Annotated in this window: 89 protein-coding genes, 1 tRNA gene and 2 pseudogenes (1 of these 92 running past the window's edge); 44 read left to right on the forward strand and 48 right to left on the reverse strand. The window is 53.6% G+C overall.

Translation table 11 applies throughout. The features are described from left to right. The 7 genes and pseudogenes from Q7C21_RS14700 to Q7C21_RS14730 all read right to left on the reverse strand — a co-directional run. Positions 1-936, reverse strand: the 5' portion of a protein-coding gene (locus Q7C21_RS14700) for a phage minor head protein (protein ID WP_375150830.1). The gene continues 42 nt to the left of window position 1, outside the view; only the first 936 of its 978 coding nucleotides appear in the window; it begins with the start codon at positions 934-936; its stop codon lies beyond the left edge, outside the window. Beyond that, positions 884-2,332, reverse strand: coding sequence for a DUF1073 domain-containing protein (locus Q7C21_RS14705; RefSeq protein WP_375150831.1), 1,449 nt, complete (start codon positions 2,330-2,332; stop codon positions 884-886). The genes Q7C21_RS14700 and Q7C21_RS14705 overlap by 53 nt, the downstream gene beginning before the upstream one ends. Before the next feature lie 10 nt (positions 2,333-2,342). Continuing rightward, a pseudogene (locus tag Q7C21_RS14710) lies at positions 2,343-3,686 on the reverse strand (terminase); the annotation flags it as partial. Further along, positions 3,677-3,889 (reverse strand): annotated as a pseudogene (locus Q7C21_RS14715) (replication protein); the annotation flags it as partial. The pseudogenes Q7C21_RS14715 and Q7C21_RS14710, both read right to left, overlap by 10 nt. Continuing rightward, positions 3,886-4,491, reverse strand: coding sequence for a GIY-YIG nuclease family protein (locus Q7C21_RS14720; protein ID WP_375150832.1), 606 nt, complete (start codon positions 4,489-4,491; stop codon positions 3,886-3,888). The pseudogene Q7C21_RS14715 and the gene Q7C21_RS14720, both read right to left, overlap by 4 nt. 34 nt (positions 4,492-4,525) lie before the next feature. After that, a complete protein-coding gene (locus tag Q7C21_RS14725) occupies positions 4,526-4,828 on the reverse strand; it encodes a CII family transcriptional regulator (protein ID WP_255527149.1) in 303 nt (100 codons plus the stop codon). A 112-nt stretch (positions 4,829-4,940) separates the two neighbouring features. Next, complete coding sequence (locus Q7C21_RS14730; RefSeq protein WP_187513213.1) at positions 4,941-5,174, reverse strand: transcriptional regulator; 234 nt, start codon at positions 5,172-5,174, stop codon at positions 4,941-4,943. 114 nt (positions 5,175-5,288) lie between these two features. On the opposite strand from Q7C21_RS14730, the gene Q7C21_RS14735 reads away from it, so the two are divergent. From Q7C21_RS14735 to Q7C21_RS14750, 4 genes are all read left to right on the forward strand, one after another. After that, positions 5,289-5,969: a LexA family protein gene (locus tag Q7C21_RS14735; protein WP_375150833.1), complete on the forward strand. Its 681-nt coding sequence runs from the start codon at positions 5,289-5,291 to the stop codon at positions 5,967-5,969. Positions 5,970-6,019: 50 nt separating this feature from the next. Then, entirely contained in the window at positions 6,020-6,328 is a 309-nt protein-coding gene (locus Q7C21_RS14740; protein WP_337036411.1) for a hypothetical protein, read from the forward strand. After that, complete coding sequence (locus Q7C21_RS14745; protein ID WP_337036410.1) at positions 6,325-6,795, forward strand: hypothetical protein; 471 nt, start codon at positions 6,325-6,327, stop codon at positions 6,793-6,795. The genes Q7C21_RS14740 and Q7C21_RS14745 overlap by 4 nt, the downstream gene beginning before the upstream one ends. 1,067 nt (positions 6,796-7,862) lie before the next feature. Beyond that, positions 7,863-8,123 (forward strand): hypothetical protein, encoded by a 261-nt coding sequence (locus tag Q7C21_RS14750; protein WP_375150834.1) that lies wholly within the window; start codon positions 7,863-7,865, stop codon positions 8,121-8,123. 108 nt (positions 8,124-8,231) lie between these two features. On the opposite strand, the gene Q7C21_RS14755 is transcribed toward Q7C21_RS14750, so the two are convergent. Continuing rightward, positions 8,232-8,756, reverse strand: a complete 525-nt coding sequence (locus Q7C21_RS14755) for a hypothetical protein (RefSeq protein WP_375150835.1) — start codon at positions 8,754-8,756, stop codon at positions 8,232-8,234. A 290-nt stretch (positions 8,757-9,046) separates the two neighbouring features. Between Q7C21_RS14755 and Q7C21_RS14760 the strand changes: the two genes are divergently transcribed. The 9 genes from Q7C21_RS14760 to Q7C21_RS14800 all read left to right on the forward strand — a co-directional run bounded on the left by Q7C21_RS14760 (position 9,047) and on the right by Q7C21_RS14800 (position 13,271). After that, positions 9,047-9,169, forward strand: a complete 123-nt coding sequence (locus Q7C21_RS14760) for a protease FtsH-inhibitory lysogeny factor CIII (RefSeq protein WP_375150836.1) — start codon at positions 9,047-9,049, stop codon at positions 9,167-9,169. A gap of 11 nt (positions 9,170-9,180) precedes the next feature. After that, complete coding sequence (locus Q7C21_RS14765) at positions 9,181-9,321, forward strand: hypothetical protein (protein WP_375150837.1); 141 nt, start codon at positions 9,181-9,183, stop codon at positions 9,319-9,321. Next, a complete protein-coding gene (locus Q7C21_RS14770) occupies positions 9,318-9,629 on the forward strand; it encodes a hypothetical protein (RefSeq protein WP_375150838.1) in 312 nt (103 codons plus the stop codon). Before Q7C21_RS14765 ends, Q7C21_RS14770 begins: the two co-directional genes overlap by 4 nt. Then, on the forward strand, positions 9,629-10,441 hold the full coding sequence (locus tag Q7C21_RS14775; protein WP_375150839.1) for a PD-(D/E)XK nuclease-like domain-containing protein: 813 nt from the start codon (positions 9,629-9,631) through the stop codon (positions 10,439-10,441). The genes Q7C21_RS14770 and Q7C21_RS14775 overlap by 1 nt, the downstream gene beginning before the upstream one ends. 2 nt (positions 10,442-10,443) lie before the next feature. Next, on the forward strand, positions 10,444-11,346 hold the full coding sequence (locus Q7C21_RS14780) for a RecT family recombinase (protein WP_375150840.1): 903 nt from the start codon (positions 10,444-10,446) through the stop codon (positions 11,344-11,346). An 11-nt stretch (positions 11,347-11,357) separates the two neighbouring features. After that, positions 11,358-11,588, forward strand: coding sequence for a hypothetical protein (locus tag Q7C21_RS14785; protein WP_312055813.1), 231 nt, complete (start codon positions 11,358-11,360; stop codon positions 11,586-11,588). A 112-nt stretch (positions 11,589-11,700) separates the two neighbouring features. Then, positions 11,701-11,982 (forward strand): hypothetical protein, encoded by a 282-nt coding sequence (locus Q7C21_RS14790; protein WP_375150841.1) that lies wholly within the window; start codon positions 11,701-11,703, stop codon positions 11,980-11,982. 156 nt (positions 11,983-12,138) lie between these two features. After that, positions 12,139-13,017 (forward strand): hypothetical protein, encoded by an 879-nt coding sequence (locus Q7C21_RS14795; protein WP_375150842.1) that lies wholly within the window; start codon positions 12,139-12,141, stop codon positions 13,015-13,017. Between the two features lie 107 nt (positions 13,018-13,124). After that, positions 13,125-13,271: a hypothetical protein gene (locus Q7C21_RS14800; protein WP_375150843.1), complete on the forward strand. Its 147-nt coding sequence runs from the start codon at positions 13,125-13,127 to the stop codon at positions 13,269-13,271. Between the two features lie 9 nt (positions 13,272-13,280). Here the strand turns inward: Q7C21_RS14800 and Q7C21_RS14805 are convergent, their stop codons facing one another. Together Q7C21_RS14805 and Q7C21_RS14810 are read right to left on the reverse strand one after the other, a co-directional pair. Then, positions 13,281-13,559 (reverse strand): YrhK family protein, encoded by a 279-nt coding sequence (locus Q7C21_RS14805; RefSeq protein ID WP_375150844.1) that lies wholly within the window; start codon positions 13,557-13,559, stop codon positions 13,281-13,283. Continuing rightward, positions 13,556-14,230 (reverse strand): SOS response-associated peptidase family protein, encoded by a 675-nt coding sequence (locus tag Q7C21_RS14810; protein ID WP_375150845.1) that lies wholly within the window; start codon positions 14,228-14,230, stop codon positions 13,556-13,558. Before Q7C21_RS14810 ends, Q7C21_RS14805 begins: the two co-directional genes overlap by 4 nt. A 55-nt stretch (positions 14,231-14,285) precedes the next feature. On the opposite strand from Q7C21_RS14810, the gene Q7C21_RS14815 reads away from it, so the two are divergent. From Q7C21_RS14815 to Q7C21_RS14845, 7 genes are all read left to right on the forward strand, one after another. Continuing rightward, a complete protein-coding gene (locus tag Q7C21_RS14815; RefSeq protein ID WP_375150846.1) occupies positions 14,286-14,528 on the forward strand; it encodes a DNA polymerase III subunit theta in 243 nt (80 codons plus the stop codon). Then, entirely contained in the window at positions 14,525-14,809 is a 285-nt protein-coding gene (locus tag Q7C21_RS14820; RefSeq protein WP_375150847.1) for a hypothetical protein, read from the forward strand. The genes Q7C21_RS14815 and Q7C21_RS14820 overlap by 4 nt, the downstream gene beginning before the upstream one ends. 63 nt (positions 14,810-14,872) lie before the next feature. Then, positions 14,873-15,112, forward strand: coding sequence for a hypothetical protein (locus Q7C21_RS14825; RefSeq protein WP_375150848.1), 240 nt, complete (start codon positions 14,873-14,875; stop codon positions 15,110-15,112). Between the two features lie 5 nt (positions 15,113-15,117). Then, complete coding sequence (locus Q7C21_RS14830; protein WP_375150849.1) at positions 15,118-15,330, forward strand: hypothetical protein; 213 nt, start codon at positions 15,118-15,120, stop codon at positions 15,328-15,330. Positions 15,331-15,566: 236 nt separating this feature from the next. Further along, on the forward strand, positions 15,567-16,316 hold the full coding sequence (locus Q7C21_RS14835) for a DNA cytosine methyltransferase (RefSeq protein WP_375150850.1): 750 nt from the start codon (positions 15,567-15,569) through the stop codon (positions 16,314-16,316). A gap of 162 nt (positions 16,317-16,478) precedes the next feature. Beyond that, positions 16,479-16,751: an excisionase gene (locus Q7C21_RS14840; protein ID WP_095707051.1), complete on the forward strand. Its 273-nt coding sequence runs from the start codon at positions 16,479-16,481 to the stop codon at positions 16,749-16,751. Next, a complete protein-coding gene (locus Q7C21_RS14845; RefSeq protein WP_375150851.1) occupies positions 16,720-17,805 on the forward strand; it encodes a tyrosine-type recombinase/integrase in 1,086 nt (361 codons plus the stop codon). The genes Q7C21_RS14840 and Q7C21_RS14845 overlap by 32 nt, the downstream gene beginning before the upstream one ends. 308 nt (positions 17,806-18,113) lie before the next feature. Here Q7C21_RS14845 and Q7C21_RS14850 read toward each other — a convergent pair whose 3' ends face one another. The 3 genes from Q7C21_RS14850 to copC are packed head-to-tail and all read right to left on the reverse strand — an operon-like array spanning position 18,114 to position 19,747. Next, positions 18,114-18,461 (reverse strand): YebY family protein, encoded by a 348-nt coding sequence (locus Q7C21_RS14850; protein ID WP_003849240.1) that lies wholly within the window; start codon positions 18,459-18,461, stop codon positions 18,114-18,116. Positions 18,462-18,489: 28 nt separating this feature from the next. Beyond that, the gene (gene copD / locus Q7C21_RS14855) at positions 18,490-19,365 is read right to left on the reverse strand and encodes a copper homeostasis membrane protein CopD (protein ID WP_154926357.1); all 876 of its coding nucleotides are present in this window, start codon (positions 19,363-19,365) and stop codon (positions 18,490-18,492) included. Between the two features lie 4 nt (positions 19,366-19,369). Then, the gene (copC, locus tag Q7C21_RS14860; RefSeq protein WP_375150852.1) at positions 19,370-19,747 is read right to left on the reverse strand and encodes a copper homeostasis periplasmic binding protein CopC; all 378 of its coding nucleotides are present in this window, start codon (positions 19,745-19,747) and stop codon (positions 19,370-19,372) included. A 151-nt stretch (positions 19,748-19,898) separates the two neighbouring features. Here copC and Q7C21_RS14865 point away from each other — a divergent pair, with 151 nt between their 5' ends. Both Q7C21_RS14865 and exoX read left to right on the forward strand, forming a co-directional pair. Continuing rightward, positions 19,899-20,132, forward strand: a complete 234-nt coding sequence (locus tag Q7C21_RS14865; protein WP_008925353.1) for a DNA polymerase III subunit theta — start codon at positions 19,899-19,901, stop codon at positions 20,130-20,132. Continuing rightward, positions 20,129-20,800 carry an exodeoxyribonuclease X gene (gene exoX, locus Q7C21_RS14870; protein WP_375150853.1) on the forward strand — a complete coding sequence of 224 codons (672 nt, stop codon included), beginning with the start codon at positions 20,129-20,131 and terminating at the stop codon, positions 20,798-20,800. Before Q7C21_RS14865 ends, exoX begins: the two co-directional genes overlap by 4 nt. On the opposite strand, the gene Q7C21_RS14875 is transcribed toward exoX, so the two are convergent. Beyond that, positions 20,794-22,857, reverse strand: a complete 2,064-nt coding sequence (locus Q7C21_RS14875; protein WP_375150854.1) for a prolyl oligopeptidase family serine peptidase — start codon at positions 22,855-22,857, stop codon at positions 20,794-20,796. The two genes, exoX and Q7C21_RS14875, sit on opposite strands and share 7 nt — an antisense overlap. Before the next feature lie 125 nt (positions 22,858-22,982). Further along, positions 22,983-23,639, reverse strand: a complete 657-nt coding sequence (locus Q7C21_RS14880; protein WP_140915483.1) for a tellurite resistance TerB family protein — start codon at positions 23,637-23,639, stop codon at positions 22,983-22,985. 165 nt (positions 23,640-23,804) lie between these two features. Between Q7C21_RS14880 and purT the strand changes: the two genes are divergently transcribed. Beyond that, a complete protein-coding gene (purT, locus tag Q7C21_RS14885) occupies positions 23,805-24,983 on the forward strand; it encodes a formate-dependent phosphoribosylglycinamide formyltransferase (RefSeq protein WP_033761624.1) in 1,179 nt (392 codons plus the stop codon). A gap of 34 nt (positions 24,984-25,017) precedes the next feature. Here purT and Q7C21_RS14890 read toward each other — a convergent pair whose 3' ends face one another. Both Q7C21_RS14890 and zwf read right to left on the reverse strand, forming a co-directional pair. Further along, positions 25,018-25,656 (reverse strand): bifunctional 4-hydroxy-2-oxoglutarate aldolase/2-dehydro-3-deoxy-phosphogluconate aldolase, encoded by a 639-nt coding sequence (locus Q7C21_RS14890; protein WP_008925358.1) that lies wholly within the window; start codon positions 25,654-25,656, stop codon positions 25,018-25,020. Between the two features lie 214 nt (positions 25,657-25,870). After that, positions 25,871-27,346 carry a glucose-6-phosphate dehydrogenase gene (zwf, locus tag Q7C21_RS14895; RefSeq protein ID WP_003849222.1) on the reverse strand — a complete coding sequence of 492 codons (1,476 nt, stop codon included), beginning with the start codon at positions 27,344-27,346 and terminating at the stop codon, positions 25,871-25,873. A 363-nt stretch (positions 27,347-27,709) separates the two neighbouring features. Between zwf and Q7C21_RS14900 the strand changes: the two genes are divergently transcribed. The 3 genes from Q7C21_RS14900 (at position 27,710) to Q7C21_RS14910 (ending at position 31,455) form a co-directional block, all read left to right on the forward strand. Next, positions 27,710-28,588 (forward strand): MurR/RpiR family transcriptional regulator, encoded by an 879-nt coding sequence (locus tag Q7C21_RS14900; RefSeq protein WP_003849221.1) that lies wholly within the window; start codon positions 27,710-27,712, stop codon positions 28,586-28,588. 107 nt (positions 28,589-28,695) lie between these two features. Further along, positions 28,696-30,138, forward strand: coding sequence for a pyruvate kinase (pyk, locus tag Q7C21_RS14905; RefSeq protein WP_003849220.1), 1,443 nt, complete (start codon positions 28,696-28,698; stop codon positions 30,136-30,138). A gap of 84 nt (positions 30,139-30,222) precedes the next feature. Further along, positions 30,223-31,455 carry an MFS transporter gene (locus Q7C21_RS14910; RefSeq protein WP_275769484.1) on the forward strand — a complete coding sequence of 411 codons (1,233 nt, stop codon included), beginning with the start codon at positions 30,223-30,225 and terminating at the stop codon, positions 31,453-31,455. A 125-nt stretch (positions 31,456-31,580) separates the two neighbouring features. On the opposite strand, the gene lpxM is transcribed toward Q7C21_RS14910, so the two are convergent. The 3 genes from lpxM to znuA all read right to left on the reverse strand — a co-directional run bounded on the left by lpxM (position 31,581) and on the right by znuA (position 34,973). Continuing rightward, entirely contained in the window at positions 31,581-32,555 is a 975-nt protein-coding gene (lpxM, locus tag Q7C21_RS14915) for a lauroyl-Kdo(2)-lipid IV(A) myristoyltransferase (RefSeq protein ID WP_008925360.1), read from the reverse strand. A gap of 125 nt (positions 32,556-32,680) precedes the next feature. Further along, positions 32,681-34,012 (reverse strand): murein DD-endopeptidase MepM, encoded by a 1,332-nt coding sequence (gene mepM / locus Q7C21_RS14920; RefSeq protein ID WP_003849215.1) that lies wholly within the window; start codon positions 34,010-34,012, stop codon positions 32,681-32,683. Between the two features lie 13 nt (positions 34,013-34,025). Then, positions 34,026-34,973: a zinc ABC transporter substrate-binding protein ZnuA gene (gene znuA, locus Q7C21_RS14925; protein WP_003849214.1), complete on the reverse strand. Its 948-nt coding sequence runs from the start codon at positions 34,971-34,973 to the stop codon at positions 34,026-34,028. Positions 34,974-35,050: 77 nt separating this feature from the next. Here znuA and znuC point away from each other — a divergent pair, with 77 nt between their 5' ends. Together znuC and znuB are read left to right on the forward strand one after the other, a co-directional pair. Beyond that, positions 35,051-35,806 (forward strand): zinc ABC transporter ATP-binding protein ZnuC, encoded by a 756-nt coding sequence (gene znuC, locus Q7C21_RS14930; RefSeq protein WP_110411337.1) that lies wholly within the window; start codon positions 35,051-35,053, stop codon positions 35,804-35,806. Continuing rightward, on the forward strand, positions 35,803-36,588 hold the full coding sequence (gene znuB, locus Q7C21_RS14935; RefSeq protein ID WP_003849211.1) for a zinc ABC transporter permease subunit ZnuB: 786 nt from the start codon (positions 35,803-35,805) through the stop codon (positions 36,586-36,588). The genes znuC and znuB overlap by 4 nt, the downstream gene beginning before the upstream one ends. On the opposite strand, the gene ruvB is transcribed toward znuB, so the two are convergent. From ruvB to aspS, 6 genes are all read right to left on the reverse strand, one after another. Continuing rightward, positions 36,589-37,593 carry a Holliday junction branch migration DNA helicase RuvB gene (gene ruvB / locus Q7C21_RS14940; protein ID WP_003849208.1) on the reverse strand — a complete coding sequence of 335 codons (1,005 nt, stop codon included), beginning with the start codon at positions 37,591-37,593 and terminating at the stop codon, positions 36,589-36,591. 8 nt (positions 37,594-37,601) lie between these two features. Beyond that, positions 37,602-38,216, reverse strand: a complete 615-nt coding sequence (gene ruvA, locus Q7C21_RS14945) for a Holliday junction branch migration protein RuvA (RefSeq protein WP_003849207.1) — start codon at positions 38,214-38,216, stop codon at positions 37,602-37,604. 96 nt (positions 38,217-38,312) lie between these two features. Further along, complete coding sequence (gene ruvC / locus Q7C21_RS14950) at positions 38,313-38,840, reverse strand: crossover junction endodeoxyribonuclease RuvC (protein WP_003849205.1); 528 nt, start codon at positions 38,838-38,840, stop codon at positions 38,313-38,315. Between the two features lie 34 nt (positions 38,841-38,874). Continuing rightward, entirely contained in the window at positions 38,875-39,618 is a 744-nt protein-coding gene (locus Q7C21_RS14955; protein WP_003849201.1) for a YebC/PmpR family DNA-binding transcriptional regulator, read from the reverse strand. A gap of 285 nt (positions 39,619-39,903) precedes the next feature. Next, positions 39,904-40,335 carry a dihydroneopterin triphosphate diphosphatase gene (gene nudB, locus Q7C21_RS14960; protein ID WP_003849197.1) on the reverse strand — a complete coding sequence of 144 codons (432 nt, stop codon included), beginning with the start codon at positions 40,333-40,335 and terminating at the stop codon, positions 39,904-39,906. After that, positions 40,335-42,113 carry an aspartate--tRNA ligase gene (aspS, locus tag Q7C21_RS14965; protein WP_105099098.1) on the reverse strand — a complete coding sequence of 593 codons (1,779 nt, stop codon included), beginning with the start codon at positions 42,111-42,113 and terminating at the stop codon, positions 40,335-40,337. The genes nudB and aspS overlap by 1 nt, the downstream gene beginning before the upstream one ends. A 211-nt stretch (positions 42,114-42,324) precedes the next feature. Between aspS and Q7C21_RS14970 the strand changes: the two genes are divergently transcribed. The 4 genes from Q7C21_RS14970 (at position 42,325) to cmoB (ending at position 45,386) form a co-directional block, all read left to right on the forward strand. Continuing rightward, a complete protein-coding gene (locus tag Q7C21_RS14970) occupies positions 42,325-43,146 on the forward strand; it encodes a DUF72 domain-containing protein (protein ID WP_003849190.1) in 822 nt (273 codons plus the stop codon). Between the two features lie 69 nt (positions 43,147-43,215). Continuing rightward, on the forward strand, positions 43,216-43,611 hold the full coding sequence (locus tag Q7C21_RS14975; protein WP_039660043.1) for an MAPEG family protein: 396 nt from the start codon (positions 43,216-43,218) through the stop codon (positions 43,609-43,611). 81 nt (positions 43,612-43,692) lie between these two features. Beyond that, positions 43,693-44,421, forward strand: coding sequence for a carboxy-S-adenosyl-L-methionine synthase CmoA (cmoA, locus tag Q7C21_RS14980; protein WP_003849187.1), 729 nt, complete (start codon positions 43,693-43,695; stop codon positions 44,419-44,421). Then, positions 44,418-45,386 carry a tRNA 5-methoxyuridine(34)/uridine 5-oxyacetic acid(34) synthase CmoB gene (cmoB, locus tag Q7C21_RS14985; RefSeq protein WP_039660042.1) on the forward strand — a complete coding sequence of 323 codons (969 nt, stop codon included), beginning with the start codon at positions 44,418-44,420 and terminating at the stop codon, positions 45,384-45,386. Before cmoA ends, cmoB begins: the two co-directional genes overlap by 4 nt. A 3-nt stretch (positions 45,387-45,389) precedes the next feature. On the opposite strand, the gene Q7C21_RS14990 is transcribed toward cmoB, so the two are convergent. Then, entirely contained in the window at positions 45,390-46,013 is a 624-nt protein-coding gene (locus tag Q7C21_RS14990; RefSeq protein WP_003849184.1) for a LysE family translocator, read from the reverse strand. A 137-nt stretch (positions 46,014-46,150) separates the two neighbouring features. On the opposite strand from Q7C21_RS14990, the gene Q7C21_RS14995 reads away from it, so the two are divergent. Further along, the gene (locus Q7C21_RS14995) at positions 46,151-47,248 is read left to right on the forward strand and encodes a glycerol dehydrogenase (protein ID WP_286863175.1); all 1,098 of its coding nucleotides are present in this window, start codon (positions 46,151-46,153) and stop codon (positions 47,246-47,248) included. Positions 47,249-47,278: 30 nt separating this feature from the next. On the opposite strand, the gene Q7C21_RS15000 is transcribed toward Q7C21_RS14995, so the two are convergent. Beyond that, complete coding sequence (locus Q7C21_RS15000) at positions 47,279-48,124, reverse strand: hypothetical protein (protein WP_105099095.1); 846 nt, start codon at positions 48,122-48,124, stop codon at positions 47,279-47,281. Positions 48,125-48,413: 289 nt separating this feature from the next. Beyond that, positions 48,414-49,166 carry a copper homeostasis protein CutC gene (cutC, locus tag Q7C21_RS15005; RefSeq protein ID WP_286863174.1) on the reverse strand — a complete coding sequence of 251 codons (753 nt, stop codon included), beginning with the start codon at positions 49,164-49,166 and terminating at the stop codon, positions 48,414-48,416. 85 nt (positions 49,167-49,251) lie between these two features. Here cutC and Q7C21_RS15010 point away from each other — a divergent pair, with 85 nt between their 5' ends. Next, positions 49,252-50,397: a MalY/PatB family protein gene (locus tag Q7C21_RS15010; protein WP_003849179.1), complete on the forward strand. Its 1,146-nt coding sequence runs from the start codon at positions 49,252-49,254 to the stop codon at positions 50,395-50,397. Here the strand turns inward: Q7C21_RS15010 and Q7C21_RS15015 are convergent. Further along, entirely contained in the window at positions 50,394-50,984 is a 591-nt protein-coding gene (locus Q7C21_RS15015; protein ID WP_050540834.1) for a VOC family protein, read from the reverse strand. The genes Q7C21_RS15010 and Q7C21_RS15015 overlap by 4 nt on opposite strands. Positions 50,985-51,268: 284 nt before the next feature. Between Q7C21_RS15015 and Q7C21_RS15020 the strand changes: the two genes are divergently transcribed. The 4 genes from Q7C21_RS15020 (at position 51,269) to Q7C21_RS15035 (ending at position 55,534) form a co-directional block, all read left to right on the forward strand. After that, positions 51,269-51,391, forward strand: coding sequence for a hypothetical protein (locus Q7C21_RS15020; protein ID WP_003849175.1), 123 nt, complete (start codon positions 51,269-51,271; stop codon positions 51,389-51,391). A gap of 211 nt (positions 51,392-51,602) precedes the next feature. Next, a complete protein-coding gene (gene argS / locus Q7C21_RS15025) occupies positions 51,603-53,333 on the forward strand; it encodes an arginine--tRNA ligase (RefSeq protein ID WP_375150855.1) in 1,731 nt (576 codons plus the stop codon). A gap of 90 nt (positions 53,334-53,423) precedes the next feature. Continuing rightward, positions 53,424-54,365 (forward strand): LysR family transcriptional regulator, encoded by a 942-nt coding sequence (locus Q7C21_RS15030; RefSeq protein WP_105099093.1) that lies wholly within the window; start codon positions 53,424-53,426, stop codon positions 54,363-54,365. 170 nt (positions 54,366-54,535) lie between these two features. Beyond that, complete coding sequence (locus Q7C21_RS15035; RefSeq protein ID WP_105099092.1) at positions 54,536-55,534, forward strand: aldo/keto reductase; 999 nt, start codon at positions 54,536-54,538, stop codon at positions 55,532-55,534. A gap of 140 nt (positions 55,535-55,674) precedes the next feature. Here the strand turns inward: Q7C21_RS15035 and Q7C21_RS15040 are convergent, their stop codons facing one another. From Q7C21_RS15040 to otsB, 18 genes are all read right to left on the reverse strand, one after another. Beyond that, a complete protein-coding gene (locus tag Q7C21_RS15040) occupies positions 55,675-56,067 on the reverse strand; it encodes a flagellar protein FlhE (protein WP_105099091.1) in 393 nt (130 codons plus the stop codon). Beyond that, positions 56,067-58,160 (reverse strand): flagellar biosynthesis protein FlhA, encoded by a 2,094-nt coding sequence (gene flhA, locus Q7C21_RS15045; protein WP_003849166.1) that lies wholly within the window; start codon positions 58,158-58,160, stop codon positions 56,067-56,069. The genes Q7C21_RS15040 and flhA overlap by 1 nt, the downstream gene beginning before the upstream one ends. After that, entirely contained in the window at positions 58,153-59,301 is a 1,149-nt protein-coding gene (gene flhB / locus Q7C21_RS15050; protein ID WP_003849164.1) for a flagellar biosynthesis protein FlhB, read from the reverse strand. Before flhB ends, flhA begins: the two co-directional genes overlap by 8 nt. 188 nt (positions 59,302-59,489) lie before the next feature. Continuing rightward, entirely contained in the window at positions 59,490-60,131 is a 642-nt protein-coding gene (gene cheZ, locus Q7C21_RS15055) for a protein phosphatase CheZ (RefSeq protein WP_003849160.1), read from the reverse strand. Between the two features lie 9 nt (positions 60,132-60,140). Continuing rightward, entirely contained in the window at positions 60,141-60,530 is a 390-nt protein-coding gene (cheY, locus tag Q7C21_RS15060; protein ID WP_003849158.1) for a chemotaxis response regulator CheY, read from the reverse strand. A 39-nt stretch (positions 60,531-60,569) separates the two neighbouring features. Continuing rightward, the gene (locus tag Q7C21_RS15065) at positions 60,570-61,619 is read right to left on the reverse strand and encodes a chemotaxis response regulator protein-glutamate methylesterase (protein WP_003849155.1); all 1,050 of its coding nucleotides are present in this window, start codon (positions 61,617-61,619) and stop codon (positions 60,570-60,572) included. Further along, the gene (cheR, locus tag Q7C21_RS15070) at positions 61,619-62,491 is read right to left on the reverse strand and encodes a protein-glutamate O-methyltransferase CheR (RefSeq protein WP_003849153.1); all 873 of its coding nucleotides are present in this window, start codon (positions 62,489-62,491) and stop codon (positions 61,619-61,621) included. The genes Q7C21_RS15065 and cheR overlap by 1 nt, the downstream gene beginning before the upstream one ends. Before the next feature lie 80 nt (positions 62,492-62,571). Continuing rightward, positions 62,572-64,248, reverse strand: a complete 1,677-nt coding sequence (locus Q7C21_RS15075; protein WP_154926369.1) for a methyl-accepting chemotaxis protein — start codon at positions 64,246-64,248, stop codon at positions 62,572-62,574. A gap of 105 nt (positions 64,249-64,353) precedes the next feature. After that, on the reverse strand, positions 64,354-65,916 hold the full coding sequence (locus Q7C21_RS15080) for a methyl-accepting chemotaxis protein (protein ID WP_039660023.1): 1,563 nt from the start codon (positions 65,914-65,916) through the stop codon (positions 64,354-64,356). 193 nt (positions 65,917-66,109) lie between these two features. Next, positions 66,110-67,783, reverse strand: a complete 1,674-nt coding sequence (locus Q7C21_RS15085) for a methyl-accepting chemotaxis protein (protein ID WP_375150856.1) — start codon at positions 67,781-67,783, stop codon at positions 66,110-66,112. A 162-nt stretch (positions 67,784-67,945) separates the two neighbouring features. Then, the gene (gene cheW, locus Q7C21_RS15090; RefSeq protein ID WP_003849145.1) at positions 67,946-68,443 is read right to left on the reverse strand and encodes a chemotaxis protein CheW; all 498 of its coding nucleotides are present in this window, start codon (positions 68,441-68,443) and stop codon (positions 67,946-67,948) included. 23 nt (positions 68,444-68,466) lie between these two features. Continuing rightward, positions 68,467-70,449: a chemotaxis protein CheA gene (gene cheA / locus Q7C21_RS15095; RefSeq protein WP_003849143.1), complete on the reverse strand. Its 1,983-nt coding sequence runs from the start codon at positions 70,447-70,449 to the stop codon at positions 68,467-68,469. 11 nt (positions 70,450-70,460) lie between these two features. Then, positions 70,461-71,402, reverse strand: coding sequence for a flagellar motor protein MotB (motB, locus tag Q7C21_RS15100; protein WP_003849141.1), 942 nt, complete (start codon positions 71,400-71,402; stop codon positions 70,461-70,463). Beyond that, positions 71,399-72,286 carry a flagellar motor stator protein MotA gene (motA, locus tag Q7C21_RS15105; RefSeq protein WP_003849139.1) on the reverse strand — a complete coding sequence of 296 codons (888 nt, stop codon included), beginning with the start codon at positions 72,284-72,286 and terminating at the stop codon, positions 71,399-71,401. Before motA ends, motB begins: the two co-directional genes overlap by 4 nt. Positions 72,287-72,418: 132 nt before the next feature. Further along, positions 72,419-72,997 (reverse strand): flagellar transcriptional regulator FlhC, encoded by a 579-nt coding sequence (flhC, locus tag Q7C21_RS15110; protein WP_375150857.1) that lies wholly within the window; start codon positions 72,995-72,997, stop codon positions 72,419-72,421. Next, positions 72,994-73,347 (reverse strand): flagellar transcriptional regulator FlhD, encoded by a 354-nt coding sequence (gene flhD, locus Q7C21_RS15115; RefSeq protein WP_003849135.1) that lies wholly within the window; start codon positions 73,345-73,347, stop codon positions 72,994-72,996. Before flhD ends, flhC begins: the two co-directional genes overlap by 4 nt. A gap of 1,029 nt (positions 73,348-74,376) precedes the next feature. Then, positions 74,377-75,813 (reverse strand): alpha,alpha-trehalose-phosphate synthase, encoded by a 1,437-nt coding sequence (gene otsA / locus Q7C21_RS15120; RefSeq protein WP_003849133.1) that lies wholly within the window; start codon positions 75,811-75,813, stop codon positions 74,377-74,379. Beyond that, positions 75,810-76,598 carry a trehalose-phosphatase gene (otsB, locus tag Q7C21_RS15125; protein WP_003849131.1) on the reverse strand — a complete coding sequence of 263 codons (789 nt, stop codon included), beginning with the start codon at positions 76,596-76,598 and terminating at the stop codon, positions 75,810-75,812. Before otsB ends, otsA begins: the two co-directional genes overlap by 4 nt. 453 nt (positions 76,599-77,051) lie before the next feature. Between otsB and eptA the strand changes: the two genes are divergently transcribed. The 6 genes from eptA to Q7C21_RS15155 all read left to right on the forward strand — a co-directional run bounded on the left by eptA (position 77,052) and on the right by Q7C21_RS15155 (position 82,146). Beyond that, entirely contained in the window at positions 77,052-78,680 is a 1,629-nt protein-coding gene (gene eptA, locus Q7C21_RS15130) for a phosphoethanolamine transferase EptA (RefSeq protein ID WP_375150858.1), read from the forward strand. Then, positions 78,680-79,360, forward strand: coding sequence for a two-component system response regulator PmrA (pmrA, locus tag Q7C21_RS15135; protein WP_154926377.1), 681 nt, complete (start codon positions 78,680-78,682; stop codon positions 79,358-79,360). The genes eptA and pmrA overlap by 1 nt, the downstream gene beginning before the upstream one ends. Continuing rightward, positions 79,357-80,415: a two-component system sensor histidine kinase PmrB gene (gene pmrB, locus Q7C21_RS15140; protein WP_008925381.1), complete on the forward strand. Its 1,059-nt coding sequence runs from the start codon at positions 79,357-79,359 to the stop codon at positions 80,413-80,415. The genes pmrA and pmrB overlap by 4 nt, the downstream gene beginning before the upstream one ends. Before the next feature lie 307 nt (positions 80,416-80,722). Beyond that, positions 80,723-81,289, forward strand: coding sequence for a flavin reductase family protein (locus tag Q7C21_RS15145; RefSeq protein ID WP_375150859.1), 567 nt, complete (start codon positions 80,723-80,725; stop codon positions 81,287-81,289). Positions 81,290-81,348: 59 nt separating this feature from the next. Further along, entirely contained in the window at positions 81,349-81,882 is a 534-nt protein-coding gene (gene msrA, locus Q7C21_RS15150) for a peptide-methionine (S)-S-oxide reductase MsrA (protein WP_003849120.1), read from the forward strand. A 176-nt stretch (positions 81,883-82,058) separates the two neighbouring features. Further along, positions 82,059-82,146: transfer RNA gene (locus Q7C21_RS15155), tRNA-Ser, on the forward strand. Positions 82,147-82,258: the final 112 nt, after the last annotated feature.

The following is an 82,258-nucleotide window of genomic DNA, read 5'->3' on the forward strand; positions in this document are numbered from 1 at the left end:
ACCTATATTTACGACCTTTTCACTATCATCAAGGATGACCGGTACCTGGCTGCAATAGCAGTTAAAGCGGTTGCCGTTGACGGCATAGAAGGCCTGAACTTCTTCCGTAGTGTACGTGCGTCCATGCCGTGCTGCGTGCCACGATCGCGTTGTTGGCTTGAGCGCGGACAGCCAGAGCAATGCAGCATTCAGTCCTAACCGTTCACGCGCCCAGTCAGTTTCCTGCCATTGAGCCTTACGGAGCGCCCCGACCTGCTCGGTCTGCGCAATGTTCTTTGCCTGCGCCATACTGACATCCAGGCGCTTACTTATAATTTGTGCCGTCTCGCGTGGGTTGATTCCCCGGCCAATCGCATCAGATATCACATTAGCCAGGTCAGCACGGGCTGCATCGCTGATGCCCTTCCATTCGCTGTATGTGGAGACATAAGCGGCTACGATCTGGTTCTGGTATGCAGGACTACTAAACAATTGCGCCAGGGTGGTTTGCTGTTCGTAAATTGGCGACTGCACGGACAGATTCGTGAATGCCTGATGTGTGCCGCGCTCATACTCTGCAGCGACATATTCCAGTGCCCACAGGTTTTGGCTACCTCCATCAAGCAGGACATCATCCAGAATCAATTGCACTCGCTGTAACAGGTCGGCTAATTGCGTCGCTGTCATGTCGTAGATGTAGGTTCCCGCGTTGACCTGATACAGCGTTGCGGGGCCATCTTCGTTATTACAGAGGATGAATCCATGCTCGCTGTTAGCCTCATGCTCACGGCCGGTTAGACGCTCGTCGAATAGCAGTCTCAGGCTGCGCTTGATGTCCAGATACCGCGACTCGATATCGCGATACATCCGTCCAACCTGACGTGAGGATTGCGTGGGGTCTGCTTTATTGCGCGGTACGATTGGTGTCCCGATTCGGGTTATCGCTGTTGTTGTCATCTGTCAGCGGGTCCTTATCGGTTTGTGCTTCAGGGTCTGGCGTTGCTGGTTCTTTAATTGGCTCAAGCTCACCCGCAGCGCGTATCTCATTAGGCTCAACAGATGAGGTGCCGAATGCCTGCTGAGTCTTCTGCGCAACATCAGCCAGCGCCTGCATGTTGGCGATCTTCTGTTTCTCACTTGGCGCGAGAAGGTCAGACCATGCCAGTGTGACCTCACCGGTTGAAGGTGGGTCGATGATGCCGATCGCCCAAAAGCGCTCAATGACTCGCGTCACCAGATTAGTCATGAATCCCCAGCGGCGGCCATTGCAACGTGTTGCCCATGCTGTCTTGTCTTCTTCAGAGGCAAGGTTGCCAGTCTGCTTGCCAAAGAGGATGTTGAACGGGCATTGAATCGTTGCGCAGAACTGGTTAGCCGATACTGTCCAACTCGGTGTCGGGTCAGCTGCTGCAACGGAGAGCACTGAAGTTTTACCTGATTGTGTTACTAGCGCCGAATCGGTACCGCTATTAAGTTTGCGAACCTTGTCATTCATTGCGTCGCCAAGCGTTGCATATCCAGCCTCTTTTGCCGATTTAGCAATGGCAGCCATATCTGTTTGCGCATCGAATTCTGTAGCAAGCTGACGGCTGGCATTCTTCAGGAACCCTTCGGCGCTACCGCCCTTCGTCTTCTCGATGTCCAACAGGTCGTTATATCCGGGTTCAAGAAGGGGAATGCCCGAGAGAATATTCTCGTCTTCAGAGCCTTCACAGATCATGATGATCCGATCAGGATGCACCTGAACCGCGCGCGGGCTGCCAGTCGCTTTATCATCACCAACAGGCTGCTCATTAAAGTGATAGCTGACCGGCTGGCCGTATGTATCTGAATGGGTGTCTACATCGGTGTTGCCCGGCGTAATCTGAGCCTCCCATGCAGGAATTAGCTTAACCAGCGCCTTGGGTCCAATCCGCTTAACCACTGAAGTATCTACCGGCTCTTTCCAGTCCCGATTATCTTTCACCTGAATGAGCAAGGCTGAGTAACGGCCAACCATATTGCGGCGATCGGCGTCTTTAATCTTCGCCCATTGCTTTTTCATCAGCTTGGTGACTGACTTTTCCCATTCCGTTGTTTTGGTGGACTCTCGGTCTTCATCGCCGTCAATAATGGTTGGGTTGTCAGTCCAGCAGGAGTCCAGAAGCTTATGCACAGCCGCGAATCCAGTAGAGCCACGACGGTACTGCCGATAAAAGTTATCAAAGGTTAGCTGCTCAGGATAGCCAAATTCATCCCATAGTTTCGTGCGCTTGGTATTGCCATTCATGCCGCCGTAAAGCATGCGCTGCCGCCCTAAAGCATCAGCAAGGGCATTCACGAGGAACTGTTCCCCGCTATTTAATTCACTCACTGAGAGCTCCTTAGAAGAAGATTGCGCCGGTCTGCTTGTGGTTGGTCTTCGCTACGGCAAAATAGCGAAAGGCATCAGCGCCATGCGATGTGAAATCATGTAATGGCTTGTCTTTCCAGCAGCCGCGTTTGTCGTCCCACTCTTTTCGGTACCCCTCAAGGTGAGAGATACCCAACTCGCATTTAGCTGAGTCAAAGGCGCATTTTGTAAGGATTTCACGGACCGAGTCGATGCCGGTATCAACTCCAAGCTTTGGAGCGACCTTGAAGCGAATTGAATAAACCTGTCCTTCGATTTCAAAGCCTTCTGCAGCTATCTGCTTGCGGCTCTTGCCGTCTCCGGCGAACTCACGGTTATCGATATCGTGCGGTGCCCAATGGTCGCCATACTCATAGCCACGGTCTTTCAGCACCTTCATGTAGTGTCGCAGGCCTTCACCGCTGTTCTCGTAGTAGTCGATGACATGGAATTCATCACCAACCTCACGTATGAACCAGATGGCGGTGGAGTCACCTACGCCGATATCCCAGAAGGTGTGAACCAGCTGATGAGAGTTGTCAGGCAGCGTGCCAATACGCTTCTGCTCGTAAAGCTTGCGGAACTGCTTGGCATAATAAGCTCCTTCGACTGACTGCTGAAAAGCCTCCGCTGGTATTGACGGATATTCGCGCTTCATGTCATCGCCGAGCGTTTTCTCTTTGGCGTAATACCAGGCTCTCTGGCGCTCGTTGGTTACCACACTATGCTTCGCCTCGATGTCAGCGAAATAATCGCTCAGGCGCTGCGGGATTGGCTCTACGGGGTCGATTGCATACAGGGGATTCTTCCACCATGAGAAGAAAAAGAATTTCCAGTCTAACTGTGAGAGCTGCTTGCCCTGAATGAGCGCCTTTTCTGCCGACTGGCAGTAATCGAAGAAGTAACCAGCCCTGCCTTCCGCAGTGCTTTCAATAGTAGTGAAACAGTCGCCTGATACTGCTTCAAAAGCACCGGTAACAATCTCGCGGGCCTTGTCCGGGAACTTAGCGCATATCTTGCCGAACTCGGAAACATGCAGATAACGAAGCGTGCCACCACGGAAAGACGTGCTGATATAGAGCGAACCACCTTTGCTGAATACCAGCTCGCCCGCTGCATCATTGCTTGCAGGGTTAGCGGCCTTAATCTCATCCGGAAGGCGGTCATAGGCATATTTTATCTTCTCGCGGAATAGGCGCTTTGCGTCGTTCAGAGTGTGGGCTATCAATGCGCATTTGGCTGCTTCGAACAAAGCTGCGTCGAGCTGGATGATGCAGACCTCAGTCGTGAACCCTAACTGGCGAGCCTTCAGGATGATGTTGCGGGTATCCTGTCCTCTTTTTTCGACCATCCGTATGTCAGGCGGATAATTGAGTTCAGAACGCGAAATTCGCGGCCTGATAGCTCAACCTTGCATAGTGCATCCTGAATCTGATTAGCCAGTCGCAGAAAGCCGTTATCAAGGTCGGCCACATGACCTCCTGGCTTATCTGGTATGAGTTGTTTATTGATGAAGTCAACACGCTTCAGGTTGCTCATTCTGGCACCTCCTCGTCAGCACCAACGAGACGAATACCGTTGCTATGAACAACTAGAGCGCCGCCATTCTCTGTCATTTTCTTAATCACAAGGCAACCAAGGCAGAGGACAATATCAACTACTTCTTCTCTGCCCCCGTAAGCACTAACACCTAGAGACTCAAGTGCTTCGTATGGGTCAGGCGTGTTAAAAGTGTCGAGAGAAACGAGGTTGTAGTAGCTGGATATTTGTTCAACATCTATCGCGCCGCCGTGAGGTATGACCTGATCACAAACCTCGTCAATCACATCAATACTCGCTTTAAAAAACTCTCGGCCTTGATTAACCCGGTAGCGAGACAGGAGCTGGTGAATCTGTTTTTCATGCTCCCAAGGGTTATTTGTTCTAAACCTACTGATAACGATGAATGGAGTTGGCACGCCAGTAGATCCGGATAACTCTTTGGCGCGCTTTTCCGGAGAAGTGTTTGTCATGCCGACTTTATAAACACCTGGCATGCTTTCATTAGCTAATACGTAAACCCATCCGCAAGGGGTAAATCCCTCAGGAATAGGCATTGATTCATGGGATGTTAGTTTGAGAATGTCATTAAAATCTGCCATAATTACTCCTGTGAATTGATCCAGTCATTTCGCATCAGGCCTCGAAGCTGTTAGCGCAGCTCGGGGCTTTTTCTTTGGTCAGTAGCTGCTCTATGCGCATCAACCGGCGCGCCATTTCAGACTCAGGTGAAACCACATCCAGATAAGCCAGCGCCAGACTCATCATCTGGAAGAAGCTGTGACGCTGCTTTCCTGATGGTCGCTTCATGCGGCTTACAGCTGCGTCATCCAGACCGAGTACCTTCGCTAATTCTCCCTGTCCACGTTCAGCCAGCTTGTTCAGTAGCTGACTTTCAATCTCTCTCGCTTTTTTGCGATATGTTGCAAGTTCCATCATGTAATATTCCTTTTGTTCAATTAGTTGCGTGACATTGCGGTGAGCAAGTCACTTGGGTTTTGCTCCGACATTTCGGTGGGAGCGGCTTCAGAGTTTTAAAGAGCGGTGTTGCTTAAGCGGCCGTAGCGCGCTGTGGTGCAAAGACTAAGCTTTCCTTCTTCACCGGCATGTAATCGGTGAATTTCTTTGTGGCTTCCTCAATTGCCTGGGCTTTACCTGGTGATGCTCGGCGGAATCCATATGCAATTTGATCGAGGTAGCCAACAGATGTTTTCGCTAGTACAGCAAGGCTGACCCAGTCTTCAGCTGAAGACTCCTTGCGCCAGCGGAGCAGTTCATTACCCATTGGTGCCTCCTGTTTAACTTCAAAGCTAAGTTTAGCGTTATGCTAAATAACTAACAAGCAGTATTTAGCAAAATGCATATTTATCACATTGCTAAATAGTGTGAGAATCAGGCCATGGAAAATAAAAGCGTCAGAAAAACCAATCTCAATAACCTCCTGAAGAGGCATCTTGAGAACGATGGCAATACAAAGGCTGGATTCGCAGAGCTTTTGGGCATCAGTGCGTCCCAATTTAGTCAGCTGCTTGGGGAGAATAGCGTTAGGAACATCGGGGATAAGATGGCTAGGAAAATTGAAGTGGCTTTAAAGCTGCCCAATGCCTGGCTTGACTCCATCCACGAAGATCAGCCGCAGGTTGATGCCAACGTCTCAAGCCCCCGGGACTACAAGCCAACTGCGCGCTACCCCGTTTTAAGCAAGGTTCAGGCTGGCTCATGGGATGAAGCCTGCGAACCCTATACGATAAAGGATGTCGATATGTGGCTTGAATCTGACGCACATACGCAGGGAGATGCTTTCTGGTTACAGGTGGAAGGTGATTCGATGACGGCTCCTATTGGGTTGAGCATACCAGCAGGAACGTACGTTCTGTTCGATACTGGCCGTGAGGCGGTGAATGGCAGCCTGGTCGTGGCAAAGCTGACCGACGACAACGAAGCTACGTTTAAGAAGCTCATCATTGACGGCAGCCAGAAGTATCTGAAAGGCCTGAACCCTCAGTGGCCTATGGTGCCGGTGAACGGTAACTGTAAGGTGCTGGGCGTTGCGATCGAGACGAAGATGAAGCTGGTTTAGGGTTAAGTGGCCGGAAGAGACGTTCGGGTTAGATTTTACGAGGATGCTTTATGGAAGATGTTGATAAAATAAATATAGCGGAAATTGTTCTTTCAACAACTATTGAAGATTTGACGAATTTCCTCAAAAGCTTTGAGAAGGATGATCACGATCTAAAATGCTCATGCTGCAAAGGTACCAGGTGGGAAATTAACAGCAATCCAAACGATAAGAGCAAGCCAGTTATAGTTACTATGCCTCTTCCTCTAATCAACGGGTCGGGGGTATGGGCTTTCTACGTTGTGTGCTACACATGTGGAGAAATTAAGCTGTTCCATACGAGCAAAGTAGCCACTTGGCTGCATGAGAAAAGACAATGATTACACCATGCTTTGATGATGATTTCTTCGTCCGTGAAGCACATTTTAATCTACAGCAACTTAACTCTGCAGCTGATATACTTGAAAACCAAGATGGCAGCCATATGCTGGTTGCCGAAAGCATAACTATCGATTTAGAGGAGGATGCCATGTCAAACAATAACTCATACGGGCAGGAGCTCCTTCACGCCCTGAAAATTAGTTGGCCTATTCTCGTCATCGTTGTTGCTTGTGTTTTTGGCTTTTTCCAGTTAACACAAAGTAGGATTGACAGCCAAATGGCTGAAGTGCGAGCCCAAATTACAGCAAACCAAAAGTCTGCATCTGAAGACAATGCCGCGCTCCGTACTGATACGAATCAAGGGCTTGATCGTATAGCTGATAAGCTGGACGACATTGGGAAAACACTTACGGCCATTCAAGTTGAACAAGCCACCCAAAAAGCCAAATCTGACAAAGCAAACTAACCCGGCCACCGAGCCGGGTTTTTAATGCCTGTAGCCGATAGCCCGCCACTGAGCGGGCTTTTTTATGCCTGCTAAACCTCGCAATCAAGCCTCCTGATGGCTAAAGTTTCTGCAGTAATTGACGATGAACTGATTGAGCACCAGAGATGCTCAAGTACTTATCTTATGAATGCAATGTAACGATTTGCCCGCGCTATGCGGGCTTTTTTTTACATGACAAATTGAGAGTGAAATTTTTTACCGCTTACGCTTGTCATCTATGCGATAAGCCCTACCCTTTAGCCTGTTGTGAGAAAGCTGGCGCTCCTACCGCCAAGTGATGTGATGCACGGTTGGCTTGCCATGCATCATGTTCACAACATTAGAAGCCACTTAAGAGTTTCATAATCTTCACCGCGATTTATGCCTGCTACCCGCCTCGGGTGCAGGTATTTTTTTACCCAAAATACACATCGTGCTTTCTCTAAAATATTGTTTATTCCTTCACTATTAATCACCGCCTGAAGCTGTATTGTGTGCCTGTCAGCCGAAGCTGAAGCTGAAGCTGAAGCTACGATTTTCCTTTCTTGTCACAATTCATGCCTGCGTAACGCGGGCTTTTTTGTGCCTGCAGATCCCACTTCGCAAAAATAAATCCCTTTCTAAATCATTCAGCTAAATCCACCGCCTAAATTATTTAGCATTTTGCTATTGCCATTCATTTAGCATAACGCTAAATTAAATCCCATCAGCAGGACGCACTAACCAACAGGATGTTGGGTCGCTCTTTAACATTGATGGGGTTTGTCTCCGCCGAAATGCGGGGAACCAAAGTGAAGTTGGCTTTGGGATTGGATGAATACCTGCGCCAACAGGTTCACGTACGGGAAATAGCTACCTGGGCAACACAGGCGGCCGTATCGAAAGCGAATAGCCGTAAAGGCTAACGGCCAGACCCGCTTGATGCTGGTGAATTAACACCCTACCCCGATCATCGGGATGTCGTAAAACGTAGGCTGGTTTGAGTCCAGCTAAGCCGGAGAAGGCACCGGTCATCCAATCACCTAAGCCAATTACCGGAGGTACACATGACAATCGTAATGACCATTCTGGCCTCTGATAACTCCAGAAATCGCCGCAGGGCAAAACGTGCAGCTGAGCGTGAGCATGTTGCAGGTCAGAAGCACATCAGCCGCATCGAGAAAGCAGTATCCTCCCCTTCTCTGCGTGACAGGAAGCAGCTAGGAATCAACCTGACTAATACGAAATACCAGAGCGTCGAGAACGAAGCTGGTCGTCAGATTCATGCAGTCCAGAAGATGCGCGGCAAGAGCATCCCGCTAATTTAGAATTTCGGCAATTCGGGGAAAGTGGACTTATCAAGCCTCCTGCGGGGCGCTTCAATAACACAGCTGAGAGGCGTGAACTGCCGTACCGGCTTCAGCATCACCACACAATCATCTGGCGGGGCGCAACGGCACAGGGATTGCACTACTTAACTCCGTATTTCTAGGAAATTTATATTCAGCGGAGCATCTGTGGCACTTGAGAATTTTATAAGCAATGTTGGCAGTAACAAACTGAAGAATGGACTTCACTCCAGACTCATAGCATGTAGGGCAGAGATAATGAGGCTTGAACTCTGGATCATCCGTCGGCTTCAGTACATAAACCACAGTGTTAGTAATCGGGTGATAAATTTCATAGTTCAGCTTCTCGTTATCCCAATTCTGTTTCTTTTCCAGAAGGTATTCGAGCTCAACGATACGCTGTTTAGCTTCGCCCAGAAGCTCCGTTAATGCGTACTGCCCAGTACGGGCATCGATAAGCTTATCAAGCAGGTCAATAGTCTTGCTTTTAACGTTATAATCTACCTGTAATGCATTAACTTCTTTCGCTAAGTCAACAGCACCTTTCAGCGCACCGCCAGCACTGGTGGCGGCTTCAGTAATACGCCGAACCAGTCCTTTTTCTTCAGGCATATCAATCACTCTCAAACTGTAGGGGTGATTTGATTTTATCCGATTTCTCGCTGTAGAGGTATAGCGTGAACCACCTCGCCTGATGTGGATAAAAGCAGGCATCCAATCATCATGAGGACGCTTTAGCGACACTCTTTATTATAATTGAGTGACACCTTCAGCCGTATTCACCAAGTGCGGCTGAAGGTGCTACGCACCATGCCCCTTAGAGATAATCGTTTCATCCTTCTGGCCTGCTCATCGCGGGCCATTTTTTTGACCCCAACCTAACCAATAGCAAGGAACCCACGATGAACTATGCCATCGCGGGCGGCGCCATCGTGGGCGCTGCTCAGCTAAATGAATCACTGCTCGACACTATTACCCGCCGCCTCCGCACTGGCTGGCGCAATCTTATCAACACTCTGAATTAAAGAGGCCAACCATGAACGCGCCGGCATCAGCACAGCAGTATAAGAAGCAGCAGAGCGAGCTGGAGCGCCAGCGCGAAATGCTAGAGAAGACGAAAGATTTCACCTTTATCAACCTGATGCTTAAAAGCCTTGGCATGGGAGAGAAGAAATGAGACTGAGCAGAACGGCACGGAATGAGGTGCAGTATATCGCCGACAGCCTGCCTGATAGTGAGCTGGAGCGCATCGCTGCTGAAGTCGATTCGCAGATGAATCGGCATAAAACAAACCCGCTGATGCCTGCCCTGTGCGCCTTCCTGACGAAGCACTACGACTACCCTGCCATTGAAATGTTTGATGAAGACGATGAGCAGCATGAGATGGCTGAGGCGTTTTTACGTGAAGCAATGGTTCGGATTGCGCGGCGTGAAGTGGCGCTCGGGATTTACAGCGGCAAACACGGAAATCAGGAGGCAGCGTAATGCAGCCTGGAATCTACTACGACATCAGCAATGAGGACTATCACGGCGGCCCGGGCATCAGCAAATCACAGCTTGATGATATCGCCATTAACCCGGCCATATTCCAGTGGCGCAAAGAAGCGCCCGAAGACGCAGAGAAGAAAGCAGCTCTGGATATGGGAACGGCGCTGCACTGCCTGTTGCTGGAGCCTGATGAGTTTGACAGGCGTTTCATTGTTGCTCCTGAATTCAACCGCCGCACGACAGCTGGCAAGGAGGATGAAAAGCAGTTCCTGAAGGATTGTGCAAACAGCGGCATGACAGTAATGGATGCTGAACAGGGACGAAAGCTGCAACTGATGCGCGCCAGTGCCCTCGCCCATCCAGCGGCCCGCTGGTTGCTTGAGGCGGAGGGCCATCAGGAAGCATCAATCTACTGGAACGACGAGCAGACCGGCGAACTTTGCCGGATACGGCCAGATAAATTCCTTTCGGGACAGCCCGTCATCGTCGACGTAAAAAAAGTGGCCGATATGTCCCGCTTCGCCCGCCACGCCGAAGAGTTCCGCTATCACGTTCAGGACGCCTATTACCAGGAGGGATTCAGTAAACACTTCGGCGAGTATCCGCTATTCGTTTTCATTGCCGTCAGTGAGTCGATCGACTGCGGCCGCTACCCGGTGCGCACATTCCAGTTGCAGGAAGACGATGTTGCCGTGGGTTACGACCTGTTCCGCCGCAACCTTGATACCTATCACGAATGCATGCTGTCCGGTAACTGGGGTGGCATTGAAGAAATTACACGCCCGGACTGGGCTAAGAGAAAGGATTAAGCATGAGCAACGACATCATCACCGCGCCGGTCAATGAGGCTGACACGAAAGCGGCAATTTTCAGCCCAAGCGGCCTGCAGAAGTTACAGGCGTTTGCTGAAGTCATGGCGCAGGGCAAAGCAACGGTTCCCGCACACCTATCCGGCAAGCCTGCTGACTGTCTGGCTATCGCATTACAGGCCGCTCAGTGGGGAATGAACCCTTACGCTGTGGCGCAGAAAACACACTTGGTAAACGGGGCGCTTGGCTATGAGGCTCAACTGGTCAATGCGGTAATCACCAGCTCTACCGCAGTGCAGGGTCGCTTCAAGTACGAATACGGCGGCGACTGGGAGAAGTTTAAGCCAGGTGCGGCCAATGCATCGAATGAGCGTGGACTGTCTGTGCGTGTCGGCGCAGTACTGAAGGGTGAAGCGGAAATCACCTGGGGTGAGTGGCTTTATATGGAATACGTCACCACTCGCAATTCCCCGCTCTGGAAGACGGCACCAAAGCAGCAGCTGGCGTATCTGGCAGTTAAATACTGGGCGCGCCTCTACTGCCCTGACGTAATTCTCGGCGTCTATACGCCTGACGAGTTTGAGCCAGCGCAGCGAGCGGAACGCGACGTGACGCCAGCCCGCAGCCGTGCCGACCTGAACAACCTGATTAACAGCAAGCCTGAAACAAAGCAGCCCGAGCGCGAAATTAACCCGGCGACGAATACCAGTGCAGCAGCGCGCACGCCGAATGAGCTGCTTGCAGATTTCACTGAAGCTTCTGCTAACGCTGATTCCGTTTCAAGCCTGGATCGCTTCTATAAGTACGCGGTGCGCATGCTGGCAAGCGAAGCTGAAACGTTAGAAAAGGCCACCGATGTTTACCTGCTTCGCAAGGCGGAGATTGAAGAGGCATTCAGCAAATAACAGGAGACAACATGGAATCACCTGAATACCGGCGTCGCGGCAATCAGTTAACTCTTGGCCGCCGATGGTCACCCGATGAGATAGGCCTTCTGAAAGAACTCGCAGCAACCATCCCACCCAAACTTATAGCCCGGCAACTCAACCGCTCATATGAATCTGTTCGACAGCGGGCCAGTCGCAGCCGGATACGCTTTCTGGAAGAGCGCAGCAAAGCTAACGATGGTACTAAGCCAAATTTATGACACAAATTTACTGTACATAAACACAGTATTTTGCTGGTCTTCATCAGATGGTGAAAGTAAGGTTGCTGAGTGAATTCACAGCCTAACTCACTAAACTGAAAGAGGATTTATCATGGAATATACCGACCAGGAAATTGAAGAACTGCAAAACCTGAACGCGCTGTATCGCTCTGCGATTCTGGATACCACTGAAGTTGTCGGCCTGGGTATCGAGATTCTGACCAAAGTGGTAGCAGCAAGTGAAGCCGGCACGCCGGGCTCACTCACTCCGGCTGACCAGTATCAGGCTAAGCGGACCCTGATGTATCTGAAAGAACGAAAAAACGACAACGCCATGTTCCGTAAGCCTGGCGACCCGGTGCCGCGTACTTTCCAGCAGTACGAACACCCGTAAAGGGTTGTGCATCAATTAAAGAGCCGCCTTCGGGCGGTTTTTTATTGTTATGCGTTTGATAATGTAATTGAAAATTTAAAAATAATTGAACTTATTTTTAGAAGCGCCGATTATACTTAGGTATTAACTCGTTTTTTTTCAAAAGGGAACTCTGGAATGACTAAACCTACCAAAGAAACCGATACAAAAGAAGAAGATAGTGGTGAGTTTAACAACACCCCTGTTTGCGGAATTATCATGCCCATAGCTGATACCGATGGTTATCCTATTGGCCATTGGCAAGATGTTTATTCTATACTAAAAGAATCTGCAATTAATGCAGGGTACCACCCGAACCTTGTTAGCTTTGACAACGACATCGGAGTTATTCAAAAGCGCATTATTCAAAACATATACTCGAATCCAATTGTTATTTGTGACATAAGCAGCAGGAACGCAAATGTAATGTTTGAGTTGGGCATGAGACTAGCATTCGATAAGCCCACTATAATTGTTAAGGATGAAGGAACTCCTTACAGCTTCGATATTTCTTCAATTGAACATTTAAATTACCCTGCAGATCTTAGATATAAATCCATTAACGATTTTAAAGAAAAGCTTACGGAAAAAATAAAAACAACTCACCAAAAATCAATTGATGACCCGAACTACTCGACATTCCTAAGAAGTTACGGCTCGTTTGAGGTTGTTGATATCAAAGAAGTTGAGGTTACTGAGTCAAAATTCATTCTCTCTCAGCTCAATGAGATAAAATCGCTAATTTCTAATAACTCCGCATTGCCTAGAGTGTTAAGCTCTGCTAAGAACATCACTACCAACATTAGAGAATATAGAATCGAGCTCAATAAGCATGGTAAAGATTACCTGAAGGACATCTCGCAACTCACTAACTTGCTCAGGGAGTATAATCTTACCATTATTTCATTACGAATAATCGATGACATTGCTGAAATTGAATTGTCATCTGAAATCGGAAGATTGCTTCCACCAACATCATGGCTAAATTCTCGGATAAACGTCGATACAATAAATTAACTTATTGTTCATGACACCCCTGCCGCCTCCGGGCGGTTTTTCATTGCCTGCTATCTGACTATTTTCGCCGCTGCATTGAGCCAGACAGCGGCATAAGGGGTAAGAGAATGAGTGAAGTTGCGAGTTATAAAGGCCCGCATCTTAGCGACGAAAAATATTATGTCCGACTGGATTTTTACAATGAGCTCAAAGTACAGCGTGACACGCTGGAGGCGGCGATCTTGCCAATCATTAAGTGCGTGGATAGTGAATGATGGTTACATTCAAGCCTGGCTCCTGCCATATGCCTTCTTTACGTGTATTAGCTCAGCAAGCGTTATCACTGGGCGTAAAACTAACTGGAGACTTCCAGCAACAAACAACCATGTACCATCAGTCATTAGTGAATCGTAAAAGAAAAAAATGCTGCCAATCAAAAACCATACAGCTATCAGTAAATCGTTCAGAGCACCCAGAGCGCGATATCTGCGCTCAATTACGATGTGATCTGCGCCAAAGCGAATTACAGCTTCATGTTTTCTCTTTGAATCTTCCATGCTCATGAGGGGTCGCTCTCCTTAATCATGTCTTTACCTTGGTTATGGATGTTGCCGACCTTGCTGGTCACTGGGTGCCAAGAGAAGTCTTTTTCTGGGAGAGCGGCTTCGTGTGCGATTTTCTGAGCGCGTTCGGGACTGGTTTCAGAACTAAGCCACTCCCGAACTGCGTCAGGGGTGAGTACCAGTGGTCGACGGTCATGGATATCAACCATGCCTTTGTTACTTTCAGCAGTGACAATGACAAAGCCTTCATGTCCATGATCTTTGTCGTAAGGCGATTTGCCGATGGCAGCAAAGAACAATGGGTGCTTTTTCTTATGGTAGATGAAGTAGGGTTGCTTCTTCTCACCGCCCTTCTTCCATTCAAACCAGCCATCTGCAGGCACGATTGCACGCCCGTGCTCCCAGAGAGGCTTAAACATACGTCCACTGGCAGCAGTTTCGCCGCGAGCGTTGATGAGTGGCTGCTTGTTCCACCATTCAGGGCCATAGCCCCAGTAAACAGGGTCAAGGTGCAATTCATCCTCACGTTCGTTAAGCAGCAAAACCTTTGTACCGGGAGCCACGTTAAAGCGCCCTATCGGCTCAGGGTCATAGATAATTTCGTCAGGCTTCACGCCGAGTGCTTCGAAATATTCATCTCTGCTGCTGTACTGCGCAAAACGTCCACACATAAACACCTCCTGCTTTAAGGATAGCGCTATATACTCGCTTGAGGAGGACATCGCGATGTCACACAACTTAGCAGCTCGTAGCAGAGAAGAGCGCGACAGGATTAACGTGGATTTAGCCGCATCAGGAGTCGCATACAAGGAGCGTATGAATCAGCCTGTTATCCCGCATGAAGTGGAGATGCAGCAGCCTGAAGCGATGAGGGAGTATTTCAGGGAGAGATTGCAGCATTACAGGAACGTTTCGCTGCAGTTCCCTCGAGGCACTGACCCGGTCTATTTCAAAGAGGAAGGGAAATGATTGTTGAATATTTAGTTTATGGCGCAGGCCATCATGGCGCAAAAAGGTCGGCGGAGTTGCACGAAGACTTAGTTAAGTTGTCCCCGCTACCTATGGGCCGATTTATTGAGCCCGGAGAGAGTATTCCTGTCAATGATGACACTCCAGTGGAGTTTAATGTTAGCAGGCACACATCAAATATTGACGGTAAAACATATCTGATAGCCACTCGCAACCACGATGTACCTTCTCACATAGTCGATGTGCATATACAACTCACGGAACTGAAACCCGCTCCGTAATACATCAATTTATTAACGACAGCCCGCCAAGTGCGGGTTTTTTATTGCCCATAGGAAACAGAAATGATCAACACAGGCTATCCGAACGAGCTTCGCGCCAATCTAATCGCTGCAGTGAAAGGATGCTTCGCGGATTGCGCCGACCAGCAGGAGCTTTACATAGCAGGCAACTGCATCGTTGAAATTCTTTCAGCACTTTCCATTAGCGATGAAGAGCTGGTTTCTTTGCTTCAGGATGCGTCAGGTGACGCTGCTGAAATTGATGATTACATCGATAAGATGATTGCCAATATCAAGGAGTAAAACTCATGACACATCCAGACCCAGTTGATGAGGCTGCAGAACGCGATCAGCAGATGATTGAGATTGCCCTGGCTAACCGCAAGCATCCAGAAATGACGTTTACGGGCGCCTGCTATTACTGCGAAGAGGCTGTGCCTTTCGGGTGCTTCTGCGACGAGGATTGCCGCAGCGATTACGAGCGCATTGAGCGAGCCAAGCAGCATCGTAGGGTGGCGTGACGCCTGTAGCAGAGAATGCGCTAAGGGCCGTAGCGCGTAAGCGCAGGAGCGAAATCATGAGCGCCATAGACGGCAGGCCCAAGAAAGAACACGACCGCATCACCACCACACTTCTCGATAAACACACAATCAATCACCGCCCTGCCGCCAGATACGTTTCCAGCCAAGCTGTGGCTGAGCTATTACGTGCGCCAGGTAGATAGGGAGATAGGGAGATAAGACAATGAGAGGAATAAATGAATGAGCTGGCTCTTTTCGCAGGCGCTGGCGGAGGAATACTCGGCGGGCACCTCCTTGGATGGCGAACAGTTTGCGCCGTTGAGCGTGACGCATACGCAGCACAAGTTCTGGCGCAACGACAAAACGATGGAGTTCTCCGATCTTTCCCGATTTGGTCTGACGTGTGCAGTTTTGACGGAAAACCGTGGAGAGGAATTGTTGATGTCGTTTCTGGCGGATTTCCATGCCAGGACATTTCAGCAGCAGGCTCCGGAGCAGGAATATCAGGAGAGCGATCCGGACTTTGGAAGCAAATGGCAAGAATCGTCGATGAGGTTCGACCTCAGTACGTCCTGCTGGAAAACTCACCTTTGCTTATGGGAAGAGGACTTGCCGTGGTCCTTGGTGATATTGCCTCGCTGGGGTTCGATGCGGAATGGTGTTGTATTTCAGCATCAGAGTGCGGAGCGGCCCATAACCGCGACCGAATCTGGCTTGTTGCCTACCCCAAGGGCCAGCATGGGCGGGCATGGAATAGCATGGTGTCGGGCGAGGACTGGCGATCACAGGCACAACCTCGAGGATTATCTAGCCTGGCAGCACCTGGAGGCTGGCGGGGAAGAAACGCCTGGCCTGAACGCCTGCCCCGATTATGTCGAGTGGCTGATGATGTGGCCTATGGGGTGGACAGACTTAAAGCCCTTGGCAATGGACAAGTTCCACGAGTGGCAGCAACTGCATTCAACATCCTGAGCAGCAAGACATGAACACCATCCCCGACATCACCCCCGGCGAGTTCACTCTGTGGCTCGCCTTTTTTATTTGCATCGTGCTGGTCTGGAACTGGCCGTATAAGGGGTAGAAGTCGCTCCACATGAAGACTTGCGTTAATTTGCGATCAAGTTCTGTTAAAAAGTGCAGGAGAAATTATGGCTAAGCTAATGAACCTTCAGGAGTGGGCGTCGGCAACATATTCGCAGCCGCCCTCTTTATCCACCCTGCGCCGCTGGGTCAGGGAGGGCAGGATTTACCCATGCCCGGAGCTTCACGGAAAAGAATACAAACTCGAACCGGATTCGGTATACGTTGACCCGCGCAAGAAGATGATGAAGCGCAGGCCGGAATACGTAGCACCGCCGAAAAAGGGATCGCTGATGGAGAAACTGAAACATGTCGAACAGGCCAAAGCGGTACGACGCTAATCTGCCAAGGAACCTGACGTTTCGTAAAACGAAGCAGATATACTCCTGGCGAAATCCTGTGACCGGTCAGGAGATTTCACTGGGTAAGATACCCCGCAAGGATGCGGTGGCCCAGGCTATCGAAGCGAACAGCTACATCGAGCAAAACTACCTACCATCCGCCCTTCTCGATCGGCTTAAAGAGACGCCTGATTTCACAGTGAGTAAATGGCTTGAACGGTACGACGTCATCCTGGGGCGGCGCAGTTTGAAGCCAAGCACAATGAAGATACGTAGCAACCAGCTGTTAACCATTCAGGCTGAGTTTGGTCGGCTGCCAATTACCGCGATCAGTACGCGTGATATTGCAGTTTTCCTTGAATCGTATGTCCAATGTGGGAAGCACAGCATGGCGGTTGCATTGCGATCGCTGCTGATGGATGTTTTCCGCGAGGCTGTTGTTGAAGGCATTATCGACAGGAATCCAGTAGAGCCAACCAGAACCCCATCACCTGAAGTCAGGCGAGAGCGCTTATCACTTGAGCAATTTCTGGCTATCCGTAAGGCCGCTGAAAGCATGGGAGGTTGGCTGCAAAATGCGATGAACATCGGCCTGCTCACCGGGCAGCGCCGGGAGGATCTAACGCGTATGACCTTCAGCGCGATCAGAGATGGGCGGCTTTTTGTGACACAAAGCAAGACTGGCCATAAGCTGGCGATGCCACTGGATTTAGAGCTGAAAGAACTGGGAATGTCACTGGAGGGGATCGTAGAGGAATGCCGGAAGGATAACCCATCGGATAGCCTGATTTATTCTGCAGTCCGTCGCGGGGGCAGAAAACCGGGGCCGGTTTCACCAGATGCGCTTACAGGTGCTTTTGCAGAAGCGCGTGAAATAAGCGGAATTAAATTTGGCCCTAACCCGCCGACATTTCATGAAATCAGAAGTCTTGCCAGCCGACTGTATGAAGTGGAAAATGGAGAGGATTTTGCGCAACGATTACTCGGCCATAAAAACCTTTCTATGACTAAAAAGTATCTAGATTCGCGCGGTCAGGAATATGTCATGGTATAGATTGGATATAGTGATTTCGGGATATTTTCGGGAAATTTCGTAACCACCCTCAAAAATACCATATAAATCATAGCACTAAAAAAAGACCGAATACGATTCCTATATTCGGTCCAGGGAAATGGCTCTCAAGGAGCCGTGCGCTAAAAGTTGGCATTTATGAAGGCGGTGTCGCCTTGCCATTTAAGATTAGAACAGCGCGGTGGAAATGCCAGCAAACGCGGGAATCAGGGCCATAAACTGGATCAGATTGTGATCGCAACGGCAAAATTTCGGAGAGTGGGCGCAGCGCGAGGCTGCACCCGAAAGGCCTATTTTCCGCACAGCGCCTGAGTGCGTTCGATAATCGGCTGCAGGCTCATCATCTGGCCCGGATGGGCTTTGTCTTCGGCCTGAATCACGCTGATCGGCTGGGCTTTCACCTGCTTGTTTTTAAACAGTGTGTCTGCGATGTCGTTCAGCGGGTATGTCATCAGCGTACTCGGATTGATGGCAAACATCGCACCATCTTTCTCGCAGGTCAGCATCACCTCTTCACGATTAAAGGGCCACTTATCTTTACCGATCTCAAAGCGGCTGACGGTAATGATTTGCGCCGCCAGCGCCTGGCCGCATACGGATAACAACAGGATTGCGGGAATCACTTTCTTCAGCAACATAACTACCCTTTTCTCTCTTAAACTACATTCAGGCTGGCGACAGCGTGGCAAATACGCTGACCAGCCCAACCACGCCGCATGCCAGCAGTAGTTCAAGCTGCGTCATGCGAATAAATTTTTGCTGCGCCCCGCTGCCCGCCAGGCGGAATCGCGGCACCAGCCAGTATCGATTAATCAGCGCCACCAGAACCATCAGAGCAACCAGCAGCACTTTGCACAGCAGCAATATAACGTAGCGTGAATCGTGCCACATCAGCGGCCAGCCCGCGATCATTACGCTGTTTATCACCCCGCTGAGCAGCGTTAACGCCACCGCCAGATGACCATAGCGTGAGAAACGCATCATAGTGCGAATCGCATCGGTGCGGCGATCAATCTGCCGTGCCTCGCGCATCAACAGCAACAGTGGCAGTAATCCACCTGCCCAGAACGTCGCCGCAATCAGATGCAGTGCATGGTTAATCTGCTGAAGAACGCCGGGCCAGCTATCGCGCATCGCAGCATGGCCTATCAGCGCCATGCAGGACAGTTGCAGAACGCCAGCCAGCAGTAACACCTGCTGACGCAGGCGTCCGGTCAGTAATAGCGCGCCAACAGCCAGCACGCCGAAAATGATTTCCCACTGCCACACTTCACCAAAATGCGTGCCCAACACTGCCAGCCAGATATCGATGTCGGTCAGGTTAGTGCTGGTGCCGCTCATTAACACATTCTGGCAGGCCAGCATCGCCACCGCACTGAGCAGCGCCAGCCAGGCACTCCCCTTCACCAGCGGATTTAACTGAATCGCCAGCAGGGATCGGTAGCGTTTGGGCGCCAGCAGCGCACTGTAACAGGCGCTGCCTGTAAGCAACATCACGGCAGTAAAATGCAGCGCGCGCAGCAGGATCCACAGGGTTGTCACCGGGTTACTTCACACTAAAGCGATAGCTTCCAGCGGTTTTATGGCCATCCACCGACAGCACATGCCAGTTGACCTGATAATTACCCGCTTTTAGCGGCTGCGGCAGGCCGACAATCAGGCGTTTTTTCTGGTCAGACTCAACACGGGCTTTGGCGGTCTCGACGGGCTTCTGTGCACTATCCAGCAGCGTCACGCCACTGAACGCCGCTTCAATATCTTCACTGAAGTTCAGCGTCAGCGCATCGGGGGATGTCGTGACCTGCGCTTTAGCCGCCGGGAGAGAAGACTGAAGGTGTGCATGCGCCCCCGCCAGCGAGCTGAAGGCCATCATGCCCGCTGCCGTCACTGCTATAATCATGCGGGAAATGTTTTTTTTCTGCATAAGATCATCCTTTTAACCGCCGCCAGGGCGATAAATGTGGCAAAAGGATACGCTGCTGGTTTTACACTGTCGAGGCCAGCGATGCGATCCTTTATCCTTGATTCAGACCGACGAAAACATTACTTTTGCCGGCTATCGTCAGGAGATAATTATGAGCCGTAACCTTGCATTGCTGTCCCAGGAAGAGAAAGACAAGATAAATGTCGATTTGGCGGCCGCGGGCGTGGCGTTTAAAGAGCGCTATAACATGCCGGTCGTCGCCGAGATGGTGGCGCAGGAGCAGCCTGAAGCGCTGCGTGACTGGTTTCGTCAGCGTCTGATGCAATACCGTCAGGCATCACTCAGCCTGTCGCGCCTTCCTTATGAACCGAAGATGAAGCAATGATGTTCCGCGTTATTGATACCGAAACCTGCGGCCTGCAGGGCGGCGTAGTTGAAGTTGCGTCCGTGGATGTGGTCGACGGTAGAATTGTGAATCCGATGAGTGATTTGACCCTACCGGACCGCCCGATCAGCCGTCAGGCAATGGCTGTACATCGCATCACCGAAGCAATGGTCGCCGGTAAACCCACGATTGAAGAGGCGATTCCACGCTATTACGGCAGCGCTTTTTATGTCGCGCACAACGCCAGTTTTGATCGGCGGATGCTGCCTGAAATGTACGGCGAATGGATCTGCACCATGCAGCTGGCGCGCCAGCTCTGGCCGGGCATTAAATATGGCAACCAGGCGTTACGTCATTCGCTGAAGCTGGATGTCACGCCACCCGCTGAGCTTCATGCGCATCGCGCACTCTATGACTGCTATGTCACGGCGGCGCTGCTGATCCGTATCATGGAGACCTCCGGCTGGAGTGCCTCCGAAATGATTGTGCGTTCGCAACCGGCGGCCCAGCGCGATGATATTCTGCCGTTCGGCAAATATCACGGCCAGGCGATTGCCGTAATTGCCAGAAAAGATCCTGGCTACCTGAAGTGGGTACTGAATAATGTCAGTGATTTGCGCCCGCCATTGCGGCAGGCGCTGATTAAATACCTCTCTGAATCTCAGTAATCCTGGGCTGGCGGCAAGGTACCCTGCGCCAGTCCGAGCAGGAAGGTGTACTCCATCGCGATCCCTTCGTAGGCTTTGTAGCGTCCGGACTTGCCGCCGTGACCGGCATCCATGTCGGTGCAGAGCAGCAGAAGATTATTGTCGGTTTTCATCGACCTTAGCTTCGCCACCCACTTGGCCGGTTCCCAGTACTGCACCTGTGAGTCGTGCAGGCCAGTCGTGACCAGCAGATGGGGATAATCCTTCGCCTCGATATTGTCATAGGGGCTGTACTGGCGGATATAACGGTAATATTCAGGATCATTGGGGTTGCCCCACTCGTCATACTCACCGGTAGTCAGCGGGATCGATTCATCCAGCATCGTGGTAACCACATCCACAAATGGCACCTGAGCCACCACGCCGTGGAACCGTTCTGGTGCCAGGTTAATCACCCCGCCCATCAACAGCCCGCCTGCGCTACCGCCCATGGCATAAAGCCGCTCCGGGTGGCCGATGCCGCGTGCCACCAGCGCATCCGTCACCTCAATAAAATCAGTAAAGCTGTTCATTTTGTTCAGCAGACGACCACCGTCATACCATTGCTGTCCCAGCTCACCGCCACCGCGTACCTGAATCAGGGCATAGACAAAGCCGCGATCCAGCAGGCTCAGACGGCTGACGCTGAAATCGGCATCCATGCTGCTGCCATAAGCGCCGTAGCCATAGACCAGCATCGGGTTCTGACCGGGCTGATAATGCTTGCGGTGATAAACCAGCGAGACCGGCACTTCGGTGCCATCGCTGACTTTGATCCAGTGGTGCTCGCTTTTGTAATCTTCCGCGTTAAAGCCTTTCACCGCGCTCTGTTTCAGAATGCGACGTTCACCCGTATCCATATCCAGTTCAAACAGCGTGGTCGGCGTGGTCATGGACGAGTAGCCATAACGCAGTTTGCTAGTGCGGGGCGTGGGATTATAAGCAAGCCACGTCACATAGGTCGGATCGTCAAAGGCGATGCCGCTGGTCTCGCCGCTGGCCCAGTTGATCTGACGCAGACTGGTTAAGCCGCGCTGACGCTCTTCCACTACCAGCCAGTCGCGGAACAGCTGAAAATCTTCCATCACCACCTGTTCCCGCGCAGGAATCAGCGTTTCCCAGCGTGACTCATCCAGATAGCGACTGCGGTAGAGCCCGAAGTTTTTCCCGTCACGGTTTGATCGAATGAAAAACTGATGATCGTAATGATCGATGCTGTATTCGTGATCGCGACGGCGGGGCAAAAACACATGCGGCTGCGCATCAGGGAAGTTCGCATCGATTAACTGGATTTCGCTGGTGTTAGTGCTGTAGAGCGCAATCATGATGAACTGCTTGGAGGTGCTCTTGTGCACGCTGAGATGATAGGTGTCATCGCGTTCTTCATAGACCAGCTTATCATCAGACTGCGGCGAACCGAGTTCGTGTCGCCAGACCTGATAAGAGAGCAGCGTCTGCGGGTGCTTGCGCACATAGTAAAGGGTGCGTGAGTCATTGCCCCAGGCGAAGCTGGATGAGGCGTTGCTCAGCACTTCGGGATACCAGCTGCCACTCTCCAGGTTACGGAACCGGATGCCATATTGCCGCCGCGACAGGAAATCTTCCGCCAGCGCCATGACCCGGTTATCCGGGCTGATATGCAGCGCGCCCATGGTGTAGAAATCGCTGTGCGAGGCGCGCTGATTGGCATCCAGCAGCAGGCTCCACTCGCCCGATTCATCGCTTGCTGCGGGCTGACGGTAGTAGGCCGGGTATTCGTTACCGCTCTGATAACGACTCTGATAGCGGTAGCCGTTTTTGACATAAGGCACGGAGTGATCTTCCGGCGGCAGCCGATCGATAATCTCTTTTAACACTCGGTCCTGCAGCGGTTGCTGCGACGACATGATTTTTTTGCCGTAATTATTTTCGGCTCGGAGGTAATCAAGAACCTCGCTGTTTTCGCGTTTGTCGTCGCGCAGCCAGTAATAATTGTCAACGCGGGTCTCGCCATGCAGCGTCATCTCGTAGGGTATTTTTTTTGCGATGGGTGCTTTCATCCATCCGTCTCCATCAACGTAATGATCTGTAAGCGTAACACTTCAGCAGCGGGAAGCCAGACATAGGGTGAGAAGCTGCCGCCAGCGGAACATCTTCAGTGACCCGCTGGCGGAGAATCGAAGGTTTAACTGGCAGGCAGACGGGCTTTTTCGGCCTCGAGGTCCTGCTGAATGCCATCACGAACATCCTGAGGAATCTTCAGCGCGTCGCCCAGGGCGGAGAGATAGCTGCGCTCCATAAAGTGGTCGACGTCGATAGCGGCACAACTCAGGAAATAAAGCTCCAGCGCCTCCTCTTCATTTTTCACATCAGCCGCCAGCCACTGCGGATCCAGTGGGCGATTCATCGCTTTCTGAATCAGCAGCTCTGCATCCTGACCATAACCGGATTGATGAATGTTCTGCTCAATCGCGGCTCGCTCCTGATCGTCGATATGCCCGTCACTTTTAGCAGCAAACACCAGCGCAGTGACCAGGCGCTCAGCGCGCAGGTCAACGGGCGTCTGTGCCACACCAAAGTCAGGCTCATTCTGGTGCGCTTCGCTAACCCGCTGCTTGTATTTGTTCCACAGTACCGCGCCTGCTGCCGCACCCCCTCCCACAATCAGGGCTTTGCCGCCATATTTGGTCAGCAGTTTGCGCGACGACTTACTGGAGATCAGCATCGCAGCCAGACCGCCCAGCGCGCCGGGTGCCAGCATGTCACTTAAGCCGCCGCCCGGTTTGCTCTCACCGCTCTTCTTTGTCAGCACCGACTGAATCTGTTGCAACCAGTTATTCATCATTCACTCCTTTCAGGATGTCAGCCGTTATCCTGACCAAAAGGATGTCAGGAAACGTCAGAGCGGGAAAAGTACGGCAAAAAGCGGTGTCACATGGATGAAAGATGAGAACGCAAACGTTTTCGTTTATACTTGCGCGCGAATTTTGACTGCTTAGGGGAATGTATGACAACTCTCGGAACAGCGCTGCGTCCGGCGGCGACGCGTGTAATGCTATTGGGTTCAGGTGAACTGGGTAAAGAGGTGGCGCTGGAGTGTCAGCGTCTGGGGGTGGAAGTGATCGCGGTTGATCGTTACGCCGATGCCCCGGCGATGCATGTCGCCCATCGCAGCCATGTGATTAACATGCTGGATGGCGCGGCCCTGGCTGCGCTGATAGCGGAAGAGCAGCCGGATTTTGTGGTACCGGAAATTGAAGCCATCGCCACGGATACCCTGGTTGAACTGGAGCAGCAAGGCCAGCGCGTGGTTCCGACTGCCCGTGCCGCACGCCTCACGATGAATCGCGAAGGCATTCGTCGCCTGGCGGCTGAAGAGTTGTCACTGCCAACTTCCTGTTATCGCTTTGCCGACAGCAAGGCGCGCTTCGACGAAGCCGCTGCAGAGATTGGCTTTCCCTGCATTGTGAAGCCGGTGATGAGTTCATCGGGTAAAGGCCAGAGCTTTATCCGCGACGCCAGCCAGCTTGATAAAGCCTGGGACTACGCACAACAGGGCGGTCGCGCCGGAGCCGGTCGCGTCATTGTTGAAGGCGTCGTCAACTTCGATTTTGAGATCACCCTGCTCACTATCAGTGCCGTCGATGGCATTCACTTCTGTGCACCGATTGGTCATCGTCAGGAAGATGGCGATTACCGTGAATCATGGCAGCCGCAGCAGATGAGTGAGCTGGCGCTGCAGCGGGCACAGGATGTTGCCGCAGAGGTCGTTAAGGCGCTTGGCGGCTATGGTCTGTTTGGCGTTGAGCTGTTTGTCTGCGGAGATGAGGTGGTGTTCAGTGAAGTATCACCGCGCCCACACGACACCGGCATGGTGACGCTGATCTCGCAGGATCTGTCTGAGTTTGCGCTGCACGTGCGGGCGTTTCTGGGTCTGCCTGTTGGCGGGATTCGTCAGTATGGTCCCTCTGCTTCCGCCGTTATCCTGCCGCAACTGACCAGCCAGAACGTACAGTTTGTGAATGTCGAAGCAGCACTGGGGGCAGGGCTGCAACTGCGACTGTTCGGCAAGCCGGAGATCAGCGGTCAGCGTCGTCTTGGTGTGGCGCTCGCCAGCGGTGATAGCACCGAACAGGCGATTGCGCGTGCGGTTGCCAGCGCAGCCGCGGTCACGGTTCAGGGTTGACGTTATGCGGTGAGCAAATGCTCACCGCCATTACTTACTTCGCGCCTTCCACAGCTTCGCGTGCCAGGCGGGTAATGCGATCCCAGTCGCCCGCTTCCAGCGCATCGTTAGGCACAAGCCATGAACCCCCGATGCAGAGCACGCTTTTCAGCGCCAGATAGTCACGATAGTTGGCCGGGGAGATACCGCCGGTCGGACAGAAACGCACCTGCGGGAAAGGTCCGCCAATCGCCTGCAGCGCTTTAACGCCACCATTCGCTTCTGCCGGGAAGAACTTAAACTCGCGCAGACCGTAGTCCATACCCGTCATTAACTCAGAAACGGTGCTGATACCCGGAATCAACGGAACCGGCCCGTCAACCGCCGCTTTCAACAGCGATTCGGTGACGCCGGGGCTGATAACAAACTGCGCACCGGCATCGGTCACTTCCTGTAACTGCTGCGGGTTAATTACGGTTCCCGCACCAACGATCGCATCCGGCACTTCTTTGATCATCGCCCGTAAGGCATCCATCGCCACCGGTGTGCGCAGCGTCACTTCCAGCACTCTGACACCGCCCGCCACCAGTGCTTTCGCCATCGGCACCGCGTGTTCGAGTTTGTTCACCACGATGACCGGCACCACAGGTCCGGTGGTCAGAATCTGTTCAGCACTCGTTTTCCAGTTTTTCATCAGTTCCCCTTGCTTGATAACACCGGGATTATGACCCGGTCATGGAGCATCGGCTCCTGCCCTGTAAATTGCGTCACTACCATACATGATCCGCTTCCTGAGCGTCTATCACCCTGCGACCATTTTGAAACAGCAGTTCAATTTTATCTGCATGCTCTGGCCCGGTTTAACGGCGAAAAAAAAGCCCGCGTTGCGGGCTTTATCATCACTTTAGTTATTCAAATTCGTTCCACGACCGGCCATCGCGGGTGATCATCGCGACCGAAGCCACCGGACCCCAGGTGCCCGCCTGATACGGTTTGGAGGAATCGCCATCCGCAGCCCATGCTTCGATAATAGAATCGACATAGGTCCATGCGGCTTCCACTTCATCACGGCGCACAAACAGCGCCTGGATACCGCGCATGCTCTCCAGCAGAAGACGCTCATAAGCATCAGCGAGGTGCGACTGGTTAAATGTCTCGGAGTAACTCAGATCGAGCTTGGTGGTCTGCAGTTTGTGCTTGTGATCGAGGCCTGGCACTTTATTCAGGATCTCGATATCCACACCTTCGTCCGGCTGCAGACGAATCGTCAGCTTGTTCTGTGGCAGTTCTGAGTAGGAATCCTTAAACAGGTTCATCTCAGGGTTTTTGAAGTAAACCACAACTTCAGAGCACTTGGTCGGTAAGCGCTTACCGGTACGCAGGTAGAACGGCACGCCTGCCCAGCGCCAGTTATCGATATCGACACGAATCGCCACGAACGTCTCTGTTGCGCTCGTTTTATTGGCGCCCTCTTCTTCCAGGTAGCCCGGCACTTTTTTGCCCTGCACAAAGCCAGCGGTGTACTGACCGCGCACGGTTTTCTCACGTACGTTGGTCTGATCGATGCGGCGCAGCGAGCGCAGCACTTTCACTTTTTCGTCACGGATGCTGTCGGCGCTGAGATCGGACGGCGGCGACATCGCAATCATGGTCAGAATCTGCAACAAATGGTTCTGGATCATGTCGCGCATCTGGCCCGCTTTATCGAAGTAACCCCAGCGGCCTTCAATGCCCACTTCTTCGGCCACGGTGATCTGCACATGGTCGATGGTGCGGTTATCCCAGTTGTTGACGAAGATGGAGTTAGCAAAGCGCAACGCCAGCAGGTTAAGCACGGTCTCTTTGCCGAGATAGTGGTCAATACGGAACACCTGGCTCTCTTCAAAGTATTCGCCAACGCTGTCGTTGATCTCCTGAGAGGTTTCCAGTGAGGTGCCCAGCGGCTTCTCCATTACCACGCGCGCCGGTTTGGCATTCAGCTTCGCCGTGCCCAGGCCCTGACAGATCGCGCCAAAGGTGCTGGGTGGCATCGCAAAATAGTTGATGGTGGTGCGGTTTTTCTGATCCAGCATCTTGCCCAGTTTCGGGAAGTGCGTGGTGTCATTAACATCGAGGTTGCAGAAGTCGAGACGGTTGCTGAGTTTATCCCACAGCGCTTCGTCAATCTTCTCCTTCATGAAGGTTTCCAGCGCTTCACGTACCACTTTGGTGTATTCCGCTTTATCCCACTCAGCACGGCCGACACCAATAATGCGGGTTTCTTCATGGATCTGACCCGCTTTCTCTAACTGGTACAGTGAAGGCAACAGTTTACGGCGTGCAAGATCGCCTTTGGCACCGAAAATCACCAGATCGCATGCCTGGGCTATTTGTGTTACCGCCATTTTCCTCTCCTCGTTGCAGGATAATCCGGTGGTGATGCATCTTCTGCCACCGGGTCCAGGTTATTATTTTCTTTCAGCACAATGTACTTTTTTCCCTGCGCCAGGTAAACCGACTCGCCGGGTCAACCGCATTAACTCTGTACCGGATGTGCTAAACACGTGTGATGACACGTGCGGATTGCCGTTTTTTTCTGTTTCTGTTGGTGTCAGGAAAATCTGGCACCGGTCAAAGTATCCCAAAAAAAAGAGCAATCAACTTGTCAGCCGTTGCGCTTGCCAGGTGCTGGCGCGATATAGTCTCTGTTAATCGGCTCCTGCGACAGTGATAATTGAAATGATAAAAGTGATTATGGTCATCAGCTTATGAATATGCTGGAAAAAATTGAGGCGCAGTATGCAGCGCTGAGCAAAGCGGAAATGAAAGTCGCCCGGCAGATTCTGGCTGAACCGCAGGCGGCGATGCACTCCAGCATCGCAACACTCGCCGGCATTGCCGGCGTCAGTGAACCCACCGTGAACCGCTTTTGCCACCGACTGGGTGCACGGGGCTTTCCCGACTTTAAACTGCATTTGGCGCAGAGCCTGGTGAAGGGCAGCAACTGGGTCAGCCGGGGCGTTGAAGACGACGACACAGCAGAGAACTACAGCCACAAAATCTTCGACTCAGCGCTTGCAGGACTGCAGCGGGTGCGCGATCAGCTGAACAGCGCGCATCTGCAACAGGCGGTAACCCTGCTCGCGCAGGCCGATAAACTCGCCTTTTTCGGGCTCGGTGCGTCCGCTGTAGTGGCGCATGACGCTTTCACCAAATTTCTGCGTTTTAATCTGCCGGTCATCTGGTCGGACGATATTGTGATCCAGCGCATGAGTTGCATAAATAGTCGAGCCGGTGACGTATTTGTTCTTATTTCGCATACTGGACGCACAAAAAATATGGTAGAACTGGCTCGCCTGGCCCGTGTAAACGGTTCCACCGTTATTGCCATCACCTCTCCCGATTCACCCCTTGCTCATGAAGCAGCGATAGCTTTAGTGCTTGATGTACCGGAAGATACTGATGTCTATTTGCCGATGGTGTCGCGCCTGGCGCAGTTGACCGTGATTGATGTGCTGGCGACTGGTTTTACTCTGGAACGGGGTGCGCCCTTCCGGGAAAACCTGAAACGCGTGAAAGAGGCGTTGAAAGCGTCGCGTTACGAAAAGAACACCCTTCGGGAAAAGGATGATCAGCAAAAAAATTAACATCACATTTACAATGTGAGTCGTATCACAACCCATCGATCATATAGAATAGATAACCTTGCTGTGTCCACTGTCCATGACACGCTTAAATGTTTACGGAGTCCTCGATGTCAAGACGTCTCAGAAGAACCAAAATCGTTACAACCCTCGGCCCGGCTACCGATCGTGATAATAACCTGGAAAAAATCATCGCTGCCGGCGCGAACGTTGTACGACTCAACTTCTCTCACGGCACGCCAGAAGACCACCAGCTGCGTGCTGATAAAGTGCGCGAAATCGCGGCAAAACTGGGTCGCCATGTGGCTATCCTCGGTGACCTTCAGGGCCCAAAAATTCGCGTTTCAACCTTCAAAGAAGGCAAAGTTTTCCTGAATATCGGCGACCGTTTCCTGCTGGATGCCAATCTGGGTAAAGGCGAAGGCGATAAAGAGCGTGTCGGAATCGACTACAAAGGCCTGCCTGCAGATGTGGTGCCAGGCGATATTCTGCTGCTGGATGATGGTCGCGTGCAGCTGAAAGTGCTGGAAGTTCAGGAGATGAAAGTGTTCACCGAAGTTACTGTCGGTGGCCCACTGTCGAACAACAAAGGCATTAACAAGCTGGGCGGCGGCCTGTCGGCTGAAGCGCTGACCGAAAAAGATAAAGCGGATATCATCACCGCCGCTAAAATCCGTGTTGATTACCTGGCTGTCTCCTTCCCCCGCTGTGGTGAAGATATGAACCTGGCACGTCGCCTGGCGCGTGAAGCCGGTTGTGACGCCAAACTGGTGGCTAAAGTGGAACGTGCCGAAGCGGTTGCCAGCCAGGAAGCGATGGATGACATCATTCTGGCCTCTGACGTGGTGATGGTTGCGCGTGGCGACCTGGGCGTTGAGATTGGCGATCCGGAACTGGTCGGCATTCAGAAAGCGTTAATTCGCCGTGCCCGCCAGCTTAACCGCACTATCATTACCGCGACCCAGATGATGGAGTCGATGATCACTAACCCGATGCCGACCCGTGCAGAAGTTATGGACGTGGCAAACGCCGTGCTGGATGGTACCGATGCCGTGATGCTGTCTGCGGAAACCGCCGCAGGTCAGTATCCGGCTGAAACCGTTTCAGCGATGGCGAAGGTCTGCCTGGGTGCAGAGAAGATTCCAAGCGTTAACGTCTCCAAACACCGTCTGGATGTGCAGTTCGACAACGTCGAAGAAGCGATCGCTATGTCTTCTATGTATGCTGCGAACCATCTGCAGGGCGTGACCGCCATCATCACCATGACCGAGTCTGGCCGTACGCCGCTGATGACCTCGCGTATCACTTCAGGCCTGCCGATTTTTGCGATGTCGCGCCATGAACGCACCCTGAACCTTACCGCACTCTATCGCGGTGTCACGCCGGTGTTCTTCGACAGCAACAACGACGGCGTCGCTGCTGCACACGACGCGGTTAACCTGCTGCGTGATAAAGGCTTCCTGGTCTCCGGCGATCTGGTCATCGTGACGCAGGGTGATGTGATGGGCGCCACCGGCACCACCAACACCACCCGTGTGCTTCGCGTGGATTAATTGAGTCTGGGTTGACATTGTCGGTGTAGAATCAATGACGCGACTGCCAGGCAGTCGCGTTTTCTTTTCTGACAAGGAGGCAAGATGCCCCGTTTCCAGCCTATCAGCCAGCTTACCGGCCGAATTTTACTTTTTCCTCTGGCGTTAGTGCTATTCGAGTTTGCTACCTATATTGCTCACGACATGATCCAGCCTGGTATGCTGATCGTCACCAGTGAGTTCTCTGTTGGCCCTGAGTGGGTCTCTACTTCGCTAACCGCCTACCTGATTGGTGGTGTAGTGCTGCAATGGCTGCTGGGTCCGCTCTCTGATAAGTTTGGCCGGCGACCGGTGATGCTGTCTGGCATCCTGTTTTTTGCTGTCGCCTGCATGCTGACGCACTGGGTCAGCTCGATTGAGGAATTTGTCAGCCTGCGCTTCATTCAGGGCATCAGCCTCTGCTTTATCGGCGCAGTTGGCTATGCCGCGATCCAGGAAGCCTTTGATGAGGCGCTGGCGGTGCGGATGATGGCGCTGATGGCTAACGTAGCGTTACTGGCTCCGCTGGCAGGCCCACTGGCTGGTGCCGCCTGGCTCACTGTTGGCAGCTGGCGCAGCATGTTCTGGCTGTTTGCCGCCTGCAGCCTGGTCGCTTTTGTGGTGCTGTGGCGTGTGATGCCCGAAACTGCAGGCGACCGCAGTCATTCTATCGCCCTGCCCAATCTGGCGCGCAACTATGGCCGGTTAATGAAAGACCGTCTGGTGGTGTCTGGCTCTTTTGCGATCGGGCTGGTGTTTATTCCAATCCTCACCTGGGTTGCCCTTTCGCCGGTGATCCTGATGCATGATGAAGGTCTGTCACGCATGCAGTACGCCCTGCTGCAGCTGCCGGTGTTTCTGGCGATGATCGCCGGTAACCTGACGCTGAGTAAGCTGGCGGGACGGGTGCCGATTGAACAGCCTGTGAAGTTCGCCGCCTGGCCCATTCTGATTGGCCTGAGTCTTGCGCTGGTCGCAAGCCTGCTCAACAGTCATAGTTATCTGCTGATTACCGCCGGCCTGAGTCTCTACGCTTTTGGTGCCGGAATGGTAAATGCCGGGCTGTATCGCCTGACGCTTTACGCCAGTAATGAAGGTAAAGGTAGCGTAGCCGCGATGCTGGGTATGATCAGTATTCTGACGCTGGCGGTGGGAATTGAACTGGCGAAAAGTGGCTATTTCAGTGGCGGCACGCTGTGGTTCTGTCTGATTAACTTTATCAGCGGCGTGCTGTGGTTTGGGCTGGTTATTCTGTTTATGCGTGAGCGTAAACGCCGCAGCCGGCTCGAGGCGTTATAACAAGCTGCGCAGTCCTTTTTCTCAGACGTCGACCCTGGCCAAAGCAATGGAGCATAGGCCTAGTGCAAAGCATGCTCCGTAGCGCAAACTTCATGATCAAAAAAGGCCGCGAGAGCGGCCTTTTTCTATTTGCGCGGATAAAGCTCTTTGCGCGAATAAGGTTCGATGTCACCCTCTTTGCGGGTTTTCAGCAGCTTGAGGATCCAGGTGTACTGCTCGGGATGCGGACGGACAAACACTTCCACCTCTTCATTCATCCGGCGCGCCAGCTGACGATCGTCTGCTTCCAGCAGGTCATCCATCGGTGGACGCACATAAATCTCAAGCTTGTGCGTGTCGCTGTTATAAACCGGGAACAGTGGCACCACGCGGGCACGACACACCTTCATCAGTCGACCGACTGCAGGCAATGTTGCTTTGTACGTGGCAAAGAAATCGACGAACTCGCTGTGCTCCGGGCCATGATCCTGATCGGGCAGATAGTAGCCCCAGTACCCCTGCCGAATCGAACTGATAAACGGCTTAATCCCGTCATTGCGGGCATGCAACCGGCCTCCATAACGGCGACGTGCCGTATTCCAGGCATAATCCATCAGCGGGTCGCTCTGATTATGGAACATCGCCGCCATCTTCTGCCCTTCTGACGCCAGCAACATCGCGGGGATATCCACCGCCCAGCCGTGTGGCACCAGGAAAATCACATTCTGCTGGTCAGCCATCATCTGATCGATAATGTCACGGCCGTGCCACTCAACACGCTCACGGATACTCGCCGGATCGCGCAGCACCAGCTCGGTCATCATTGCCATTGCCTGCGGTGCGGTCGCAAACATCTCATCGACCAGCGTTGCCCGCTGCGCTTCACTCAGTTCCGGCAGACAATAATAGAGGTTAATCAGTGCACGGCGACGTGCACCCTTTGCCAGCTTACCGGCAAAACGGCCTAAACGGCCCAGCAGCGGATCGCGCACTTTCGGCGGTAAATAAGCCAGACCCGCCAGCGCACCAATTGCCAGCCAGCTGCCCCAGTACTTAGGTTTGAGAAAAGAACGTTCAAAAACGGGAATAAATTCAGTGTTATTTTTTTTACGGGTTTCCATGCACTCGCCTCAAGCAATGACCGGCTTATGATAGTGACGACCTGAAAATTTGCAATCATCCTGCGCCAGATAGCAAAAAACCGACGGAGATGCCGTCGGTTTTTGTGCGATTTGACGAAATTCGCTTACTTCAGACCCAGTTGAGGCAACCAGGCTTTCACCTGCGCCATATAATCACTGCGATCTTTGCCGGTCAGACCTTCCATGCGCGGCAGTTTCGCCGTTAATGGGTTAACCGCCTGATTGTTGATCCAGATTTCGAAATGCAGATGCGGGCCGGTAGAGCGTCCGGTATTACCTGACAGCCCGATACGGTCGCCACGCTTCACTTTCTCACCGGGTTTCACCAGCACTTTCTTCATGTGCATATAGCGGGTCATATACTGACGGCCATGACGGATAGCCACATAGTTACCCGCAGCGCCGCCGTTCTTCGCCACGACAACCTCACCATCCCCGACTGCCAGCACGGGCGTACCGATTGGCAGCGCAAAGTCGACGCCTTTATGCGGCGCAATGCGACCGGTCACCGGATTAAGACGACGCGGATTAAAGTTCGATGAGACACGATACTGCTTAACCGTCGGGAAACGCATAAAGCCGCGCGCCAGACCGGAGCCGTTGCGATCGTAGAACTTGCCATCTTCAGCGCGGAAGGCGTAATAGTCTTTCCCGCCGCTACGCAGGCGCACACCCAGCAACTGGCTCTGTGCACTCTTACCCTCCAGCATTTCGCGTGACATCAGAACGCTGAACTGGTCTCCCGCACGCAGTTTGCGGAAGTCCATCTGCCACTGCATCGCTTTAATGACGGCGCTGGCTTCGGCACTGCTCAATCCCGCCCGCATGGCGCTGGCGGCAAAACTGCCGCGCACTTCACCCTGCATTACGCTGTTGCGCCATTCACCCTTCTGCATCTCCGCTTCCATCTTAAAGCCACCCGATGGGGTGCGCTCATAGGTGCGGGTTTCGCGGCGGGAAATTTCCCAGCTCAGGGTTTTCAGGCCGCCATCATCATCCAGCGTCCAGCTCAGTTGCTGACCCACCTGCAGATTACGCAGATCCCGGTCGCTTACCACCAGCGCGTTAATGTCGCTGATGTCGATGCCATACTGATTCAGTGCGCTGCTCAGGGTATCGCCGGATGAGACGGTGTAGTCGTGAACCCCAGCCGTTTCCGGCGCGTCGGTGTCCACATCGTCCGCTGGCAGCTCTTCGTCCGGTTCCGGTGTGCTTTGATCGATCGGCTCACTGGCTTCCGGCAACAGCGTGCGGAGGGTGTTCTTATCCAGCTCAATGTTTTTAACGATGGGCGTCACATCATCCGTGGGATGATAAACGTAAGGCCGCCAGACAGCGACGGCCAGAGTGACGACAGTTAACGATCCCAGCATTACGCGGTGGGGGCGCGGCAAATTATTAAATGCGAGGGCGACAGAGCGGGCTATCTGCTGCACTTTTACCTATTCCTCATGCTCCATTCAGGCAGCTTTCATACTGGCTCGACAGTTGTGAGAGGAATTTCACATAGCTGTCTTTGGCTAAGCTGATGTCTGTGCCCAGAGGATCGAGTGTGCCTTTACGCACCTGCGTTCCACGGGAGACAGCATCGATGACTGCTGGCCTGAATTGTGGCTCAGCAAAGACGCAGACCGCCTTTTGCTCAACCAACTGTGTTCGTATCTGGTGTAAACGCTGAGCGCCCGGTTGAATTTCAGGATTGACGGTAAAGTGCCCGGTGGGCGAAAGACCGTAGTGCTTTTCAAAGTACGTGTAAGCGTCGTGAAAAACGAAATATCCTTTATTTTTAACCGGAGCAAGTTGTGCGCTAACGCGTTTGTCCGTGTCCGCCAAAGCTACCTCAAACTGCTGGAGGTTGGCGTCAAGTTTGGCTTTATCTTGCGGCATAAGTTCCAATAATTTTCCATGGATTGCAACCGCGGTTTTGCGCGCAATCTCTGGCGACAACCACAGGTGCATATTAAACTCGCCGTGATGATGGTGATGAGCATCTGCGTCCTGATCTTCGGATTTTTCCGCTGCATGTTCCTCTTCATCTTCACCACCGCTAATCAATAACGGTTTTACCCCGTCGATGTTCACCATGGCGAGGTTTTTTTGGGCTGGAAGTTCGGCTGCAGATTTCGCCATAAAGGCTTCCATTTCAGGCCCGACCCAGACAACTAAGTCCGCGTTTTTTAAGCGTTTTGCATCAGAAGGTCGCAGGGAGTAATCGTGTTCAGATGCCCCGTCCGGCAGCAGCACTTCTACCGGCGTGACGCCATCGGCGATGGCCGCAGCGATAAAACCTACCGGTTTGAGTGAAGCCACGACATTTGCCTGGGCAGGAAGGGTTAATAAAGCTGAAACAGTTAAAGCCCCTAAGGCGAAAATTGCGCCCTTTTTATTGTGTAACATATTGCGTCATTCCATCGTGACCATGAGGTGGAATGTGATATTATAACATTCGAAATTCTGTGCAACCTGTAAATACTATGACCTCACTTGTCACACTCGATAACGTTTCGATAAAGTTTAACCAGCGCAATGTGCTGTCTGGCGTCAGCCTGACCCTGCAGCCTGGTCGCATCCTCACTCTGCTGGGTCCCAACGGTGCCGGTAAATCAACACTGGTGCGTGTGGTGCTTGGCCTGCTTGCCCCGACGTCCGGTTCCGTTCAGCGTGATCCCGGCCTGCGTATTGGTTATGTCCCTCAGAAGCTGCACATCGATCCTACTCTGCCGGTAACAGTAGAGCGTTTTATGCGCCTGACGCGTGGCAGTAAAAACGCGGAGATTCTGCCGGCCCTGAAACGGGTGCAGGCGGGCCACCTGCTTCATTCGCCGCTGCAAAAACTGTCGGGTGGTGAAACTCAGCGTGTGCTGCTGGCCCGCGCGCTGCTGAATCAGCCTCAGCTGCTGGTGCTTGATGAGCCAACGCAGGGTGTGGATGTGAACGGTCAGGTTGCGCTGTATGACCTTATTAATCAGTTACGCGTGGAACTGAACTGCGCCGTGATGATGGTCTCCCACGATCTGCATCTGGTCATGGCAAAAACTGACGAAGTGCTGTGCCTTAACCACCACATCTGCTGTTCCGGTACCCCGGAAGCGGTCTCGCAACATCCGGAATTCATCGCGATGTTTGGCCCGCGTGGCGCAGAAGAGCTGGCGATTTACCGTCATCATCATAATCACCGTCACGACCTTCAGGGACGTATCGTTTTACGCAAAGGACAGGGTTCATCATGATTGAGTTGCTATTACCGGGCTGGATAGGCGGTGTAATGTTAGCGCTGGCTGCCGGTCCGCTGGGTTCGTTTGTGGTCTGGCGCAAGATGTCCTATTTCGGCGATACCCTGGCGCACGCCTCTCTGCTCGGGGTGGCATTTGGCCTGCTGTTAAATGTGAATCCTTACTATGCGGTGATTCTGGTCACGGTCTGCCTGGCGCTAGGCCTGGTCTGGCTGGAGCGTCGTCCGCATCTGGCTATTGATACCCTGCTGGGCATTATGGCGCACAGTGCGCTGTCGCTGGGTCTGGTGGTGGTCAGCCTGATGAAGAACGTGCGCGTCGATCTGATGGCGTATCTGTTTGGCGACCTGCTGGCGGTCACACCCGACGATCTCTGGATGATGGGTGGCGGCGTGGTGATCGTACTGCTGGTGATGGCGTGGCAGTGGCGGTCGTTGCTGTCGATGACCATCAGCCCGGAGCTGGCGCAGGTCGATGGCGTCAATATCCAGCGTACCCGGTTGGTTCTGATGCTGGTCACGGCGCTGACAATTGGGGTAGCGATGAAGTTTGTCGGTGCGCTGATCATCACCTCACTGCTGATTATCCCGGCGGCGACCGCACGCCGTTTCGTGCGCTCACCGGAAGGCATGGCGGGCGTCGCGGTGGTCATCGGTGTGATTGCCGTCACCGGCGGTCTGACCTTCTCCGCGTTCTACGACACGCCTGCCGGGCCGTCGGTTGTGCTCTGCGCTGCCATCCTGTTTATCTTCAGCATGGTACGCAAACCGGCCATGTAGTTACTCTTCGCGCGTCATACCGAAGTGACGATAAGCATGCTGCGTGGCCATCCGGCCACGTGGTGTGCGCTGAATGAAGCCCTGCTGAATCAGGAAGGGTTCAATCACATCTTCAATGGTTTCCCGCTCTTCACCAATGGCAGCAGCCAGGTTGTCCAGCCCCACCGGCCCACCCATAAATTTGTCGATGATCGCCAGCAGCAGTTTACGGTCCATATAATCGAACCCTTCGCTGTCAACGTTAAGCATATCCAGCGCGCTGCAGGAGACTTCACCGCTGAGATCACCGTTTGCCCGCACTTCTGCGAAGTCACGAACGCGACGCAGCAGGCGGTTGGCGATACGCGGTGTGCCGCGTGCGCGACGGGCGATCTCTAATGCCCCTTCATCACTCAGCGCCAGGCCCAGACAGGCGGCACTGCGACCCACGATGTGCTGCAGATCTTTAACCTGATAGAACTCCAGACGCTGCACAATGCCAAAACGGTCGCGCAGCGGCGAGGTCAGCGAGCCAGCACGCGTGGTGGCACCAATCAGCGTAAACGGCGGCAGATCGAGTTTGATTGAACGCGCAGCCGGGCCTTCACCAATCATGATATCCAGCTGATAATCTTCCATCGCCGGGTAGAGTATCTCTTCCACTACCGGTGAGAGGCGATGGATTTCATCGATAAACAGGACGTCATGGGGCTCAAGGTTGGTCAGCATCGCCGCCAGATCGCCCGCTTTCTCCAGCACCGGACCGGATGTGGTGCGCAGATTGACGCCCATCTCATTGGCCACGATGTTGGCCAGAGTGGTTTTACCCAGCCCTGGTGGACCGAAGATCAACAGATGATCGAGCGCATCGCCGCGCAGTTGCGCTGCCTTGATGAATATTTCCATCTGCTCACGCACCTGCGGCTGACCGACATATTCGGTCAGCATCTTCGGGCGAATCGCGCGGTCAATAACCTCTTCTTCGCTGATACTGGCAGCGGAGATCAGGCGGTCGGCTTCTATCATGACTTACCTCAAATGGCGGCGCGTAGCGCTTCGCGGATCAGGGTTTCGCAATCCGCATCCGGTCGACCGACTTTACTGATCATACGGCTCGCTTCCTGCGGTTTATAACCCAGTGAAACCAGCGCTGCAACCGCTTCGGATTCCGCATCATTGGTTTCCGGCTCGGCGCTCGGCGTGGTGAGCGTAAACGCAGAATCGCCGCCAAACAGGTCGCCGTGCATCCCTTTGAAGCGGTCCTTCATCTCGACCACCAGTCGCTCAGCCGTCTTCTTGCCCACACCGGGCAGTTTAACGAGTGATGCGATCTCTTCTTTCTCGACGGCAGTCACAAACTGCTGCGCCGACATGCCGGAGAGGATCGCCAGCGCCAGCTTGGGCCCGACGCCATTCACTTTAATCAGTTCGCGAAACAGCGCGCGCTCCTGCTTGCTGTTAAAACCAAACAGCAACTGCGCATCTTCACGCACCACAAAATGGGTAAAAATCACCGCTTCGTGCTGAAGTTCAGGCAACTCATAAAAACAGGTCATGGGCATGTAAATTTCATAGCCGACGCCGTGTGCCTCAAGCAGCACCAGTGGCGGCTGCTTTTCCAGAATATTGCCCCGTAAACGACCTATCACCTGAATGCTTCCTTAACTAAAGAATGTGGCGGATTTTATAACATAAAAAAGGCTGGATGAATATCCAGCCTGAGAGTGAGACCTGAGCGATAAGCGCTAACCTGAGCGCAATCGTCCGCGCGTCAGCACCAGCTTGCTGTCACTCATGCGCGCCGCGTTTTGGGCCACGTGACAATGAGTGATGGCTATCGCCAGTGCATCGGCGGCATCCGCCTGCGGGTTTGCGGGCAGCTTCAGCAGGGTTCGCACCATGTGCTGCACCTGACTTTTCTCGGCGCTGCCGATGCCAACCACGGTCTGTTTCACCTGACGGGCGGCATACTCAAACACCGGCAGATCGTGGTTAACCGCGGCAACAATGGCGGCACCGCGCGCCTGGCCGAGCTTCAGCGCCGAGTCGGCATTCTTCGCCATAAACACCTGTTCAATGGCGAAGAAATCGGGTGAAAACTGCGTGATGATTTCGCAGACGCCCGCATAAATCAGCTTCAGACGGGCGGGCAACTCGGTGGTATTGGTGCGGATACAGCCGCTGCCCAGATAGGTGAGCTGGCGGCCAGTCTGACGAATAACACCATAACCGGTGATGCGTGAGCCGGGATCAATTCCCAGGATAATCGACATTACGCCTCTCCGGTTAACAGGGCGGCAGACGCCATTACAGCGTTTCCGCCACCTCGTCGGAGATCTCACCGTTGTGATAAACCTCCTGCACATCGTCGCAATCTTCCAGCATGTCGATCAGACGCAGCAGTTTTGGTGCGGTTTCCGCATCCATTTCGGCTTTGGTCGTCGGGATCATCGCCACTTCTGCGGTATCCGCTTTCAGACCAAGTGCTTCCAGTGCATCACGCACCGTGCCCATCTCTTCCCATGCGGTGAAAACATCAATCGCGCCGTCGTCATAGGTGACAACGTCTTCGCCGCCCGCTTCCAGGGCCGCTTCCATTACCGCATCTTCATCCTGACCTGGCGCAAAAGAGATCACGCCTTTCTTGTTGAACAGGTAAGCCACGGATCCGTCAGTACCCAGGTTGCCACCGGTTTTGGTAAAGGCGTGACGCACTTCACCCACGGTACGGTTACGATTGTCACTGAGGCATTCAATCATGATGGCTGAACCGCCTGGACCATAACCTTCATAAATGATGGTTTCCATGTTGGCGTTGTCATCGCCGCCCACACCGCGCGCGATAGCGCGATCCATGGTGTCGCGGGTCATGTTGTTCGCCAGCGCTTTATCCATCGCGGCACGCAGACGCGGGTTTGAGCCCGGATCACCACCGCCCAGCTTGGCCGCTGTCACCAGTTCACGAATGATTTTGGTGAAGATTTTGCCGCGCTTAGCATCCTGCGCCGCCTTACGGTGTTTGGTGTTTGCCCACTTACTGTGTCCTGCCATTTTAACGTTTCTCCGATCTTTTACAGGGTGCAGGCTATCCTGGCTGCGAGCCTGTTTACCGTCGGTGCTTACACCGTTTTTAAAAACCCGTGTACCCGCTTTGGGCGAGCATCGCGCATGATCATCACGTACAACAGTATGCTGATGACTTCACGCGGGTGGTAAACAACGTCGCAGCGTAGATGATGCCTGGCTGTTCAATATATTGGTGAAGTCCTGTTAAAACTCACCAGATTCATAAAATTTAATCTATCCGCCGCCGGAATACCGGGCGATGGCGAGCATTCAGATAAATTCTTCAATTGCCTGGCGGTTACTCCATGATCGGGTTAATGCTGCAGCGTCAGCAGGTGCCAGCCAGCGAAACGCCAGATGCTCCGTGAGCGTCACATCGCGCTCTTCCGGCAGTTGCAGGCGAAACCAGTGCTCGTGATTATGGGTGACATCAGGCGCATAGCGATGGCGGAAATGGGGAAAGATTTCAAAGTCGATTTGACGATGACAATCCTCCACCTCCAGCTGCTCAGTCAGCACGTCAATGCCGACCTCCTCATTCACTTCACGACACGCGGTCGCCAGCGGTGACTCCCCCGTTTCCAGGCTGCCGGTAACCGACTGCCAGAATGAGGGATCGTCACGCCGCTGCAGCATCAACACCCGGCCAGTATCGCGCGCCGAAATAACCACCAGCACTGAAACCGGGTGTTTATAGCCCATTATTTAATCTCAGGCTTTTCTTTTTTAATGACCTGAATGCCCAGTTCCAGCAGAGAAGCCGGGTTCGCTTCGCTTGGCGCTTCGGTCATCATGCAGGCTGCCGCCGTGGTTTTCGGGAACGCAATAACGTCACGAATGTTGTCGGTGCCGGTCAGCAGCATGGTCAGGCGATCCAGACCAAACGCCAGGCCCGCATGCGGTGGTGTACCGAATTTAAGCGCATCCAGCAGGAAGCCAAACTTCTCGCGCTGCTCGTGCTCTTCAATACCCAGAATGCTGAACACCGTCTGCTGCATTTTGCCGTTGTGGATACGCACTGAACCGCCGCCCACTTCATAACCGTTGATCACCATGTCGTAGGCATTCGCCACGGCACGGGTTGGATCCTCAGCCAGCGCTTCTGCGCTCATCTCTTTCGGTGCAGTGAACGGATGGTGCATCGCAGCCAGACCGCCTTCCTCGTCCTCTTCGAACATCGGGAAGTCGATCACCCACAGCGGTGCCCAGGCTTTTTCATCGGTGATGTTCAGCTCGCGACCCACTTTCAGGCGCAGCGCACCCAGTGCATCCGCAACCACTTTGGCGCGATCGGCACCAAAGAAGATGATGTCGCCATCCTGTGCGCCGGTGCGGCTCAGAATGCCTTCAACGATCTCTGCATTCAGGAACTTGGCAACCGGACTCTGCACGCCCTCCAGGCCGTCCGCGCGGACGTTGACTTTCATCCACGCCAGGCCTTTCGCGCCGTAAATTTCTACGAACTTGCCATATTCATCAATCTGCTTACGGCTCAGCTGCGCACCGGTTGGCACACGCAGTGCCGCAACACGGCCTTTTTCGTCGTTAGCCGGGCCAGAGAAGACCTGGAACTCCACATTTTTCAGCAGGTCACCCACGTCCACCAGCTCCATCGGGTTACGCAGATCCGGCTTATCAGAACCGTAACGATGCATCGCTTCCGCAAAGGTCATCTGAGGGAACTCGCCGAGATCAACGCCCTGCACGTCCTGCCACAGATTGCGGATTAAACGCTCCATAATTTCACGCACCTGCGGCGCGGTCATAAAGGAGGTTTCAACGTCGATCTGGGTAAATTCGGGCTGACGATCGGCGCGTAAATCTTCATCGCGGAAGCATTTAACGATCTGATAGTAGCGGTCAAAACCTGACATCATCAGCAGCTGTTTGAACAGCTGCGGTGACTGCGGCAGCGCGTAGAACTTGCCTTTATGAACCCGGCTAGGCACCAGATAGTCACGCGCGCCTTCTGGCGTCGCTTTGGTCAGCATCGGGGTTTCGATATCCAGGAACCCTTCGTCATCCATAAAGCGGCGAACAAAGCTGGTGATTTTCGCGCGGGTCTTCAGACGCGTCACCATCTCAGGACGACGCAGATCCAGATAGCGGTATTTCAGGCGCGCTTCTTCGCTGTTGGTCTGATTAGAGTCCAGCGGCAGTGGCTCAGAGCGATTGATGATGGTCAGCGCCTGGGCAAACACTTCGACTTCGCCGGTCGCCATGTCGCTGTTTTTATTCTTCTCATCACGCGCACGCACGGTGCCGGTGATCTGGATGCAGAATTCGTTACGCAGTTCAGAAGCCAGCTTAAATGCGTCCTGACGATCGGGATCGAAAAACACCTGCACGATGCCTTCACGGTCGCGCATGTCGATAAAAATCAAACTGCCCAGATCGCGACGGCGATTTACCCAGCCGCAAAGCGTGACTTGCTGACCTACATGAGACAGATTGAGCTGTCCGCAATATTCTGTACGCATAACACTATCCTTTTAACTTCGCCGCTGCAGCTGACAGCATCCGGCCGCGTTACCTGTTGCGATGCTGTCGCAAAAATGGCGGTCATTATAATGGAAAAAGCCAGGCAGGATAAGCAGATCCACGCCAAAGCACCGATTTCCTGTGTGCATTTGCCCACCTGACCGAACATAGAAGATAATGGGGCATCTTAACCCATCGCCAGGAGCGCGCGTGACACTTCGTATTGGCCTGCCCCAGTGGGGGCATTCACACTGGAAACGCTGGGGTATCACGAGCCTGGCGGACTATGCCCGATACTTCCATTGTGTAGAGGGAAACACCACGCTTTATGCGCTGCCTGATACCGAAACGGTGATGCGCTGGCGCGATATGACGCATGATGCGTTTCGCTTCTGCTTTAAGTTTCCCAACACCATCAGCCATCAGGCGGCGCTACAGCACAGTGACGACCTGCTGACCGATTTCCTGCGCCTGATGGAGCCGCTGGCCGATCGCATCGGTCAGTACTGGCTGCAGCTGCCTGCCAGCTTCTCTCCGGCGCAGATCGCCGATCTGTGGCGCTTTCTGGATAGTTTGCCGCGTCGTTTTCACTACGGCGTCGAAGTCCGCCATCCCGCTTTCTTTGCCAAAGGTGACGCAGAGCGGGCGCTGAATCGCGGATTGCTTGAGCGCGGCATCAATCGCGTCATGCTGGACAGCCGCCCGGTTCACGCCTCCACCTCGCAAAGCCCGGCAGCGCTGGTGGCCCGTGCTCAGAAGCCTAAAGTGCCGCCTCATGCCTTACGAACCGGCTCGCAGCCAATGGTCCGTTTTATCGGCAGCGACAGTGTGGAAGAGACCGTGCCGCTGTTTCAGATCTGGCGTGACAAGCTCTCGCAATGGCAGCAACAGGGCGACGCCATGTTGTTTCTGCATACGCCCGATATGGGTCAGGTGTTTCCGCTGGTGCAGGCGCTATGGCCGCAGCTGCAGCAGATCGATCCGGCTATCGGCAATGGACCCGACTGGCCGCAACAGACATCACTGTTTTGATCACTGCACAGGACAGCGTGCTGTACGCTGGATAGAATAGCCACTTTACGGATGGATACCGGAGTGACAATGATTAGCGCGTTATACGTCGTACTGGGTGCATTGCTGGTAATGAAATTTACACTGGACGTGGTGCGTTACCGCCGTTTCTATCGCGTGGCGTATGGCGATGGCGGCTATCACGACCTGAAAATGGCGATTCGCATTCACGGCAATGCCATCGAAACTATCCCGCTGGCGCTGTTGCTGCTGGTGATGATGGAGATGAATGGCGCCGATATCTGGATGGTGCATCTCACTGGCCTGCTCTTTTTCATCAGCCGGTTACTCCATGCCTGGGGTTTACGCAGCAGCGCCATGGCTGGCCGTAAATATGGCATGCTGCTGACGCTGTTTTCCCTGTGCGGCATGGTCATTTTTAATCTTATTTATCTGCCGTGGGAACTGGTGCTGACACTCCATTAAGTCGCCCTGGGTTAAGGGGTGCAGGCCGCCCCACTTTCTGCGAGAATAGCGCCCTTTCCGTCGTCTCTTCGGATTTTCGATATGTCTGACCGCGATCAACTCTTCTCAGCGCCCATTGCAAAACTGGGCGACTGGACCTTTGACGAGCGTGTAGCTGAAGTCTTTCCAGACATGATTCAGCGCTCGGTGCCGGGCTATTCCAACATCATTTCGATGATTGGCATGCTGGCAGAACGTTTTGTTACGCCCGACAGCACGGTTTATGACCTGGGCTGCTCGCTGGGCGCCGCCACCCTCTCGGTGCGCCGCAATATTCATGTCCCGGGTTGCCAGATCATCGCAGTGGATAACTCCCCGGCGATGGTGGAGCGTTGCCGTCGTCATCTGGATGCGTTTCGCGCTGATACGCCGGTGACGGTGCTGGAAGCGGATATCCGTGATATTGACATAGAAAACGCCTCGCTGGTGGTGCTTAACTTTACGCTGCAGTTTCTGGAGCCACCCGCACGTCTGGCTCTGCTGGAAAAAATCTGGCAGGGACTTAAACCCGGTGGCGCGCTGGTGCTGTCGGAGAAATTCAGTTTTGAAGATGCCGAAGTCGGTGAACTGTTGTTCAACATGCACCATGACTTCAAGCGCGCCAACGGCTACAGCGAACTGGAAATCAGCCAGAAACGTAGCATGCTGGAAAATGTGATGCTGACTGACAGCGTCGAAGCCCATAAAGCCCGCCTGAAACAGGCCGGTTTCTCGCACGCCGAACTCTGGTTCCAGTGCTTTAATTTTGGATCTCTGGTGGCGTTGAAATGATCGACTTTGGCCGTTTTTATCAGCAAATTGCCGTAGGTCCACTGGCGAAGTGGCTGGAAGTTTTACCGGCGCAAATCAGCGAGTGGCAGCGTGAAAACCTGCATGGGCACTTCCGTGACTGGTACAAGTCGCTGGAGTATCTGCCGCTGCTGGAGCCGCAAAAGCTCGACCTGCTGCATAGTGTCACCGCCGACCGCGATGACATCAGCGATCGTCATCGTCAGGGTATTGAGAAATTACTGCGTAACCTGATGCCATGGCGCAAAGGGCCCTATTTCCTCTATGGCACCCATATCAACACTGAGTGGCGTTCTGACTGGAAATGGGAGCGTGTCCTGCCGCATATATCCTCGCTGGCGGGCCGGACGGTGCTGGATATTGGCTGTGGCAGCGGTTATCACATGTGGCGAATGATTGGTGCGGGTGCGCATCTGGTGGTCGGCATTGATCCGATGCAGCTCTTCCTGGTGCAGTTTGAAGCCGTGCGTAAGCTGCTCAACGATGATCGCCGGGCGCACATGCTGCCGCTGGGTATTGAACAGTTACCGGCGTTACAGGCATTTGATACCGTATTTTCGATGGGTGTGCTCTACCATCGCCGTTCCCCGCTGGATCACCTGTTACAGCTGAAAAATCAGCTGGTGAGCGGCGGTGAACTGGTGCTGGAGACGCTGGTCATTGAGGGCGATGTGAATCAGGTGCTGGTGCCCGGTGAGCGCTATGCGCAGATGCGCAACGTCTTCTTTATCCCCTCCGCCGAGGCGCTGAAAAGCTGGCTGGAGAAAAGCGGCTTTGTCGATGTACGGATTGTCGATTTCGCCCTGACCACCACCGAAGAACAACGTCGGACAGACTGGATGACCAGCGAGTCGCTGGCGGAATTCCTCGATCCCGATGATCCGAGCAAAACGGTTGAGGGCTATCCGGCTCCGCTGCGCGCCGTGCTGGTCGCCACCAAACCTTAAATCTCAGCGGCGAGACAACGCCAGTTTCGCCGCAAATCCAATAAACACGCAGCCGGTCAGGCGATCCATCACCTTTAATACCCGCGGTTTTTGCAGATGACCCGCAAAATAGTGACTGCCGCCGATTAACACGGCATTCCATATCAGCCCCAGCAGCATGTGTGCCAGCGCCATCAGCGTACACCAGAGCGCCACGGACGCCCCGGCCGGAATAAACTGTGGCAGGAAGGTGACGTAAAACACGCCCACTTTTGGATTCAGCAGATTCCCCATCAACCCCCGACTGAAGCAGGCCAGATAACCCTGCGACCTGGCAGGCTGTTCGTCCACGATGAGCGGTTGCTGACGCGGTTTAAGCAGTAGCCTGATACCGAGCCAGAGCAGCCAGGCCGCCCCCATCCACTTCAGCAGGTTGTATGCAATTTCAGAGGCCAGCAATAGCGCACCCAGCCCCAGGCCTACCGCCACTCCCCAGATCAGACAGCCCAGCGTCACGCCGAGCGCAGTGGCGCAGGCGCGCTGCCAGCCCTGCGCGATAGCGGTTCGCAGCACCAGTGCGGTGTCAAATCCGGGTGTGAGCGTCAGAATGGTTATCGCAAGCAGAAATGAAAAGAGCATTGCGCTCATCATGATTTCTCCGTTATCTCCTGGGTGTTCACGCAGCTTAACAGCTCCGGTGACCGCAATCCTTCATCAACTGTCACTCTTCCCGGATTGTGCCAGACTGGATCAGGTTGATTCATTCATATCAGGGAGTTTTGATTATGAGTAAATTTATTTTTTCCTCACCCCGTAAATATGTACAGGGCGCAGGAGTGCTGGACGAGCTGGGAACGTATCTGACTGAACTGGGCGATCAGGCTTTTCTGGTGGCTGACAACACGGTCTGGACGTTGATTGGCGAACGGACGCAACACGCCCTGCATTCCGCTGGCGTGACATTCAGCTGGCAGCAATTCAATGGCGAAGCCTCCAGTAATGAGATTTCCCGACTCAGTGCGCTCGCAAAAAGTCAGGGCTGTAATGTGATTGTCGGCCTGGGCGGGGGCAAAACGCTGGATACGGTTAAAGCGGTGGCGGATGAACTTAAACTGCCGGTGGCTATCGTGCCAACCATTGCGTCCACCGATGCGCCCTGTAGCGCCCTGTCGGTCATCTATTCTGACAGCGGTGTATTCGAGAGCTATCGCTTTTACAGCAAAAATCCAGATTTGGTGCTCGTGGACACGGCAGTCTGCGCCAGTGCGCCAGCACGGCTATTTGCATCAGGCATTGCAGATGGACTGGCGACCTGGGTTGAAGCGCAGGCCGTGGCACGTTCGCATGCGAAATCAATGGTTAACGGTGATCCGACACTTGCCGGGCTGGCCATTGCCCGAGCCTGTGAAGAAACGCTTCTTACATGGGGTTACAGCGCCTATGTTGCCGTTTCCGAAAAACGGGTAACGCCAGCGGTGGAAGCGGTCGTTGAGGCCAATACGCTGCTCTCGGGACTGGGGTTTGAGAACGGTGGTCTGGCAGCCGCTCACGCGATTCATAATGGTTTTACCGCCATCGATGGCGATATCCACCATCTGACTCATGGCGAGAAAGTTGCCTATGGCACGCTGACGCAGATGGTGCTTGAGAAGCGTACGGATGAGGATATTGCGCGCTATATACGCTTTTATCGCGCTATCAATATGCCAACCACACTCCGGGAGCTGCATCTGGAAAATGAAAGCTGGGAGAATCTGGTGAAAGTGGGGGCGCTGGCAAACAGTGAGGGAGATACGCTGAAAAACCTCAACCCACACCTGTCACCCGAAGATATCGCAAATGCCCTGCTGGCACTGGATGCCTTTAGTCAGACCGTAAAATAGGTCAGGAGCGGGCGATCACCCGATCGCCTGTTACTCTTCTGCCGCAGGCTGGTTCCAGTACTCATATTTGTAGGCCGAACTGAGGTGGCGCTCGATAGTGCCACGCGTAAAGATCTCGGTCTCATGCAGATAGCTGAGTGTACAGTTGCCGACCTCATCCCATGACTGGCACTCATCAACCGACCGGATGGTGCTGAGCGGTGTGGTCTCGGTGCCGTTAAGTCGTACTTCACGCCATTGAGGATCATAGGTGTATTCGTCGGTGCCTCTTGCAGATGTGGTGCGCGTGACCAGACCTTTTGGGTTCCAGTGATAGTGAAATTCACCGTTGGTCAGCGGATCGCTGCCGCGCGCCACGCTCTTCTCCAGCCGTAGCTGGGGATCATAGCGATAGGTGATGTCGGTAAAGCCGCTTTTCCCCATGCTGGTAAATCTATCAGAGGCGCTGGTAATCGTGCCATGCCGGCCTTTCTGCCAGTTAATCGTTCCCTGTCGATTATCCACGACGACTTCCTTACCTTCTTTCAGCACTTTGACCAGATAGGCGTATTCCGCCACCCAGCCGCCCTGCACTCTGGCGATATGTTGCTCCATGCTGAGAATCACATTACGTTCGCTTTTATCGTAGCTGACGTCGGCGACAGTCAGATCGCCGCAGGCGTCAAACTGCCCCAGCACCCGCTTTTGCGAGTTCACATCTTTGCCAAACTCGCCCGCAATCACCTGCTTCACAGCGCCTTTCGCGTTTCCCCCCAGCAGAATAAGGTTATTGCTGTTTGCAACGGCCGCATTATTCGGGCTGCAGGCGCTGGCCGCTGCGCTTTCAGTCCAGGCAGTCAGCATCAGGCTTAAAACAAGAATCTGATTGCGTTTCATAGGGTAATTTCCAGGCGACGTTGCTTTCAGTGTAAACGCTGTGGTGATAAACAGCGCCAATCTTTGACGATTCCGGCCTGCAGTGCTTTAAATGATGAGAGAGGTAAAAGGCACAAACGTCAGGTGTCATCTTCCGCTCACATCATGACAATGCAAGAGAACCCCGGAATAAGGTCACTGCACTTGAGAGGGCTTCAGACAAAAAGAACCCCAGCAAGAATACTGGGGTTTGGTACTTGCAAACACCACGTCAAGAATCGGCGTGCTGCGCGGCAAAATCTGTTGTGATTCAGGCGACCCGAACGGTGCTCATCTGCATCACACTTTTCATCGCCTCAACGACATCGCCGTCTACACAGTAGCGGCTGAACTCATCGCTTTCGGCTTCAGAACACATGGAGACCCCCGCTTTGCGGTAGCGCATCGGCGACACCATCAGGCGACTTGCCGAGCTGTGAACTTCATCAATCCCAATGTCGAGAAACTTTTGCAGGTTGCTGAGACGAACCCCGGCACCCGCCATAATAATAGGACCGGTGCTGGCCTCATTTAGTTCCCTGAGGAGTGCAATTCCGTTTTCAGCACTGTGTTGCTGACCGGATGTCAGAATGCGCGCCACCCCCAAATCTGTTAATTCTTCCAGCGCTCGCTTAGGGCTGTGGCACAGATCGAAGGCGCGATGGAACGTCACTGACAGGCCGTCACACAGCGCCATAATCTGCCGCATCTGACCATGATGGATATGCGCGTCCTCATCAAGCATCCCAATGACCAGCCCTGGAAAACCCAGTTCGCGTATCAACGCCACATCCGATTTCATCGCTTCAAACTCGCGCGCGGTATAACAAAAGTCACCACCCCGTGGCCGGACAATAGGATGAACCGGGATTGAAACCTCGCGCCGGGCGGCATTCAGCATTCCTGCCGATGGGGTCAGACCACCCTCACGCGGTGCGGCACAAAGTTCAACCCGATCGGCGCCCGCCTGTTGTGCGGTCACGGCGCAATCCACGCCATAGCAGCAAATTTCCAGTGTGGTCATTCTCTTCTCCTTTACATGACTCTGGTTCAAGGCAGATTCATCAGTTAGTCTGGCTGCTGATATGAGTTTACCGGGAAAGTTAACTATGGCATTCAATTTCGACCAACGGATAGACCGTCGTCACAGCGATAGCCTTAAATGGAACAAATATGCGGACCAGGACATTCTGCCGTTGTGGGTGGCAGATACCGATTTCCGATCGCCTGACTGCGTTATCGATGCGATCAAAACCCGCGCCGGGCATGGCATTTTCGGCTATGGCGATACGCCGGTAGCGTTTCTCGACAGCGCAGTTGCGTGGCTCGCCTCACGCTATCAGTGGCACGTCAATCCGGAATGGATTGTGGTTTTACCCGGCGTGGTGAGTGGACTGAATCTCGCCGTGCGTGCCTTCACTGCGTCGGACGAGCTGACGATTTCTCCCACGCCGATCTATCCACCGTTTCGCGGGGCGGCAAAACTGGCAGAGCGAGGTCAGATCAATGTGCCTGTCACGTTGCAACAGGGGCGCTGGCTGCTGGATCTGGATGCAGCCGAAGAACAGACTGGGGGTAAAGAACGGCTGTTAATGCTGTGTAACCCGCAGAATCCGGGCGGCACGGTCTATCGCCAGGACGAACTACAGGCGCAGCTGGAATTCGCCCGGAAACACAATCTGATTGTCTGTTCCGACGAGATCCACAGCGATTTGCTACTGGAACCGGGCGTGCAGCACATTCCGTTTGCTTCGCTAAGTGAGGATGCGGCCCAGCGAAGTGTCACGCTGATGTCGCCCTCCAAGAGTTTCAATATCGCCGGTCTGGGTGCGTCCATCGCCATCATACCGAATGCTGAACTGCGCGCGCGCTTTAACCGGGTGCGACGCGGCATTGTGCCGGATGTAGATATTCTGGCCATCACCGCAGCAGCAGCAGCCTGGCGCGAAGGTGAGCCCTGGCTGAAGGCACAGAATGCTTACCTGCGCAGTAACCGGGACTGGCTGGTATCTCAGGTCAATAAAATGCCCGGTCTGTCAGTTGCCACCCCGGAAGCAACCTACCTGGCCTGGATTGATGCCAGCGCGCTGGGTGTGGCCAGTCCTGCCCTCTATTTTGAGAAGCACGGACTGGGCTTAACCGCCGGACGTGAGTTCGGCAACGACCAGTTTGTCCGGCTCAATTTCGGCTGTACCCGAGCGCTACTGGACGAGGCGGTTGCCCGACTGAAACGCGCCGTGGCTGCCCGCATTTAGTGCTGCTCACTGGCGACAATTTCCTCCAGTCGCCACGGATGAAACTTGATGGTTGTCTGCCCGTCCGTCACCGCCAGGGTCGGATTAGGCAGACGCTCATTCTCGCCCTGCGGTGAGCTGGTTTTAAAGGAAATACCGGGCTGCGTCAGTGCCTCATCAGACAATAATGCCATCGCGCGCATGCCCAGCGTTCGATGATCGCCACGTAACACCACTTCAATGTGCTCCCAGCCTTCATGGCGATAACGCTTCTCACCCGGCCACGGCAGCTCAACCACATCGATCTCTCTGCCCGCCACAACCAGTGGATCATGTAGTTTAAACAGGCAAATCTGCCGTCCGTTAATCATCGTCGCGGAAAACTGCGTACCCATCTGCTGCAGGCCTTGCTGCCAGCGGATCGCCGTCGTGTCCTGATGACAACGCACCGAAATATGGTCCACTTCAAGATCGTTAAGGCGCAAACCAAGTTGCTGCGCAAAACTTTGCAACGATTTTTCAAAACGCCTTAAATCTGTCTTTAAATCGTCCAATTCTGCCGGAAAAGATCGCTCTGACACCGTAAATCCTCTCAATTTGTTTAGCATTTATAAACAGTCTCGTTTATGGAGCGCCGCGTGCCTGACGTCACATAATGATAAGATTCATCTTATTTGGACTGAAATTTAACGCAAAACCTCATAATAACATCTTTCATTTCGGATTTATCTCCTGTTTAGGGCCATAAGTTCCTTGATGAAAGTGAGTTAACTGTATGATTATAATAAACTTCTTTAATACAATAAGATAAGTCTCAATTGACTGATAAACAATTGCAGCATTCTCTGCCTTCCTATAAATTTGACCTAACACAAACAAAAGGAATGGCTATATGTCTATGCTCATCGTTGTCGCTGTACTGATCGCACTGATGGGATTCGCAATTGCGCGCCACTGGAAGGTGCTTGAAGATAAAAGCGTAAAGAACCCACGTCGTCATCTGCGACGTCGTTAACGCCTCCGGGAAACATCTTCTTCAGCTCTGTTTCCCCGCTTCATCCAACTGCTGACGCCCATCCACATTTCACGTATACTTTTCCCCTCATTTTTTTCCATTTTGTCTGCCCCATCCGTTTCTGCCCCGCCGTAACGCGATGTGCTCAGGCAAGATGATGACAGCCCGGTTTAGCAGTCCAGGGCGTTGTTCAGCTTATGAAGGTAACTCGGTGAATATTCAGGCACTTCTTTCCGCAAAAGTCAGTCAGGCAATGGTTTTAGCCGGCGCACCCGCCGATTGCGAACCACAGGTTCGTCAGTCTGCACGGGTTCAGTTTGGAGACTATCAGGCCAACGGCATTATGGCCGTGGCGAAAAAGCTGGGACAGGCACCGCGACAATTAGCGGAAGCGGTGATTCAGCACCTCGACCTGACCGGCATCGCCAGCAAGGTTGAAATTGCCGGGCCGGGTTTCATTAATATTTTCCTTGACCACAACTGGCTGGCAACACACGCCCGTCAGGCACTTAGCCTGCCGCGTCTTGGCGTGCAGCTGGCTGAGCCGCAGATCATCGTGGTCGACTATTCCGCCCCTAATGTTGCAAAAGAGATGCACGTCGGTCACGTCCGCTCCACCATCATTGGTGATGCGGCGGTGCGTACGCTGGAGTTTCTCGGCCATAACGTTATCCGCGCTAACCACGTTGGCGACTGGGGTACGCAGTTCGGCATGTTGATCGCGTTCCTTGAAAAGCAGCAGAATGAAGATCACGCAGAGATGGCGCTGGCCGACCTCGAAGGCTTCTACCGTGAAGCAAAACGCACTTATGATGAAGATCCTGAGTTTGCCGAGCGTGCACGCAGCTATGTCGTGAAACTTCAGGGTGGCGATGAATATTGCCGCCAGATGTGGAAGAAGCTGGTCGACATCACCATGAGTCAGAACCAGAAAATCTACGACCGCATGAACGTGACGCTGACGCGCAACGATGTCATGGGTGAAAGTCTTTATAACGACATGCTGCCCGGCATTGTTTCCGACCTGAAACAGAAAGGCTTAGCGGTCGAGAGCGAAGGCGCAACCGTGGTGTTCCTGGATGAATTCCAGAACAAAGAGGGTGAGCCGATGGGCGTCATCATCCAGAAAAAGGATGGTGGCTACCTCTACACCACCACGGACATCGCCTGTGCGAAATATCGTTATGAAACGCTGAAAGCCGATCGCGTGCTCTATTACATCGATTCACGTCAGCATCAGCATCTGGTGCAGGCATGGACGATTGTCCGTAAAGCGGGTTATGTGCCGGAATCTGTGCCGCTGGAGCACCATGCATTCGGCATGATGCTGGGCAAAGATGGACGACCATTTAAAACACGTAGCGGCGGTACTATTAAACTCTCTGATCTGCTGGATGAAGCCTATCAGCGTGCCTACACGCTGGTGCGCGAGAAGAACCCGGAGATGAGCGAAGCGGAAGTGAAAACCCTGGCGGAAGTGGTGGGGATCAGTGCTGTCAAATATGCTGATCTGTCAAAAAGCCGCACCACCGACTACATCTTCGACTGGGATAACATGCTGGCGTTTGAAGGCAATACCGCGCCTTACATGCAGTATGCCTATACCCGTGTGCTTTCCGTGTTCCGTAAAGCGGGCATTAATGCCGATTCGCTGGATGCAGAGATTGTGATCAGTGAAGAGCGCGAAGCACAGCTGGCCACGCGTTTGCTACAGTTCGAAGAGGTCATTACTCAGGTCGCTCGCGACGGCACGCCACATATGATGTGTGCCTATCTCTACGATCTGGCCGGTCTGTTCTCCGGCTTCTACGAGCACTGCCCGATTCTAAGCGCAGAATCAGACGCAACGCGCCTGAGCCGTCTGCAGCTGGCCGCGCTGACGGCGAAGACGCTGAAGCAGGGTCTGGATACTCTGGGTATCGACACCGTCGAGCGCATGTAACCTGTAAAACGGAGAGGGATTTCCCTCTCCGTTGCTGTTCTCAGTTATCCGCTCTGAACGCCCCCCAAATTTCCGCAGCAGGATGGTGTTATGTCTGTCGCCGCGCACCTTATCAGCAGTCATCTTCCCACCATAAAGCAATTGCAGTGCTTTCTGGCTGTTGCGCACGAGCTTAATTTTCGCCGGGCCGCAGAACGCCTCAGCATGACGCAGCCGCCGCTCACCCGTCAGGTTCAAAGCCTGGAAGATCTGCTCGGTCAGCCGCTGTTCAGCCGAACGACTCATGAGGTGATGCTCACCGATGCTGGCCGTACGCTGGTTGCAAAAGCAGAAGCGATTCTTACCGCGCTGAATAGCCTAAAGCAGCCTGCTGCTGTGCGACCACGTATCGGACTGACCCGCACGCTCAACTTTGAATTAATGGCACCGCTTAACCGGCAACTCGCCAGTTTCCATGCCAGCGATGAAATGGAGATGCCCAGCCTGACCTCCGCTCAACTGCTGCAAAGCCTGGCCAAAAACAGCCTGGATTTAATTCTCACTGGCGAAAAAGGTCCTGAAGCGGAAACCCTGGTTCAGTACACCTGGGTTTACCGTGAACCGTTGCTGCTCGCTATGCCGTCAACGCACCCTGCCAGTCTGGCAGGAGAAAAGGTCGCACTGGAGGCGCTGGCCGACCTGCCGCTGTTCTGGTTTGCGCGCAGTGCCAATCCGCAGTTTTACGATAAATGCGAACGCTACTTTGCGACGCTCAGCGTCACGTTAAAACGAATAAGAGAGCCGGATGATTCTCTGCTGATGCTGTCGCACATTGCCAGAGGCAAAGGATTCGCCCTGATGCCGCAGTCAAAATGTACCTTTAACCAGACAGGACTCTGTTATCGCCCGCTGACTGAAAGCGCGGCGCGGCAATTGACGATTGATGTTTATGCGGCCATTCGCGCCAATGAAAAAAATGCGGCAGTGCTGAATGCGCTGAGCGTGCTTTCACAGTCGGCTGATCACGACGCTCACCCGCATTCATCGGACTGAGTCGCCGCCCTCTTACGTCGCGCTGCCTGTGGCTGATGATGCGCGGTTCCGCCCGCTCCTGTGTTGTCCCCGGTCTTACCTTTCCTGATACCTTTTTTGCATGACGAAAAGAGCAATTCATTGGCTTCACGCGGGGTGAAACAATCGCCTTTCACTCACGAGGAGAAACAATGAAAAAGCGAACCTTAAGTCAGGGTCTGGATGTCAGCGCCATAGGCTATGGCGCAATGGGGCTGAGCGAATTTTACGGTCACTCCGACGACCGCCAGTCTCTCCAGCTGCTTAGCCAGCTGCGCGACCTGGATATCACCTTCATTGATACCGCCGATCTTTACGGACGTGGCCACAATGAGCAGCTGATCGGTGAGTTTCTTGCCGGGATGAGCAAGGCTGAACGCCTGACGTTCACCGTCGCCACCAAATGTGGTATCGAGCGTCCGGCAGATGAGGCTTATGCCCGTACCATTAACAATAAGCCGGACTACATTACCCGCAGCTGCCATGCCTCCCTGAAACGATTGGGCGTCGAGCGTATCGATCTCTTTTATCTGCATCGTATCAGCGCGGCAACACCGATTGAGGAGAGCATGCAGTGTCTGAGCCGCCTGATAAAAGAGGGGAAAATTGCCCGGATTGGATTGTGTGAAGCGTCGGCTGCCACGCTGAATCGGGCGCACGCCATCCATCCGCTGGCCGCGCTGCAGACGGAATATTCTCTGTGGACGCGTGACATTGAAGAAGACATCCTGCCAGCGGTGAAACAGCTCGGTATCGGTCTGGTGCCCTATTCCCCGCTGGGCAGAGGTTTTCTGACCGGGAAATACCGCCAGAACAGTGATTTTGCCGGGGATGATTTCCGCAAAAATAACGCGCGTTTCCAGCAGGAGAATATCGATCACAACCTGCAGCTGGTAAATGCGATTACGCCGCTGGCGGAGAAATATCACGCCACCACCGGGCAGATTGCGCTGGCCTGGCTCCTGGCCCAGTATGAAAGAATTGTGCCGATACCGGGCACCAGGCAGATCGCTTATCTTAATGAAAACGCGCAGGCCGCGGATATTCAGTTGGAAGAGAACGATCTCCTGTTGCTGAATGCACTTCACCGGCAAATAGAAGTTAAAGGGGGGCGTTACTCGGAAGAGGGAATGAAAGGCGTTAATGCCTGAATTCTGACCTTTGCGTCGGTGGCTGATGTATCGGCTGAGAGTCAGTGCGTTAATTGTTGCTCTGTAAACGACGTAACAGCCGATGCACATATCTGGTGTGCATCGGCGTGTCCCGCGCAGGCATCAACGTTGCTGATTCATTATTCGTAATTGACCATCACTTCACTGCTGACCACCCGTAATCCGGGTGGAAGCGCCCCACTGCCCGCAAAACCAAACACCATGTGCAATGTCTCACCGGCATTCAGATGCGCCAGCCCGCGCGTGGTGCCGCTGGCACCTTCAAGCGACGTGCAACGTTGTTCACCGCACAGCCGCACTTCCAGGCCAGAGGGCGCCGGCCTGCTCAGCTCATAACGCCAGTTAATGATGCTGACTTCCCCACCGACGCCGGCGGGTGGCGTCAGCGGCTGCGCCCGTTGCCAGCTGCCACGGTTCGCCAGTAGCGGCCCGTTAGCCGAGGCACTCCAGGCCCCTCCAGCCGCCTGAGCCATCAGTGGCATCATTAACAATGCCATGATCAGTCTGCGCATTATTTGCCTCCAATGGTGGCAGTCATACGGATCTGACGGTTATCGCTCAGCTCCAGGTTTGAGAGCACCACCAGCTGTGGCAGATTGCGGCGCAGGAATCGCGCCAGCAGTGCACGCAGCGGATGATTGACCAGCAGTACCGGCGGTGCCCCCAGCATCTCCTGGCGCTGCAATGCCGCCTGTGCCTGACTCAACAGCCGATCGGCCAGACCCGGCTCCAGTCCGCCACCACCCTGCAACGCCTGCAACAGCAGACGCTCCAGCGTTGAATCCAGCCCGATAACCTGCACTTCGTCATTACCCGGGAACCACTGTTGCGTAATCGCACGACCCAGCGCCACACGGACCACGCTGGTCAGCTCCTGGGGATCGCTCTGCACCGGCGCGTGTTCCGCCAGCGTTTCGATGATGGTGCGCATATCGCGAATCGACACCCGCTCCACCAGCAGGTTCTGCAGCACCTTGTGCAGCGTGGTGAGTGAAATCACGCCTGGCACCAGATCTTCGGTCAGTTTCGGCATCTCCTGGGTTACGCGATCCAGCAGTTGCTGCGCTTCCTGACGGCCAAACAGTTCGCTGGCGAACTGGCCGATCAGATGGTTGAGATGGGTTGCTACGACGGTACTGGCCTCGACGACTGTAAAGCCCTGAATCTGCGCCTGCTCTTTGAGTGCGCTATCAATCCAGACCGCTGCCAGACCAAAGGCGGGATCGACGGTCGCTTCACCAGGCAGACTTCCGGCAGCCGTGCCCGGGTTAATCGCCATCCAGCGGCCAGGATAGGCATCACCGCTACCAATCTCTACCCCTTTCATCAGGATGCGATAGCGCGCAGGCGGAAGCTCCATGTTGTCACGGATATGCACCACCGGCGGCAGGAAACCAACATCCTGAGCAACCTTCTTACGAATACTGCGGATACGTCCCAGCAGCTCACCGTTTTGCTGATGATCGACCATCGGAATCAGGCGGTAGCCCACTTCCATGCCCAGGGTATCTTCCAGCTGCACATCGGTCCAGGACGCTTCGGTGGCGGCTGGCGTGTCGGCTGGTTTGTTGCTGATGCTGCCTGCAACGTCCACTTTCTTCTTCGGCTGTGCTTCGCGACCACGCAACCACCAGGCCAGACCCAGTAAGGCGGCGGTGAACAGCAGGAAAACAAAGTTAGGCATGCCAGGCACCAGACCCAGTAAGCCAATCACCCCGGCGCTGAGCATCAGTACGCGGGGATCTTTGAACAGCTGAGTGACCATCTGCTCACCGACATCCTGATCGGTGGCAACGCGCGTCACGATAACACCGGCAGCAGTGGAGATAACCAGCGCCGGGATCTGCGCGACCAGTCCATCACCGATGGTCAGCAGCGTATAGGTCTCTGCGGCATGCCCCGCATCCATACCGTGCTGCACCACGCCCACCAGCAGGCCGCCGATGACGTTGATGACCATGATCATGATACCGGCGATGGCATCACCACGAACGAACTTACTCGCACCGTCCATCGAACCGTAGAAGTCGGCTTCCTGGGTCACTTCTGCACGGCGGCGTTTGGCATCATCTTCACCGATCAGACCGGCGTTGAGGTCGGCATCGATTGCCATCTGCTTACCGGGCATGCCGTCCAGCACAAAGCGCGCGCCCACTTCCGCGATACGACCGGCACCCTTGGTGATAACCATAAAGTTGATGATCACGAGGATGATAAACACCACGATACCGATGGCGAAGTTACCGCCCACCAGGAAGTGACCGAACGCTTCAACCACCTGTCCGGCCGCAGCGGCACCAGTGTGCCCTTCCATCAGGATGATACGGGTTGACGCAACGTTCAGCGCCAGACGCAACAATGTTGAGAAGAGCAGAATGGTCGGGAACGCCGCAAATTCCAGGGTCCGCTGGGTGAACATCGCCACCAGCAGGACCATGATCGACAGCGCAATGTTAAAGGTGAACAGCAGATCGAGGATAAACGGCGGCAATGGCAGAACCATCATCGACAGGATCATCAGGATCAGTACCGGCCCGGCCAGTACCTGCCACTGCATATCTTTAAAGCCCGGTAGACGTAGCTTTACGGCCAGGTTATTAGCCATCGTTTTTGCTCTCTCCTGCAAAGTCCATCTCTGCCGGAACCGGCAGGTCTTTTGGTTTGGTTGGAATCAGGCCGCCTTCGCGCTTCCAGCGACGCGACTGCCAGACCCACGCCAGCACCTCGGCCACGGCAGCATACAGCGCGCCAGGGATGTGCTGACCAATTTCGGTATGACGATATAACGCACGCGCCAGCGGCGGTGCTTCCAGAACCGGGATGCGGTGTTCAGCAGCCAGTTCACGAATTCTCAGGGCGATCTCGCCGGCCCCTTTCGCCACAACTTTTGGCGCACTCATCTTTTTCTCGTTGTACTGCAGGGCGACGGAGTAGTGCGTCGGGTTGGTAACGATGACATCGGCTTTTGGCACATCTGCCATCATTCTGCGTCGTGCAGCGGCGCGCATCTGCTGACGGATGCGTCCTTTAACATGCGGGTCGCCTTCCTGCTGCTTATGCTCGTCGCGAATCTCCTGCATCGACATCTTCAGCTTTTTAAAGTGGCTGTAGAGCTGCCAGAAAACGTCATAGCCCACCATCGGTATCAGCCCCAGCATCACCAGCGAGCAGCAGACCGCAATCATCTCCATGCCGTGGATGAGCGCGGTCACCGGTGCTTCGCTGATCAGCCGCAGCATCTCAGGCCAGTGACTCCAGATGTACCACCAGCCCACTGCGCCAACCAGGATAGTCTTGAGGATCCCTTTAAACAGTTCGGTCCAGGCCTGAGCGGCGAACATTCGCTTAAAGCCGGCAATCGGGTTCATCTTTTTCGGATCAAACTTGATCGATTTACCGCTGAAAACGATACCGCCCAGCAGCATAGGGGCGGCAATCGCCACCAGCACCAGACCGCCCATCAGCGGCAGCAGCGCCATCAGTGCCTGCGTGATCAGGCTGCCAATGTGGCTGACGATAATTTTGTCATCTCTGACCATGCCGTGGTCAAAACGAAGTCCGGTGGCGACCATCGCCGCCAGCCGGTGCGCCATCATGTTGCCGCCCATCCACAGGATCATGATGCCGGCCAGCAGCATCAGTACGGATGTCAGTTCGCGCGAACGCGGAATCTGGCCCTCTTCACGCGCTTTCTCAAGTCGGTGGGCCGTGGGCGATTCTGTTTTGTCCTCGTCGCTATCAGACACGACAAACCTCGGTTGGCAGGAATTCTGAGCATAGGATGCCAAATCTGGCTTAAGTCAAAGCAGAGATAAGATGGGAAAAACAGGCGTTCTTTCGGGGATGGATCTGACAATGCAGAACGGGGCCACCGGAAGGTGACCCTGTTTAATATAATATGCCGCTGTTTCGCCCGCACGCGGGCGAACAACGCTTAAAACCCTAAGCTGTCCAGCAGGTCATCAACCTGATCCTGGTTCGCCACCACGCCTGGTGCATCTGCGTGAATCTGCGGTCCGTTCAGCAGGCTGGTGCCTTCCTGACGCTTTTCAGCACTGACTTCTGGCATGTTTTCCAGCAGCACCATTAACAGCTGGCGCTCAATTTCCTGAATCACATCCATCATACGCTTGATCACCTGACCGGTAAGGTCCTGGAAATCCTGCGCCATCATGATTTCAAGCAACTGCTTGTTGGTAAAGGCGGTGTGCTCTGGCACGGCGGTGAGGAATGCGCGCGTATCCGTCACCAACTCCCGCGCATCACCCAGTTCAATTGGGTTCTCAAACCACTCATCCCAACGTCCTTTCAGCTGGGTTGCCCCGGCTTCCATTTTATCCTGATGAGGTTGTGCTGCTTCAACACAGTTCAACGCACGGTCAGCGGCCTGCGCCGTCATCTGCACAACATAATCCAGACGATCGCGGGCATCAGGAATGGCTTCAGCCGCATCGGCAATGGCTTTATCCAGCCCCAGCTCGCGCAGACTGTCGCGCAGCATGCGCGTCAGAGAGCCAATACGTGAAATGATGTCGTGTGCCGCGGCATCCTCAGTTGGTTTCGGAAAGTCGCTCATCACATCCCCTTACATGCCCAGTTTTTCGAAAATTTTACCCAGCTTTTCTTCCAGGGTTGCCGCAGTGAAAGGTTTCACTACATATCCACTGGCACCCGCCTGGGCGGCGGCGATAATGTTCTCTTTCTTGGCTTCCGCAGTGACCATCAACACCGGCAGCGTACTCATTGCCGCGTCAGCACGAATGGTCTGCAGCAGCTGCAGGCCATCCATGTTTGGCATGTTCCAGTCGGAAATCACGAAGTCGAAACCACCCGCTTTCAGTTTGCCGAGGGCATCCACACCATCTTCCGCTTCTTCTACGTTATTGAAGCCAAGCTCTTTCAGCAGGTTACGCACAATACGACGCATCGTATTGAAGTCGTCTACTACCAAAAAGCGCATGTTTTTATCTGCCATATCTACTCCTGAGTTGTCTCGCCCGGCGGGACGGGCCTGTTAAATACGCAATGCCTGTCCGGCGCTAATTTTCGCCAGCATGTGCTGGCTGATGTTGCTTAAATCTACGACTTCGCTCACGCCGCCCGTGGCAATAGCCTCACGCGGCATGCCAAATACCACACAGCTGGCTTCGTTCTGGGCGATGGTCCAGGCGCCTGCCCGGTGCATTTCCAGCATCCCGGCCGCACCATCGTTGCCCATTCCGGTGAGGATGACCCCCACCGCATTTCGTCCGGCGTTAATCGCCACCGATTTGAACAGCACATCCACAGAGGGTTTGTGCCGGTTTACCGGGGGCCCTTCATTCAGTTTCACCACATAGTTGGCACCACTTCGGCCCAGCTCCATGTGCATTGCGCCTGGGGCGATATAGGCGTGGCCTGGCAAAATACGTTCACCATCTTCGGCTTCTTTTACCGTGATCTGACACAGCTTGTTCAGACGCTCGGCAAAGGAGCGGGTAAAGCCTGGCGGCATATGCTGGGTAATCAGCAGTGCCGGGCTGGTTGCCGGTAACGGCTGCAGCACATGGCGAATCGCCTCAGTTCCGCCGGTTGAGGAGCCAATCGCAATCAGCTTCTCACTACTCAGCAGCGGACCCGCTTTCAGTGTCGCCGGCACCGGCATCGCTGTGCGGTTGTGCAGGCGCGCACGGGAAGCCGCACGAATTTTGTCGCCAATCATCTGGCTGTACGCCAGCATCCCTTCGCGGATGCCGAGCTGCGGCTTGGTCACGAAATCCACCGCGCCCAGCTCCAGCGCTCTCAGCGTAATTTCGGAGCCTTTTCCGGTCAGCGATGAAACCATCACCACCGGCATTGGCCGTAACCGCATCAGTTTTTCCAGGAAATCGAGGCCATCCATGCGCGGCATTTCCACATCCAGTGTCAGCACCTGCGGATTGAACTGCTTGATCAAATCGCGGGCGACCAGCGGATCGGGCGCCGTAGCGACCATCTCCATATCCGGATGGCTGTTGATGATTTCTGTCATCAACTGCCGCATCAGCGCAGAGTCATCTACGCACATCACGGTGATTTTGCTCATCATCTTTCCTTCGTCAGTCCATAGACGGTTTGCCCACGCAGCCAGAACTCTTTACTGATCTGACTGAAGTTTTCTGAGTGTCCGGCGAAAAGGATTCCGCCCGGTTTTAGCAGTGGGACAAACCGACGCAGAATCTTCTCCTGCGTCTCTTTATCGAAATAGATCATCACATTGCGACAGAAAATAGCGTCGAACTGACCCGGCAGCGCCCAGTCATTCGCCAGCAGGTTTAGCTGCGCGTAAGTGACCATATTGGTCAGCTCGGGACGCGCCCGCACCATACCGGCATGCGGACCGGTTCCGCGCAGGAAGAAACGCTGCATTTGCGCCGGTGACAGCGTGCGCAGCTCTTCCTGGCGGTAAACCCCTGCCACCGCCTTTTCCAGTACCTGAGTATCGATATCGCTGGCATGAACCTGGAACTTGCCAGGTCCTGTGCCCAGCGTTTCCGCCAGCGTCATGGCGATCGAATAAGGCTCTTCACCCGTTGACGCTGCGGTACTCCAGACGCTGAAGTTGCCCTGTCGCTTACGTGCATGCTCCGCCAGAATCGGGAAGTGATGCGCTTCGCGGAAGAACGCGGTCAGGTTGGTCGTCAGCGCATTGATAAAAGCCTGCCACTCGGCACTGTTTGGATCGGACTCCAGCAGCGCCAGGTAGCGACCAAAATCGTCGATATTCAGCGTACGCAGACGACGAACCAGACGGTTGTAAACCATCTCACGCTTGTGGTCGGCCAATACGATGCCGGCACGCTGATAGATCAGCTGGCTGATACGGCGAAAATGCGTATCGGAGAGCGGCAAACGCTGCACCATTTGCGACAGCAGCGTTGTCGTCTCATTTTGATCTAAAATCGTCGATTTTTTCATCTCTGCACCTGGCCCGAACTTTATACATTAACTGTCTGCTGCGATGCCCGGCGCTATAACAGCTACCGGACCACGGGCGTTTAAAAGGTTTCCCAGTTGTCGTCGCTGCGTGACGCAGACGAACGACCAACGGCTAACGGTGCATCTAACTGGAGAGTTTTCATCGCCGTTGTCTTGTTAACGGCCTGAGCGACAAATTCTTTACCAATATTGAACACTGAAACCGCTTGTTTTAAGTGACTTGCCTGATCTTCGAGCGCTGCAGCGGCGGCGGCTGACTCTTCAACCAGTGAGGCGTTCTGCTGTGTAACGCGATCCATCTCAGTCACCGCAAGGCCCACCTGGTCAATGCCACGGCTCTGCTCGTCTGACGCGGAGGCGATCTCACCCATGATGTCGGTGACGCGGGTAACCGCGCTGACGATGTTGCTCATGGTGTCACCGGCACTCTCTACCAGCACTGAGCCGGTATTAACGCGGCTAACGGAATCTTCAATCAGCCCTTTAATCTCTTTGGCGGCCTGGGCGCTGCGCTGTGCCAGGCTGCGGACTTCACCCGCCACTACCGCAAAACCACGCCCCTGTTCTCCGGCACGCGCGGCTTCAACCGCGGCATTCAGCGCCAGGATGTTGGTCTGGAAAGCAATGCCATCAATCACGCTGGTGATATCGGCAATCTTCTTAGAGCTGCCCGCAATCTCTTTCATGGTGGTGACCACGCCATCCACCACTTTGCCGCCCTGCTGCGCGGTTTCTGAGGCAGTCAGCGCCAGCTTCGACGCCTGACGGGCGTTTTCAGCATTCTGTTTCACGGTTGCGGTGAGCTGCTCCATGCTGGCGGCAGTCTGCTCCAGCGAGGCGGCCTGCTGTTCCGTTCGCGAAGAGAGATCGTTATTGCCGATGGAAATTTCGCTGGCGCCGGTATAGATGGCGTCGGAGCCATCACGGACAGTGCGAACGGTACGCACCAGCTCCTGCTGCATGTGCTGCAGTGAAGTCAGCAATTCGCCGATTTCATTTCGTACGTTAATCTCAACCGGCTGGGTCAGATCACCACGTGCAATGTGCTGGATGTGCTCAATGCTCTGACGCAATGGACGGATCAGCACTGAACGCATCACGTTCCACACCAGAACAATCATCAGCAATGTCACAGCCAGCGTGGCAATGACAATGGTGATAGAGCGGCTGTAAGCCTGCTGGTTTGTTTTTACACCCTCCTCTGCAAGCTCTTTGTTGTGCTCAAGCCAGGCGCTGTAATCTTTCTGAAACTTGTCCTGGAAACTTTGCGTAGGCTGATCGACAAAACCTTTGAAGTTACCGGTCGTGAAGAAGACCATCAGTTCTGCCAGGGCATCGTGATAGGCCTTATAGTTGGCCTGTAACGTCAGGACGTTTTCAGCTGTTTTGCCCTTTTCTGACAGGTTATCGTTGAAAATCTGATAGCTGGCTTCGGCCTGTTTCAGCTCCTCGCCCGCCAGGGCGACCAGCTCTTTCACGCTGGCTCCCGACCCCGACATCTGTGCATCCTGCAAAAAACGGATACCGGCGCGGTTAAGGGTGTTGCGCGCCTGAACAAGCGAAACCCATGAAGTGCCCATCGCCTGTTGCAACGTATTCAGACGCTGGTTATAAGCAAAATTCTCTTTATCTGAGCTGACAGTTTTGAAAAACATTCCGCCTGAAAAAAGCTGCAGCAGCGCAAACAGCGCCAGCACACACAGCAGGCCGGAAACGACTCGTACACGACTAAACATACACACCTCATTGGTTGGCGATTCGTGTTTATTTATCGGCGGAGTCAGGGGGAACTTTATGCATGGCAGCAGCTTAAAGCCGCTGCCATGGTGAAAAGCAGAAAATCAGGCGCGGGAAATTTTGAATACGGAGACTGCCTGGGTCAGAACGCTGGCTTGCTGCTCCAGAGCGGCGGCGGCGGCGGCAGACTCCTCAACCAGAGAAGCATTCTGCTGCGTCACGCGATCCATTTCAGTAACGGCCACGCCGACCTGTTCAATACCGCGGCTCTGTTCATCAGACGCTGAGGCGATTTCGCCCATGATATCGGTAACGCGGGTCACGGCACCCACAATCTCATTCATGGTACTGCCGGCGCTTTCAACCTGCAGTGACCCATCGTTAACGCGAGAGACGGAGTCTTCAATCAGGCCTTTGATCTCTTTTGCGGCCTGGGCGCTACGCTGTGCCAGGCTGCGCACTTCACCCGCCACTACTGCAAAACCACGCCCCTGCTCACCGGCCCGCGCGGCTTCAACGGCGGCATTCAGCGCCAGGATATTAGTCTGGAAGGCGATACCGTCGATCACACTGATGATGTCAGCAATTTTCTTCGAGCTGTCCGCGATCTCTTTCATCGTGGTGACCACGCCATTAACCACTTTCCCGCCCTGCTGTGCGGTTTCGGAGGCGGTCAGCGCCAGTTGCGACGCCTGACGGGCGTTGTCCGCATTCTGCTTCACCGTGGCGGTCAACTGCTCCATGCTGGCGGCAGTCTGTTCCAGTGAGGCGGCCTGCTCTTCGGTGCGTGACGACAGGTCGTTGTTACCGGCGGCGATTTCGCTGGCACCGGTAAAGATGGCATCTGAGCCATCACGGACATTACCCACGGTCATTACCAGAGACTGTTGCATCTCATGGATGCCTGCGGCCAGCTGGCTCATCTCATTGCGTCCCTCAACCACAATAGTCTGTGTCAGATCACCGGAAGCGATAGCACGAATCTGTGCCAGCAGCTGTTGCAGGGGCTGAATCAGTACCTGACGCAGGCCAAACCAGCAGGTAATAATCACCGCCAGTACCGCAACGCCAATGGTGGCCAGCAGCCACATCATCTGGGTGTACGCGTTGTGGTTCTGTTCCATGCCCTTGTCAGAAAGTGCAGTCTGCAGCGCACGCCATTTATTGTAACTCTCCTGCATCGCCACCTGCTTCTGTTCGATGTTCTGTTTGAACATCCCTTCCAGGTCACGTGCCTGCAGACTTTTTACCATCGCTTTCAGGCCGTTTTCATAATTGCCGTAATCAGCTTCAAGCTTGTCCCCCAGCGTCTCGTCAAGACCAGCGGTGGTAGGCAGATGGTAATAGATTTTGAAGTGACGATCGGCCTCTGCTAACTGGTTATTGGCTTTGGTGATAAGTTCATCAAGCTGACCGCCGTTCATCTGCGAAGCCATGCTGGTCTGTAACCGAAGCATGCCGCGGTTCAGCGTGGTACGGCTGTTGTTTAAGGAGATATAAGCATCTGTCATCTCAGTAACATTACGATTAGAGACCTGAGACAGCGCGAAGGAAGCTTTGTCTTTATTCAGTGCTGACCAAAAAAGGCTGCCAGAGACTAACTGGAGCGCGCCAAAGATAACCAGTACTGCGATTAAACTGGTTACCACTTTTATTTTTTTTAACATCTTGTTCCCCTGCAGGTTGATTAAGGTGCAGCGGCTATATCGGCGACCCTTCAGGATTAATTAACGCTTTTTGGCGCTTTCAGGAGAGAAGTGGCTTTTGTAATTATTTTTATCAGCATGAGCTGCTGAGTTTGGCTTTAAGCAGAGGAATAACGGGGAGTGTTGCGCATCCCTCAGGATGCGCAACGGGACATCAGAAGGTTTCCCAGTGGGTATCACTGACGGGGGCCGTCAGGACTTTGCGGGGGATCTGCGCAACCGTGGCTGGCGCGGCAATCGGCAGATGCTTTGTCAGTGTCTGCTGCACGGTGCCGCGTGTAATGTTGAACACAGACACGGCCTGGCTTAACCGGCTGGCCTGGTCTTCCAGCGAGGCTGCCGCCGCAGCGGATTCCTCCACCAGCGAGGCGTTCTGCTGGGTCACGCGATCCATCTCAGTAACCGCCTGACCGACCTGATCGATGCCGCGACTCTGCTCGTCCGACGCCGAGGCAATTTCACCCATGATGTCGGTGACGCGTGTGACGGCACTGACGATATCGCTCATGGTTTCGCCCGCGGTGCCAACCAGCTGCGAACCGACGTTGACCCGGCTCACGGAGTCATCGATCAATCCTTTGATCTCTTTGGCCGCCTGGGCGCTGCGCTGCGCCAGACTGCGCACTTCACCCGCCACCACAGCAAAACCGCGACCCTGTTCTCCGGCACGCGCCGCTTCAACGGCCGCATTAAGCGCCAGAATATTGGTCTGGAACGCAATCCCGTCAATCACGCTGGTGATATCGGCAATTTTCTTCGAGCTGCCGGCGATTTCGCTCATGGTTTTCACCACGCCAGCCACAACGTTTCCGCCTTTCTCTGCGGTTTCGGAGGCGCTGAGTGCCAGCTGTGACGCCTGGCGGGCGTTTTCAGCATTCTGTTTTACCGTGGCGGTGAGCTGCTCCATGCTGGCTGCCGTCTGCTCAAGGGAGGCCGCCTGCTGTTCTGTGCGGGCGGAGAGATCATTATTCCCGGCAGAGATCTCGCTGGCACCGGTGAAAATCGCATCCGATCCCTCACGTACATTGGTTACGGTGCGCACCAGCGACTGCTGCATATCATGCAGGCTGGCCGCGAGCTGGGTCATTTCATTGCGCCCTTCCACCACGATCGGCTGGGTTAAATCGCCCCGGGCGATATGCTGAATGTGATGAATGCTGCTGTTCAGTGGCGTCATCACGATTTTGCGCAGGCCAAACCAGCAGAGCACGATCACCGCCACCACCGCGGCCATAATGATGGAGAGGATCCACATCATACGGGTATAGGCACTGCTGTTTTCTGCCACACCCAGGCTGGTCAGACGACTCTGGTCGGCGCGCCACTCACGGTAGAGCGTCAGAAATGCACTCTGGCTCGGTGCGACCGGGGCTTTAGCGGCCGCGACCATGTCGTTTACCTGCAGCGCGCTCTGCAGGCTGCTCAGCGCGCCCGCATAGTCTCTGAAGCGCTGGTCAAGCTGGCTGCCGAGTTGCTCATCCATTCCTGGGGTTTCTGGCGTCTCTCTGAACGCCTTGTAGAAGCCCGCGGCCGCCTGCTGGAAACGCTGACTCTCTTCAAACAGCGTAGCAACATCCGCCGGTTTGCCTTCAAGTTTACTGGTGGCAAAACGCAGCTGAATGCGGGTCAGCAATACACGGCTCTGGTTAAGACTCATATAGGCATCATTAAGCCCCTGCGTATTTTGCATGGCAAGCTGTGACACGGCGAAGTTTTGCTTATCGTGACTTAATGCGGAGTAAAAGACAGAACCGGAGAAGGCCTGTAACAGCCCGAACACCAGCAACACCAGTAACAGGCTGGTGACAACACGGATTTTCGTTAACATGAGTAACCCTGAACAAAGTAGGTAATTAAAAAGTGACTCAGGGATTATCGGCAGGTGATCGCAGGAAATTAGGGAGGACGTAACTTTATTCTATGAATTTAAAGGGATTATCACATGAAGTAATTATCACGGGCCAGCCATAACCAGCCCGTGATAACCCGATTACGCGCTACGCAGATTATCAACCAGCGCCATCTCGTCGCTGCTCAGCAGCTTTTCGATGTCGACCAGAATCAGCATGCGATCGCCCAGTGCACCCAGACCGGTCATGTACTCGGTCGACATGGTCACCGCAAACTCCGGTGAAGGTCGGATCTGATCCTGAGTCAGCGACAGCACGTCAGAAACGCCGTCAACCACAATACCAACCACACGATTTTCCAGATTCAGCACGATAACCACTGTGTTTTCATTGTACTCAACATCGGGCTGCGCAAACTTCACGCGCAGATCGATAATGGGCACGATGACACCGCGCAGGTTAGTCACTCCGCGGATAAAATCAGGGGTATTCGCAATACGTGTTACCTGATCGTAACCGCGAATTTCCTGAACTTTGAGGATATCGATGCCGTATTCTTCGTCGCCCAGCGTGAAGACCAGAAACTCCTGACCCACAGTTTCGCCAGCAATTTTTGTCACGGTTGCCATTCCATTCATGTTATTTACCCTTTCGTTATCAATCAGGCGGCAGCGCCAGCCACACGTTTTTCACGGTTAAGTGATTGCAGTGCTGAAACATCGACAATCAGCGCTACGCTACCATCGCCAAGAATGGTGGCAGCGGAGATGCCCGGCACTTTGCGATAGTTACTTTCCAGGTTCTTCACCACCACCTGATGTTGACCAATCAGCTGATCGACCAGCAGCGCATAGCGTTTGCCCGCGCTTTGCAGGATCACCACGATGCCCTGAGTGGCTTCGGTTTTAGCATCCTGCACATCAAAGACGTTCCACAACTCAACCAGTGGCAGATATTCACCACGGACTTCCAGTACGCACTCGCCACCGGCCATCGGTTTGAGATCTTCGGCACGCGGTTGCAGCGACTCCATCACCGCATTCAGCGGCAGAATAAAGACTTCATTGGCGACGCGAACGGACATGCCATCAAGGATGGCCAGCGTCAGCGGCAGCAGGATACGGATGGTGGTGCCTTTGCCCTGCTTCGAGGCGATTTCGACGTGACCGCCCATCTCCTGAATATTTCGTTTCACCACGTCCATACCGACGCCGCGTCCTGAAACATCCGTCACCTGCTCCGCTGTAGAGAAGCCTGGTGCGAAAATCAACATGCCGACCTCTTCGTCGCTCATGTTCTCATGGACTGGCAGGCCCGATGACAGTGCTTTTGCAAGAATACGTTCACGGTTCAGACCGGCACCATCATCAGAAACTTCGATGCAGATGTTGCCACCCTGATGTTCCGCTGAAAGCGTCAGGTTACCGGTTGCCACTTTACCGGCGACAAGGCGTTTCTCTGGCGTTTCGATACCGTGGTCAAGACTATTACGCACCAGGTGTGTTAATGGATCAATGATGCGTTCAATCAGGCTCTTATCGAGTTCGGTTGAACTGCCCAGCAATGTCAGTTCGACCTCTTTGCCAAGTTTGCTTGCCAGGTCACGCACCAGACGCGGGAAGCGGCTGAAGACATATTCCATTGGCATCATACGAATCGACATCACCGATTCCTGCAGATCGCGGGCGTTACGCTCCAGCTGACCCATGCTGTTCAGCAGGTCGCCGTGCGCCACCGGATCGAGTTCGCCGGAACGCTGGGCGAGCATTGACTGGGTAATCACCAGTTCGCCCACCAGGTTGATCAGCTGATCGACTTTCTCCACGGCTACGCGGATGCTGGTGGATTCGCTTGATTTAGCCGGCGCTGCAGCGCGCTTAGTTTCACGCTTCGCCGCTGCCACAGGCAGTTCGGTGACGGTCGCGGTGTGAACCTCTTCCACCACAGGTGCGGCGGGAGCGGCGACGGCAACCGGCTCAGCAACCGCGTCATCAGCGGCCGGGAAGCGAATTTGCGCTTCGTCAATGACGAAACAGAGCACCGCCACGATGTCATCTTTACCGACGCCATCAATGCAGACGTCCAGCATGTTGCTGCCCTTCTGCACATTGGTCAGCGTGCCCAGATTACTCATCTCTTCCAGCATCAAATCGACCTCTTTCTCTTTGAGATCGATCAGCTGTACACGCAGGCCGCTGGTGCTGGCGGGCTCTGCGCTGGCAGTGGCAACACTGGCCGGTGCTTCAACCGGCAGACCTTTGGCCTCTAACGCCAGCTGGCGCAGCGCTTCACAGATATATTTGAAGCTCTCCGCGTTAGGCTCCTGCGCGGTTTTATAAGCATCGAGCTGTTCCTGCATAATATCTTTGGTTTCCAAAAACAGGTTGATGATGTCGGTGCTGAGCTGCATCTCGCCGCGACGAGCACCATCCAGAATGTTTTCCAGGATATGAGTCGTTTCCTGCAATACCGTAAAACCAAAGGTTCCGGCCCCACCCTTTATGGAGTGAGCGGCACGAAAGATGGCGTTAAGCTGTTCCGAATCTGGCTCCTGTGGGTCCAGACCCAACAGGTGTTGTTCCATATCCGCTAATAGCTCATCGGCTTCATCAAAAAACGTCTGGTAAAAATCGCTGATGTCCATACTCACGGGAATCACCTCGGCTGTGAGGGGGCTGCTGTATTCACCGCGCTGCCTGGTGTTGCAGGTGCGGTAATCTGTTCAATCGCCGCCGGATCGCTGATCTGGACGGCATCACTTTCTGCGTTCTCTTTTTCAATTGCCGCTTCGGTGTCGTGGTTCAACACCAGCAGGCTAATGCGGCGGTTTACTGCATCATTCCCGCCACGATTTTTCAGGCTCATGGTGTCGGCCATGCCTAACACCCGTAAAATCTTGCCACTGTCCAGGCCGCCAATAACCAGTTCACGGCGTGAGGCGTTCGCACGGTCAGCCGACAGTTCCCAGTTGCTGTAGCCTTTATCACCGCTGGCATACTGAAAATCGTCGGTATGTCCGGCCAGACTGATGCGGTTCGGGATGTCATTAAGGATGGGCGCTATTGCACGCAGGATATCGCGCATATAAGGCTCCACCTCGGCCCGACCGGTTTTAAACATCGGGCGATTCTGACTGTCGATAATCTGAATACGCAGCCCCTCTTCCACCATGTTGATGATCAGATGCGGGCGCAGCGTTTTAAGGCGCGGATCCGCTTCGATCAACTGGTCGAGCTTTTCACGCAAACGGTTAAGGCGAATCTCATCCAGCTTGCGTTTCTGGGCATCCATATCGACGACTTTATTAACTTCGCCAATCTTTTTGGTCGGATCATCTCCACCGCCAGGGATTGGACTGGTACTGTCGCTGCTGCGCTGACCACCGGTAATCGCAACTTTAAGGGGTGTTTTAAAGTAGTCTGCAATCTGCACCAGCTCCTGCGGGTTGGCGATAGAGAGCAGCCACATCACCATAAAAAAGGCCATCATCGCCGTCATAAAGTCGGCGTAGGCAATCTTCCACGATCCGTGGCTGCCTTCATGGCCTTTATGTTTGCGCTTTTTGATCAGCACAATTGGGCGATTGCCGTGTTTCATGAAGCCTCGTCTGACGTCTGTTTAGCCGGGTTCTTGGCGTTACGCACGTGCTCTTCCAGTTCGCTGAACGATGGGCGCTCGGCGGAATAAAGCGTCTTGCGACCAAACTCCACCGCGATTTGCGGCGCGTAACCATTCAGGCTCGACAGCAATGTCACCTTGATGCACTGCATCATCTTGGTGGTTTCCGCACACTTCTGACGCAATACTGACGACAGCGGGGAGACAAACCCGTACGCCAGCAAAATGCCCAGGAACGTCCCCACCATCGCATGCGCGACCAGCGCACCCAGCTCAGCGGCCGGACGGTCAGCAGAAGCCAGTGCGTGAACCACGCCCATTACTGCTGCGACGATACCGAATGCAGGAAGACCATCACCGACTGCAGCAATACTTTGCGCTGGTACGTCACACTCATGTTCGTAGGTCTCTATCTCTTCATCCATCAACGCTTCGATTTCAAAGGCGTTCATGTTGCCGCTCACCATCAGACGTAAATAGTCAGTGATAAAATCGACTAACTGTTTATCGGCAAGAATACGGGGATAATTAGCAAAAATTTCACTCTGGCTCGGATCTTCAATATCCCGTTCCAGCGACAGCATCCCCTGCTGGCGCGACTTCGCCATCAGGCGATAAAGCAGCGCCATTAAATCCATGTAAACGGCTTTATTATATTTGGAGCCGCGAAATAATTTAGGCAGCGCTTTCAGCGTTTTTTTAATCGACTTGCCATTGTTGCCGACTAAAAAAGCACCCGCACCGGCACCGCCGATCATTAATAATTCAGCAGGCTGATAAAGCGCGCCAAGATGGCCACCTACCAGCGCATATCCGCCCAACACGGAGCCTAAAACAATCAGGTAACCTATAATTATCAGCACAAAAAATCCTTACGTCCGTAACGTGTTGGTGGAAGTTAAGCCAGAGAGCTGCAGGTGCTATTCCTGAACCGCAAGCAAAAAAAAAGCAGCGGTATTAACCGCTGCTGGATGGCTTCCACAATGCGAACAAATTTAAACGGCGTGTTTAACCTGTTCATCCAGCAGTTGTGGAAATATATCGGCAGGTTCTGCAGAAAGTTTACGTCTTTTTACGGCACGTGATGGCGGCTGGCACAGGCTGCAGGTAAAGCTGCCAACCGGCTGATGCGCATGGTTAATAAAGCTGCCGCTGCAGCACTTACAATCCGCCAGTTCCAGCATACCGCTATCAACAAATCGGACCAGGGTCCAGGCTCGAGTCAGCGCCAACAGTGGGCCCTCGTCCGATTGAGGACACTGTTCAAGATACAGGCGGTAAGCTTTAATCACGGCATCTACGCCGCTGCACAGGCCAGTTTTCAGTAAAAACTTCCAGGCGTTACAGAACATCGAAGCATGGATGTTCTGCTCCCACGTCATAAACCAGTCCGTGGAGAACGGCAGCATGCCTTTCGGTGGCGGACTGCCACGTAATTCTTTATAGAGCTTGATCAGACGACCACGACTGAGCTGGGTTTCACTCTCTAACATCTGTAAGCGTGCACCCAGTGTGATCAACTCCATTGCGAGCTGAATATCACGTGCTTCCTGAACAATACTTTTCTCACTCATGACATTGCTCTCTTTTTAGCAGGCGCATCATCTTTAGACGCATTACGCAGTAAACGGCTGGATAATAGAATTCCTGTATGGATTTGCTGTAAATCATCCACGCGAGATTCCTGCGTCAGCCGACTAATGCTGCTGCTGTCGGTAAAACGAAATTGACAAACCAGTTGATTGGTTTCTGCCATTTTTACCATTTCAGGCAATGTTAATTCAGATAATGCGTTCGCCATTTTCTCGTCAATGCCGAGGCGAAACATCGCTGAGGCTTTATCCTGGTTAATTAAGCGCTGTGCCAGCAGTAAATAAGACAAGTTGAGATCGTAAATATGTTTCAGTACTTCAGAGGTGCCCATTATTTTTCCATCCTGAGAGATGCGACGTAACTGTATCGCAGAGAAAACTCTGCGGTTCGAGCTGCTGTTTGTTAAATCAAAAGATGGCAAAAAAAACTTCACATATAATTAATGTCACCGTTTTCGCCTTCTGTTTTTTGTGGGTTTCAGACCCACCGAAGGTCGAAAATCCATGCCATTCTATTTTCGAGTTCTGGACATCTTCCGTGACATCTTCTTACGTTTTTTAGGACTAATCCGAAAACAAGGCAAATCTATATCGTCTGATTTCGACATACAACGACAGTGACGCGTAATTTTAGATAAAGTGTGACGTAGATCACACTTTTAAGGCAAATTTCTTCAGCAACCCTTTACGATTTCTTACCGACCGGTCATTTTTTGCTCAAAAAAGAGCAATTTTAAGTCCAATTGGTCCTGAGAAAGGTTTAATAGGGGGTAAAATCATCGCTATTCGACGCTTTGAGCAGTCCGGAATGAATATTGGGTGTTAATCGTTTTAACACCCTATTTAGAACCAGCCAAACACGCGTTATCAGAAGATTGTGCTGGCAGGCGGTGCGCGTAATTGCTGTTAAATTAGTTACTTAACGGGAGTATCGCAGAAGGTAAGTAATGAAACCGTTAAGGTTTATACGGCAGTACGCGAATTTTCTGACAACGGGTGTTAACAGTTGCAGGGATGTGTCCGGGCTGAGATATCCGATGTAACAAGGGGTTACATAAGAATGTCGAATGAATTAACGAGGAGTTATAGGTTGGCACTAACACTATCGGCAGCCTGTCGGAAAACTTGAGTAAAGAAGGTAAATAAAGCGGCAGGGGCCGTGCTGACGGGGTTTGGGGCATTGTGGCCGTTGCAGGGATCGCGGAGATTGCAGGAATCGAGCCACTCTGCGCACTCACGCGTGCTTACCACATTCGGTCTTTAACAGATGCGGAGCGGCTTTTCTGTGAGCGGCACAAAAAAAAAGCAGCGAAACCCTGACTCAGGTATCGCTGCTTTTATCATCTTAACCTGGACTCAGATCAAGCCAGTTTTGGGAAGGTTGCAACCTTGTTGGCCGTGTTGTGGTCAACGCTACGTGGGTCGATGCGTTCCAGGTCTTTCAGGAAGCTTTCACGCCATGCGGTAATATCATTCTTACGCAATACCGCCATCATGTCGTTGTAGCGTGAAATCCTTTCGGTACGCGGCATGGTAATCGCCTTGTCCAGTGCAGCGGCCACTTCATCACGGTCATAAGGATTGACTATCAGCGCAGAGGTCAGCTCATTTGCTGCCCCGGCAAAGCGCGACAGCACCAGTACGCCTGGATCGTCCGGGTCCTGCGCAGCAACATACTCTTTGGCCACCAGGTTCATCCCATCACGCAGCGGCGTCACCAGACCGACATCGGTGAGGCGGAAGATCTTCATCAGCAGGCGACGGTCGAAATGCTGGTTAAGATAGTAGAGCGGGGTCCAGCCCAGCGTTCCGTACTTACCGTTGATGCGCCCTGCTTCGGTCTCCAGCTGATGACGTATATCCTGGTACGCCTGCACATCGCCACGCGAAGTTGGGGCGATCTGCGAATAGCGGATCTTGCCGCGATGCTCCGGGAAGTTTTCCAGCAGCGCTTCATAAGCCAGGAAACGCTCCGGAAGACCTTTGGAATAGTCGAGACGTTCGCAGGCAATGATGTTGCGCGCATCGCCAAGCTCTTTCTTCATGGCAGCCATTTTCGGCGGCAGCGGTCCTTCGGCCATCTCTTTAATGCTGTCTGGCTCAATCCCGATCGGATACACCTCCGTCATAAAGGTGTTGCCAAAGGCACGATGCTTTTTGTCGCCCTTATTCTGTAACTGCGTGAGCTGGCTGACGCTGTCAAGGAATGCCACCCGATCGGATTCGGTCTGGAAGCCCAGCAGATCATACTCACACAGCATTTCCAGCAGCTCTTTGTGTGGTGGCAGCGCGTTAAAGATTTCAGGCGTCGGGAACGGAATATGCAGGAAGAAACCGATGCGGTTATTGATGCCTGCGCGACGCAGTGCGGCGGCAAACGGTAAAAAGTGATAATCGTGGATCCAGACAATATCATCAGGCTTGATCAGCGGTTTTAAACGCTGCGCCACCGAATCATTGACGTCGCAATACCCTTCCCACGCTTCACGCTGGAACTGCACCAGGTCGAGGCGATAATGGAAGGCAGGCCAGATCACTGTATTGGAGAACTGACAATAATAGAGATCGTAATCGTTTTGGCTCAGCGGGAACGAGGCATATTCGATACCTTCATGTTCCTGAACCTTGACGTCCTCTACCTCCTCGCCAGTGAACTCGCTGATTTCACCGTTCCAGCCAAACCACATTCCACCGGTGCTTTTCAGAGCATCGAGAATGCCTACGGCCAGGCCGCCAGCACTGGTTTTAGACCCATCTGGCATGGCGACACGGTTAGAAACAACCACTAAACGACTCATAACCTAAACTCCTTACCGACGTTGTCTTGCTCTAATAGTAATAATGTTTTTTCCAGCCAGCCGTAAACCGCATCGACATCACTTAGCCGATAATCGGCCTGGCTGAACCCTTCGCCGACTTTGACAGAAACGCCCTGTCGTTCGTTGACGGCCAGAAAGCCCTTCTCATCAGTGAGATCGTCGCCAATAAAGACCGGCGTACGTCCGGCAAAAGGGGACTGCTGCATAAAGTCGCCTATTGCGGCGCCTTTATCGATACCTGCTGGTTTGATTTCTACCACACATTTTCCCGGCTGAAGCGCCAGTCCCGGGAAACGCTTTACTGACTGTTCGGCCAGTCGCATGACATCCTGCTCATGCTGCATCGCCTGACGATAATGAAGCGCAAAGGCCATGCCTTTGATCTCCAGTTGAGTGCCTGGCCACGCGGCCATGGCCGCCTGCAGTTCGGTTCTGAGCGGTTGCTCAACCTCAGCGGGCAGGCTGATGCGATGCAGATTACCCTCGGCATCACGGCGTTCAGCACCATGCACACCCGCGGCCGGGCCGTGCAGAGGCGCGGCCAGCGCATCAAGTTGTTCTATGGGTCTGCCAGAAACCAGCGCAAGTGCACCCTGTGAGAGTGCAGACAGTCGCTGCAGTTGCGCAATGACCTGCTCAGGAATAAATACCGCTTCGGGACGGGACTGTATCGCTGCCAGCGTGCCGTCGACATCAAAAAAGAAGGCGTATTGCCCGCTGCTTAATGTCGGGTACCTGGCATGGGTATCTGCCGCTTGAGTCACGTTACTTCTCCTGAAAATCGAATTTTAATAAAACATTGAGTTAAAACAAGAATGTCCTGACGCAGTCAGGTCAGCAAGCGGGAAATTCTGATAAAACGGTGATTGAGGGATAAAACGCGGTGATTGAATAGGTCACACTCCTCAAACTTGCAAGCGCATTGCTGACAATACTGGCTAACTGAGAACATCTTCACATTAAGTGTAGTCATTAACAGGGGTTATGCCAGAAATATGCAGTTTTCATGCCAGCCGCTGCGGTTAAGACAGCATAACAGCGCACTGCACATCTGTTTTTTTTAGCTTTACGGGCCTTCGCCGATCCACTGTTCGCTGCGGCCGTTGTTGTATCGCTGCCTCACCAGCCAGCCAGATTCAAACCTTAAGTTTCTTAAGGTATTCCTAATATTGAAAGTGCATTCTCGTGACACTTTTATTACTTTGGTTCCTGCTCACATGGCGTTAACCCTTAAAAGGCCGCTAATCAGCCGCCTTACGTTGTTGATTCTGGCTGCGGTTTACATCGCGATTTTCCTTAATATTGCCTATTACCGTCAGGTGCTGACGATAATGCCGCTGAACGACCTGCATACGACGCTGGTGTTTTTATCAATGCCACTGGTCGCCTTTAGCGTCATTAATATCGTGATTACACTGGCCTCGTTTATCTGGCTGGATCGCCTGCTGGCCGTGCTGTTTATTCTGCTCTCCGCGTCGGCACAATATTTTATTCAGACCTATAACATCGTGGTCGATCGCTCGATGATCACCAACATGATGGACACCACGGCTTCGGAATCTTTTGCGCTGATCACGCCAAAGCTGCTCGTGACCCTGCTTAGCTCAGGGGTGCTGATGGCGTTGCTGGTGTTCTGGCCGCGAATCAAAAAGCAGCGGTGGCGCGGCGTGCTGGCGCGACTGCTCAGCGTGCTGCTCTCAGCCGCACTGATCGTGCTGGTCGCCCTGCTCTTCTATAAAGATTACGCCTCGCTATTTCGCAACAACCGCGAGCTGGTTAAAGCGCTTAGTCCTTCTAACAGCATTGCGGCGACGCTCTCCTGGTATAAACACGAGCAGCTGCAGAACGCGCCGCTGATTCGTATCGGTGAAGATGCCCACCTGCAACCCAGCCGCAGCAGCGGCAAGCCGAATCTGACGATTCTGGTGCTGGGTGAAACCTCACGCGCGCAAAACTTCTCGCTGGGCGGTTATGGCCGTCTTACCAATCCCTTACTGGCGAAAGATGATGTGATCTATTTCCCGCACACCACCTCGTGCGGCACCGCTACGGCGGTTTCTGTGCCGTGCATGTTCTCTAATATGCCGCGCGCACATTATGATGATGTGCTGGCCGCGCACCAGGAAGGATTGCTCGATGTCATTCAGCGTGCCGGGATCAGCGTGTTGTGGAATGAGAACGATGGCGGCTGTAAAGGTACCTGCGATCGTGTTCCACATCAGGATATGACCAGCCTGAACCTGCCTGGTATGTGCATTGAGGGTGAGTGTTATGACGACGTGCTGTTCCACGGTCTGGATGAATACATCAGTCAGTTAAAAGGCAATGCGGTGATCGTGCTGCACACCATTGGCAGTCATGGTCCGACTTACAGCCATCGCTATCCGCCGCAGTTCCGTCAGTTTGAACCGACCTGTGATACCAATCAGATACAGGACTGTTCGCAGCAACAGCTGATCAATACTTATGACAATACGCTGGTCAATGTGGATCATATTGTCGATAAAGCCATTAACGTACTGCGTGCGCATCAGGATCGCTTCACCACCAGCCTGGTCTATCTGTCAGACCATGGCGAATCGCTGGGTGAAAACGGGGCTTACCTGCATGGCCTGCCCTATGCTATTGCTCCGGATACCCAGAAACATGTGCCGCTTCTGATCTGGCTTTCCGATGATTATCAGAAACGCTATGCCGTTAATCGCAGTTGCCTGAATAAACTGGCGGCGACAGACGAATTTTCACAGGATAATCTGTTTTCAACCATGCTGGGATTAACCGGCACCGCGACTCACGAATATGTGCCTGCGGATGATATTTTGACGTCGTGTCGGAGCCAACCTTAATGAAGATACTGATTGTTGAAGATGATGCTCTGCTGTTGCAGGGTCTGATACTGGCGCTGGAAGGTGAAGGCTATGTCTGTGATGGCGTGACGCGCGTGCGGGACGCTGAAGCGCACTTCGCCAGCGGCCTCTATAGTCTGGTGGTGCTGGACCTTGGCCTGCCGGACGAAGATGGCCTGCATTTTCTGATACGAATGCGTCGCCAGAAGCAGATGACACCCGTGCTGATTCTGACCGCGCGCGACACCATCAACGAGCGGATTGCCGGACTCGACGCGGGTGCTGACGACTATCTGATTAAACCGTTTTCGCTGGATGAGCTGCTGGCGCGTATCCGCGCATTGATCCGCCGCCATGTTAATCAGGGCGACAGTCATGTCAGAGTGGGTGCGCTGGCACTGGATATGACCCATCGCCAGATTATGCTTAATGACGCGCTGCTGGATCTGACGCCTAAAGAGTTTGCGATTCTTTCACGGCTGATGCTCAAGGCTGGAAATCCGGTGCACCGTGAAATTCTCTACCAGGATATTTACAACTGGGAGACCGAGCCTTCTACTAATACGCTGGAAGTACATATCCATAATCTGCGTGACAAAATTGGTAAAAGCGCGATTCGCACCGTGCGTGGCTTCGGTTATGCGCTGGTAACGCAGGATGGCGTTCGTGAGGCAACATGATAAGAGGTTTCGATCACCGTAGTATGCGCTTTCGCCTCATTCTGGCTATCGGCCTGATTCTGCTGGTCTTTCAGATCATCAGCGTGATCTGGTTATGGCATGAGAGTAAAGAGCAGATTCAGTTTCTGGTGGAAGCGCAGTTGCAGAAACGTAACATGGACAGTCACGTTAAACGTGAAATTCATGAAGCGGTAGCCAGCCTGGCGGTGCCTAGTCTGGTCATGATTACTCTGACGCTGTTGCTTTGCTATCAGGCGGTAAAATGGATTACCCGGCCGCTTTATCAGTTACAGCGTGAACTGGAGAGTCGCAGCGAAGAAAATCTCGAGCCTGTCGCCTGTTACAGTCAGGTCCATGAGATCGATGCCGTGACCCAGGCGATCAATCAGCTGGTCGCGCGTCTGAACAGCAGCCTCGAGCGCGAGCGGCTGTTCACTGCTGATGTGGCGCATGAGTTGCGTACGCCGCTGGCGGGATTACGTCTGCATCTGGAATTAATTGAGCGTAATAGCGATGTCAAAGTTCAGCCGCTGGTGCAGCGCCTGGATCAAATGACACACAGCGTGTCGCAGTTGCTGAATCTGGCGCGTGCCGGGCAGTCGTTTACCTCTGGTACCTATCAGAACGTCGGGCTGATCGAAGATGTGATCCTGCCGATGGAGGCGGAGCTGAGTATCATGCTGGAGGCGCATCAGCAGACGCTGTTGCTTGATTTGCCGCAGGAGCAGTTTGTGCGCGGTGATGCCACGCTGCTGAAGATGTTGTTGCGTAATCTGGTAGAGAATGCTCATCGCTACAGCCCGGATAACAGCACGATCAGTGTGCAGTTGCTCTCTGCTCCCGACCTGATGTTGGTGGTGGAAGATGAGGGACCCGGTATCGATGAGAGTAAAAGTGGCGAGCTGAGTAAGGCATTTATCCGCATGGACAGTCGTTACGGCGGTATCGGACTTGGGCTGAGCATTGTCAGCCGTATCGTCCAGCTACACCGGTTTCAGTTTTTCCTGGGGAATCGTCGCGACCGAAGCGGGTGTCGGGCCGTCGTTAAATTTTAAGCAGTAAACCAGGCTGACAGGAAAAGAACAACGGTGGCTGCGGCAATCAGCAATGCAGCATATTCACTCATCGGATGTGAAGCAGTAACAGGAAGAGAGACAGGTACAGTTTTCATAATATTATCCTCACTTAGAGCGGGCAGTATCGCGACTGCATATTAAGGAAACCTTAAGGTCGCGATACTGCAGTAAAATGTCAGCGCTCTTCCCTCCGCTATCAACCTCGCATTTCTGACCATTGAAGCTCCTGCTCTATGCGCCGGGTGCTCTACACTTAATGGCACCCTTACGCTAAAGGAGTTATGTCATGAGCCAACGCATGCACAAATATGCTTTCCCGGTCAGTAAAGCCCGTAAATATCTTGAACCCGGGCCGGTGCTGCTGCTCAGTTCACAGTACAAAGATCACCATGACATCATGACACTTGGCTGGCACACGGTGATGGAGTTCTCGCCCTCCCTGGTCGGCTGCGTGATTGCCGGCATGAATCACAGCCATGAGCTGATTCGGAATAGCGGTCAATGCGTGCTGAATATCCCTTCGGCCTCACTGATTGATGAAGTTATAGGGATTGGCAACAGCCACGGAGACCAGCTGGATAAGTTCGAGGCTTTTGGCCTCACGCCTGAACCGGCTCAGGTCGTGGGCGCGCCGATGATTGCCGAATGCTTTGCCAGCTTTGAGTGTCAGCTCTATGACGATTCGATGGTCGCTAACTACAACCTGTTTATTTTTGAGATTGTGAAAGCCCATGTTGCTGAGCAGCCGGAATATCCCACGACTCTGCACTATACCGGCGAGGGGCGGTTCACCGTGATGAGCGAGAAAATAGTGGACAGGAGCAGAGATTTTAAACCGGAGATGCTGATCTAGTTGAAAGCGGTCTGTCGCGCCCCCATTCACCTCTTTCGACCTGACAGGAGTAAATTATTATGGCTATCGAATATGCAGTTATCGCCGGCGGCTGTTTCTGGTGTACCGAAGCGGTGTTTAAAGATGTGATCGGCGTAGAGTCGGTTGAAAGTGGCTATACCGGTGGTGCCCGTCCTAATCCGACTTATGAGCAGGTCTGCAGTGGTGCAACCGGTCATGCAGAAGCCATCCGCATTGGCTTTGACCCGGAGAAAGTGACCTACGGCGATCTTCTGGATATCAGCTTTGTGACGCATGATCCGACCCAGCTTAACCGTCAGGGCAATGATATCGGCACCCAGTATCGCTCGGCGATCTTCCCGGCCAACGCAGAACAGGAAGCAGAAGCGCGCGCCGCCATTGCCCGTGCTCAGGCTGACCATGATGTGCCGGTGGTAACCACCATTGAGCCGCTGAAAGAGTGGTACCCTGCCGAGGCCTATCATCAGGATTACTGGGAAGGCGCGGGCCAGCGCAACGGCTACTGCATGGCGGTAATCCCACCGAAGCTGCAGAAACTGCGCAAAAGTTTCGCGAATCGGGTGAAGAGCTGATTTAGCCTTTAACGAAGCAAAATATGCGACATAAATCCCCGGTTTTATGTCGCAGTAAATCGATTCGTTCAGAGCTTAAGCGAATAGATCAAAAGAGAAAAATAGTGCTTGACCCTTTTCAGCCGACTCCCTATAGTACCGCCCCGTTGACCCAGCGCGGTCGGCGAAGTAAATGTGGTGAGGTGTCCGAGTGGCTGAAGGAGCACGCCTGGAAAGTGTGTATACGGCAACGTATCGGGGGTTCGAATCCCCCTCTCACCGCCACATTCTGAAGAAGAGCCTGAACGTTTGTTCAGGCTTTTTTTTTGCATATTGCACTGAGAGAGGGGTATGAGAACCCCCGCCGGGGTTCGACAACGGGCCATGCCCGCTGGAC

Origin of the sequence: Pantoea sp. ANP04 (assembly GCF_041982285.1) — a bacterium.
Lineage (GTDB): Bacteria > Pseudomonadota > Gammaproteobacteria > Enterobacterales > Enterobacteriaceae > Pantoea > Pantoea eucalypti.

Excerpts from the sequence above, each read along its gene's own strand:
- Q7C21_RS14720 (WP_375150832.1), bottom strand. The coding sequence starts at position 4,491 with ATGGCAGATTTTAATGACATTCTCAAACTAACATCCCATGAATCAATG.
- Q7C21_RS14725 (WP_255527149.1), bottom strand. The coding sequence starts at position 4,828 with ATGATGGAACTTGCAACATATCGCAAAAAAGCGAGAGAGATTGAAAGT.
- Q7C21_RS14730 (WP_187513213.1), bottom strand. The coding sequence starts at position 5,174 with ATGGGTAATGAACTGCTCCGCTGGCGCAAGGAGTCTTCAGCTGAAGAC.
- Q7C21_RS14735 (WP_375150833.1), top strand. The coding sequence starts at position 5,289 with ATGGAAAATAAAAGCGTCAGAAAAACCAATCTCAATAACCTCCTGAAG.
- Q7C21_RS14740 (WP_337036411.1), top strand. The coding sequence starts at position 6,020 with ATGGAAGATGTTGATAAAATAAATATAGCGGAAATTGTTCTTTCAACA.
- Q7C21_RS14745 (WP_337036410.1), top strand. The coding sequence starts at position 6,325 with ATGATTACACCATGCTTTGATGATGATTTCTTCGTCCGTGAAGCACAT.
- Q7C21_RS14750 (WP_375150834.1), top strand. The coding sequence starts at position 7,863 with ATGACAATCGTAATGACCATTCTGGCCTCTGATAACTCCAGAAATCGC.
- Q7C21_RS14755 (WP_375150835.1), bottom strand. The coding sequence starts at position 8,756 with ATGCCTGAAGAAAAAGGACTGGTTCGGCGTATTACTGAAGCCGCCACC.
- Q7C21_RS14760 (WP_375150836.1), top strand. The coding sequence starts at position 9,047 with ATGAACTATGCCATCGCGGGCGGCGCCATCGTGGGCGCTGCTCAGCTA.
- Q7C21_RS14765 (WP_375150837.1), top strand. The coding sequence starts at position 9,181 with ATGAACGCGCCGGCATCAGCACAGCAGTATAAGAAGCAGCAGAGCGAG.
- Q7C21_RS14770 (WP_375150838.1), top strand. The coding sequence starts at position 9,318 with ATGAGACTGAGCAGAACGGCACGGAATGAGGTGCAGTATATCGCCGAC.
- Q7C21_RS14775 (WP_375150839.1), top strand. The coding sequence starts at position 9,629 with ATGCAGCCTGGAATCTACTACGACATCAGCAATGAGGACTATCACGGC.
- Q7C21_RS14780 (WP_375150840.1), top strand. The coding sequence starts at position 10,444 with ATGAGCAACGACATCATCACCGCGCCGGTCAATGAGGCTGACACGAAA.
- Q7C21_RS14785 (WP_312055813.1), top strand. The coding sequence starts at position 11,358 with ATGGAATCACCTGAATACCGGCGTCGCGGCAATCAGTTAACTCTTGGC.
- Q7C21_RS14790 (WP_375150841.1), top strand. The coding sequence starts at position 11,701 with ATGGAATATACCGACCAGGAAATTGAAGAACTGCAAAACCTGAACGCG.
- Q7C21_RS14795 (WP_375150842.1), top strand. The coding sequence starts at position 12,139 with ATGACTAAACCTACCAAAGAAACCGATACAAAAGAAGAAGATAGTGGT.
- Q7C21_RS14800 (WP_375150843.1), top strand. The coding sequence starts at position 13,125 with ATGAGTGAAGTTGCGAGTTATAAAGGCCCGCATCTTAGCGACGAAAAA.
- Q7C21_RS14805 (WP_375150844.1), bottom strand. The coding sequence starts at position 13,559 with ATGAGCATGGAAGATTCAAAGAGAAAACATGAAGCTGTAATTCGCTTT.
- Q7C21_RS14810 (WP_375150845.1), bottom strand. The coding sequence starts at position 14,230 with ATGTGTGGACGTTTTGCGCAGTACAGCAGCAGAGATGAATATTTCGAA.
- Q7C21_RS14815 (WP_375150846.1), top strand. The coding sequence starts at position 14,286 with ATGTCACACAACTTAGCAGCTCGTAGCAGAGAAGAGCGCGACAGGATT.
- Q7C21_RS14820 (WP_375150847.1), top strand. The coding sequence starts at position 14,525 with ATGATTGTTGAATATTTAGTTTATGGCGCAGGCCATCATGGCGCAAAA.
- Q7C21_RS14825 (WP_375150848.1), top strand. The coding sequence starts at position 14,873 with ATGATCAACACAGGCTATCCGAACGAGCTTCGCGCCAATCTAATCGCT.
- Q7C21_RS14830 (WP_375150849.1), top strand. The coding sequence starts at position 15,118 with ATGACACATCCAGACCCAGTTGATGAGGCTGCAGAACGCGATCAGCAG.
- Q7C21_RS14835 (WP_375150850.1), top strand. The coding sequence starts at position 15,567 with ATGAATGAGCTGGCTCTTTTCGCAGGCGCTGGCGGAGGAATACTCGGC.
- Q7C21_RS14840 (WP_095707051.1), top strand. The coding sequence starts at position 16,479 with ATGGCTAAGCTAATGAACCTTCAGGAGTGGGCGTCGGCAACATATTCG.
- Q7C21_RS14845 (WP_375150851.1), top strand. The coding sequence starts at position 16,720 with ATGTCGAACAGGCCAAAGCGGTACGACGCTAATCTGCCAAGGAACCTG.
- Q7C21_RS14850 (WP_003849240.1), bottom strand. The coding sequence starts at position 18,461 with ATGTTGCTGAAGAAAGTGATTCCCGCAATCCTGTTGTTATCCGTATGC.
- copC (WP_375150852.1), bottom strand. The coding sequence starts at position 19,747 with ATGCAGAAAAAAAACATTTCCCGCATGATTATAGCAGTGACGGCAGCG.
- Q7C21_RS14865 (WP_008925353.1), top strand. The coding sequence starts at position 19,899 with ATGAGCCGTAACCTTGCATTGCTGTCCCAGGAAGAGAAAGACAAGATA.
- exoX (WP_375150853.1), top strand. The coding sequence starts at position 20,129 with ATGATGTTCCGCGTTATTGATACCGAAACCTGCGGCCTGCAGGGCGGC.
- Q7C21_RS14875 (WP_375150854.1), bottom strand. The coding sequence starts at position 22,857 with ATGAAAGCACCCATCGCAAAAAAAATACCCTACGAGATGACGCTGCAT.
- Q7C21_RS14880 (WP_140915483.1), bottom strand. The coding sequence starts at position 23,639 with ATGAATAACTGGTTGCAACAGATTCAGTCGGTGCTGACAAAGAAGAGC.
- purT (WP_033761624.1), top strand. The coding sequence starts at position 23,805 with ATGACAACTCTCGGAACAGCGCTGCGTCCGGCGGCGACGCGTGTAATG.
- Q7C21_RS14890 (WP_008925358.1), bottom strand. The coding sequence starts at position 25,656 with ATGAAAAACTGGAAAACGAGTGCTGAACAGATTCTGACCACCGGACCT.
- zwf (WP_003849222.1), bottom strand. The coding sequence starts at position 27,346 with ATGGCGGTAACACAAATAGCCCAGGCATGCGATCTGGTGATTTTCGGT.
- Q7C21_RS14900 (WP_003849221.1), top strand. The coding sequence starts at position 27,710 with ATGAATATGCTGGAAAAAATTGAGGCGCAGTATGCAGCGCTGAGCAAA.
- pyk (WP_003849220.1), top strand. The coding sequence starts at position 28,696 with ATGTCAAGACGTCTCAGAAGAACCAAAATCGTTACAACCCTCGGCCCG.
- Q7C21_RS14910 (WP_275769484.1), top strand. The coding sequence starts at position 30,223 with ATGCCCCGTTTCCAGCCTATCAGCCAGCTTACCGGCCGAATTTTACTT.
- lpxM (WP_008925360.1), bottom strand. The coding sequence starts at position 32,555 with ATGGAAACCCGTAAAAAAAATAACACTGAATTTATTCCCGTTTTTGAA.
- znuA (WP_003849214.1), bottom strand. The coding sequence starts at position 34,973 with ATGTTACACAATAAAAAGGGCGCAATTTTCGCCTTAGGGGCTTTAACT.
- znuC (WP_110411337.1), top strand. The coding sequence starts at position 35,051 with ATGACCTCACTTGTCACACTCGATAACGTTTCGATAAAGTTTAACCAG.
- znuB (WP_003849211.1), top strand. The coding sequence starts at position 35,803 with ATGATTGAGTTGCTATTACCGGGCTGGATAGGCGGTGTAATGTTAGCG.
- ruvB (WP_003849208.1), bottom strand. The coding sequence starts at position 37,593 with ATGATAGAAGCCGACCGCCTGATCTCCGCTGCCAGTATCAGCGAAGAA.
- ruvC (WP_003849205.1), bottom strand. The coding sequence starts at position 38,840 with ATGTCGATTATCCTGGGAATTGATCCCGGCTCACGCATCACCGGTTAT.
- Q7C21_RS14955 (WP_003849201.1), bottom strand. The coding sequence starts at position 39,618 with ATGGCAGGACACAGTAAGTGGGCAAACACCAAACACCGTAAGGCGGCG.
- nudB (WP_003849197.1), bottom strand. The coding sequence starts at position 40,335 with ATGGGCTATAAACACCCGGTTTCAGTGCTGGTGGTTATTTCGGCGCGC.
- aspS (WP_105099098.1), bottom strand. The coding sequence starts at position 42,113 with ATGCGTACAGAATATTGCGGACAGCTCAATCTGTCTCATGTAGGTCAG.
- Q7C21_RS14975 (WP_039660043.1), top strand. The coding sequence starts at position 43,216 with ATGATTAGCGCGTTATACGTCGTACTGGGTGCATTGCTGGTAATGAAA.
- cmoA (WP_003849187.1), top strand. The coding sequence starts at position 43,693 with ATGTCTGACCGCGATCAACTCTTCTCAGCGCCCATTGCAAAACTGGGC.
- cmoB (WP_039660042.1), top strand. The coding sequence starts at position 44,418 with ATGATCGACTTTGGCCGTTTTTATCAGCAAATTGCCGTAGGTCCACTG.
- Q7C21_RS14990 (WP_003849184.1), bottom strand. The coding sequence starts at position 46,013 with ATGAGCGCAATGCTCTTTTCATTTCTGCTTGCGATAACCATTCTGACG.
- Q7C21_RS14995 (WP_286863175.1), top strand. The coding sequence starts at position 46,151 with ATGAGTAAATTTATTTTTTCCTCACCCCGTAAATATGTACAGGGCGCA.
- Q7C21_RS15000 (WP_105099095.1), bottom strand. The coding sequence starts at position 48,124 with ATGAAACGCAATCAGATTCTTGTTTTAAGCCTGATGCTGACTGCCTGG.
- cutC (WP_286863174.1), bottom strand. The coding sequence starts at position 49,166 with ATGACCACACTGGAAATTTGCTGCTATGGCGTGGATTGCGCCGTGACC.
- Q7C21_RS15010 (WP_003849179.1), top strand. The coding sequence starts at position 49,252 with ATGGCATTCAATTTCGACCAACGGATAGACCGTCGTCACAGCGATAGC.
- Q7C21_RS15015 (WP_050540834.1), bottom strand. The coding sequence starts at position 50,984 with ATGCTAAACAAATTGAGAGGATTTACGGTGTCAGAGCGATCTTTTCCG.
- Q7C21_RS15020 (WP_003849175.1), top strand. The coding sequence starts at position 51,269 with ATGTCTATGCTCATCGTTGTCGCTGTACTGATCGCACTGATGGGATTC.
- Q7C21_RS15030 (WP_105099093.1), top strand. The coding sequence starts at position 53,424 with ATGTCTGTCGCCGCGCACCTTATCAGCAGTCATCTTCCCACCATAAAG.
- Q7C21_RS15035 (WP_105099092.1), top strand. The coding sequence starts at position 54,536 with ATGAAAAAGCGAACCTTAAGTCAGGGTCTGGATGTCAGCGCCATAGGC.
- Q7C21_RS15040 (WP_105099091.1), bottom strand. The coding sequence starts at position 56,067 with ATGCGCAGACTGATCATGGCATTGTTAATGATGCCACTGATGGCTCAG.
- flhA (WP_003849166.1), bottom strand. The coding sequence starts at position 58,160 with ATGGCTAATAACCTGGCCGTAAAGCTACGTCTACCGGGCTTTAAAGAT.
- cheZ (WP_003849160.1), bottom strand. The coding sequence starts at position 60,131 with ATGAGCGACTTTCCGAAACCAACTGAGGATGCCGCGGCACACGACATC.
- cheY (WP_003849158.1), bottom strand. The coding sequence starts at position 60,530 with ATGGCAGATAAAAACATGCGCTTTTTGGTAGTAGACGACTTCAATACG.
- Q7C21_RS15065 (WP_003849155.1), bottom strand. The coding sequence starts at position 61,619 with ATGAGCAAAATCACCGTGATGTGCGTAGATGACTCTGCGCTGATGCGG.
- cheR (WP_003849153.1), bottom strand. The coding sequence starts at position 62,491 with ATGAAAAAATCGACGATTTTAGATCAAAATGAGACGACAACGCTGCTG.
- Q7C21_RS15075 (WP_154926369.1), bottom strand. The coding sequence starts at position 64,248 with ATGTTTAGTCGTGTACGAGTCGTTTCCGGCCTGCTGTGTGTGCTGGCG.
- Q7C21_RS15080 (WP_039660023.1), bottom strand. The coding sequence starts at position 65,916 with ATGTTAAAAAAAATAAAAGTGGTAACCAGTTTAATCGCAGTACTGGTT.
- Q7C21_RS15085 (WP_375150856.1), bottom strand. The coding sequence starts at position 67,783 with ATGTTAACGAAAATCCGTGTTGTCACCAGCCTGTTACTGGTGTTGCTG.
- cheW (WP_003849145.1), bottom strand. The coding sequence starts at position 68,443 with ATGAATGGAATGGCAACCGTGACAAAAATTGCTGGCGAAACTGTGGGT.
- cheA (WP_003849143.1), bottom strand. The coding sequence starts at position 70,449 with ATGGACATCAGCGATTTTTACCAGACGTTTTTTGATGAAGCCGATGAG.
- motB (WP_003849141.1), bottom strand. The coding sequence starts at position 71,402 with ATGAAACACGGCAATCGCCCAATTGTGCTGATCAAAAAGCGCAAACAT.
- flhC (WP_375150857.1), bottom strand. The coding sequence starts at position 72,997 with ATGAGTGAGAAAAGTATTGTTCAGGAAGCACGTGATATTCAGCTCGCA.
- flhD (WP_003849135.1), bottom strand. The coding sequence starts at position 73,347 with ATGGGCACCTCTGAAGTACTGAAACATATTTACGATCTCAACTTGTCT.
- otsA (WP_003849133.1), bottom strand. The coding sequence starts at position 75,813 with ATGAGTCGTTTAGTGGTTGTTTCTAACCGTGTCGCCATGCCAGATGGG.
- eptA (WP_375150858.1), top strand. The coding sequence starts at position 77,052 with ATGGCGTTAACCCTTAAAAGGCCGCTAATCAGCCGCCTTACGTTGTTG.
- pmrA (WP_154926377.1), top strand. The coding sequence starts at position 78,680 with ATGAAGATACTGATTGTTGAAGATGATGCTCTGCTGTTGCAGGGTCTG.
- pmrB (WP_008925381.1), top strand. The coding sequence starts at position 79,357 with ATGATAAGAGGTTTCGATCACCGTAGTATGCGCTTTCGCCTCATTCTG.
- Q7C21_RS15145 (WP_375150859.1), top strand. The coding sequence starts at position 80,723 with ATGAGCCAACGCATGCACAAATATGCTTTCCCGGTCAGTAAAGCCCGT.
- msrA (WP_003849120.1), top strand. The coding sequence starts at position 81,349 with ATGGCTATCGAATATGCAGTTATCGCCGGCGGCTGTTTCTGGTGTACC.